Here is an 85284-nt window from a genome sequence, read left to right as displayed (position 1 = left end):
GCCGCGATCCATCCCGGCAGGCTGTGTCGCGCCTGCGCTCCGGTGCTCACAGCGCCACAAGGCTGCTCCGCTCCGGTGCTCGGCGCTCCTTGCCTGCCGGGCGCCTCGCGGCCAATGCGACCATGTTGCGTCGCGCCCTCGCAGGTGCGCCCGCTCTCGCTCCGCCCTTCTGGGGTCCTCTACACAGACCGCGCGAACTGCCCCACGCCCTCGCCGAGGCTGGCGCGGGTCTCGGGGTCGCTCCGGAGCTGGAGCTCGGTCGTGCTCCCGGGCGCCCACTGCCAGCGCGTGAAGTCCACCTCCTCGCCCGTCTCGTTCCAGCGGTAGCGCAGCGTGAAGGAGCGATAGATCTCCCGCTGCGCCTCGGAGAGCACCTCGAGCTCCTCGGCGCGGGCGAGCACGCCGTCGTAGATCTTGGCCGTGGCGGCGTCCACGAGCCCTCGCGTCGGGCCTTCTACCCCGTAGACGAACTCGTAGGGGATCGCGCCCAGGTGCTCGATCCGCTCGGCCTTGTAGTAGCGCTCCACGATCGCCGCCGCCTCGGCCACCAGCTCGGGGGGCGGGGTGTAGGCCTCCTCGAGCGCCGCCAGGTCCGTGGCCTGCAGCGTGAGCTGCCCGCGAAGCCCGAGGTGCGCCGCCCGCACCGCGCGCCGCCGCCGCGGCCCATCGGCCGGCTCCGGGTCGATCCCCTGCAGCGCATCCAGCTCGAGCGCGGTCGCGATCGCCACCACCGCTCCGGAGGTCTCCCATTGGTCCGCCGGCCCGAGGCTGTGGATGAGCCCCGTCACCTGCCGGCAACGCAAGGCCCAGCCGAAAACCCCCTCGAGCTCCTCGGGGCGCGTGAGCGAGAGCAGGATCGCGCCGTCGGCAAAGACCTCCGCCGCCGCTCGCAACCGCTCCTCCGTAATCGGGGCCCCGCCCGGACGTGCCTCGAGCACCAGGGTGCGCGAGAGCTGTCGCGCGAGGCCGAGCGCCCCGTGCGACGCGTCCGGGCTCAGCACGACCGAGGCCCCCTCCCCCACCGCCCGGAGTCGCGCGCGCATCTCGTCGTCCGGCGCCGTCTCACCCCGCAGGTCGAGCTGCAGCCCGCGAGCCGTGGGCCACGCCTTCGCCGGCCCGCCGACGCGCAGCGTGGCCCGCCGGTCCGCGAGTCGCTCCCTTGGTGCCGGCAACGTCCCCGGCACGAGCGGCAGCCCCTGCCCCGCGAGCCGCGAGAGCTCCTCCATCGAGAAGGGCCCCTCCGCGAACTGCGCCGCCCCCGCGTGCCGGCGCACCTTCAGCCGCGGCGCGGGGAAGGTCACCTGCCGGATCCCCGCAATGTGGTCGAGGTGGATCGACCACTTGCCGTCGAAGCCCATGACCACCGAGCGCTCCGCGTCGGCCTTGGCCCACTCGGCCGAGATGGCCGGCGTGATGGCGTCGATGGCGATCTGCCCGTTCGCGTGCGCCGCGCGCACCGTGGCCACCTTCGCGTAGCGCTGGTAGTCGAACTGCGCGTTCTGGTCCCAGCCCCTCGTCGCGGCCACGTAGTCCACGTGGCCGTAGACGAGCGCGATGGTGCGCGGGCTCGCCGCCGCGATAGCGTCGATCTGCGCCACGGCCAGCGGGTGCTCGATGAGGAGCTCCAGCTTCAGCCGCCCCACCTCGATCCCCCGCTCCAGCTCGATCGCCGTCAGCACGCGGTCGATGGCCACGATCTCGTCGGGGGTGCGCGACTTCGGGATCGTGAGCGCGTCCAGCTTCTCTCCGACGAGGCGCACCACCTCCAGGTAGTCCGCCGCCGCCGCGTCGGTGCGCACGTTGTTCGGTCGGAGCTTCAGCACCTTGCCCCCGAAGTCCAGGTGCCCGACCGACTCCACGAGCGCCCGCCGCGTCCCCGCGCTGCCGAGGTAGGCCTTGAGGAGCCTCTGCGTCGGCCGCTTCATCGCCTCGCGCAGCTCCTCCGCGCCGCGCTTGCGAAACTCGAGCCGCTCGACGAGGGTCTCGAGGTCCACCACCGCCGGGTCGAGCAGCGCCTGCGAGAGATTCGGTTGCTTGAGCCGCGACCGCGCCATCTGGAGCGCGGAGACGAGCGCCTTCTTCACGGCCGGCGAATCCCTCCGCACGCGCCGGATCAGCTCCACCGCGCGCGGACGCGCCTCCCGCCGCATGGTGGGAGAGACCGCATCCTCGAGGTCCATCAGCGCCGCGTTCACCGCCGGGTCGGCGGCGCTGTTCTCGGCGTCGCGCGGCCGCGTCACCGGAAAGACGTTGATGATCTTCTGCTGCAGGAGCTTGCGCGAGAGCGTCTCGTCGGCCGAGAGCTCCGCCTCCGCGTCGTCGGCGAGCGGCGCTTCCGCCTTCTCCACGCCGCCGAGGTAGAGCAGGCGCCCGGCCTGGTCCGTGACCTCCATGCCGATGCGCACCCGCCGTTCGGGGGCCTGCCCCTGAAGCTCCTCGACCACCGTTCGCACCAGGAGCGGCCCCGCCGAGAGCGGCTCCTCCGCGCGAAAGAGCGTGGCCAGGAGCAACGCGCGCCGCCGCTCGTCGAGCAGGAGCGCGTTCACCGCCGCCTCCACCGTGTCGGGGAGCGCCTTGCGGAGCTGCCTCCCCGCCCGCCCCGAGAGCGGCAATAGATCGAGCAGCGCCTGGCAGGTCGCCGCCCCCTCGAGCCCCCGCGCGAGATCGCCGTCGTCGATGCCGGCGCGACGTAAGCCCCGGCGAAATTCCGCCAGCGCCCGCCGCACGTCCCACAGGCGCGTTCCCGTGAGCACGAACCCCGGCACGAAGCTGGCCGAGGCGAAGCTCACCAGCTCGAGCCCCAGCGCCGCCGCGAAGGCCGCATCCCCGCCGCCAAAGATCGCCCGCGTGGCGCCGATGCGCGCGTCGTCGAGGGCAAAGGAGAACTCGCCGCTCTCACCCGGCGCGAACTCCGGCGCGGGACGCGGCGCGAAGGCCGTGACCTCCCGACCGTAGGCCGCGAGCTCCACGGCCTCGCCGGCGGGCTGGCTCTCCGCTCGTGGCGAGAGCCACGCCTCTCCGTCGAGGAGCAGGTCCCCCCAGCCGTTGAGCGCGGTGAAGCTCACGTGCAGCTCCCCGGGGCGCTGCGCGAGCACCTGGATCACCGGCCGCACCGCGTCCCCCACCTTCACCGGCTGCTTGAAGGAGAGGACCTCGGTGCGGGTCACCTCGAGGCTCGGCAGTCGCCTTCCGAGCTCCGCGAGGACGAGCCCCTGGCTGCCCACGCCGTGCAGGATCACGGTGCCGTACTGCGTGCGCCGCGCGTACTCCGCGTCCAGGTGGTAGCTGTTGCGGTCCCCGCTCGCCTGCGCCAGCGCACGGATGCGCACCTCGTCCACCGTCACCGGCTCGCCGACCCAGCAGCGCCCCGGCAGCGCATCGAGCGTCTCGACGCCCCCGAGCGTGCCGACCGACGCGATGCGGGTCGCCTCGGGGAGCTCTCCCTCGGCGCGCAGCTTCTCGAGCGCGTAGGCGCTCGCGTTCGCGCCGAGCTGCAGGAGGAGCTCCACCCCGCGATCGGGGAGCGTGGCCACCGTCTCGCCCCACCGCACCGCGCTCGTCACCGTGTCGAGGAGGTTCTGCCGCAGCGCGTGTTCGTCCTCGAGGAGGCGCCCCGGCTCGAGGGCCGACGCGATCGGCGTAGTGGGCGGATGGAGCGCGAGCCCCTCGACGAGGGCGCGGTACTCGGTCCAGGTCTTCACGTCGGCGGCGAGCCGCGGATCGTGCGCCACGCACGGGTTGTTCGAGACGAGGACCCGCGCCCCCGCCGCGCTCACCGCGGCCTCGAGCTGCGGCAGGTGGTCGAGCATCAGCCCCACCACGAACAGGGTGGGCGACTCGGAGATCACCACCCGTGCTCCGACGGCGTCGCAGATCGGCGCGAGCTTCTCCGCCGGGAGCTGCTCCACCACCGCCATGCGGAAGTGGCCCAGGTGATCCGAGGCGCGGGCCAGCGCCTGCGCCAGGCGGTACGAGACCCGCACCGCGTCCTCGAAGGCGAGCGTCCCCGAGACTGCGTAGGCCGCGAGCTCCCCCATGCTCTCCCCGAGCACCAGGCTCGGCGCGCCGTACGTGCGCGCGAAGGCGCGGGCCAGGGCCACGCTCACGGTCGTCTGCGCCGCCACGCTGAGCGGGAAATCCCCGCTCCAGCGAAAGCCCTCCGCCTGCTGCACGCGCTCGGCTTGTCCCGCCCCGATCATCAGCGCGCGGAGCGCCCCCTTCGGCACTCCTTCGAGCGCGAGCGCAGCCTCGGCACGCGCCAGGAGCTCCCTTCCCTCCTCCTCCAGCTCCAGGTCCGCCCCCATCCCCGGCCAGTGCGAGCCCCCCGTCGGAAAAACGAGCGCGGTCCGGCGCGGGTCCAGCTCCGGCGGCGGCTGCGGCGCGGCGGCCGGCGCCTGAGCCCGGGCCTCCTTGCGCTCGGTCTCCTTCTGCGTCTCCTTCTTGCGCAGGCTCGACCGCGCGAGCTTGCCGAAGTTGCTCTTGTCGAGGCTCTCCGTCAGCTCCACCAGCGTCGGGGCCTCGTGCGCCTCGAGCAGCCCCCGCGCCGCCTCCATCACGCTCTCCGCGGTGAGGTCCGCCCCCGCCTCGGGCACGACGAAGGCCTTCACGCGGTTCGTCTCGAGGTTCGGATCGAAGACGCCGATCACCGCCGCCTCGGCGACGCCCGGGATACCGAGCAGCGCCTGCTCCACCGTCTCGGGATAGACGTTCAGCTCGTTCACCGTGAACATGTCGTCGGCCCGGCCGCAGAAGACGAAGTAGCCGTCCGTGTCGATCTTGAAGATGTCGTCCTTCTGCCACCAGCCGCCCGGACGCTTGGCCTTCGCGTCGGCATCGGGCCGGTGCGCGTAGCCCTGCGCGAGGTGCGGCCCGCGGAGCTGGAGCAGACCGGGCACCCCCGGCGGCAGCACCGCTTCGGTCTCCGGGTGCACGATGCGCGCCTCGGCGTTCGGCACCGGGATCCCTTCCGTCCCGGCGCGGTTCGTGCGCCGCGGGTTCATCAGACTCGACGGCGTCTCGGTCGAGCCGTAGCCCGAGCAGGGGGTCACGCCGAAGCGGCTGCGCCAGGCCTCGGTCACCGCCGGGGTGAGCGTGTCCCCCGAGCTCGCAATGCGCTCGAGGGCGAGCCGCGCCGTCTCGGGGACGAGCCGCACGAGGGTCGCGAGGGCCGACCGCGAGGAGAAGAGGACCGTCGCCCCCTCCTGCACGAGCCCCTCGGCCACCGTGGAGAGGTAGCGCGGGCCAGTGTTCGGGACCACCACCGCGTCGGCGCCCGTCAGCACCGGCGTCAAAACGCCCGTGGCGAAGCCGTAGGTGTGCGTGAAGGGGAGCGTGGTGACCACGGCGTGCCGCTTCTGATCCCCGTCGGGGATCATCGAGAGGCCGCGCTGGAGCCCGAGCGCGAGGAGGCTCCGGTGCGTGTGCACGGCGGCCTTGCTCACCCCCGTGGTGGTGCCGCCCGTGTAGGGCCAGGCGAGCTGATCGCCCCCACCCACCCTCGGGCTGAGCGGGGCGTCCGAGACACCCGGCAGGAGCTTTCCGAGGAGCTCGACGCGCACCCGACCGCCGAGCGCGCGGGTCAGCTCCTCGACGCCGCTGCCGAGCGCCGTCTCGGCGGCGTCGGGCACGAAGTCCTCGACGCGGGCGAGCAGCACCGCGCGGAGCGACGGCACGAGCGGCAACGTCTCGGCGAACTTCCGACACGGGTCGAGCTTGCGCCGCCAGAGCGCGACGAACTCCCCCCGGTTCTCCTCGGGCAGGAGCTGCACGAGCGCCTGCAGCGCGACCTCCGCGTCCTCCGCGCCGAGCTTGCGCCGGGCCCGACGTAGCTCGCTCACCACTACCGGATCCTCGTCGAGCCCGCGCTCGCGCACCCAGCTCATCAGCCGCGCGTGATGGAGCTCGGCGTCGTCCACGTCCCCGCCCGGATCGAAGACCAGGAGCTTCACCTCGGCGTCGTTGAAGAAGCGGTCGGCGAGGTGGGCCTTGGTCGGGTCCAGGGGGACGAGCACCGCCCCGACGAGGGCTGCGGCCTGAAACGCGGCCACGTTGGCCAGCGTGTTGCTCGTCGAGACCGCCACCCGGTCTCCGACGACGACGCCCAGCTCGTCGAAGATGCGCGCCATGCGGTAGGCGTCCGGGCCGAGGAGCCGCGCGAAGGGGACGTCGGCCGACAGCGGCACGCGCCGCCCTGCCGCATCCACCCCCTCGGCGCGGTAGCGGAAGCACCGGTCGGGACGCCGCTCCGCCGCCTCGAGGAGCACCTCGGCCAGGTTCCGGTCGGGGATCGGGATCTCCGTCGGCACGCCCACGTCGTAGAGCAGGCGCCAGCGCGCGCGCCAGTAGCGCTCCAGCTCCGCCTCGGGGAGCGCGCCACGGGCCACCGCCGCCTCGAGCACGCGCAGATCCTCCTCGAGCCGGAAGGCCCCGGCGGGGTCCGCCACCTGCGTCCCCGCGACCGCCTGCTCGAGCGTCTCGAGGCGCGTCGCGAGCTCGGGGTCCGGCAGGTGCGCGTGCAGCCGCGCGGCCGCCGTCGGACCCGTCACGCGCAGCCCGTCGTAATCTCGCGCGAGCTGCCCGAAGGGGGTTCCCTCGTCGGGGAGCGCACCGAGCCCGAAGGGCCCGCGCAGGAGCGCGAGTCCTTCCGCGCGCGCCACCGGACGCACGCGCGCCCGAGCCGGCGCGAGAGCCTGCTCCAGCTCCACGAGCCGGCGGAGCACCGCCTGCGTCGAGCTCTCCGACGGTCGCGGCCGGAAGACCCACCCGAGGAGCGCGGGGAGCGTCGCCCCGAGCTCGAGAGCCGAGACCCGCGGCGTAGCCGTCGCCAGCCGCTCCGCCTCGAGGAGCGCCCGCGGCGTGCCGAGCTCCAGCTCGAGACCTACCACGCCGGACGGAAGGCCGAGCTCGCGCTCCAGCTCGAGGAGCTCGTCGTCGAGCCGGAATACCTGCTCGGGTCGCTCGACCTCCGCCACCACGTCGGTAACAGAGCTGCCGAGCGCCGCGACGAAGGCCCTGAGCTCATCGAGCGCCTGCGGGAGCTCGCGGGCCAGGCGCAACGTGACCGTTCCTCCCTCGGCGACGAAGGCACGCGCCCGCGCGAGACACGCCGCTCGGGCCTCGAGCAGCGCCTCGGTCGAGACGCGCGGCCGGCGGAGGTCCACCACCACCTCGCCCACGGCCTGCGCCTGTTGCCAATCGTCGCCCTCGCGCACGAGCGTGCCGAGCCTCCTCGGGCGATGGCGCGAGGGGGTCACGGACCGGCCCACGCAGCGCCGCTCTCGCTCGGCCACGAAGGGATCCTGCGCCACCACGGACGCCGCGCCCGCGACGGCCGTCTCGCTCGCCGCTGCCTGCGGCGCCGCCGCGGCGATCGCCGGCTCGGGGAAGCTCGGCTCGAGACTCCCGTCGAGCAGTCCCGTCACCCGCGCAAGCTGCAGTCGCACTCGCTCCGCCGCGTCGGGCGGAAGGAGGAGCTCCTGCAGCTGGACGCCGAGCTCACGCTGCACCGGCCGCCGGAGGTCCTTGTCGTATTGCGTGGCGAAGCGCAGCACCTCCTCGAGGCCTCGCGCGCTCACCGTGGCCGTCTCGGGGCGATAGAGCTCAGCCTCCCCGAGGAGCCGGTCCACCAGGCGAAAGAGGGCCGGGTTCATCCCGTCGGGCGTGAGCGTGCCGAAGCTCCGGTGGAGCTCCGCGAGCTCCATCTCGAGCACCATGAAGGTCTTCGAGGCGATGCGGCGCCCCGTGCCGTCGCCGAGCTCGAGGTCGAAGGACCCCCGCACGGGGTTTCCCTCGAGCGTGTCCGTGATGAGCGCCTCGGCCCGCCCGCGCAGCGCGGCGTCGGCCTGCGCCAGCCGGCTCGCCTGCCGCGCGAGACCCGCCGCCTCCTCGATCCACTGCCCGACGACGGCGTCCCCCTCGGCGCGAAAGGTGGGGTCCTCGAAGTGCACCGCCTCGTGGAGCAGCTCGCTGCGGAGGAGCACGTCGCGCGCGTCGGCGAGCTCCGGCGGTCCGTCGAGCAGCCCCGCGTTCACGAGCACCGCCCCGCGGGCCCCGGCCGCAAGCGGCGCCTGCGCCACGGTGGCTGCGTAGCTCTCGGCGTCGAGCGTGAGGACCAGCACGTGAAGCTGCGCGTAGGGGGCGAGCTTGCGGAAGTCGTTACTCTCCTCGGCGTTGTCCAGGTTCTCGAAGGCCTGGGGGTGCGGGGCGACGAGCCGGAACTCGAGCCCGCAGCGGCGCGCGAGAGTGAAGATCGGGCCGAGCTCCGGGTCATCCGCGCGCGCCATGAGCGCCGCATAGAGCGGGCCGTCGGCGTGTACCTCCGGCGGGGGGGGCGCCTCGGCCGCGGAGAGCCCCTTGAGCAGCGCCAGCACGTCCCCCCGCGACTTCTCGTAATTCTTCACGCCGCCGGTCTTGCCCATCGGCTGCGGCGCGAGACTCGGGCGCTTCCCCTCGGGGAGCGCGACCACCGCCACGGCCACCCCCGCGGCGTGCGACACCGAGACCGCCAGCTCCTCGGGCGAGACCCCGAGGCGCGCGGCCGCCGCGCTACCGAAGAGGAGACGCGGCGCCCCGTCCCGCTCGTGCGCGAGCCGGAGCTCGTGCGGCGCCACGAGCCCCGCCCCGAGACCGCTCCCGAGCGCCTTGAGCAGAGCCTCCTTCGCGGCCCACGCCGCCGCGAGGCTGGCCGACGGATCCCCGCGCCCCCGCGCGTAGGCGAGCTCCTCCGCCGCGAAGCTCTCCCGCAGCACTACCTCGGGGGCATCGCGAAAGGCGTCGATGGCGACGACGTCCACGCCGACCGCGCCGGCGTGCTCTGCGGTCAGCTGCGCGAGGGTCGAAAGGTCGCGGGGATCCATGGCTGCTCCTCGAGGGCTGCTCCTCGAGCCCTACAGAATGACGTTGTAGGGCCAGTTCTCGCGGAGCGCGAAGTCGGGCATCGCGTCCACCACGCTCTGCGCGAGCGCGGTAGCCTCCGCATCCAGGGCCCCGAGCGCCGCCGCGCGCAGGAGCGTCTGTAGGGCCTTGCCGAACATCGGCGGGTCGAGCATCTCGCCCTTGTGCAGGATCGCGCCGCCGATCAGCGCCTTGGCCTCCATCGCCTTGCGCAGGATGTCCATCTGGTCCTGCACCTGGTCCGGGGCGGGCACGAAGGCCGCCTTGCAGAGGGGGATGTGGTACGGGTGCACGACCTGCTTGCCCGTGAGCCCGAACTGCGCCTCGGCCTTGGCGTGCTCGTAGACCACGCGCGCCTGCTCGTCCCCTTCCGTCTCCAGCCAGCGCCGCACCTCGGCATCCTCCGTCAGGTCCGAGGGCATGAGCTTCTGGCCGACGAGCGGATCGACGCCGCCGATCACCCCCTTGCCGTGTAGTCGCGCCTCGAGCAGCAGCATGTCGCGCCAGACCCGGAGCTCCTCGAGCCAGTGCCGCGGGGTGATGTGCACGCCCATGGCCTTCGAGAAGTCGTGGATGCCGAAGACCACGTGGCAGACCGAGTCGTAGCCGAGAATCTGCTCCGCGATCTTCAGGCTCTTCGGGTGCTCGATGATCGGCTCCACGGCGAGCGGCGCGTTGATCTTCACGATCCACGACGAGAGCTCGCGGATCTCGGCGGCGCCGTACTCCTCGCCCGCCTTGGCCAGGATCACCACCTGGATATGGTCCTTGAGGTCCGAGACCAGCTCGAGGTCGCGCTCGTACTCGCTCGTGCGGAACTGGTTGATGCGCAGCGCGACCATCAGGTCCGGGCGGTCGAGCTTGGGGAGCACCTTGCGCAGCAGCGCGCGGCTCTCGGCCTTCCGCTGGCAGCCGTCCTCGAGGTCGAAGATGATCGTGTGCGCCTCGGTCGTCGCCCCCCAGCGCCAGAAGCGCGACTCGGCCTCCTCGATCTCCTCGTAGGCCCCCCGCTTGGGCACGAACTTGATCGGCGGGTAGTAGAGCTCGATGCCGGGCCAGCGCCCCCTCTCGTGCACCGACCCCGTGCCCGTGGTGTTCGTTCCGAAGCGCTGCCGGTGTGCGTGTGTGAAGACGATGCGTGACTGACCCACGTTGCCACCTTCCTTTGTTGTGGGCCGCGCACGCAATGGCACGGCCCAGCTAGTGGGGGCTGCTGGCGAAGGCCAACCGCCCACTCTGATGCAGGTTATTCCCGTCGCTGTCGACGGCCACGACCACCGGGAAGTCCTCGACCTCGAGCTCGCGGATCGCCTCGGTCCCGAGCTCCCCGTAGGCCAGCACCTTCACCGACCGGATGCAGCGCGACTGCACGTAGCCCGCGCCCCCGACGGCGATCATGTAGATCGTGCCCGTCTCCTTGATCGCCGCGACCACGGCCGCGCCGCGTTCGCTCTTGCCGATCGTCCCGGCGAGCCCCGTCTCGCGCAGGAGGCGCGGCGTGTAGGGGTCCATGCGGCTCGCGGTCGTCGGCCCCGCCGAGCCGACCACCTCGCCGGGGAGCGGATCCACGGGCCCCACGTAGTAGACGAGCTGCCCCGCGAGCTCCACCGGGAGGCGCTCGCCGCGGTCCAGCGTCTCGATCATCCGCTTGTGGGCCGCGTCGCGCGCGGTGAGGAGCTTGCCGGTGAGCAGGAGCCGCTGGCCCGCCTTGAGGGACTTGCGCGTCCTCTCGTCGAGCGGCAGCTTGATGCGGAGCACCGTATCGGCTCCCCCGTCGGCGTCGAGCCCCGCCAGGTACGGCGCCACGTCGGGCCTGGGAAAGCTCGTCACCGGCCCCGAGCCGTCGAGCACGGCGTCCAGGTGGTGCGCCTTGTTGCACTGCACGTTCACCGCCACCGGCAGACCCGCGATGTGCGTGGGCGCCGTCGTGAGCTTCACGTCCACCACGGCGGTGGTCCCGCCGAGCCCCTGCGGCCCGAGCCCGAGGGCGTTGACCGCCTCGAAGAGCTCGATGCGAAACTTCTCCTCGGCGGTCAGGGACTCCGGGTGCACCTTGGCCCGGTCGAGCAGGAGGTCCATGTCGAAGGGCTCGAGGAGCGCGCGCTTGGCCATGAGCGGCGCCTGCTCGAAGTTCCCCCCCACCGCCACCGAGATCGACCCCGGCGGGCACCAGTCGGCCCCGGCCTTGGCGATCCCGGCCACCACGAGCTCCCCGACGGCCTTGGTCCCTCCGCCCGGGTAGGGATACATGGTCATGAAGCTCTTGTTCTCGCTGCCGAAGCCCTTCTCCGCGACGTGCACGTGGATCGCGCGGCCGGGCACGAGGCGCGTGTGGAGCACCGCCGGCGTGTTGTCCTTGGTGTTCTTGCGGGCGAAGAGCGGGTCGCTGACCACGCTCGCGCGGAGCGTCTTGTAGCCCTTGGCGACGCCGCGGTTCACGGCCTCCTCGAGGCGCCCCCCCACGACCACGGCCTCCTGACCCAGGTCCACGAAGACCACCGCCTGCCCCGTGTCCTGGCAGGTGGGCCGCCGCGCCGCCGAGGCTGCCGCCGCGTTCTGCAGGATCAGACGATAGATCGCGCGGCCGCGCTCGCTCTCCTCGCGGTCGTGCCCGAAGCGCAGCGCCCGGAGCCAGTCCTCATTAATATGGTAGGCGGCGTGCTCGATCATCGCCGCGACGGTGGCCTCGATGTCGGCGGCGGCGATCGGCTGCAGGCCGAGTCGTGCGTAGGCGCTTCGTTCTTCTGTCGAGAACTCGAGTGCGGGGGAAACGCGGGGCTCGAATGCCATGGAGGACCTCGCCGTGGTTGATAACGCAGTGCGATATTAGCCCTCGGCAGGGGCCGCACAAGGGCCAAAGTGCGCCCCATCGCCCCCGCGGTCCTCTCGTGATCTCCCCGCAACCCCGGCGTCGCCAACCGTCGATTCACCCACGAAGTACGCGGCAGCCGGCGCGCCGTTTCGGCCTCGGCAGAGCACCCCTCGACGCGGCAAGGCCCAGGCGAGCGCGCCGTAATACCGATTTGACAGCGCTCCGGCGGATGCTCTACTACTGCCCAGGGTCCTGGGCCGGCGTGGCCCGGAGCACAACGAGAAACCTCGCTTCGAGGCTTCACCGCACCTAAGGAAGGATCGTCATGAAGAAAGCCGCCGTACTCTTGGCCGCTAGCCTGCTCCTCTTGCCCCTCGCCGCCAACGCCGCCAGCAAGATCAATGGCAAGTGGAAGGTCGTGAGCATGACCAAGCAGGGCAAGACCATCAAGTCTCCGCCCGACACCAGCATCGTGCTCGCCTTCGAGGACGACGGGAAGAAGTGGACCGTCACGATGAAGGCCAAGGCCCCGAACGGCCAGCAGGTCTCGCAGTCGATGACCGGCAAGTTCAGCATGAAGGGGAACAAGGTCACCACGACCAACGAGAAGACCAACAAGACCGAGACGATGGTCGTGGCCTTCAAGGGCAAGACGATGACCATGACCAAGGGCGAGGAGAAGATGGTCGCCGAGAAGGTCGACTAGGTCCGCCCGCTCGCGCCGCCCCTCGCCGCCGGCGCCTCTACCGCGTCGCGTTCAGCCGGATCCCCAGAGCGAGCAGCGTCGAACGCGCCTCGGCGAGCTTCGCGAGGAGCGTCGCCTTGAGCTTCGCCACCTCCGTGTGCACCTTGGCCGCGTCCTCGGCCTGCAGTCGCGCGCGGTGCCCCGGCTCGAGGTTGTCGTAGGCCCGACTCTGCCCCGCCTCGGGGAGGCGAGCCAGCTCCGTCGCGATGCGCCCGCACAGTCCCGGGACGTGGTCGAGGGCGTTCATCACGCCGTAGATGGACTGCAGCCGCTTGCGCGTCTCGGGGGCGAGCTTGCCCGCGTACTGCTCGATGAAGGCCTCGCCGCGGGCGGGAAGCCAGTCCGCCTCGCGCGAGAGGAGCGTCCGCTCGTCTCGCGTGCCGTAGCCGAGGAAGAAGAAGCGCATGCGCAGGAACTGGAAGTGCTCCCGGAGGGCCTGGACCCGGACCCACTCCGGGTTCACGCCGCGGGCCTTCTTCGGGTGCGCGCTCGAGACGCGGTAGCCGGAGCGCGCGGAGCTCTGCTGGTAGAGATCCATCAACCGGACCGCGTCGCGCGCGAGCCCCTCGTAGAACGCCGTGAACGACTGCCGGCCGCGATAGCCGTAGTCGAGCGGTCGGAGCGACAGATGATCGGCCGGGAGGAGCTGCTCCTGGCCGGAGGCGAGCCGCACGGTGAGCCGCGCCGAGTTCACCTCTCCGTCGGAGAAGCGCTCGAGGCGCTGGAGGGTCACGACGTCCCCGGGATAGAGGGTGACGCTCTCTCCCGGCCCCACCCCCCGCGCGGGCCGCGCCACGTAGAGCCTCGCGTGCCGGCGCTCGAGCGAGGCCAGCTGCTCGCCGGCCAATGGGACGAACTCGGCCCACGCGAGCCGCGACAGACCGAGCAGACCGCTCGCCACGAGGCCGAGGCGAAGCAGGCGCAGGCCGCGCGCGCCGGTCAGGCGTGAAGGACTACGGCGGGAGCGCACGCTCGACCCCCTTCGCGCGCAGCTCGTGCGCCGCCTGCACCTGGGAGCGCAGCCGCTCGAGGAGCTTCGGGTCCTGTCCGCGGGCTCCGCTCGCCACGCCCGCGGCTTTCTCGCAGAGCGAGGCCACCTCTCGCACCTCGCGTCGCGAGGCGCTGACGGCGTTCAGCGCGTAGGCCATGACGGCCAGACTACCGAGAAGCGGCAAGGCGAGCCCCAGCACGCGCCCCCAGCGCGGCGCCTCGAAGCGCGAGAGAACCCACGGCGTCAGGAGCAGCAGCAGCAGCCCGAGCCCGCACAGAAGGACCGCGCCCTGCTGCTCCGCCCAGAGCCCCTGCAGCCAGCTCCGGCTCGTCCGGGCCTGCGCCGCCTGGCAGTGGGACGAGTGCGCGAGCCGCTCCGCCTCTTGCCGCCGCATCTGGGCCAGGGCGTTGCCCAGGTCCCGGTTGAGCGAGATGTGCGAGAGGTCCACGCGCCGGGCCGTGTCGCGCAGCTCGGGCGGCACGCGCTCCAGGCTGTTCGTGTAGGCCGGCCGACCGCCCTTGGTCGTGTAACGGTAGATCTGCGCCCGGTCGTCCTCCGCCGCCGACGCGGCGAAGCCGAGCGCGAGAACCAGCGCGGACGCGATGAGCGGGACCTTCCGCATGGCGAGCTCCGAACCCATAGTGCGCGCCGCTTGTGCCAGTGGCTAGTGCCGCCACTGGCGGCGCCTGGTCCAGCCGGTTAGATCCCTTCCCCGTGTTCAACCATTCCAACCCCTTAGATCCGGGCCCGGCTGGTCTAACTCTTGCGAAACCGCCCACCCGACATGCACACGACACACTTCGGTCCATACCGGCTGTACGAGAAGCTGGGGAGCGGCGGGATGGGAGAAGTCTACGTGGCGACCCGGGCGGACGCCGCGGGTCGGGTGCAGCGGGTGGCGCTGAAGAAGCTCCACGCCGAGGTGACCCAGGACCCCCTGACGGTCGCTCGCTTCAAGCACGAAGCGCGGCTCATGATGGGCATGAGCCACCGCAACCTGGTCGAGGTCTACCGCGTCGGCGAGGTCGAGGGCGAGTACTACCTGGAGATGGAGCTGGTGCAGGGGCGCAGCATGGAGCAGCTCCTCGCCCGCTGCCGGAGGTGGCGCAAGGAGCAGCTACTTCCGCTCGGCGGCGCGCTCTACATGGTGCGCGAGGTCCTGGCGGCGCTCGAGTACTGCCACCAGTACCGAGACGAGCGCGGGTTACCGCTCGAGTTGGTCCACCGGGACGTGAACCCGAGCAACGTGCTCGTCTCGTACAGCGGCGAGGTGAAGCTCACGGACTTCGGCCTGGCCACCTCGACCTACCGGCCCGACGTCACCGAGTCAGGCATGATCGTCGGCCGCCTGGGCTACGTGGCGCCCGAGCGCTGGGACCAGAAGCCGGTGGACCCGCGCACGGACGTGTACGGCGTGGGCGTGATCCTGTTCGAGCTCATCACCTGTCAGCGCTTTGCGATCGGGACCGACCCGCGCACGGTGCGGAGCTGGCTCCCGGCGCGCTGCAACCTGGCTCCGTCGGAGCTTCGGCCGAGCGTCCCCGGCGAGGTGGACGACGTCGTCCTACGCGCGCTGCATCTGGACCCCGAGCGGCGCTTCCGTTCGGCCCGCGAGTTTCGCGCGGCGGTGCAGCACATCCTGCAGCGGCAGTACCCCACCTTCGACGTGGACCACCTGCGGCGCACCGCCGTCGGGCGTCCGCGCGAAGAGGTCCGCTTGTCGGCCGTCGCGTGATCGCGTAAGACCTCCCCTGCATGAGCCACGAGTCGTCGCTCCCCGGAACGCGCGCGGCTAGCGCGTCCGCCGTCCCCGCCGCTGCGGCCCCTGCCGTAGACCGCGGCGCGCTCGAGCGCAAGCTGCTCAAGGCCACCGGTTCCGCCGTCGGAGACTTCGGCCTGATCGCGGACGGCGACCGGCTGCTCGTCGGGCTCTCGGGCGGCAAAGACTCCTACGCGCTCCTCGACCTGCTCCTTCTGCTCCAGCGTCGCGCCCCGGTGCGCTTCACCATCGCCACGGCGAACCTGGACCCGGGCTACCCGGACTACCGGCCCGACGTGGTGGCCGAGCACGCTCGCTCGCGCGGCGTGGAGATCCATCTGCTGAAGGCCCCCGTAGCGCAGCTCGTGGCGGAGAAGCTCCGACCGGGACAGGTGGCCTGCCCCCTCTGCTCGCGCATGCGGCGCGGCGCGCTCTACTCGCTCGCCCGCGAGCTCGGCGCGAACAAGCTGGTCCTCGGCCACCACCTGGACGACGCGCTCGAGACCCTGCTCATGAACCTCTTCTACGCCGGGACGCTGCGGGCCATGCCGCCCCTCCTGCGACGCGCCGAGCTGCCGCACGTCATCCGGCCGCTCTGCTACGCGCTCGAGCGGGACCTGCGAGCCTACGCCGAGGTCCAGGCCTACCCCGTGATCCCCTGCGCCAGCCCGAGCTGCGCCGACGCGGACCGGCGGCGGCAGGTGATCAAGCGAACCCTGGCCACGCTCGAGGAGGCCCACCCGGACCTCAAGCACCAGATGCGACGCGCCCTCGGCAACGTCCAGCCCTCGGGCCTCTTCGACCGGCGCCTGCTCGAGGCGCTGGGCGGGGCCGCGGCCGCGGACGAGGCGGACGAGTAGCGCAGCCCGATCCGCCCTCCCCGGGTCACCCCCCCTCCCCCGACACATTTCCGTGGGCCGATTGTGCCAGATACCGGCACACCTGTCCGGCCCACTCAACCCGGGAGAGGGAATGGCGATCTTTCTAAGCTATTGTGAATAAATAAGACGCACACAGTGGCCAACTGGCACAGAGCGTGCTCCTTGCCGGGTCAGCAAGGAGTCGTCCATGAGGCACAGTCGGTCACAAGAGAATCGGTCGGGCGGCCTGCTGGCCGTCGTCGCCACCCTGCTCGCCCTGCTGGGTGCGGGGTGCCTGGAGCAGCTCCCGGACGGCCCCGGCCCGGACGGAACCTGGAACCAGGGACAGACGGAGTTCGTCAACGCCGAGCCGGGCACCGGCGAGAGCGGCGGGGGCCGCTCGATGCCGCACGCCGACGCGGGCATGGCCGCGGGAGGGGACGGCGGGTCGAGCTCCCCCGCGCAGCCCGCCCCGGGGGCCCCGGGCGGTCGCGTCGCCGAGGTGGAGGAGGCGGAGATCTTCCGCGTGCACGAGAACCGCCTCTACGCCCTGAACACCTACAAGGGCCTCGTGGTCTACGACCTGAACGACCCGAAGAAGCCCACACGCCTGGCGCGCCTGCCGATCTACGGCTACCCGATCGAGATGTTCTTCAAGGGCGAGGTGGCCTACGTGCTCGTGAAGGACGCGCTCTTCGTGACGCAGGATGCGGGCAAGCTCCGCTTCCAGCGGCACCACGTCTCGCGCCTCGTCACCGTGGACCTCAGCGACGTGACACGGCCGAGGGTCCTCCAGGAGCACGACATCGTCGGCCTCCTGCGCGAAGGGGTCTCGCGCAAGGTAGAGGACACGATCTACGTCGTCTCGCACCAGCCCGCGGGCTACTGGTACGAGGGCTGGGGGATGAACTCCCCCGCGCGGCAGCAGGAGACGGCCCACGTCTACTCCTACAACGTGGCCGATCCGAAGCGCGTCCTGCAGGTGGGCAAGCTCCAGCTCTTCGACGGGGGCTCGGGGAGCTCCGGGCCCGGCGGAAGCGACAGTCGCTGGTTCACCGGCGTGAGCATCTCGGCCACCGCGAACACCTTGATGGTCGTCGAGAACTGGCAGGCGTGGCAAAGCGCGGGCTCTGGCGGCTTCGGCGGCTGCGGCCGCAGCGAGTCCTATGCCGAGTCCAAGGTGAGCCTGGTGGACATCAGCGATCCGTCGGGGGCGATCCGCGTGCACACGCAGTTCACCCAGCGCGGGGCCCTCTCCGATCAGTTCAAGCAGACCTACCTCTACAACCCGCAGACCAAGGAAGGGACCTACTTCGGCATCTTCGCGCGCGACGAGTGGACGAGCTGTGACCGCGTGGTGAAGAACTACATGGTCGCGGTGGATATCACCGACGGCAAGAACCCCGTCGAGCTCTCCTCGGTGGCCTTCGGCAAGCCCAACGAGACGGTTCGCGGCACGGCCTTCGACGTGCACCGGCGCGTGGCCTACGCCATCACCGCCCAGAACCGGGACCCGCTCTACGCCATCAGCATCGAGGACCCGAGGAAGCTCAAGGTGCTCTCGGAGATCGACGGCCTGAGCGGCGACATGAGCGTCTTTCGCCTGATCCAGCAGGGGAAGTTCCTCCTCGCCGTGGGACGCGACACGAGCGATGCGTGCACCGGCTTCGATCAGGGCTGGTCCTCCTCCCGCATGGCGGTGAGCCTCATCGACGTGCAAGACCTCGCGCGCATCCGGCTCGTGCAGCGCCGCTGCGTGGCGGTCAACTCGGGCAAGTGGCAGAGCTCGTCGATCACCTGGAACCAGGACCAGGCGCACAAGCTGCTCGGCATGTACAGCGAAGGGGACCTGAACCTGGTGGGCGTGCCGGTGACCTTCTGGGAGCAGGATACGGGCCCCTGGGCCTGGCGCTTCTACGCCCAGCGCAGCGCCGTGGGCCTGATGCGCTACGACCTGTCGGCCTACGACGCGACGAAGGAGCCCGCCGCCCAGCGCGTGCTATCGGACCTGCCGACGCTCTACCACCCCGAGGGAGAGGTGCGGCGCACGATCTTCTTCAAGCACCGCCAGGGAGGCGTCGAGCGCCGCATGGTGGCCACGCTCTCGGAGACGCACCTCGCGCTCACCGACCTCTCGGACGTGCGGAGTCCGGTTTTCCAGTCGGTGACCGAGCTCGCTCCCTACGTGAGCGGCCTCTACCGGGTCGGCAACGCCCTCGTCGAGGCGGTCACGCCCTTCAGCCCCGAGATGAACTACTGGGGCCACGCGACGCGCATGGACCTGCGCATCCGGCGCGCGGACGACCCGGCCCCGCTCGAGCAGCGCAAGCTCCTCGCCAGCTTCTCCGTGGGCGGCGTGCAGTCGGTCCTGGTGCAGGGCACGAAGCTCGTCTTCCTGCGCAGCCGGAACGCCGCGCCCGACGGGACCCCGGCCGCGACGGAGGTTCTGATCTACGACCTCTCGAACCCCGAGGCGCCCCGGGTGGTCGGCCGCGGACAGCTCCCGACGACCTGGCTGCCGAGTTACCACCACTACTGCGACGGCCCGGGGTTCTATTACCGCTATAGCTTCGACGCGGCGGACCAGTGGGTCACGGCGGGCGCGGGGATCGTAGCGCTCACCACGCGCTGGGACTACAGCCCGGTCGGCAACAAGAGCACGCGCAGGACCAGCCTGCAGCTCGTGGACCTCTCGAACCCGGCCAGCCCCCGCTTCGTGGAGCAGCCGCTCTCCACCGACGACTGGGAGTACTACGGGCTCGTCCCCTCCCCCGACGATCCGACCGTCGTCTACCTGAGTGCGCGCCGGGCCGCCGGATCCATGACGGTGGAGGGACAGGCGTTCGACCTCTTCCGGTACTACGCGGTGCCCTATCGCGCGAGCGCCGGCCAGCTCACCGCCGGCGACGCGTTGAATCTGCCGGGCCAGCTGATGAAGATCACCACGCACGGCGGGCAGCGGCTCCTGCTGACGCACGACCGGCACTTCGAGCGCCGCGCGAACGTGACGTCCACCCCCTATCTCGGCCCGTGGGACTATTTCCGCGAGGTCCGACGCCTGAACCTGCTGCGGCAGGTCACCCTCTCGGGGCAGGTCAAGGCCGAGCTGCGGGACAGCCGCCTCATGGACCACTGGTACCTCTCCGACGTGGTGCTCGACGGAGCGCAGCTCTTCATGCTGGGGCAACGAAGCTACGACTACTACAGCGGCCGCCCCTCGCCGGACGCCGAGCAGGGCGACCACCTGCTGGCCTTCGATCTCTCCGCGCTCAAGCTGGACCTGAAGTCTACCTCGGCGCTCGGCACGTGGGGGGCGAGCCTGGTCGGCTTCCGTCAAAGCCGCCTCTTCGTGCTCCTGCCCGGTACGGGGCTCCTGGTGACGGACACCTCGCAGCTCGCCGCCCCGCGCGGGATCTCCTTCACGCCCACCCTCGGTTGGGCCACCCACCTGCTGCTGGCGAAGGACCGGGCCTACCTCGCGGCCGGACACTACGGCGTGGTGGAGCTCCCGCTCGGAGCCGTCAGCCTACCCGCCTCGTAACGGCTTCGCCGAAGCGCCGGCGGCAGCGATGCGCGCCCGCTGGAACGGCGCTCGCGGCGAATGCACGAGCCCCTTGCCGGTCACTCGAGCATCCAGAGACGCCGGAAAGCCCTTGCTCTTCAAGCAGCCCCGGCTGGCACCCTTGATGCAATAAGCCCGCGCAAAGAGGCCCAGCATGAAACGATCGACTGCCGTCGCCGTCGCAGCCTTGCCCCTGCTCGTAGGCGCGCACCTCGCTGCGGCCCCGCAGGCCAGCGCCTTGGGGGGCAACAAGACCCAGATCGTCACCGTGCGCAATCCCAAGCTCAAGACGCTGATTCGAGGCTACGGGGACGGCAGCGGCTCTGCGGTTCAGGTGCTCGCCGTGTCCGGCTCCGTGGACCACGGGAAGATCTCCCTCAAGGTCGGCCGACGAACGCTGACCTACGGCAACTCCTACTACACCGCGCATGACTGGGGGGTGAACCTGGGAAAGCAGCGCGACGTCAGGGGCGCGGAGCTCTGGAGGGTGCTCGGGCCCGTCACGGTCTACGAGCTGGCCGGGGCTCTGGCCGCCTACGGGCAACGGCTCGCCCCCGCGAACTCCGTGGACCCGCAGCAGCTCATCGGACAGTTCCTGCGCTCGCTGGGCTTCTCCAAGAAGGAACTGGAGGGGGCGGGGGTGTCGCCGTGGATCTCCGTCCAGGAGCGCGATCGCCGCTCTGAACTCGCCCGCACGAAGTACTTCTCGAGCGCTGGTAGGCAGCGGGACAAGAAGAACAAGAGGACGCCATGAAAAGGACAGCCGCCCGCTCGGCCGCGATTCTCGCCATCGTCTTGGCGCCCCTTGGCGGCGCCCACGCCCGAAAGGCGGAGACGACCAAGACCTACGGGCAGCGCGTGCAGGAGTATCGCGACGCCCACGCGCCGCTGGGCCAGCAGATGGTGCAGCGCCTCGCCCATGTTAACGCCATCGGTAAGTGCCTCGAGCTCGTGCGGGAGGGCGGTGGCGGAGGCTGGGGCCCCTTTGCCGCCAGCCACGAGAACCGCGAGGCCGCGTGCGTGGCGGAATTGCAGCACTGGGAGGCCAAGAACCAGCCCCCCGTGGCTCCCGTAGCGCCTCCCGCCGTGGCGAAGAAGAGCCCCCTGCCGGGCTTCCTGACGGGCGAGAGGCGCAAGGCCAAGGAGCGCGCCAAGGCGGAAGCGACGTATGCCAAGGCCCTCGAGGCGTGGAAGTCGCAGCGCGCCGAGACGGAGCAGGGCACACGCCGCTCTCTCGGACGATGGGAAAACGCCATGAGGGACCTCGCCGGAGTCCTGGCGACCGTCCCCGCGGCTGTGCTCACCCCCATCCTCGGCGACGTCGCGGCCTTCGTCCGCCCCTACGCGAACCCCGCCATGGCGGCCAAGCGGGGCTACGGCATGCTCGAGCAGATCGCCACGCGCCTGACCGACAATCACCCGACGCTGCGACCCGCCCTCGATCGGCTTCAGGCGACGGAGCAAGAGCTCCTGGCCGAGGCCACCGCCCAGGTCAAGGCCAACCGCCTTTCCACGAAGAAGCTCACGCGCCCCCAGGCGGAGAAGCTCTACAAGGAAGCTCTCGCGCGACTGAACGAGCTCCCCGAGCTCACGACGGACCTTAGCATCCACAGCGACACGGTGGCCGAAGCTCACGGGGAGTCTCACGTGCGCGGTCACTCCAGCGTGCACGGCTCGATCCGCGCGCGCGGGGTGTTCTCCTCCATGCGTGGCGAGCTCGACGGACACAGCACGCTGGTCGCCGACTCGTTCTTCGATGCGATGGCCCGCCAGCTCCAGCCCGAGGCGGTGGACTACGTGATCGATCTCCAGCCGTCGGCCCGCCAGATCCGGGGCCTGCCCGCTTCGGCGCGTACCTACCACCTCGAGAAGACGCTCGCGCTCCACGAGGAGAACAAGACGCTCGTGGAGGCACGGCTGGCGCTCGAGAGCGTGGTCCGCGTGAGGGAGATCTACGAGAAGCTGGCCCAGGACCATCCGGACCTCGCCGTCGCGTTCAAGAGCTGGGCGACCTTCTCGACCGTCCAGATCCGGCAGTGGGACGCGAGGGAGTACAGCACGGCCTACGAGGTCGTCGGAACGCTCAACCTGAACCGCGCGAAACCCGACCTGCTCGCGCTCAAGTCCCTCGGACTCATCGACCCGGCGCGCGAGGCCATGCTGCGCGGCGAAGCGCAGACGGCCCTCGACAAGGCCCTCGCGCGATAGGGGCGCGGCCGGGCGCGCCGAGCCTACTCGAGCCAGGAGCGCCCGTAGTCCGCGTCCTCGACGGCAAGAACGTCCCGCGCCACGGTGAGCGGCTGGAAGGTATCCACCATCACCGCCAGCTCGTCGGTCTCCTTCTGGCCGATCGACTCCTCGGTGCGGCCCGGGTGCGGGCCGTGCACGAGGCCGTCCGGATGGAGCGTGAGCGAGGCATACTCGATCCCCTTGCGGCTCATGAAGCGATCCTTGGCGTAGAAGATCACCTCGTCGGAGCGCACGTTCGCGTGGTGGTAGGGGGCAGGTACGGCCCGCGGGTCGAAGTCGTACGGGCGCGGCACGAACGAACAGACCACGAAGCCCGGCCCCTGGAAGGTCTGGTGCACGGGAGGCGGCTGGTGGATGCGCCCCACGATCGGCTCGAAGTCGCGCACGTTCAGCGCCCACGGGTAGTAGTAGCCGTCCCAGCCGACCACGTCGAAGGGATGGTGGTCGAGGACCACCTCGGTCAGCCGGTTCTGGGCCTTCACCACCAGGCGCGCCTCGCCCGCCGCCTCGTGCTGGACGAGCCGCTCCGGCGCGCGTAGGTCCCGCTCGCAATAGGGCGCCCCCTCCACGAGCTGGCCGTGCTCGTTGCGGTAGCGCCGCGGCGTCTCGACGGCCCCCGCGCTCTCCACGACGAAGAGCCGGTGCGGACCCGCGCCGAGTCGCAGGCGGTAGAGGATCCCGCGCGGCACGACCAGGTAGTCGCCGCGCCCGTAGTCGAGCTCGCCGAGCTGGCTCTCGAGCACGCCCTCGCCGTCCGCCACGAAGAGCAGCTCGTCTCCTTGCGCGTTCCGGTAGAAGAACTCGTCGCTGCGGCCGGGCTGGACGACCGAGAGCGCCACCTCCGCGTTGAAGGCGATGGGCACGCGCCCCAGTGTGGGGCTGCCGCCCGCTTCGAGCCGCCCGAGCCGGAAGTGCCGCATGCGCAGCGTTCGGTCCGGGTCCGCTTCCCACGAGAGCTCGGCCAGGAGCCGACTCGACCGCACCGCCGTCGGCCGGCGCTCGTGATAGAGGAGCGAGGAGAGCCCCGAGAAGCCCTGGTTGCCCATCAGCTCCTCGTAGTAGAGGCCTCCCCCTTCCCGCGCGAATACCACGTGCCGCTTGCGAGGCACGCGCCCCAGCTGACGATAGACCGGCATCAGAGATTCCCCCGTCGGGCTTGCTCGCGCTCGATCGACTCGAAGAGCGCCCTGAAGTTCCCCTTGCCGAAGGACTGGCACCCTCGGCGCTGGATGATCTCGTAGAAGAGCGTCGGCCGGTCCTGCACCGGCCGCGTGAAGAGCTGCAGGAGATACCCGCGCTCGTCTCGGTCCACGAGGATGCCGAGCTCGCGCACGCGTCGGCGCTCCTCGGCCACGGCTCCCACGCGCTCCCAGACCTCGTCGTAGTAGGTGTCGGGCACCGCGAGAAACTCCACGCCGTTCTCGCGCAGCCGCGAGACGGTGAAGATGATGTCGTCGGTGAGGAGCGCGAGGTGCTGCACCCCGGCCCCCGCGTTGAAGTCCAGGTACTCCTGGATCTGGCTCTTCTTGCGACCGACGGCGGGCTCGTTGATGGGCATCTTCACGCTGCGCGAGGCGTTGGCCATGACCTGGCTGCGCAGCGCCGAGAACTCGGTGGAGATGTCCTTGTCGTCGAAGGAGACGAAGGGCTCGAATCCGAACACACGTTCGTAAAACTCGCGCCACACCTGCATGCGCCCCTGCTCCACGTTTCCCACCACGTGGTCGATGGCGAGGAGCCCGACGGGCCGGTCGGCTGCCACCGCGAGGGGGGCATACCCGGGGAGGAAGCCGTCGCCCCCTGCCGCCCCCGAGACGAAGCTGTGCACCGTGTCGCCGTAGGTCCGCACCGTGGCGCGTCGCACGCTCCCTTGCCCGTCTCCGAGCGTTTCCGGAGCCGCAATCGCCTCGGCTCCCCGGGCCACCGCCTCGCGGTAGCAGCGCTCCACGTCCTCCACGGCGAAGGCCACGTCGCGCACGCCGTCGCCGTGCCGCGCGAGGTGCGCGGAGATCGGATGGTCCGCCGCCACGGGGCTCGTGAGCGCGAGGCGGATCTTCCCCTGCCCCAGCAGGTAGCTCGCCCGGTCCCGCACCCCCGTCTCCGGACCCGCATAGGCCAGCTGATCGAATCCGAGAGCGCGTCGGTAGTAGTAGGCCGCCTGCTTGGCGTTGCCGACCCAGAGCTCGACGTGGTGGAAGCCCTTGACGGGCAGTGGCTCGTGACTCATGTGACCTCTCGTCGTGGCGTCCCAGGTACGCCGTGGGCCGCCCCGCCGTTACGCGGCCGGGTCAGGGTGACCTCCACGCACGGGCCGTCTCGTCGGGAGCAGGCCAGCCTGGCCCCGCCTCGGGGACGTCCGCTCGACGGCCGCGAGCGCATACGATGCAAATTCGCCCCGCTGTGGCGCCTTCGGTCCGCGGCGAGGTTGGCGCGCGGCGTGCACTTCATGCTTTTGGGGAGCGCGCCATGCCCTTTCCACCCATCGCGAAGCCCGCCGCCTGGATCACTCCGCCGAACCTGCTCGACTACGACGCCGCACGGCGGGACTTCTCGTGGGAGCAGGCTGCGACGGAGCTGGCCTGGCTCCCGGGCGGGCGCCTCAACCTGGGTCACGAGGCGGTGGGCCGCCACGCGAACGGCCCCGAGGCGGATCGCTGCGCCCTAAGGTGGCTCGGCAAGCGCGGAGAGCGGCGCGAGCTGACCTACCGCGAGCTGGACCGCCTGAGCCAGCTGGCCGCGGGTGGTCTGGAGCGTCTCGGCGTGAGGCCGGGAACGCGCGTCTTCACGCTCGCCGGCCGCATCCCCGAGCTCTACGTCACGGCGCTCGGCGCGCTGAAGGCGGGCGCCGTGGTCTGCCCGCTCTTCTCGGCCTTCGGTCCGGAGCCGGTCTACACCCGGCTCACCCTCGGGGAGGGAGCCGTGCTGCTCACGACGCCGGCCCTCTACCAGAAGCGCGTCGCGGCGCTCCGGCCGCGGCTGCCGAAGCTCGAGCACGTCCTCCTGGCCGGGGCAACCGGCGAGGCCCCCTCCGGCACGCTGCCCTTCGACGCGCTCCTCTCCACGCCCGGCAGCTTCGCCACCCGCGGAATGGACCCCGAGGCCCCCGCGCTGCTCCACTTCACGAGCGGCACCACCGGCACGCCGAAGGGCGCGCTCCACGTGCACCGGGCAATCCTGGCCCACCGGGTCACCGCGCGCCTGGCCCTCGATCTGCGCCCCGACGACGTCTTCTGGTGCACCGCCGACCCCGGGTGGGTGACGGGCACCTCGTACGGGATCCTCGCGCCGCTCGCCCTCGGCGCCACGCTGGTCGTGGACGAGGCCGAGTTCGATCCCGAGCGCTGGTACCGCCTCCTCGAGGAGGAACGCGTCACCAACTGGTACACCGCTCCGACCGCCGTGCGGATGCTGATGAAGGCCGGCCCGGAGCTGGCGCGAGCGCGCGACCTCTCCCGCCTGCGCTTCATCGCCAGTGTGGGCGAGCCGCTCAACCCCGAGGCCGTGCTCTGGGGGAGCGAGGTCTTCGGCCGGCCGATCCACGACAACTGGTGGCAGACCGAGACGGGCGGGATCATGATCGCCAACTTCGCAGCCTGCGAGGTGCGGCCGGGCTCGATGGGCCGCCCGCTCCCCGGGATCGAGGCCGCGATCCTGCGCCGCGACGAGGCCGGTCAGGTGATCGTGCGGCAGGGCCAGCCCGAGGTCGTCACCGAAGCGGGGGTGGAGGGGGAGCTCGCCCTGCGGACCGGGTGGCCCTCCATGTTCCGCGGCTACCTGCACCAGGAGGAACGCTACCGGCGCTGCTTCGTCGGGGGATGGTACCTCTCGGGCGACCTCGCCAAGCGCGACGCCGACGGCTACTTCTGGTTCGTCGGACGCGGCGACGACGTGATCAAGTGCGCCGGGCACCTGATCGGGCCGTTCGAGGTGGAGAGCGCGCTGATGGAGCACCCGGCGGTGGCCGAGGTGGGGGTGATCGGCAAGCCGGACCCCGTGGCGGGCGCGCTGATCAAGGCCTTCGTGGCGCTGAAGCGCGGCTTCGAGCCGACGGACGAGCTGGCCCGGGAGCTCCTCGGCTTCGCCCGCACCCGCCTCGGGCCCGCGGTGGCGCCGAAGGAGATCTCCTTCGCCGCACAGCTCCCTCGGACCCGCAGCGGCAAGATCATGCGGCGCCTGCTCAAGGCCCGCGAGCTCGGTCTTCCCGACGGCGACCTCTCCACCCTAGAACAGACGGAGAAGGAGACGTGACCCAGAGCGAGGCCGCCCACACCCTGCGCGCCCACGCGCTTGGCCTGCTGCGCGAGATGCTGCGCATCCGGCGCTTCGAGGAGCGCTGCGCCGAGCTCTACCAGGCGACCAAGATCCGCGGCTTCCTCCACCTCTACATCGGAGAGGAGGCGGTGGCGGTGGGGGCGATGCAGCCCCTTCTCCCCGAGGACGCGGTGGTCTCCACCTACCGCGAGCACGGTCACGCGCTGGCCCGCGGCCTGAGCCCCGCCTCCGTGCTGGCCGAGATGTACGGCAAGATCGAGGGCTGCTGCCGGGGCCGAGGCGGCTCGATGCACCTCTTCGACGCGAGGACGCGCTTCTACGGCGGAAACGCGATCGTGGCGGGGGGGCTGCCGCTCGCCGTGGGGCTCGCCCTCGCCGACAAGCTCTCGGGCCGCACATGCGTCACGGCCTGCTTCTTCGGCGACGGGGCGGTGGCCGAGGGAGCCTTTCACGAGTCCCTCAACCTGGCCGCCCTCTGGGGCCTCCCGGTGCTCTTCCTCTGCGAGAACAACTTCTACGCCATGGGCACGGCCCTTGCGCGCTACGAGTCGGAGACCCACCTCAGCCTGAAGGCGGCGAGCTACGAGGTGCCCGCCTGGACGGTCGACGGGATGGACGTGCTGGCGGTGGAGCACGCCGCGACGAAGGCCGTGGACGCCATCCGCGGCGGCAGCGGACCGCACTTCCTCGAGCTCCAGACCTACCGCTTCCGCGCGCACTCCATGTTCGATCCGGAGCTCTACCGCGCGAAGGACGAGGTCGAGGCCTGGAAGAAGCGGGACCCCATCGCGACCTTCTCGGCGCGGCTGCGGCAGGAGGGCTTTCTCGACGACGAAGCGCTGGCCGCGCTGGAGGCGGAGCTCGGGGCGGAGCTCGACGCGGCGGTGGCCGCGGCCGAGGCGGGCGCGTTCGAGCCGGTCGCGGAGCTGACGCGCTTCGTCTGCAGCGAGGAGGGGCGACGATGACCGGAGCGAGCGCGACGCGGCGCAAGCTGACCTACCGCGAGGCGGTACGCGAGGCGCTCCGGGAGGCACTCACGCGCGACGAGCGGGTCTTCCTGATGGGCGAGGACGTGGGCGCCTACGGCGGCGGCTTCGGCGTGAGCCGCGGGCTCCTCGAGGAGTTTGGCCCCGAGCGGATCCGCGACACCCCGCTTTCGGAGGGCGCGTTCGTGGGCGCGGGGGTCGGCGCGGCGCTCGGCGGCATGCGCCCGATCGTCGAGATCATGACCGTGAACTTCAGCCTGCTGGCCCTGGACCAGATCGTGAACAACGCAGCCACGCTGCTCCACATGTCCGGGGGGCAGTTCAACGTGCCGCTCGTGATCCGCATGACTACCGGGGCCGGACGCCAGCTCGCCTGCCAGCACTCGCACAGCCTCGAGAACTGGTACGCGCACGTCCCGGGGCTCAAGGTGCTCGCGCCGGCCACGATCGAGGACGCTCGCGGGATGCTCTGGCCGGCCCTCGAGGACCCCGACCCGGTGGTGATCTTCGAGCACGGCGGGCTCTACAACCTGGAAGGGGAGCTCGGCGCGAACGTTATAGAAGGATCGATCTACAACGCGGCGGTCCGTCGCCCCGGCCGGGACCTGAGCCTGATCACCCACGGGGGGAGCCTCTACAAGACGCTCGAGGCGGCCGAGCGTCTCGAGGCGGAGGGGGTCTCGGCCGAGGTGCTGGACCTGCGGAGCCTGCGGCCCCTCGACCTCGAGAGTATCCATGACTCCGTCCGGCGCACGCACCGCGTGGTGGTGGTGGACGAGTGCTGGCGGACCGGCGGCCTGGCGGCGGAAATCCTTGCGTCGATTCTAGAAGGATCGTTCTACGAGCTCGACGCGCCTCCGGCCCGGGTCTGCACCGCGGAGGTGCCGATCCCCTACGCGCGCCACCTGGAGGAGGCCGCCCTGCCGCAGGTGGACGGGATCGTGGCCGCCGCACGCGGAGCGCTGGGACGATGAGCGACTTCTGCATGCCCTCGCTGGGCGCGGACATGGAACGCGGCCGCATCGTGGAGTGGCGCGTGCAGCCGGGCGAGGCCGTACGTCGCGGCCAGGTGGTCCTGCTCGTCGAGACCGACAAGGGGGTGATCGAGGTCGAGATCTGGCAGGACGCGGTGGTCGAGGAGCTGCTGGTCCCCGGGGGCGAAGACGTCCCCGTCGGAACTCCGATCGCGCGCTTGCGAGAGAGCGCGTCGGCCCCGCCCCCGGTGCCGCAGGCCCCGGCTCCGTTCCGCGAAGCCCCGGCTCCGATCCAGCCGGTGCCGGCTCCAGTCGGCTCGCCGCCGGCGGACAGCGCGCGGCTCAAGGCCAGCCCGCTCGCGCGTCGCCTGGCGGCCGAGCGTGGCCTCGCGCTGGGGACGGTCCGGGGGAGCGGACCCGGCGGAGCCATCGTGGCCCGGGACCTCGGACCGGGCGCGGCACCTGTGGCGACCACGGCGCCCGCGACGCCGGCGGAGACGGTCCGAGCGGAGCACGCCGAGGCAGCGGCCCCACGCGCGCCTGCCGCGCCCCCCGCCGACGAGACGCCCCCCATGCGGCGCGCCATCGCGCGCGCCATGAGCCTCTCGAAGCGGGAGATCCCGCACTACTACCTGGCCACGCAGATCTGCCTCGAGCGGGCGATGACCTGGCTGCGCGAGGAGAACGAGGGCCGTCCGCTCGAGGCGCGGCTGCTACCGGCGGTGCTCCTGCTGAAGGCCGCCGCCCGCGCCGTGGCCGCCGTGCCCGAGGTGAACGGCTACTACCGCGACGGGCGGTTCGAGCCCGCCTCCGCGGTCCACCTCGGCGTGGCCATCTCCCTGCGCGAAGGAGGTCTGGTCATCCCCGCCATCCACCACGCCAGCACGCTGAGCCTGGGAGAGCTCATGGACGCCCTGACCGACGTCTCCGAGCGCGCCCGCTCGGGGCGTCTGCGAAGCTCCGAGCTCACGGACGGAACGATCACCGTCACCAGCCTGGGCCAGCGCGGTGTGGAATGGGTCCAGGGCGTGATCTATCCGCCGCAGGTGGCGCTCGTGGGCTTCGGCAAGGTGGTGGAGCGCCCGTGGGCGGAGGGGGGTCTCATCGGAGTGCGCCCGCTCGTCGGGACCACGCTGGCCGCCGACCACCGCGTGAGCGACGGGCACCGCGGCGCGATGTACCTGGCCGCCATCGACCAGCTGCTGCAGCACCCGGAGGAGCTATGACCCCTCGCGTCCTCACCGAAGCCGAGGCCCGGACCGCCGCCCTGGCGGCGCTCGCGGAGGTAGCCCCCGAAGCGGACCTCGCCGCGCTCGATCCGGCCGCGAACCTGCAGGAGGCGCTGGATATCGACTCGATGGACTTCCTGCGCGCGCTCGTGGCCATCAAGCGGCTGACCGGGGTCGAGATCCCCGAGCGCGACTACGCCCGGGTCGCGACCCTGCAGGGCTGCGTGGCCTATCTCCGACGGGGCGGGCCCGGCTAGGGACCCGACTTCTTCGAGGGGCGGGCATTTTTTCCCTTGCATGCCCCACGCCGGTCGATCATATTGCCCAGGCCTCGCGTGGAAGCTCCATCCGAGCTTCGCCTCCTTGGTCACCCCCCCCAGTGAAGCCTGAGTCCGTGGCGGGTGGCAGGTCCCAGGGCGCCGATTTCTCGCGCACGCATCACCCTAGAACCCTAGGACTCAGGAGAGCCAAGATATCGCCTTGTCTACGTCCACCTTCGACGCGTTCAACCTGCGTCCCGAGATCGCCGCCGGCGTCCGGGCGGCGGGTTACCAGACCCCAACCCCCATCCAAACCCAGGCCATCCCCTCCGTCATGGAGGGGCGCGACCTGCTCGGGCTGGCCCAGACCGGCACCGGAAAGACCGCGGCCTTCGCGCTGCCCATCCTGCAGCGGCTCTCCGAGGGCCCGCGCCGCCGGATCCGGGCGCTCATCCTGGCTCCCACGCGGGAGCTGGCGGCACAGATCCACGACTCCTTCGTCACCCTCGGCGAGAAGACGGGCCTGCGCAGCGCGGCCATCTTCGGCGGCGTGGGCTTCAACCCCCAGGCCTCGAAGCTGCGCTCGGGCGTGGAGATCGTGGTGGCCTGCCCCGGCCGCCTCCTCGACCACCTCCGCCAGCGCAGCATCGACCTCTCGAAGGTCGAGGTCGCGGTGCTGGACGAAGCCGACCGCATGTTCGACATGGGCTTTCTCCCCGACGTGCGCCGCATCCTGGGGCAGCTTCCGGCCCAGCGACAGACGCTCCTCTTCTCGGCCACCATGCCGACGGAGCTGGACCGCCTGGTGCACGAGGTCCTGAAGAACCCGGTGCGCGTGCGCGTCAATCCTCCGGCCCCCGCGGCCACCGTGGCGCACGCCCTCTTCCCCGTGGCGCAGCACCTCAAGACCAAGCTGGTCCACGAAATCCTGCGCAGCGTCGGAGAGGGCTCCGTGCTCATCTTCACCCGGACGAAGCACCGGGCGAAGCGCCTGGCGCAGCACCTCGCCGGCGAGGGGCTGGCGGCCACCTGCCTGCAGGGGAACCTCTCGCAGAACCGCCGCGAGGAGGCCATGGGAGGCTTCCGCGACGGGACCTACCAGATCCTGGTGGCCACGGACATCGCCGCGCGCGGCATCGACGTGGCGAGCATCTCGCACGTCATCAACTACGACATGCCCGACACGGTGGACGCCTACACCCATCGCATCGGGCGCACGGGTCGCGCAGCCCGCACGGGGGACGCCTTCACGCTCGTCTCTCCCGAGGACGGCGCGCAGATCTCCGCCATCGAGCGAGTGCTCGGCACGCGGCTCGCGCGACGCACGATCGAGGGCTTCGACTACTCCGCGGCGGCGTCGCCGCGCGAGACGCAGCGCACGCAGCCGGGCCAGCCTCGCGGCACGGGTCAGGGAGCGCGCGGCAGGCAGTCCGCGCAGAGGGCGCCGGCGCGGGAGGGACGCGGTGCCGGTCAGGGACGCGGTGCCGGTCAAGGACGCGGCGGCAGTCAGGGACGTGGCCCCGGTCAGGGACGCGGTGCCGGTCAGGGACGCGGTGCCGGTCAGGGACGCGGTGCCGGTCAGGAGCCGCGGGATGAAGCGTCGCAGCGCCGGGCCGCGCCGGTCACCCCGGGCGCACGCACGGAGGAGGCCTCGGCCGCCGATCCGGCCCAGCGACGCCGTCGTCGCCGCCCCCCCGCCGCCACGCAGGGAACGAGCTCGCGTCGCGACACCTCTCCGCGCAGCGGCGCAGGCGCCGACTGACCGGGTCTAGAACACCGATCGGTGTTCTAGACAGGCCCCCTCCTTCCTCAAAGAAGACCTCCCCCGCGGCGCTATCGCGCCTCGGCACGCCGCCCAGCGCCGGACCGGATGCGGGCCGCAGCACGAGCCCTCAGGGTCGCTGCGGGTAACCCATCGCGGTCAGGATTGGGCATCGAAGCGGAAAACGCCTTGCCGCGCGGTCCATGCAAGCGGTAGCGTAGTTCTTGGCCTTGGGGGGCCCATCCCGCGTCCTTGCACGTCTGAGATCCGTTCTCCCCGAGGCGCCTCATTTGCCCGCGCGCTCGACAGGTCGCGCCGATCCGCGACCGGAGAGATGGGGACCGCGCGCCAATCGGAAAGGAGATGGAGAGATGGAGAGATGGAGAGATGGAACCCGGAGACGTACGTCGTGGAGTAAGTGGGCAGGATTCCTCTTGCTCGTGCCGCTCGGTCCGGGGTGCACGGGGGATGCAGAGCCCCGCATCCTGAACCGCCAGGCGGCCCTTTCTTCCGAGTCGGTCACCGTTCTTTCTCCGGACGAGGTCGCGGGGCGGCTCAGGGCGGCCCAGGCGCGCGTGCAGCCGACCGGGCCGAACAAGCAGCAGTGCGGCGGAGCCCGCATCGACGGTCCCGTCACCCGGCAGCAGGAGGCCTACACCCCCTATACGCGGCTCACGGCGGCCAGGAAGGAGCCATGACGATGTCCACAAGAGCGACGACGTCTTCCTTGGTCCGAACAGCCATCTCCGTCGCAACACTTGTGGCGACGTTCTTGGGCTCCCCCACCAGCGCCGAGGCCTTCTGCGCCTGCAAGAGCGGGATGTACTCTACCGCGAACTCGGCGGTTTGGATGCTCTACCAGCACGCGAACGGCATGGAGAACGTGCTCGGGGGGGACCTCACCGTCATCGAGGATGTCGAGAAGGCCATCAAGTCCGCGATCGAGGTCTGGAACACTGAGGGGCAGTCCAACAAGCGCTTCTTCTACGCCGGCCGCACGAGCATCGACTTCTACAACAACAGCAGTGTCCAGAACGCCGTGCTGGTCCGCGCCACGACGAGTCAGAACGAGTGCGGCGACAACGCCGACGGATGCATGAGCTTTCAGGGCAGCTCGTGCTCGGGTACGCCCGCCAACTGCACCGTGGGCCGTATCCTCGTGCAGCGGACGAGCTACCTTCTAAACGGCGACACCTGGTCCTTGAACCCGACCACGGGTAAGCGAGATCTGACGGGCCTGCTGGTCCACGAGCTCGGCCACGCGCTCGGGCTGGACGACATGGGCAGGTGCGGGCAGCACCCGGTCTCGGTGATGAACAGCTCGTTCGGTAGATATACCGCCGGGGCGCAGTACCTGCGACGCGATGACATCGAGGGGGCGGTCTTCTGTCAGTACTGGCGCAACTGGCAGCTCAAGCACCAGCAGTCGAGCAGCGGGGCGAGCTGGGCGCCCGGCTCGACCGGGATGCCGTCGATCGTGCCCGACACCCGCTTCGGGTCCATCTCGACCGATCACCAGAACAACCTGGGCCGCCTCTACGTGGCCTACCCCTTCTCCCACGCCGCCAATCTGCAGGTCTACGATACGCAGACCGGCTGGTCGGGCCGCTCGATCATCGACAACTCGGAGTACGGGCGAACCTACAACCCGGTCTCGGTGGCCGCAGCGACGGACGCGCCCGGACGCTACTTGCTGGTGGCGTTCCTGGCGAACGAGCAGACAACAAATATGTGGAAAGACATCCGATTCGCTGTCTCGTACAACGGGGGCCTGAGCTGGGGCTTCAACGAGTACCTCAAGCACGCAGATGGCCGCCGAGTGCAGACCGACGCAAACGGCGTCACCGTGGCGTACGACCCCGGAAGCCACCGCTGGGTCATCCTCTACGCCAGCTCCGACAAGATCCTCGGCAGCCACACGGTGACCTGGAACGGCAGCCAGACCCCCGGCTTCGGCGCGATCATCGGGGGACGAGACGTGCCGGCCATCGCCTGCCGTCACCCGGATGTGGCCGACAACTGCATGCTGCTCGAATACAGCACCACCGGTTGCCGCAGGACCCTGCGCGGGCATGTCTACGCGGGCGGCCAGTTCATGCTCAACACTCAGGCCGAGATCGACTGCTCCGATCCGAGCCAGCTCGCGCACGAGACGCCGGCCCTTACCGGTGCGCACTACGACTACTATCCATGGGTCCGGGCGCGTCCCAGCCGGCCGGGGCTCGAGTACGAGATCCGGGTGGACACGTCGAAGCACTACTGGGATCCGGCAACGCCAGGGTGGGGCAACTCGCCGACGAGCTTTCCGGCCCTGCAGTACCACGCCATCAGCGAGCCGGCTCTCGGGTACGTGAACAGCGTCTACTACGCCTTCTATCTCGAAAAATATGCGCTGGACTGAGGAGGAGGGAGGACCGATGCGACACATCCTAGCCGGCCGCCCAATTCTTCGAGCGGGGGTCTTCGCCGTTCTGGCCTCCCTAGCGGGCGGCTGCAGCTCGAAACCCGACGCAGCCAAAGACGCTGCGCCACTCGACGCTCCGTCCGTGGCGCTCGAAGGCGGGGGCAGCGGCGACACCACCCCCGGAGCCTGTGAGATCCAGTGCGCAGACTGCGTATGCGCCGCGATCTGCGACAACAAGTCGCACGCCCTGGACTGCTTGCTCCCGAACGAGTGCGACTGCTTCATCGACGGCAAGTCCATCAAGACCGTCGCCCTAGCTTGCGGCAGCGTGCAGGCGATGGTCACGGCCTACAAGACAGTCTGTGGCTTCCCGGGCCGCGAGCCGAAGCAGCTCGACGGCTCCGTCCTGCGGCGCGACGGCCCGATCGTTCCTCCGGGCTACGAGAAGGACCTTGGCGGGAGGAGAGATCGCTAGCGCCCTACCCGCGCCTTGTCCCGCTGGGCCACCCGATACTGCTTCACGAGGTTCTGCTGCGTCCGCTTGTCCGCCCAGCGGTAGAGCCAGGCCGCGACCTTCTGCAGGACGGGACCCTTGGGCGCGAGAGGCGTCGCACCCTCACCGCCGAAGACGAGCGCGTAGGTGGCCGGCCCTTCCTCGCGTTCACCCTGTCCCAGGGCAACCTCCCTCCGCAGAGCGAGCAGCGGTCGCTGTCCCCAACCGCGAACGAGCGATCGACTGCTCATGGCCGTCAGGGAACCGCTCCCCGGGCCGGTGGCGCGAAAGATCCTGAGGTCCAGCTTGTCCGCCGAGGGCGTGACCTCGGCGCCAAAGCCCGCCAGCGCTCCGTCGCTCCACGCTCGGGGAACCAACGCATCGCTCAGCGGAAGAAGCGACAGGCCGTAGGAGACCACCGTCGCTCCCAGGTCCAGCCGACGCTGCAGCTGGTCGGCGCCCTCCACGCGCAGGCGGTCCGTGCCGAGAAACTCTCTCTTGCGCCACCGGGGCGGCTGCCGCTCCTCGTCCCGGACGTGGCCCTGTCGGTGGTATGGAGCAACGAGCTGCGACACCTCGCCCCACAGCGTGCCGTACCCTGCGCGGACCAGCGCGTTCTCGAGCTGCCCCATGGCCGTCGCGTCCCACGCGTCCGCCCAGGCCGACACCGGCAGCGTCAGCACGAGCAAGCCCACCAGGCGCACCGAAATGCGTCGCATCACGAACCTCCACGGGTGTACGCCTGCGGGTCTTTGCAGCTTTCGTTCCATGGATGTTTGCCAGCCATATTCGGATAGTTGCGTGCGGCGCTTTGGCGTCACGCAGAGCGAGTGGGGCCCCGTGGCCCCGCGGACGCGGCGGATCGGGTAGCCGGCCAGTAGGCGGAGGGATCGTTAGCGAGTTCAGTGCGCGGGTGCCGTAGCCGCCTGCTTGCCGGCGAGCGCCCGCCCGAGCTTCGCCACGAGGCGCTTCGAGCCGACGAGCCCGAGGCGCAGGAATTCCGCGGGCAACGAGTGCTCGCCGTAGAGCGTCTTCGGCACGAGGTTCTTGAAGGAGTGGCTCCGCACGTTCTCGACCGCCCCGGGTAGCAGATAGAGGCGCAGGGGCGCCTCGGCCGCGGCGAGCATCCTGCGCATCGTGAAGAGCGAGGAGAAGAGCGAGAAGCGGGTCTCCCGCGGCGCGCGCAGCGAGGGGAACGCGTCGAGCAGCGCCGAGTTGCAGTTGTTCGTGAGCAGCGCGAAGGGCTTCCAGCGCTCGTTCTTGATGCGCTCCTCGGCCCGCAGGACCTCGCTCTTGCGCAACCGCACCGGCACCGCGATGGCGAAGGGAGGCATTCCCTCCCGCTGATACGCCTTGAGCTCCCGCTTGAAGAAGGGATTGGCGAAGAGGAAGCCCTCGGCCTTGTCCTGTCCCTCCTCGTGGATACGCCAGCCCTTCTCCGTGAACTCGTAGGCCTTGTTTCCCACGCGAACCACCGAATGACCGAACACCACGTAGTAGGGCGCGAAGATCCACTCCGCGTCGACGAAGTCCTCGGGTCCGGCGCGGTCGAAGGCTTCCTGCTGCTCGCCGAAGAGGCGCGCCGCCGGCGTGCGGCCCAGCACGCTCGCCTCGAGCGGGCGCTGCGCCTTGCGCGGGAGCTCGAAGGTACCGAAGGTCTTCACGGTGGGCGAGCGCGGCACGTAGTACCGATAGGCTTGGGCACTGCCGTATTCGCCCTCGATGCCCGTCGCTCCCTTGACCAGGCCGAGATGGCGCCGGGTCGGAATTCCGGCGGGCGCGCGAACCTCGGACCAGCTCTGGCCGTGGAAGGGATCGTAGAAGCTGTCCACGATCGTCTCGACCCCGTCGATGCTCGCGGTGTTGATGCCGTGATCCATCCTGCGTCGCCCGAGGGGCCCATCCATCCACACGCTCACGTAGCGGCGCTTGGCGTCGATCCCCGCCCGTTGCAAGAGCACGTTCATGAGCAGGGAGTGCTCGCGACAGACGCCCGCCTTCGTGGCCACGGCGGCGCCCAGCGAGACGATCTCCCCGTCTCTACGACGCTGGATACGCACGACCGTGTCGTGCCAGCGGATGCTGCCCCTCCCCACGGGCATGGCCTTGCGCACCGCCTGCCGCAGGAGATCGGCCTTCTGCCGCGCCGGCGTCGAGCTCCGACCGAGTTCGTCGGCGAGCTTCAAGAGCGGGGCGAGCGCGGAGTGCCCGAGGTCCACGAAGATGTGCGGCTGAATCCCGCCATGCTCGAGACTCCCCTCGACGATCGTCCGATCTCGGATGCGGACCGGCCCCCACGCGACGTCGTAGTCATGGAGGGCGCCTTGGAGGTGGGCCTCGACGGGCACGGCGCCCGCGACACCCATCGTCGCGCCGACGAGCACCACCGCGGCGAGGAGGCGCAAAGAGAACGATCGTGCGAGAGCCCGATGAGTGTTCATGGTCGTTGTGTTGTGGCTGCTGACTTCAAGTCTCATGCCATCCTGGACGAGGGCCCCCATCGCGCATACTCGCGTCATTCAAACCACTTGCGAAGCGCAGGCCGATCGTCAGCCTCGCGCCCCACCTAGCCACCTGACGCCGCTAGCATCCTGAGGCCCGAGTCCCCACGGGCTGCCGCATCTGCTACCGTGCGCGGGCCATGCGCGCCTTGGCCGCCTTGCCTGCCGGATTGCTCGGACTATTGACGGCCCTCGCCGCGGCCTGCTCGACGGGACGCGCCCCGGATCAGGACGGCCGCGTCTCCGATGCGGCGATGGCCGACCAGCGAGCAAGCGCCGACGGACGCGGCGACGGCACCGCGCTCGATGCGCGCCGGGACGCGCCGGGCGATGCGCGAACCCCGGACGGCCCACGCGGCGATGCCACCGCGGCCGATCGCGGCCCCTGCCAGCCGGTCGTCCCGCCGCGGGCGAACGCCATCGATCCCTGTCGGCTCGCGCACCGGCCGAGCGACCCACGGCACCTCTCCAGCCGCACGCCGACGGCGATCGAGTCCGTCACCGTACGCCTCGAAGCCACCGCCGGGGACGTCAAGAAGGTCGTCCTGCGCCTCTGGACCGGCGTGCTGCGCGAGCTCCCGATGACCCTCGAGAGCTCGAGCGCCGGGCTCGACATCTTCAAGGTCACGATCCCCGCCTCGGCGCGCCCGACCTATTACCGCTTTCGCCTCGAGGACGGCAGCGCCACGCTCTTCCTCACGGCCAAGGGGACGAGGACCGCCCCGACGGGGGCCGACGACTACTGGCTCGCGCCCACGGCCTCGGGAAAGACGCTGCACTACCCGACGGACCTCGCGCAGCCGGAGCTGCTGCTGCGCGGAGCCACCGGGAGCTACACCAAGGTGGCGATGAGCTTCGAGAGCCCGCTGCGCGCCGGCGCGACGAACCTCGGCGCCGCGAAGCAGGAGCTCTCCTTCTACCTGCGCGACGCGAAGACCGGGGTCGAGGACCGGCCGCCGGGGGGAGGCGACTACCGACTCCCCGCCGACCTCGACGAGGCGTGGCTCGAGAAGGGCACCCTCTTCGATGTGCCCCCCGAGCTGCTCGACCTCGGACTCGTGGACGTGCACACGCACCCCTTCGACGCGAGCTGGGCCTACGACCCGAGTCCCATGACCGCGCTCCTGCCCGCGAACGGCATCACCCACGCGCTGACCATGACGCCCGACACGATCGCGCTGCAGCTGAGCCGGCTCGCCGCGCTCCACAAGGCCCAGCGCTGGATCGTGCCCGTCGTGTGGGTCATCCCCGGGCAGCACGCGGTCGCCGACGTGGAAGACCTCCTCGCGCACCACGGCTTCAAGGCGATGAAGTTCCACCCGACGGTGCACAAGTTCCCCGCCGACGGCGCCATCGTCGATCCGTTCATGGCTCTGGCGGTGAAGTACAAGGTGCCCGTCGCCTTCCACACCGCCACCGACGACCCGAGCACCCCCACGCGCCTCGTCGCGCTTGCCAGGCGCTACCCGACGGTGCCGATCGTGATGATGCACACGAACCTCGGGGCCCTCGAGAAGGCCTCCACGCTCGCGCTCATCCAGCCCGTGCCGAACCTCTACGCGGAGACGAGCTGGATGAATCCGTCGTCGGTCCTCGAGGCGATGCGCACCCTCGACGCCAGCCGCACGCTCTTCGGCACGGACGCCACCGTGGACGGCCTGCAGCACTTCAGCAAGCAGAGCATCGCGAACCCTCAGGGGCAGTTCGTCTACACCGTGCCGCAGGTGATCGCGGAGGTGAAGGTGAAGGCGCATCCCGACGCCTACGCCAACTGGGCCCGCTTGACGGCGATCCGGCTCTACGGGCTGCGCTTCCGTCCCGATCCGGATCTCCTCGACACGGACGGAGACGGAACCCCTGACGCGACCGACGCCGACGCCGACAACGACGGGCGCGTCGGCGCCGCGGACCCCGCACCGCTGGACCCGTCTCGCTAAGTAACTGATATTACTTCTATTGCGCGTGCCGCGGCGCGCGCTAGACTTAAAGTAGTTTCTTAGGTGTGACCAGCTGGTCAAAGGCCGCCGAAGGATCTATGCTGCGCCCCGTCAACCATCCGAAGAGGCATGCGCATGTCGAAGGAACTGAGGTTCGATGACAAGGTTGCGGTGATCACCGGCGCGGGCAACGGACTCGGCCGATCGCACGCTCTGATGTTCGCGGCTCGCGGCGCGAAGGTCGTGGTGAACGACCTCGGCGGCGGCTTCACCGGCGGAGGCAAGGGCTCGGAAGCCGCCGACCGCGTGGTGGCCGAGATCAAGGCCGCCGGCGGGCAAGCGGTGCCGAACTACGACTCGGTCGAGGACGGCGCGAACATCATCAAGACGGCCATCGACGCCTTCGGCCGCGTGGACATCGTCGTGAACAACGCCGGCATCCTGCGCGACGTGAGCTTCCAGAAGATGACGCCGGAGGACTGGGACCTGATCTATCGGGTACACGTCCTCGGGGCCTATCGCGTCACGCACGCCGCCTGGAACCTGATGCGCGACCAGGGCTACGGCCGCATCATCATGACCGCCTCCGCCGCCGGCATCTACGGCAACTTCGGCCAGGCGAACTACAGCATGGCCAAGCTGGGCGTGGTCGGCTTCGGCAGCACCCTCGCCCTCGAGGGAGGCCGCCGCAACGTGCACGTCAACTCCATCGCGCCGCTCGCCGGCTCGCGCATGACCGAGACCGTGCTCCCCAAGGAGCTCCTCGACGCGCTCAAGCCCGAGTACGTCACGCCGCTCGTGATGTGGCTCTGCCACGAGAGCTGCGAGGAGAACGGCGGCCTCTTCGAGGTGGGCGGCGGCTTCTTCGGCAAGCTGCGCTGGGAGCGGGCCGAGGGCCTCATGCTGCGCACCGGCCGGAACATCACGGTCGAGGACGTGAAGCGCGCGTGGCCCAAGATCACGGGCTTCGACAAGGTCACGCACCCCGCGAACGTGGCCGAGTCGCTCCAGCCGATCCTGACGAACGCGCAGGCCGGGCCGAGCAAGGGGGGCAACGAGTTCATCGACGTGGACGCTGCCCTCGGCTACGAGTTCCCCGAGGTCAGCTCGAGCTACAAGGAACAGGAGGCGGCCTTCTACGCCCTCGCCGTCGGCGCGGCGGCCAATCCGCTCGACGAAAAAGAGCTGCCGCTGGTCTACGAGATGCACGGCAAGGGCTTCAAGGTGCTTCCCACCTTCGGCGTGATCCCGGCGCTCTCGACGATCATGGAGCAGGCCAAGAAGGGCGTCACCGCGCCGGGCCTGAACTACGGCTTCGACCGCATCCTGCACGGCGAGCAGTTCACGCAGGTCATGCGGCCGCTCCCGAGCAAGGCCACGCTCAAGCACCGCGTGAAGATCAAGGACATCTACGACAAGGGCAAGAACGCGGTGGTGGTCACGGAGATCAAGTCCTTCGACGAGGACGGCGAGGAGCTCGTGCGTAACGAGCTGACGGCCGTCGTGCGCGGGGCCGGCGGCTGGGGCGGCGACCGCGGTCCGTCGAACGACGTGGCCTACCCCGAGCGCGCCCCCGACGCGAAGTTCGAGGCCAAGATCCCCGAGAACCAGGCCCTCCTCTACCGCCTCACGGGGGACTGGAACCCGCTCCACGCGGACCCCTCCTTCGCCAAGGCCTTCGGCTTCGAGAAGCCGATCCTGCACGGCCTGTGCACCTACGGCTTCGCCGCGCGGCAGGCCATCACGGCCTTCTGCGACGGGGACCCGAGCCTCTTCAAGAGCATCCGGGTGCGCTTCGCGGACAGCGTCTTCCCCGGCGAGACGCTCGTCACCGAGCTCTGGAAGGAGTCCAAGAACCGGATCCTCGCTCGCTGCAAGGTCAAGGATCGGGACAAGGTGGTGCTGACCAACGCCGTGATCGAGCTCTACGATGAGGTGCCCAAGAAGAAGGAGAAGGCCAAGGCGGCGGCCGCACCGCAAGCGGGAGCTCCGGCAGCGAGCGCCGAGCCGGCCAGCGCGGACGTCTTCACCGCCATCGGCGGCTACTTGAAGGCGAACCCCGACATGGCGGGCAAGGTCCAGACGGTCTTCCAGTTCAAGCTGTCGAACCCCGACTCGCTCTACACGCTCGACCTCAAGAACGGCTCGGGCTCCTGCACCGTCGGTGAGACGGCCAAGTCCGAGTGCACGCTCGAGCTCTCGGACGCCGACTTCATGGACATGTGCACGGGCAAGGCCGACCCGAACAAGCTCTACTTCGGCGGCAAGCTGAAGATCTCGGGCAACGTGATGGCCTCGCAGAAGCTGACCTTCCTGCAGAAGATCGACCCGGCGATGGTGATGGCCGCAGCCAAGGCGCGCGTGGCGTCGGGCGGCGGCGGAGCGGCGACGGGCGCGACCGCGGCGGCCCCCGCCTCGGACAAGCTGACCAGCGCGGACGTCTTCGCGGCGATCCGCGACTACGTGCAGAAGAACGCCGAGACGGTGAAGGCCATCGGGGTGGTCTTCCAGTTCCGGCTCACCTCGCCGGAGAGCGTCTGGACCGTGGACCTGAAGCAGGGTGCCGTGGACGCGGGCGAGGCCGCGAAGTCCGAGTGCACGCTCGAGCTCTCCGACGAGAACTTCATGGCCATGACCTCCGGAAAGGCCGACCCGCAGAAGCTCTACTTCGGCGGCCAGCTCAAGATCTCCGGCAACGTGATGGCCTCGCAGAAGCTGTCCTTCCTGCAGAAGATCGACGTGAACCAGGCCAAGGCGGCCATCACGGCGGCGCGCGCGTCGGGCGCGGGGCAGGCGGCTGCGGCCACGACGGGGCCGAAGAAGGCCGAGAAGGTGGCCGGCCTGGTCTTCGAGAAGCTGGCCACGCGCCTCGCCGCGAAGCCGGACCTCGCGGCAGAGGTCGGCGCGGTGGTCTGCTTCAAGGTGGACGGTCAGGCCTGGACAGTGGACTTCAAGCAGAAGGGCACGATGAAGTCCGGGGCCGACGCCACGGCCGAGACGACCGTGACGATGGATGACGAATCGCTCGGGCAGGTGGCCAAGGGCGAGCAGACGCTGCAAGCTCTCTTCCAGAACGGCAAGGCGCGCGTGGACGGGGCGATGCGCCCGGTACACAAGGTGGCCCTGCTGATGGCGGGATTGCTCTAGCTCTCGAGCTGCGTTCGAACGGCCGCCCGCGCGGCGGCCCAAGGAGGTCTGAGGAATGCCACGCAAAGTGAACGTGATCGGCGTCGGGATGGTGAAGTTCCAGAAGCCCGGCGCGAGCGACCCCTATAACGTGATGGCGGCGAACGCCGCGCGCGCGGCTCTGGCCGACGCCGGCGTGGACTACAAGGAGGTCCAGCAGGCCGTCTGCGGCTACGTCTACGGCGACAGCACCTGCGGTCAGCGCGCGGTCTACGAGGTGGGCCTGAGCGGGATCCCGGTCTTCAACGTGAACAACAACTGCTCGACGGGTTCGAGCGCGCTGATGCTCGCGGCGCAGGCGGTGGCCGGGGGCCTCGCCGAGTGCGTGATCGCGATCGGCTTCGAGCAGATGGAGAAGGGCGCGCTCGGCTCGAAGTACACCGACCGCACGAACCCCCTCGACCGGCACGCCGGGCTGATGAACGACGTGCAGGGCTTCACCGAGGCTCCGCCGGCGGCGCAGATGTTCGGCGGCGCGGGACGCGAGTACCGCTGGAAGTACGACACCAAGCGCGAGACCTTCGGACAGGTGGCCGTGAAGGCCCGCGACCACGCGAGCCGCAATCCGCTCGCCATGTTCAACGAGAAGATGACTCTGCAGCAGATCATGGAGTCGCAGGAGGTCTTCGACCCGCTCACGCGCTTCCAGTGCTGCCCGCCGACCTGCGGCGCAGCCGCGGCGATCCTCTGCTCCGACGAGTTCGCCCGCAAGAAGGGGATCTCGAACCCGGTCTACATCGCCGCGCAGTCGATGAAGACCGACTTCGCGACGAGCTTCGACGAGAAGAGCATGATCAAGATGTGCGGCTACGACATGGCGGTGGCCTCGGCGAAGGAGGCCTACGAGAAGGCCGGCCTCGGTCCGAAGGACATCCAGGTCATCGAGCTGCACGACTGCTTCACGGCCAACGAGATCCTGACCTACGAGGCGCTCGGCCTCTGCCCCGAGGGGGGCGCCGAGAAGTTCATCTGGGACGGGGACAACACCTACGGCGGCAAGTGGGTCACGAACCCGTCGGGCGGCCTCCTCTCGAAGGGACATCCCCTCGGGGCCACGGGGCTCGCGCAGTGCACGGAGCTCGTATGGCAGCTCCGCGGCCAGGCCGACAAGCGCCAGGTGCCGAACGCCAAGGTCGCGCTCCAGCACAACCTGGGCCTCGGCGGCGCCTGCGTGGTCACGATCTACCGTAAGGACTGATCCCCCCCCTCTTTTTTTCCCGCGCCGCCCTCTCGGCCCCCCGCCCTCTTCGCGCCCCCCCTCGCCCGCCTCGGGCCCCGCCGTTCGGGACGCCCCCTCGGCACACGCCCCCCATCGTGCCATACTCACCTCCGCGGGGGGCGGTGGAGGGCGTCGTGGACAACCTCGGCACGGCCAGCGAACCCGCGTCGCGCACGATTCCCGAGGAGCTCATCGGTCGCGAGGTAAGCGCGCGGGCCCTCAGCCCCTTCTTCGAGGCCGCGCGACGCAAGGGCCTGGACCCCGAACGGCTCGCGAACGGCACGGGCTACGACCTTGCCCAGCTACGAAGTCTGAACCAGCGCATCTCGTGGGCCGCGTTCGCGCGCTTGATGGCGAACCTCGGTGAGGTATTCAACGACGAGGAGCTCGTAGAGCTCGGGTCGTCGTTGCTGGACTCACCCTACCTGCGCGTGCTGGTCGTGCCCGCACGGCTCCTCTTCTCCCTCGCCGACACCTATCGCTGGGCCTTTTCCCCCGGGGGACCGGCCGCGCGCCTCGTGGTGGGTCCGGAGACCAGGATCCTCGAGGTCACGCCGGGCCTGCTGAGGATCGAGGTGCGCATGCGACCCGGCTACGCACCGTCGCGCGAGAATCACCTCGTCCTGCAAGGGGTCCTGCACGGCCTGGCGCGCTTCTTCGGCGCCCACGAAACCGAGGTCACCCAGAGATCCCTGCCGGACGGAGCCGTCTTCGATATCCGGATCCGGCGGAAGACGGGCGCCCTCGCGTCGCTGCGCAGCTCGTGGACCTGGCTGCGCACCGCGTGGTCCGTTGGCGACGAGCTCCGCCGAGCCCACGAAGAGCTCGACGAGCGCTACCTCGAGCTGCAGCGCGAGATCGCGGAGCGCAACCGCAGCGAAGCAGAGCGACAGCGGCTGGAAGCGCAGCTTCTCCAGGCCCAGAAGCTCGAGGCCCTGGGACGGCTGGCGGGAGGTGTGGCCCACGACTTCAATAACCTGCTGCAGGTCATCCTCGGCCAATCGGGGCTGCTCCTCCTCGAACTGCCGAACGGGCACGCCGCGCGCGCGGGGCTCGAGGAGATCGAGAAGGCCGCGCAGCGAGCGGCCGGGCTGACGCGTCAGCTCCTCGCCTTCAGCCGGCAGCAGGTGGTCGAGCCCCAGGTGCTCGATCCGAACGAGGTCGTCACCGAGCTCGGCAAGATGCTGCGCCGCCTGGTCGGTGAAGACGTGGAGCTGGCGATCGTCGCCCGTCCCGGCGTGGGGCGTGTCAAGGCGGACCGCGGGCAGCTCGAACAGGTGGTCCTGAACCTCGTCCTGAACGCGCGCGATGCCATGCCCCGGGGCGGAAAACTGACCCTCGAGACCGACCACGTGGTCCTCGATGCAGCCTACGAGCGAGGTCATCTCGGCGCCGCGCTCGGCCCGCACGTGCTTCTCGCCGTCAGCGATACCGGCATCGGCATGGACGCGGCCACCCAGACACGCATCTTCGAGCCCTTCTTCACGACCAAGCCCAAGGGCAAGGGCACGGGCCTGGGACTCGCGACAGTCTTCGGCATCGTCAAGCAGGCAGGTGGTAGCGTGGGCGTCTACAGCGAGCCGGGGCGGGGCACGACCTTCAAGGTCTACCTGCCCTGCACCGAGGAAGAACCCACCACAGCGGCCTCCCTTCCCGACCTCTTCTCGACGGGAGGCTCGGAGACGATCCTGGTCGTGGAGGACGACGCTCAGGTGCGCGCCGTGACCCGTGAGGTGCTCCTGCGCGGCGGCTACCGCCTGCTCGAGGCGGCCACCCCCGAGGCCGCCCTCGCCGCGGCGCGCGCGCACGCCGGTGAGATCGATCTCCTGCTCTCCGACGTGGTGCTGCCGCAGATGAACGGTCGGGAGCTCGCGGAACTGCTCCTCCTCGAGCGGCCGCGGACGAAGGTCATCTACATGTCCGGCTTCACGGCCGACGCCATCTCCGGCCACGACCTCCTGCGCACCGACGCTGTCCTCTTGCAGAAGCCCGCCAGCCCCGAGCTCCTGCTACGGCGGGTGCGCGAGGCGCTCGACGCGCGACCGTGAACCTGCACGCCGAGACTCGGCCGACATCACTGCGCCGAGGGAATCCCCAGGCGCTTCATCTCGTCGCGCAGCTTCAAGGAAGCCATCTCGTCGCGCGTGACCTCCTTCTCGCGGCGGCCCTTCGCATCCAGCACGAAGTAGCGCCACCCGGCCTGGCCGTTCTTCTTCACGAAGAACTGCTCCTCGTGAAAGGTCCCGTCGGAGAAGCGATAGAACTTCGACTCGGTGGTCTTGCCCTTGCCGACGCGACGCAGGATCAAGGCCTTCACGGCCCCGTCGGCCGCGTTGAAGAAGGTGACCTCGGCCTGACGCGTCCGCTCCACGCCCAGACTCCCGTCCGCCGGGTGCTCGAAGACCGAGTGCTTCGCCTTGATGCCGGCACCAAGTATGTAGGAGCCGTCATGGGTGACCTTGGCGTCGAAGAGCTCCATCCCCCCGCTCCCGGGGAACTGCGGACGGTCCGTCCCGGCCGCGTGCGCGTCCATGATGCCGAGCGCCATCCGCGCCGTGTAGGCCGCGCGCTGTCGCAGCGCGATCGGCACGTTGCCCTGCCGCAGCTCGGTCACGGGGCTATAGGCCGGTTTTGCAGACGCGCTCTTGGGGGCCGCGTGGGCCGACGGTGCGGCAAGACCCAGGACAGCGCAGACAACCAGAACCATGCGTCTTTTTGCGCACATGGCAGCTCCTCTTGGTGGATGTGATGCCGGAACTCCATGCATGCGATGTGCCAGGTCGTGCGCGAGATAATGGTCGTAATTTTGAGCGGTTGGCGAGAGCGGCGAGCACTCCTGCCGGCGGGAGTAGCCGTCCACCTGCGCGCGCCGTCCGGCGCGGCGACCGACGAGCCGTTTGGATCCAGAGACTTGGGCGGCGGCCGGGATGGCTCCCGAGGGCTCCGCTCCGCGGGGGGCCGGGCGACGAGAGGGGATCTCGGCGTTCTACCGCGGCACGTCGAGCTGCGTTTGCTTCTTCCCGTCGCGCACCACCAGCGCCCCGCGCGGGGTGGCCAGCGGATTCTTGCTCGCCTTCTCCAGACTGGCCCAGGGGAACATCACGTACCCCGTGACCGGCCGGCCAGCGTCGAGGAAGCGGAAGAAGACCTGGAAGCCGCCGTCCTTGTTGTACTGGTCGTCGCGGCTGTAGCGGGCCGGGATGGGCCGGAGCCCCGTGTCGAGATACGGCCCCTGGTAGTTGAGGTTCGTCTCGAGCGCGCGCGTGACCTTGATACGCGCGACCTGGATCGGGGCTGCGGCTGGATTCGTGCGACGCCAAGCGTCCGCCAGCCAGCCTCGCGCCGCGGTCGTGACCTTGTTCCGGGTATCGCGATCGCGGATCGCGCGGGCGGCGATATCCGCGCGTGCCGCGGAGCACACGCCAAGGACCAGGAGCAGGCCCGCCGCGGCGGACAATACACTCCGAACCGTACGCTGAACGCGCATTTCCTTCACTCCGTGATGGTTGCGGAGGCCGCTATGGCAAGGTCCATGCCCTCGGGGCAGCACGGCCAACAGTCGGAAAAGACGCCGCTGCCGGCCCGCCCGCGGCGCGACGCGCCACCGATTCCCAGAGATCCGGGATGATCCTCGTCGAGAATCGTGGATCAGCGCGTCTCGACCACCACGACACGATCTGCTTATTCCGCGGCGCTCAGGGGATGAGGCAGGGCGCCTCGGGATCGTGCGCGGCAAAGCGCACTCGGGCCCTCGCCTCGCACGCGCTCCCGTAGCTGTAGCGGCAGCCGAGCACGCAGGTGTCGTAGACCCCGAGGTCCACCTCCTTGCTGCAGCCGCAGTCGGGGCGGCACGGTTTGTCCGGAAGGCGACGCGCGGCGAGCGCCGGATAGACGCGGGCGGCCCAGGCGAAGCTGTTGCACTCGGCCCGGGGAGCGCCGAGCGCAGCTCGCAGCTCGGGGCTGCAGCAGACAGTCAGCGAGAGCCCCGCCTCGCGCGCGAGGTCCGCGAGACGCCCGGCCAGGTCTACTTGTGCTGCCAGTGGAACCTCGGGGACCTGGTCGCGCGTCTCGTGCGCGTAGGCCCGGAGGTCCGGCGCGACCTGCCGCGCGTAGGAGGTGAGAAACGAGATCGCCACGCGATCCACCTGACCCGCGAGGCGCTCGGCCAGGCGCGCGAAGGTCTCCAGGTGGTGCGCGGCAGGATAGCGGCTCGAGACGAAGACCGGGTCGTAGCGCCAGAGGATCGCGCTCGCCGGCACGCGGCGGGCGAGCTCGGTCACAGCCTCGAGGGCCCGCTCAGGCGCCGGCACGTGCGGCTCCACCGCGGTCCCTCCGAGGCCGGTGACCGTCACGTTCCAGAGCACGGGGTACCCGCGCGCGATCACCCGCTCGAGCACCGGGAAGAACGGGCGCGGCCACTTGCTCCAGAAGGCGAAGTGCGTGACCTCCTCGGGGCGCAGGCTGCAGCGCACGCGGCGCGGTGGGCCGAGCGGCACGTACTCGGCGAACCCCTCCTCGAGGCGCCGCGCGAACCAGGGTCCGAAGAGGGCCGGGATATCCGTCCGCCGGCTCACGCTGACGGCGCGCGCCTCCGGAACCAGCGACGACGCGCTCCACACGGCGCTACCGACGGAGGGCGAGCTGGGTGAGCGCCGCTTGCATGCGCCGCTCAACCTCCGAGGCGCACCGGGTGACGTAGTCCGGGTCGGCGGCCGCCTCCTCCCCGGTCCGCTCCGGCACGAAGGGCGGCAAGATGGACATCCGCACCTGCACCGGCAAGGGCAGATACGGTGGCGGAGGACCGAGGGTGAGTCCCCACGGAACGCTCAGCGTGAGGGGCCAGACCTTGAAGCGCAGCACCCGGTCGGCGCCCAGCGCGCGCGAGAGCCAGCGCAGGTCGTCCAGGATGAGGAAGCTCGAGTGCGAGCCCGCCGCCACGACCGGGACCACCGGGACTCCCGTCGCGATGGCCAGCCGCATGTAGCCGCGCCGCCCGTCGAAGACCAGGCGGTGGCGGTGCCGGAACGGCCGCATGGCCTCCACGTCTCCGCCCGGGTAGACCAGGGTCTTGTGCCCCGCGGCGAGGAGGCGTCGCGCGTTGTCGTGGTTCGCGCGCACGGCGCCCAGGGTGCGGGCGATCTCCCGCAAGAGCGGCAGCTCCATCACCAGCTCGTGCGCGAGCCCGTACGGCACGGCTGTCAGGCCATGCGCCCGATAGACCGCTGCGGCGAAGATGAGCGTGTCGACGGTGTAGATCCCGCCGCTGTGGTTGCCCACGTAGAGCGCGGCGCCCTCGGGGACGTGCTCGGTCCCCCGCACCTCGGCGCGGTGGTAACGCCCGGCGAGCCGCTCCGTGAGCTCGGCGAGCCCTTCGATGATCCTGGGGTCTCGGACGGGGATCTCGTCCGCTGAATACCGCTGCACGCTGCCTGACCTCGTCTCCCGAGGTTAGCACGGCGTACGCGCCACGCACGCGCCACCCCCATACGCCCGTCAGACGAGCTCGTCCACGTCCCGCCGGATGAGACCGCTCACCCCCGCCACCTTGCGATACCGATCCTCCGTCGCCGCGGCGGGCCCCCCCGGCGCCCCGGTCGTCGAACCGGAGTGGAAGACCAGCGCCGAGAGGTTGCCCTTGCCATCCACGGCCATGCTGGGGTTCTGGAGCAAGAAGGCGCGCACCGCGGGCGTGAGACGCTGCACCTTGATCCAGATCTGGCGGGGCCAATCGGTGGGCATCCGGAGCGTGGCCCCCCATTTGAGCTTCGCCCGGAGCTGCCGCGATTCCCAGTATGGGCGCGCCCCGACAACGTTAAGCCCGGTCAGACCCCGCGCGTTGGCCCAGCGAAGCGCAGCAAGGTAGATCGCGGAGGCCACGCCCTCGCGGTAGAGCCGCGGATCCCCGTCGGTGCAGCCGATCCAATGGAGAAATCCCAGCTCCCCTTTGGCCTCCACCACGCCGCCGCCTACCCAAGCGTCGCCCTGGTAGATCTGGAGCAGCTCGCTGCGGGCGAAGGCCTGTCGCATCTCCTCGCGGGTCGCGGGCAGCGCGATCGCACCGTGGCGCACGCGCATGCTGGGCTCGTACATGGTGGCGAAGAAGCGCTCGAGGTCCTCGTCCCGGCGGGAGGGCTTTCGCTCCGTATCGAAGCCGTTCTTGCGCACCAGGCGCAGCTCCTCGCCACGCAGCCCCTTCGGCAACCGGTCGTAGAGCTCGGTCCACGTGCCGTGCGCCGGAATCACGCACTCGACGTGGTACGGCACGACGAACGCCCGCTCCGGGGCGAACGCCTGCGCGCGCTCCCCGTCCGCCTCCACCAACACCAGATCCCCCGGAAGCTCCTGCGGCCTCCGGAGCTGACGGAGGAGCAGCGTCCGTCGCCCCACCTCCCGGGGCGGCTGCGGGAAGAGCAGCTCGCGGTAGAAGAGCCAGCTCCCCGCGCTCAGGCCCCCGGCGGCCACGGTGAGCGGACCGGCAGGCGTCTCGCCGCGAAACACCCCGAGCCGGACATACGGCCGGTGGCGCAGCGCCTCTTCGTACGCGAGGCGCAGCCGCTCGCGGAGGGCCGGAGGCGTGGCGGCGACGAGGCGCCGTGCAAGGGTGCGGAGGCTCGAACGTGGATCGAGGTTCATCGTGGCAAACCGTTCGAGAAGACCTGCGAGGCCAAGCGATGCGGTCTCAGAAGTGCGTCGGCTCGCGCTTGAGCAGCCGGCCGCGACCGACGGTGCCGACGAACTTCCCGTCCCTGGCGGCGACCTCGCCGCGCACCGTCACCACGTGCGGGCGCCCCTTGACGGGCCAGCCGTCGAAGGGGTTGTAGTCCACCGCCATGACCTGCTGCGAGGCGCTGATCTTCCCCTCGTAGGCCGGGTCGTAGACCACCAGGTCCGCGTCGCTGCCCACCTGGATGGCTCCTTTGCGCGGGTAGAGGCCGAAGAGCTTGGCCGCCTGCGTGCTCCCCACGTCCACGAAGCGCTGCAGGTCCAGCTTCCCGGCCTTCACGCCGTAGGTGTAGAGCAGGTTCACGCGATCTTCGAGAGCCGGGATGCCGTTCGGGATCTTGGTGAAGTCGTCCTTGCCCATCGGCTTCTGCGTCGAGAAATCGAAGGGCGCGTGGTCGGTGGCCACGGTGCAGACGATGCCGTGGCGGAGCGCATTCCAGAGCACGGACTGGTTGCGCTTGTCCCGGAGCGGCGGCGACATGACGAACTTCGCCCCCTCGAAGTTCGGGCGCTCGGCGTAGGTCATGTCGAGCAGGAGGTACTGGATCAGCGTTTCCACCCAGACGTTGACCCCGCGCAGCTTGGCGTCGAGCGCGGCGCGCAGCGCCTCCTCGCACGAGAGGTGCACGATATAGACGTGCGCGTCGTGGAGCTCGGCGAAGGTCATCAGGTGGTGCGTCCCCTCGGCCTCGATCAGGGGCGGGCGGCTGTGGTAGTGCCACTCGGGCCCGGTCTTACCCTCGCCGAGGAGCCGGCGCTGCAGCTCGACCACGGCGGTCTCGTTCTCGCAGTGGGCGGTGGTCATCACGCCCAGCTTCTTCGCCAGGCGCAGCGTGTGGAAGAGCTCCGTGTCGTCGATCCCGAAGGCCCCCTTGTAGGCCAGGAAGATCTTGAAGGAGGGGAGCCCCTGCCCGACGATCTCGGTCAGCTCGCGCTCGATCCCCTCATCGAAGCGCGTGACGGCCATGTGGTAGGTGAAGTCGCAGGCCGACTTCCCCTCGGACTGGCTGTTCCAGGTGGAGAGCGCGGCCAGGGGCTGGTCCTTGCGCGTGGGGATGACGAAGTCGATGAAGCTGGTGGTGCCTCCCACGAGCGCCGCCTGGCTACCCGTGGTGTAGTTGTCCTTGGAGAATGTCCCCATGAAGGGCAGGTAGATGTGCGTGTGGGGGTCGATGAACCCCGGAAAGACGTACTTGCCCGTCGCGTCGATGACCGTCGCGCCGGGGGGTGGCGCGAGGTTCTTGCCGATGCGGGTGATCGTCTCGCCCTCGCAGAAGATGTCCGCCACGTACCGCTCGCTAGCGGTCACGATCTCGCCGTTCTTGATCAGCAGGCTCATGGGTACCCTCCCTCCGAGAGGGCGACTCTACACCAAGTATGTAGGGGGAATAGAGGGGTGTCAGCGCCCGGCGGGCCGCGGGACGTCGGGGCACCGCGTCAGAGGTGGGCCACGGAGAGCTTCGCGAACTGCACGCTGACCCGCCCCTGCGTGGCCTGCGGGTACGCGCCGGCCTTGAAGTAGTTGTCCCAGGTCCAGTACGAGATGTCGCGGTTCAGCTTCTCGCTGCCGTTCACGGTCACGATCAGGCGACTCCCCTGGACCTTCACCTCGTAGTCCACGTACCCCGAGTAGCTGCCGCAGCTCACCTTGTTCTCCGTGTTGCCGGACTTGTCCGCCTTGTAGCGGATGAGCAGGACCCCGTCCTCGAAGACCAGCCGCGTGAGCGGCGGGGCGCTCTGACCGTCCGAGCCGATCCCGTGGATCTGAAGCACCGTGATCTTGTTGGGCGAGAGGGTGTTCTGCACGACCTTGCAGCGAGCCGTCAGGACGTGCGTCCCGCTCGCGGCGTTCCAGTTGGGGCGGTCGCTGTTCGGCGTGAGCTGCTCGCGCAGCTCCGAGCGCACGTAGCTCGAGTTGGAGGTCGAGCCCTTCTCCGCGGCGTCGAGCGAAAAGACGAGCTCCTTCGACGCTCCGTCGAGATAGAAGTGCCCGTCGGAAAAGCCCGCGAGCAGCTCTCGGGGTTGGACGTCCCGGGGCCCGGGGAGCTGGAGCTTCCAGTGCCCGAGGTCGAAGAGGTCGGCTGGCTGCGACCCACGGGCATCGCCCGGACGCGCCGGACCATCGGCGAGGCCGGCGGCGGCGTCGGCCAGCACCGCGGCGGCGTCCGCCAGCACCGCGGCGGCGTCCGCAGATCGCCAGGACGGCGGGAGAGGCCCGGCATCTTCTCCGCGCGGCGCCTCCCCGGTGCAGCCCGCGAGCGCCGCGAGAGCCGCGGCGAGGGGCAGACACAGGAGCTGGGAACGAGCTCGGCGTATGGCTCTGGCCTCCACGGGCCACAGCCAGCAAGGAATGGACCACCAGCACCCGCCCCTCGGACCGGGCGGGCGGCGCGTAAGTCGGAGAGAATACGTCGGTGCCCGGACACGCTGTGCGGCCCTTACGGTGCGGCAGGGCCACGTGCGTAGCGCGCGCGCAACGAGCCCGCCTATCGACGACCGCCGGCCAGGAGCCTCGCGAAGAAGCCCTGCCCCGGACGCTTGGGCGCACCGAAGGAGAAGTTGCGCGAGCCACCGAGGAGATCGCCCAGCGCGAACACGGCCGACTGGGCGCTGGCCTTGCGCAGCCGGGCCATCTTGGAGCGCACGTCGAGGAGCCGTCCGGCCTCCTTGCTGCCGAGGTGCCCCTCACGCGGGGCGAGCTGGCGGTGCTCGGCCGTGAGCTTGGGCAGGTCCGTGTTGAGCAGGTCCAGCGACGAGAGCACCGACATGGCCGCGACCGTGAAGGCGTTGTCGACAACTTGGGGGTTCACGAGGGCGAACGACGCCGTGCTCAGGCCCTGCAGGAGCAGCGTGTGCCGCTCGAAGGCGTGGTCGTCCGTGGCGCCGCTCGGGAGGCGAGAGATGGCCGCGCCGAAGGCCTCGTCTCCGACGCGCTCGCCGATGTGCTTCTGGTGCAGGGCGAGCACGGCCTGCTCGAACGCGGCCATCACCCGCAGCCCGTCGCCGTCGAGACGGTTACCCGCCCCGTTGAGTCCGAGAGCTGCCTGGTGCAGCTCCGTGGCGAGGGAAAACCAGTCCCCGCCGGCCGCCGGGGTCTCGGCGCGGCTCGCCGTGGCGAGAGATAGGGTGCAGAGCAGTGCGGCAAGTCCGGGAACGAGGCGCCGTGCGCGCGACATGGGATCCTCCTTCAGGCTGTGACCGGCCACGGCATCACGAAGCGTGACGAGACGTGGGCTGGCGATTCGGAGCGTCGGGCACGAAGACCGCGTGCTCCGAGGCCGGCCCAGAGCAACGGCCGTGCCCGGTAAGGCGCCGTCGACATCACAGAGGTTTGTCTGCGCGCCGCCGGGGGCTCGAACCCGCATGGCTGGCTAGAGGCGCCCCGCTACGGGCGTTGGAAAGATCGTGAGCGCCCACGGACGTTTGCACTGAAACAGCGCGCTGCCGACGAACCGCCCGGTGGGCGGGACGCGCGCGCTACGGCTTCTCGCAGCCGCACCCGCAGGTGTCCTCGAAGCCCTTCTCGCCGTCGGGGCAACCGAAGAGGAGCGCCATACACTTGTTGGCGTCCTTGGCGACCCAGGTCCGCTTCGGGTTGGTGTAGTCGCAGGCCGCGGGCGTCTTGCAGCCGGCCCCGCACTCGTCCTTGAAGAATTCCTCGCCGGACTTGCACGCGACCATCGGCTGCACGCACACGTTGACCCCCTGGACCAGGTACCGCCGCGCCGGGTCGGCGTAGTTGCAGACGGGCTTCGTCTCGCAGCCGCAGCCGCACGCATCCCCGAAATACGCTTCCCCGGGGTTGCAGGTGAACTTGATGACCGTGCAGGCCTTCGGGTCCTTCGCCACGTACCGCTTGTTGCCGTCGCAGTAGCTGCAGGCCGGGGGTGGAGGCGCGGGGCAAAGGCTATCCCGGTCGGGGCAGCAATCTCCGTAGAGGCTGCACTTCGCGTCGCACCAGCAGCCGTCGGACGAGCGGCCGCCGCAGCTCTTCTTGCACGAGGGCTGCTTCTTGTCGCAGGCCCGTACCTTGTCGGGGCAGCAGTCACCGAACGTGGCGCACTCCGCGTCGCAGAAGCACCCGGCCGGGGCCTTGCCTCCGCACTGCCCCACGCACGAGTTGGACTGATCGGCCTTCAGCCCCCCGCGGGCCAGATACTCCTCTCCTCGCGGCGCCACCGTGGCGCCATCGTCGCCACAGCCGGCGAGCAAGAGGCCCATCGTCGTACAAGCTAGAGCCAGTTTCTTCGTCGCACCCATCGCGCCTCGCTCCTTTCGGGTCCTCGGAGCAAGAACGCGGGCCGCCGGGAGGTTGCAGGAAAAGTGGATGCGCCGCGCTACGGGGCGCAGGTGGCGGCCGCCCCCTTCGCGCCGGGGACGCACCCGCGGGCGCAGCGCCCGAGCTCGACGGGGAGGCAGAGCTCGCGGCAGGGGACCTCGGCCACCTGGGCCCGCAGGCAGGTCCGGAGCACCTCCCCGGCGCACGCGGCCCCCTCCTTCGGGCACTCCGCGCAGGGGTAGCCGCGGCAGAGCGCGTAGATACCCGTCGGCGGCGGCTCGCACGCGGCGCCTCCCGGCGTCTCGCTGCAGCGATAGCAGCTCGCGAGCTTCGTCCTCTGGCAGGTGACGCCGCAGAGCGGGTGCGCCGAGACCAGGCAGCCGTGGAGCTCGCTCCCCTGACAGAAGGTGCTCCCGGGCTGCGCACCGCCGCAGCTCGTGCACTCGGTGGCCGGACACCCCGCGGCCTCTTTCTGGGGCGTACAGAGCAGCGCGAGCTGCAGCGCGCCGGTGGCTCGGCCGTCGTGCAAGCCGAGACGACAGACCTCTCCCGGAGCGCACGGATGCGCCGACGAGCAGCGGGTCCGGCACTCCTTGGGGCCGAGCAAGGCGCTCGCGTCGTCCTCGAGCACCCGCCAGGCGTGACACGCCTCCCCGGCGGGACACCCGTCGTCCCGCTCGCACGGCCGCTTCGAAGAGCTCGGGTAGTGCGAGCTGCACGAGTCCCCCTCCGCCACGCAGCGCCCCGTCGTGGCGCAGCACTGGTAACCGGACCCGCAGGGGCACGGCGCCCCCTCGAGGGCCAGCTCGGGGACGCAGCTCCCGAGGAGCGCGGCCGAGAGCGCCGCCGGCAGCGCGAGCGCCCGAAGACGTCGCATCAGTAGCGCCCCTCGAGCTGCAGCCCCGCGCCCCCTGCGCCGAAGGCCGGGGTCACCGTGATCGCCGGAGGACGCGCCGGCCAGAGCTGCCAGAGCAGATATCCGACGGCTGCCGCACCCCCCAGCGCGTAGCAGCTCACCGCGGCCGCGTTGAAGCGCGCGATGCGTCGGTTGGCGTCCATCCGGTCGAGCTGCGAGGTTGTCTCGTCCGTTCGCCCGCGCTCCCGCAGCCCGAGCCCGGTCAGGATCCCCGCCGACGTGAGCGTGGCCAGCGCAGCGCCGAGGAGCGCCGGTCTCGCCCACGTCTGCCAGGGGCGACGCGGCAGATGGTCGTCCGCGCTGTCATCCGGGCGGTCGCGATAGCTCCTCAGCGCGCCCCCGTCGAAGGGGTCCCGGAAGAGCCGCCGGAAGGCCTCGTGCTCCGCCCCTCGGGCCCGGGCCGTGGCGAGCTGGCTCCTGAGCCCCGAGAGCCGCACCGTGGCAGGCGAGCGCTCGGGGAGCAGGTATTCCTCGCCGCTCCCGCGGCGGCGGACGTAGAGCTGGCCAACGGCGGGCACGAGCAGCGCCACGGCGCTCGTACCGGGATGCAGGTCCGCGAGACGCACTCCGGCGGCATCCTCGACGGTGAAGTGGCTGCGTCGCGGTCCGTCGAAGATGAGGCGCCGTCCCGCTCCGCGACGGAGGTCGCTCAGCACGGCGGCCGTCGCGGAGGCGCCACGCGGCGGTCGCACGAAGAAGCGCGGTCGGTAGCGCTCGTTCGGCACCGCGCGGTTGGCAGTGAAGATGAACGCGGCCGCCTCCTCATAGGTCACGCGCCCATCCCCGTCGAGATCCGCCGCCCCACGAAGCGCCGAGCGTACCTCGTGGCTGAAGACTCCCCCCTGGAAGGCCTCCCATTCGTGGCTGTCGCTCGCGGTCGAGGTGGAGAGCACGAAGCCCGCGTGCGCCGGCACCTCGGGATCGGGCGGCAGAAAGGACCCCGCGGCCGGCCGCCGCACCCCGCCCGGCCCGCGCTCGAAGACCGCGAAGTACGACTTGCAGGCGTCCACCACCACGTGGATCACCTGGGCGCGGCAGGCCGCGAGCAGCCGTCGCAGCGCCGAACGGGTGAAGCCGCCGTCGGCGAGCTGCAGGAACCCCTCACCGTCCCGCACGTCCCCATGCCCCGTGTAGAAGAAGTAGAAGACCGTCGGGCGTCCGCTCGCCCGAGCCGCCGCGATGCGCTCGTTCAGCGCCCCGAGCGCGGCCTCGAGCTCCGGCCGCCGTGGCGCGGTAGGCCTCGCCTCCGGATGGAGCTCGCGGGTCGCGCGGTCCAGCTCGGTGAGCAGCACCGTCTCGGCCCCGAGGGAGCGCAGGAGCTCGACGTTGCGAACCGCGTCGTCGTCGGCGTACTGCAAGGAAGGCAGGCTGCGGTCGGGGGCACGGTTGTAGCCCACGACCAGCGCGAAGAGGGCCGGCGCACGCGTCGGGGTCACCGCGGCGACGGAACCGGGCCGCGCGGCGACCAGCGCCGCAGCCACGAGGGAGAGGACGATGAGCGCACCCGCTCTCACGGTCCCTCGCGCGCCCCCTGCACCTCGAAGACGCGCGTGAGCTGCGCGACCCCGGGAAGCTCGAGGCGCGTGAGCGCGGTCGGGTCCTTCCGGCTCGCTCGCGCGCGCCGGAGCTCGGCCTCCACCGCGGAGACCTTGAGCGGCTCCACCGAGAAGAGGGCGAAGAACCGCAAGCGCCCGGGGCTCAGCCGGTGCTCGATCTCGGCGGGCAACTCCACCCTGCCCCGCCCGAGGGGGATGCTCGTCGGATCGCTCCCCTTGTGCTCGTAGGCCGGGTAGTACCAATAGACCTGCCCCGTCGCGTCCACAGCCACGAGCATCAGGTGGCGATAACGTCCTTCCCCGTTTCGCACGCCGAAGACGAGTCGCTCGTGGCTCCGGATCGGTCCTTCCACGGGCGCGTAGCGCCGGGTTCCTTCTACCCGCCGGTAGACCCACAGCGCAAGCCAGCGCTCGGTTTCGAGCGAGCCGCCGCCGCGCACCGAGAAGCTCCCCGACCCGGCCCCCGGTAGCCCCGGGCTCGGCTCCCGGAGGCGCAGGGCGAGGAGCGCCGCCGCGGCCAGCGCCAGGGCACCCCCGACCGCGACCGGGATCCACCGCCTCGCACGCGCGCCGGCGGTACGAGCGCGCAGCTCGGGTCCTTCCACCCGCTCCCCGGCGCGGACGCGCGCGAGCACCGCGCCCGACAGATCCTCCGCCTGCGCCTCGCGGGACTCCGGCCCGAGCCCGCGCACCAGCGCGGCCAGCTCCTCCCTCCGCCGCCGACACGCGGCGCACCCGACGAGGTGCTCCTCCAGACCCCGGGCGTCGTTCACCGACAGCTCGCCATCCAGGTGCTGGATCAGCCGGTCCACCGTCACGCAGCTCATGGGCCCTCCTCGGCGAACAGCCGCTCGTGGAGCTTTCTCAACCCGCGACAGACCTGCGCCTTGAGCGTCCCTTCCGGAAGACCGGTCACCGCCGACATCTCCTCGTAGGAGAGCTCGCCCGAGAAGCGCAGCGACAGCGCCGCGCGGGTCTTGTCGTCGAGCCCGAGCAGGGCGCGCGCGAGCTCCGCCTGCCGCTCCGCCGCGAGGAGCTGACCGAGAGCCGTGGCCTCCTCCCCGCCCGACAGGGCCGTCCCCTCCACCTGAAGAGCTGCCACCTTCGCGGCACCGCTCCGCCGCTGTCGGGCCACGACGTGGCAGCGGTGGTGGGCCAGCGTCATCAGGTAGGAGCGGAAGCGGCCCTGCGGCTCGTAGCTCTGGCGCTCGCCCCACACCACGAGGAACACCTCCTGCGCGACCTCGCGTCCGAGCTGGCCGTCCCCGAAAAAGCGCGTGGCGTACCCCAGAACGAGCGCCTGGTGCCTTCGGATGAGCGCCGCGAAGGCCGACTCCACCCCGCGCCGCACGAGGCGCATGAGGTCGTCGTCGAGTAGCTTCTCCTCGACGATCGCGGCCTCGCCGCCCGGGAGCACCTTCAGCTCGTGGCCCATCGGGGGTCATCCACCTGCACGGAGCGCATCGTGACACGGGCCGGCCGCTCGCCGACCCACCAAGTGAGAACGCGAGGCGGCCGATCGTTGCAGAGAACGGTCGTCGCCTGTAGAGGCGCTGAATTGCTTAACTTTTCTTGGAGAACGACCCGCGCGAGCCGGCGGGTCCAGGGAGGGAGGGGCGAAGCCTTCTAGTACCGCTCTTGCACGGCGTCGTTCAGCTGCTGCTCGTTTTCCACCTGGACGGCGAAGTACCGGACGCCCTCCATGATGAAGGAGTGGCGCTGGTTCGCCCCGTCGGGAACGCGCCAGGTGACGGTGCGGGCCGAGCCGTTCTGCTGACCGGCCACCGCGCCGAAGCGCACCGTGGTGTCCACGAGGTCGCGGGCCAGCCCGCCCACCGAGAGCATGCTGAAGCCGTGGTACCCCTCGGTGACGCCGTTCGCGACGTTGAGCGGGGCGTTCTCGTTGCGCAGGCGCCGGTTGGCATGGGTCACCGCCGCGTGGGCCGGAGTCGCGGCGAGCGAGAGCACGTTCACGCGAATGCGCTCGCCCTCCTGCACCGCCGCCTGGCCGCGGGCGCGCTCGTTGTTGGCCTCGTTGCGCAGCGTCTGGATCTGGTTCGGGTAAGCGTTGACGATGTTCTGGTCGTAGGGCTGCCGGGCACGTGCCTTGGCGTACTCGGCGTCATACGCCACCTGCTGCTCCTGGGCGCGGTTCGCCTTCTCCTCGGAGGACTGGAGCAGAGCCCGACCTTCGTTGATCTGGGCCTGGTTCTGCGTGGGCTCGCTCGCGTAGAGGTTGCCCGGCCGCAGCCACGCGCGAGCCGACGGGAGGAGGTCACCCGAGACGCGGTAGTTCTCCTGGCGCTGCGTGTAGTGGTCGAAGCGGGTCTCCTGCTGCTGCGGAAGGCCCGCCACGAGGCCGGTGACCGTCGGGATGCGCTGACCGTCGCGCGTGGTCCCCTCGATCTTGTAGATGCTGTTCGGCCAGAAGACGTGCTGCGGGTTGTGCGTGATGAGCACGGCCGGCTCGTTGATCCCCGCGTTGCCCGTGACGAACTCGAGCACGTTCACGTAGCGCGCCGCCGCCTCGGCGATCCCGCGCGCCTGGTCGCAGCTCTCGATGCGACCGCTTCCGGGGATCTGCGCCGCAGCCGAGGTGCGCTGACGCCCGACGCTGATGCGCGTCTCGGGCTGGCAGCCGCGCAGGTAGACCGCCATCGGGTCCAGAGCGCGCGCCGGGAAACGCGGGTTCGCCACCTGCACCGGCTGCACCACGAGCTGCGGGGGCAGGCGCCGCCCGTTCCACGAGCGTACGAGCACCTGCTGGAGCGGCTGCGCCTGCAGACGACCGTCGGCGGCCACGAGTCCGCCGTTCGGGCAGTTGGGCTCGGCCGCCCGCGCGTTCGCGAGCGCCGGCAAGAGCAACGTCGCGGCGCTGGCCAGGATCACCACGGCGTGGCCCAGGGTCCATCGCGGCTTGCCGCCGCGGGTAGCTGTCGTTCGAAGCATGGCTCTCTCTCCTCCTCAGTCGACGAACCGGCTCTCGGTTCGCCGTCGTTCGTGTCACCGCGAAGCCGACGAAAAGGCTCCGACGGGCCGAAATAGCAAGGAGAGGGCCAGCAGCTGCTGGAAGGCAAAGACCCCGGAATGATTTGCTGTGATGTTTTTCCCTGGCAGGTGGCGGTCCACTCGACGAGCGTCGCGACACTCGATTTCGGGAGCGCTCCGAAAGGGGAACGTCGCGACATACTCGCGCGACGCGGCTGCTGCCTGTCGTGTGCAGTGGAGCGGGCGTGACCAGCAGCGGTGGCGTCAGCGCTGGCCGAGTCGGCGGATCGTCTCGGCCAGGTGATCGGTGCCGGAGACGAGCCCCCGGGCGCGCGCGGCGAGGCTGAAGGGAGTCGGTGCCGCACAGAGATCGCAGTCCACCTTCTCGCCGTAGCAGCACGGGGTGCGTCGCTCGAGGCGGTAGTCGAGCGCGAGCGAGTTCTCGCGCATGTCGCAGCGGTCGGTGACCTCGCGACAGGTCGCCGGCCGCGCCAGGTCGAGGGCGGCCTCCTCGTTGACCACGAAGGCCCCGTGCCGGCGCTTGAGCTCGAGGAGGCGATCGAGGAGCTCATCGCGCGCCGAGAGCTCGAAGGCCAGCCCGCTCGCGTCCCCCTGCTGCGGCACGTAGATGCTGAAGATCACCCCCGCCACCTTGGGCCAGCCGGCGAGCTCGTCGGTGAAGGCGGGCAGGACGTCCAGGTTTCGCCGCGAGACCACCGTCTGCACCAGCACCCGGCGCGGAGCCTGGGCGATGGTGCGACGGGCGCGCTCGAAGACCCCCGTCCCCCGGATGGCGTCGTTGACCTCTTCGAGCCCGTCGAGCGAGACGGCGAAGGTCACCGGCCAGTCGGGGAGGGCTACGGTCCCGTTGGTGAAGATGACGTTGCCAGGGACGATCTCGGCGGCGTGCTCGACCACGCGCTTGCGGAGGAGCGGCTCGCCTCCGACCCAGGACATGAACTTGATGCGGTGCCGCTTCGCGAGGGCCTTGAGCTTGGCCACGAGCTCGGCGTCGGCGACGTCCCCCTCCTCGTGCGCGAAGGCCTGAAAGAAGAAGCAGGTCTTGCAGCGCAGGTTGCAGTGCCGCGTGACCTCGAGGATGCCGTAGGGGTAGAGCCGCTCCCCGTAGTCGGGGATCTCGACGCCGTCGTAGGAGATCGTGGGGACCGGAGTCGCGGGCATGAACGCGCACCTCCGCGCGACGGAAGGACTAGATCGCGGCGAGCGACTCCCCGAGCCGCTTCAGCCCGTCGTCGAGCGCGGCCTCGTCGATGAGCATCGGCGGCGCGATGCGCAGCACGTTGCCGTGGAGCCCCCCCTTGCCGATGAGCAGGCCACGCGCCTTCGACGCCTCCATCAGCGCGTTCGTGCGCTCCGCCGCCGGCTCGCGGGTCTGGTGGCTGTTCACGAGCTCGATGGCCTGCATCAGCCCCTTGCCGCGCACCTCGCCGATGAAGTCGAAGCGCTTCTGCAGCGCCTCGAGCCCCGCACGCAGCTTGTCGCCGAGCCGCCGCGACCGCTTCGGGATCTCTTCCTGCTCCATCACCTCGATCGTCCCGAGCGCCGCGGCGTCCGAGACCGGGTTGCCGCCGAAGGTGGAGATCGAGAGCCCCTTGAAGGAGTCGGCCACCTCGGGGGTGGCGATCGTCGCCCCCATCGGCGAGCCGTTCGCGATCCCCTTGGCGAAGGTCATGATCTCGGGCTCGACCCCGTAGTGCTCGATCCCGCACCAGTGATCTCCCGTGCGGCCGAAGCCGGTCTGCACCTCGTCGCAGATGAAGACCCCGCCGTGCTTCCGCGTGATCTCGACGGCGATCTGGAAGTACTCGGGGGGCGGCGTGATGAAGCCCCCGACCCCGAGGATCGGCTCGGCCATGAAGGCCGAGATGCGCCCGCAGGTCGTGGTCTTGATCAGCTCCTCGAGGTCCTTCGCGCAGCGCACCCCGCAGCCGGGATAGGTCTGGCCGAACGGGCAGCGGTAGCAGTACGGCGCGGCGAGGTGCTTGACCGTCGCCACCTTCGAGGCGACGAGCCGCCAGGGGGCGTGCCCCGTGATGTTCATGGCCAGCATCGAGCGCCCGGCGTAGGCGTGCCGCAGCACCACGAGCTCCTGGTTCCCGGTGTGCAGCTCGGCGAGGAGCACCGCGGTCTCGTCGGCCTCGGTGCCGGAGCTGGTGAAGAAGCACTTCTTCAGCCGTCCCGGCGTAAGGTGCGCGAGCCGCTCGGCCAGCGTGACCTGCTGCGCCGTCGGGTAGAGCGTCGAGACGTGCTGCAGCTCGAGCACCTGCTGGGCGATGCGCTGGTTAACGCGCGGCTCGCAGTGTCCGAGCGAGACGGTCAAAATCCCGCCGAAGAAGTCGAGGTACTCCTTGCCGTCGTGATCCCAGAGGCGCGTCCCCTGCCCCTTGGCCATCACCAGGGGCTCCTTGTAATAGGTGATCACGCAGGGGAAGAGGAACTCCTTCTGCTTGTCGCGGATCTGCTGCGAGGTCAGCTTGCTATCAGGCACGGCGGTCGTCCTTCCTGTTCGGCGCGGGTTACGGGAGCTGCTTGGTCAGGTCTTCGTAGGCGTCGGGGCGGCGGTCCCGGAAGAACTGCCACACGCGGCGCACCTCCTCGATCGTGTCCAGGTTCAGCTCGGCGGTGATGAGCTCGCTCTGGTCCTCGCTCCCCTCGGCGACGATCTGGCCGCGCGGGTCGACGAAGTAGCTCGTGCCGTAGAACTTGCCGATCCCCCACGGGGCCTCGGTCCCGACCCGATTGATGCACCCCATGAAGTAGCCGTTGGCCACCGCGTGCGCGGGCTGCTCGAGCTTCCAGAGGTACTGCGAGAGGCCGGCCACCGTGGCCGACGGGTTGAAGACGATCTCCGCCCCGTGCAGGCCGAGGATGCGCGCCCCTTCGGGGAAGTGGCGGTCGTAGCAGATGTAGACCCCGACCTTGGCGTAGGCGGTGTCGAAGACGGGGTAGCCGAGGTTTCCGGGCTTGAAGAAGTACTTCTCCCAGAAGCCCGAGGTGTGCGGGATGTGGTGCTTGCGGTACTTGCCGAGGTAGGTCCCGTCCGCGTCGAGCACGGCCGCCGTGTTGTAATAGACGCCGGCCATCTCGCGCTCGTAGACCGGCACCACGATCACCATCTTGTGCTTGCGCGCGTAGGGAACGAGGCGCTCGACGGTGGGGCCGGGCACCGGCTCCGCGGCGTCGTACCAGCGCTTGTCCTGGCTCGGGCAGAAGTACGGGCCGTTGAAGATCTCCTGCAGGCAGAGGATCTGCACCCCCTTCTTGCCGGCCTCCTCGATGAAGGGCAGGTGAGCCTGGAACATGGCCTCCTGGATCTCGGAGACCGGACGCGACTCGTCGTTCACCGGGTTCGCGCACTGGATGAGCCCACAACGAACGGTTCGCGGCATGGTCAGCACCTCGTGGAGCGGGGGTAAATTCGAGGGGCGCAGTATACGGCGCGGTCTCGCTGGCGAACAAGGCCGACCCGCAGCAGCCCGACCCGGAGCCGGGCTGGCCGGGTCACCTGACCCCATGCTCCGGGCGTCCCCCGCAGTTCCACGCAGATAACGAAGCTCTCCCGCGGCACGCCGCGTGCAGTGAGCTGCTGCAACGCCAGCTCCGAGGTAGGTCATGTTACAGGCCCGAAGCGCGCTCGCCGCGCTGCTGCTGCTCGCGTCTGCCCTCTCCTTCACGAACGTCCAGGCCAAGACCGGGCTCGTGAAGACCTTCCGGCGCGTCACCGGCCTCGAGGCCCTCGCGCAGCGCCGCAACGCCTCGGCAGCCCTCGAGCGGCTCGAGGCCTCCCTGGTCTTTCAGCGCCTCCCGTTTACGCAGCAGCAGCTCTTCCGCACTCTCCTCCGCCGCGAGGGACACAACCCGGCGGTCACGGGCTCGGTCGCGGGTCTGCGCAAGCCGAAGGTCACCCCGGGCCTGGTCGACCACCTGATCGGGGCGCTCTCCGCCGTGGCGTGGAACGATCGCTCGCAGTACCTGTCCGACCTCACCGCCGGGATGCTCTACAGCGGCGAGCTCGACCTCTTCGCGAAGTTCCTCGCCACCCCTGCCTTCGCAAGCGCGAGCCCCTTCGAACGCCTGTTCTTCAACACGGGCGTCAGGAACCGCCACGGGGTCGACTCCGTCAAGGCCAAGCTCGAAGCGGGGGAGGCCGACGCGCTGAAGACGGCCAATCCCGTCGCCGCGCTCCGCTCGCTCGGAACGGTGCGGTCGCTCGTCGAGTGGCCCAGGTGGGCCGAGCTCGGCCGACCGCTGCAGCAGGAGGTGCTCACCAGGGTCGTCGAGGCCTCCGGCAACGGCTCTCAGCTCGTCCAGAACGTGAAGGGCGCGTGCGAGTCGCGGCTCTGGTCCACGCTCGGCCCAGCGGCTCGAGAGGCCGTGATCCGCGTCCTCGTGCGTCGACCTGCCTACCTCGAGATGAGGCCGGGAGCGCTGGTCGGGTACCTGGCGAACCCCCGCTACGGCGAGCTGCGCGACGGTCTCGTGGCCGTGCTGAACGCGGCGACGGAGAGGCCCGAGGTGCCGCGGAACGACGTGCGCCTGCGGTACGTGCTGCGCGCCCTCAAGGTCGGGGTGTCGCCCGAAGAGCTCCGCGAGATTCTATCCGCCAAGCACGCCTTCGATGCGACGCGCGCCGACCCGCTCTTGGACCTGCTCTGGGGCACGCACCCGCGGCTTCGCGCGCTCGGCAACCTGCCCCCGGGGCAGGAGTCTCTCTACTCGACCCGTCTGCCGATGGCCGACGCGAGCGTTCGCCCGGTGCCCGACGCGGCCCTGCGGATGAAGGTCCTCGAGCGCGCCACGCGCAACCGCCCGAGCGACTACCTGCTCGCCGTGGTGAAGGACGCCACCGACGCCTTCGTGCGCCTGCCGAAGGAACAGAAGCGCGAGCTCATCGCCTTGCTCGAGCGCGCGGAACAGCAGCGCGGCGAGCAGCACCTGCTCTGGGAGGTCGCGCAGAGCGTTCCGCTCGCTCTGCGCCTCGGCGCGACGGTCCCCGAGGTCGGGGTCATCCTCGACGCGGCGAGCACCCGCCCGGGCACCTCGTTCACGAGCGCCATCAATCGCTACTACCGGCCGGAAACCCGCGTCCTCGATCCGCGCGCTCCCCGCAAGCCGGACGCGCGGGACGAGGGGCTCCGTCACCTCGTGCTCCGGCACGCTCTCGAGCACCCGCTCAGCACCATGCTGGCCGACCTCCAGCGGAGCCCGAGCTTCTCGGGGCTCGGCCAGGCGGACAAGCAGCGCGTGGTCAGGCTCATGGCCTTCGCCGAGACCCACGAGCCGCGGCTCGACGGAGCGCGCCAGCTCCTGCGTCAGCTCGCCGACCCGCAGTGCAGCGTCAGCTTCAAGACGGGGGGTCGCATCGAGGTCCAGCCCGGAAGGCTGGTCGTGCCGCGCCACCTGATTCCGGCCGGCGGGGCCCTCGGCCTCGAGGCCGGCAAAGCCCTGCTCGTGGCCTACAACCAGGCGCGCGGCGGCGACGCCTAGGGGGGCTTCCTAGTAGATGTTCGTGGAGCGCTTCTGCCCGGTGTAGTCCACGTACACGGTCTTCAGCTCGCTGTAGAACTCGACCGCGGTCCAGCCCATCTCGCGCTGCCCGACCCCCGTGGCCTTCACGCCGCCGAAGGGAAGCTGCGCCTCGCCGCCGAGCGTCGGGCTGTTCACGTGGGTGATCCCGGTCTCGATCTCGTCGATGAAGCGCTGCGCGAGCCGGAGGTCCTGCGTGTAGACGCTGGACGAGAGGCCGTACTTCACGCCGTTCGCCGCACGGATCGCCTCGTCGTAGCCCTGCACCTTGATCACCGAGAGCACCGGTCCGAAGATCTCCTCCTGGGCGATGCGCATCTCGGGTTTCACGTCCACGAAGACCGTGGGCGAGGTGAAAAGCCCGTGCGCCAGCTCGCCGCTCGCGAGCTTCTCGCCGCCGCAGACGAGGCGAGCCCCCTCCTGCTTGCCGAGCGCGATGTAGCGGTGCACCTGCTCGTACTGCTCGGCGTCCACCGACGGGCCCATGTGGATCCCCTCGGCCAGCGGGTTGCCCATGCGGTAGCCCTTGGCGGCGTTCACCACGAGCTCGACGAAGCGGTCGTGCACGGCCGCGTCCACGATGGCGCGGCTCGTGGCCGTGCAGCGCTGCCCGGTGCTGCCGAAGGCCCCGTCCACCGTCGCCGCGGCAGCCAGCGCCACGTCGGCGTCGGCGAGCACCACGAGCGGGTTCTTGCCGCCCATCTCGCACTGGCACTTCTTGTTGAGCTCGGCCGTCTGCCGGTAGATGAGCATCCCGATCTCGTTCGAACCGGTGAAGCTCACCGCCGCCACGTCGGGGTGCGTGACCAGGGTCTGCCCCACGGTCTCGCCGGGGCCGGGCACGAAGTTGAGCACGCCGGGGGGGAGCCCCGCGTCGAGGAAGAGCTCTACCACCAGGCGACCCGTGAGCGGCGTCTGCTCGGCCGGCTTGAGCACCACGGTGTTGCCCGCCACCAGCGCCGGGGCGATCTTCCAGGCCGGAATCGCCACCGGGAAGTTCCAGGGCGTGATGAGCCCCACCACCCCGAGAGGCTGCCTTTGCGTGTAACAGAGCGTGTTCGGCAGCTCCGACGGCACCACGAGCCCGGCCGCCCGCCGCCCCTCGCCCGCGATGAACTCCAGGATGCGGATCGCCTTCTTCACCTCGCCGCGCGACTCGGCGAGGATCTTCCCCTCCTCCCACGACAGCGCCCGCGCGAGCTCCTCGAGGCGCTGCTCCATCAGGCGCTGCGCGCGAAAGATCACGTCGGCGCGCACGGGAACGGGCGTGGCCCGCCAGCCGGGGAGCGCCGCCTTCGCCGCGGCGATCGCGGCCCGCGCCTCCTCGACGCCGCAGTCCACGGCCTTGCCGATCACCTCGCGCCGGTCGGCCGGGTTCACGTTGTCCCGCCACGCCTGCGCCTCGACCCACTTCCCGTTGATGTGAGCCAGCACCTTCGTTTCCATGGGCATGCCTCGATTGCTAGAAGGAGGCGCAGTATACGGAGGGGGGGGCCAGGTCACAAGGCGGCCCGGAGCGGGTCCCGGTCCCGGGCGGCCTCGCGGGTCACTGACTCGAGTCACTGACCGTCCGGAGGCGCGCTGGTACACGTCCGCCCACCTCGTACCAGGAGTAGCCCATGAGGACCCAGAAGAGCGAAGTTCGGTGCGTCATCTCCCGCTGCGTCACGGGTGCCATCTTGGCCGGAGCCATCGGGGTCTTCGGCGGCTGCGAGGCCACCTCGGCCGACGAGGGGGGGGAGGCCGTCTCGAGCGAACGGCAGGCCGCCACCGCTTCCTACACCTTCGGGTTCGCCTGTTTCAGCAACTACGCGTTGACCAACGGCCAGCCGTACGGCAACGAGGATACCGTCTGGGTCCGGGGCCCGCAGCTCAGCCGCGCCTTCTCGAGCTGGCCCGCTCCCTTCTCCACCTCGGACGCGTACTACCGCATGACGATCGTTCCCATGGAGACCGTGGGCGACAACGGCAACGTCACGGGGCGGACGATCGCGCTGCGGGCCTACGCCAAGGAACGGGTCCCCGGGCGGTCCACTCCCGTGTTGAAGTTCCGCGCCGAGGCGACGGGGCGCTACCGCAGCCAGGCGCTGCCCGCCGACGACGGCGACGTCACGCTCGTGACGACGATTCCGAAGACCACCGTTCACGGCAAGGCGTATGTCGACGGCAAGCTCGTAGAGGGCGACTTCCCGGTCGACCTGTTCCAGGCGGTCTGCTTCGTCACCCGGACGCCGAAGTAGCCGCACCCCGCACGAGCCGCGCAGGCTCCCAGGCTACGGCTCGCAGGCTCCGATGAGCGTCCCCTTCGCGGGCACGTTGTCCGTGGCGTCCTTCAGAAAGATCAGCGAGTAGGGGCCCGCGACGCACGGCAGCTTCACGGCGGGGAAGGTCCAGTGACAGCCGCCGGTACAGCTCGCGTCGGCCGGCTTGGTCAGCCAGACGACCTCACCGGCCGAGGGCTTGATGCCGAGGAGGACCCAGCTGTGGCTCTTGAGGGAGCGCACGGTCACGTCCAGCGTCTCGCAGGCCGCGGGGGGCTTCGAGAGCTCGAAGGAGACGGTGGCCGAGGTGCAAAACCGTCCCTGGACGCGCGCCGCGACCGGCGTGGACGAGGACGACGCGCCCGAACCCGAACCCGCCCCGGTGCCCGGCGAGGGCGACGGCGACGGACTCGGAGCGGGGCCCCGGGACATGCGGTCGTCGGCCGACGGCTCCACGAGGCTCGCTCCGACGTAGAAATCCCTCTCGAGGCGCGGGTCGAGAAACGTGCCGTACCGACGCACGGCCACGAGGAGCTCACGCACCGCCCAGCCCACCTGCTCGCCCGCGGCGAGGACGGGGAGCCTGGCCCGCCCGTCCTGCACGCAGCGTTCGTAGAGCGCGACCAGCTCCGGGTCCACCTTGAGGCCGAGGAGATAGAGGGTGTACCCACGCTTCGGGTCGTCCTCTCCGCCGTAGTGGATCGTCAGACTATCGGCGTCGGCGTAAAGCACGAGACCGGCCAGGCCGCCCCCCATCCCGGGTCCGCCCCAGGGCAGGCGCAGCCCCTCGCCGGAGCGGGTCGAGAACTGCAGCGCCTGGACGGGGGCGCCGTCCTCGACGCCGGCGGCGAGTCCGCCCGGCCGCGAGACCTTGAAGACCTTGAGCATCTGCGGGACGCGACGATCCCCGAAGGCGGTGTGGATCTGAGGCGCGCGACCGTCGGTGAAGGGCTCCACGCGCAAGAGGCGCAGCGGCTCGCCGACCGCCTGAAGTCCGCGGCTGCGAAGCGTCAGGTCCGCCTCGGCCGGGGCGCTCCCGCCAGCGCCCGCGACGGGAGCCGTGCGATAGAGGCCGGGGGATTCGGCGGGGGGATTCGTGCTTTCGGGCTCGGGCTCGAGACCGCAGGCCAGGGCGAGCGGAGCCAGAAGGGCTAGAGATGCGCGGCGGATCGAGGCGGCGAACAACATGGTTGCACAGCGCAGTTTGCAGGGCTCGTGCCGACCTCGACAGCCCGGCATCATTACGTTTCCCGCGAGGATGGCTTCACGATGCGGGTTCGCTGGCGACTCCCGACCCCCTGCGGGCGGCGGCCGCGCTAGCCACCTCGGCGGCCGAAAGGGTCACTCGGGATCGGGTTGCCGGGGCCGGGTTGCCGGTCGCGCGCTCGTCCCCCCGGGCGGCGGCCGGAACCAGGCCCACGGCGACGCCGTGCACGGTGCCACCGTGTGATACCTTCCCGCCGAGCCCTACGGGCTAGCGCCCGAGGAGGAGACCGATGACCCGTCCGAACGCAACAATCGACGGCAACGAAGCCGCCGCGAACGTCGCCTACCTCGCGAGCGAGGTGGTGGCGATCTACCCCATCACCCCCGCCTCGCCCATGGGCGAGCTGGCGGACGCCTGGGCCGCGGCCGGCCAGGCGAACCTCTGGGGCGCGATCCCGCAGGTCGTCGAGATGCAGAGCGAGGCCGGCGCCGCCGGGGCCATCCACGGGGCGCTGCAGGCCGGCGCGCTCGCCACGACCTTCACCGCGTCGCAGGGGCTGCTCCTCATGCTCCCCAACATGTTCAAGATCGCGGGGGAGCTGACCTCGACGGTCTTCCACATCGCCGCGCGCACCGTGGCCACGCACGCGCTCTCGATCTTCGGGGACCACAGCGACGTGATGGCGGCGCGCAGCACGGGGTGGGCCATGCTCGCTTCGGCCTCGGTACAGGAGGCGCAGGACCTGGCCATGGTGGCGCAGATGGCGACGCTCGCCTCGCGCGTCCCCTTCCTGCACTTCTTCGACGGGTTTCGCACCTCGCACGAGCTGAACCGCATCGAGCTCCTCGAGGCCGAGGACCTGCGCGCGCTCCTCGACGAGTCGCTCATCGAGGCGCACCGGCAGCGGGCGCTGAACCCGGACCGCCCGGTCCTCCGCGGGTCGGCGCAGAACCCCGACGTCTTCTTCCAGGCGCGTGAGGCCTGCAATCCGTTCTACCAGGCGGTCCCGTCGCTGGTGGAGCAGGCCATGGGCCGCTTCGCCGACCGCACCGGCCGACGCTACCGGATCTTCGAGTACCACGGAGCGCCGGACGCCGACCGCGTGGTGGTGCTGATGGGCTCGGGCGTCGGGGCCGCGCGCGAGGCCGTCGAGGCGCTGGTGCAAAAGGGGGAGCGCGTCGGGCTCCTGCAGGTCCGCCTCTACCGCCCCTTCGACGCCGCGGCCTTCGTGGCCGCGCTCCCCTCCAGCACGCGCAGCCTCGCCGTCCTCGACCGCACGAAGGAGCCGGGGGCCACGGGCGAGCCGCTCTACCTCGACACCCTCGCCGCGCTCGTCGAGGAGTGGCCCGGGCAACGCCCCGGCGCGCCGCTCCCCCACGTCATCGGCGGCCGCTACGGGCTCTCGTCGAAGGAGTTCACGCCGCCCATGGTGGCCGCGGTCCTCGCCGAGCTGAAGGGCACGTCACCGAAGCGTCACTTCACCGTCGGCATCGTCGACGACGTGACGCACACCAGCCTGCGCTACGACGCGAGCTGGCTCCCCGAGTCCCCGGCCGTCACGCGCGCCGTCTTCTACGGCCTCGGCGCCGACGGCACGGTGAGCGCCACGAAGAACTCGGTCAAGATCATCGGCGACTACACGCCGCTCCACGCGCAGGGCTACTTCGTCTACGACTCGAAGAAGTCCGGGTCGATCACCGTCTCGCACCTGCGCATCGGCGCCAAGCCGATCCACTCGAGCTACCTCATCCGCCAGGCCAGCTTCGTGGCCTGCCACCAGTTCAACTTCCTCGAGAAGCTGGACGTGCTGGAGCTGGCCGAGCCGGGGGCCACCTTCCTGCTCAACAGCCCCTACCCCGCGAGCGAGGTCTGGGAGCAGCTCCCCCTCGAGGTCCAGGAGCAGCTCCTCGAGCGACGCCTCAAGTTCTACGTCATCGACGCGGTGAAGGTCGCCACCGAGGCCGGGCTCGGCGGGCGCATCAACACCGTCATGCAGGCCTGCTTCTTCGCGCTCTCCAAGGTGCTCCCCGTGGACGAGGCGATCGGCCACATCAAGGAGGCCGTGCGCAAGAGCTACCAGAAGCTGGGCGAGGCGATGATCCGCCGCAACGACGCCGCCATCGACGGCGCGCTGGCGGGGCTCGCCGAGGTGCCGCTGCCCTCCCAGGTGCGGGGCACCCTGCGCCGGCATCCCCCCGTGCCTTCTCAGGCCCCCGAGTTCGTGCAGCGCGTGACGGGAATCATTCTCGCGGGCAAGGGAGACCTCCTGCCGGTCAGCGCGATGCCTCCCGACGGGACCTTCCCCGTCGGCACCGCGCGCTGGGAGAAGCGCAGCATCGCGGCCGAGATCCCGATCTGGGACGCGCAGATCTGCACCGACTGCGGCCTCTGTGCGCTCGTCTGTCCGCACGCTGCGATCCGCATGAAGGCCTACACGCCCCCCGCGCTCGAGGGAGCGCCGAAGACCTTCCCCACCAAGGCCTGGCGCGGCAAGGAGTTCCCGGCGGGGACGCAGCTCACGGTGCAGGTCGCCCCCGACGACTGTACGGGCTGCGGGGTCTGCGTGGACGTCTGCCCCTCGCGGAGCAAGGAGGTGGCGCGGCACAAGGCGATCAACATGGCGCCGAAGCCCGAGCACCTCGAGACCGAGCGACGGAACTTCGCCTTCTTCATGCAGCTCCCCGAGATGGACCGCACCGTCCCGGCGCTCGACACGGTAAAAGGATCGCAGGTTCTAGAACCGTTGTTCGAATATTCGGGGGCCTGCGCCGGCTGCGGCGAGACCCCCTACCTGAAGCTCCTCACGCAGCTCTTCGGCCAGCGGCTGCTCGTGGCCAACGCGACCGGCTGCTCGTCGATCTACGGCGGGAATCTGCCCACCACCCCCTGGTCCGCGGGGCGCGACGGCCGCGGTCCCGCCTGGGCCAACTCGCTCTTCGAGGACAACGCCGAGTTCGGCCTGGGGATGCGCCTCGGCGTAGACCACCAGAAGGAGCTGGCCCAGAAGCTGGTCGGTGACCTCAAGGGCCAGCTCGGCGAGCACGTCGCGGCGGAGCTGCTCCTCGCCGAGCAGCGCACCGAGGAGCAGCTCGCTCGCCAGCACGAGCGGGTGCAGCAGCTCAAGGAGCGCCTGCGCACCATCAGCCACCCGGCGGCGCGCCGACTGCTGGCCGTGGCCGACGCGCTCGTCGAGCGCAGCGTCTGGATCATCGGCGGCGACGGCTGGGCCTACGACATCGGCTTCGGCGGCCTCGACCACGTGCTCGCCTCGGGGCGCAACGTGAACATCCTGGTGCTGGACACGGAGGTCTACTCGAACACCGGGGGCCAGGCCTCGAAGGCCACCCCCCGCGGGGCGATCGCCAAGTTCGCCGCGAGCGGCAAGACGAGCGGCAAGAAGGACCTCGGGATGATCGCCATGGCCTACGGCGACGTCTACGTGGGGCAGATCGCGATCGGGGCCAACCCGCGGCAGACGATTCGCGCGATGCTCGAGGCGGAGGCGTACCCGGGCACCTCGCTGCTCATCGCCTACAGCACCTGCATCGCGCACGGCATCGACATGTCCAAGTCGATGGCGCACATGCAGTCCGCCGTGAAGAGCGGCTACTGGCCGCTCTACCGCTTCGTGCCGCGCTTCGAGGGCGAGGGGGCGCCGTTCCAGCTCGACAGCCGGGACCCGGACCTCTCGTTCAGCGAGTTCGCCCGCGAGGAGGCGCGCTTCGCGATGCTGGAACGGTCGCGCCCCGGGCACGCCCGGCGGCTCATGGACCTGGCGCAACAGGACATCGATCAACGCTGGCGGCTCTACCGACAGCTCGCCGGCGTGGAACGTACGGTGCCGCGCGCGGAGGAAGAGGAGGTGCGCGAATGAGCGTCGACCTGCAGACGACCTATCTGGGTCTCACCCTGAAAAACCCGATCGTAGCAGGGGCCTCGCCCCTCACCGGGCACCTCGACGAGCTCAAGGAGCTCGAGGGTGCGGGGGTCGGCGCGGTCGTATTCCCGTCGCTGTTCGAGGAGCAGATCGAGCACGAAGAGATGGCGCTCGCGCGAGTCCGGGACTTCGGCGCCGAGAGCTTCCCCGAGTCGCTCCACTTCTTCCCCGAGCTCGACGACTACAACACCGGCCCGGGGGCCTACCTCCGCCGCATCGAGGAGGCGCGCACCAAGCTCTCGATCCCCGTCATCGCCAGCTTGAACGGTCAGTCGACCGGAGGCTGGATCCGGCACGCGCGGCTGATGCAAGAGGCGGGGGCGAGCGCCGTCGAGCTGAACATCTATCACCTGCCGTCGGACCTTGCGGTAAGCGGCCAGGCGGTGGAGCAGCGCTACGTCGAGCTGGTCGAAGCCGTGCGGGCCGAGGTGACGATCCCCCTCGCGGTCAAGATCGGGCCCTACTTCAGCTCCGTGGCCCACCTCGTGGGGCGGCTCGTGGCGGCGGGCGCGGACGGCGTCGTGCTCTTCAACCGCTACCTCTTTCCGGACATCGACGTCGAGGCGCTGGAGGTCCGCCCCCACCTGCAGCTCAGCACGGCGGCGGAGCTGCTCTTGCCGCTGCGCTGGATCGCCATCCTGCACGGACGGGTGAAGACCTCGCTCGCCGCGAGCAGCGGCGCGGTCACGTCGAACGACGTGGTGAAGCTGCTCCTGGCCGGCGCGGACGTGGTGATGCTGGTCTCGTCGCTGCTGCGCTATGGCACCGCGTATCCGGCCCAGATCCTGGCAGAGCTCGAGAGCTGGCTCGCCGACAACGACTACGAGTCGGTGCGCCAGCTCCAGGGGAGCCTGAGCCAGCTCCATAGCCCGAACCCCGAGGCCTTCGAGCGGGCGAACTACATGCGGGCTCTCGCGTCGTTCACCTCGGAGCGCCCGTAGCGGGCCGATGCGCTTCCCCGTCTCCGGGGTCGAGACCTCGCCCCTCGTGCCCCTGCTGGCCGCCTTCGGCGTCTCCACCTTCACCTCTCTCGGGGGCGTGGCGGGGGGACTCATCCTCGTACCGTTCCAGGTGAGCGTGCTCGGCTTCGCGGGCCCGTCGGTGAACCCGACGAATCACCTCTTCAACGTGCTCGCCATCCCGCTCGGGGTCTACCGCCACCTGCGCGAGGGACGCATGCTCTGGCCGCTCACCGCGACGATCCTGGCGGGGAGCATTCCGGGGGTGATCCTGGGCTCGCTCGGCCGCATCTACCTGATGCCCGAGGCGACGCGCTTCAAGGGCTTCGTCGCGCTGGTGCTCGTGCTCCTCGGGGCCCGCATGCTCCTTCGCCGGCGGCGCGGACCCGGCCCCGGCGCGCCCCCGCCGGCCTTCGGCGGTCCGGTGCGGGTGGTGCGCTTCACCCCGCGCGTGCTCGAATACGAGCACGCGAACGAGAGCTGCCGCGTCTCGGTCCCGCGCCTCGCGGCCCTCACGCTCGCCGTGGGGGTGCTGGGCGGAGCCTACGGCCTCGGCGGCGGCGCGCTCATCGCCCCCTTTCTGGTCTCGGTCTTCGGGCTGCCCGTGCACAGCATCGCGGGCGCGGCGCTGATGGGCACCTGCGCCACCTCGAGCGTGGCGGTCCTCTTCTTCGCCGCGAGCCCGGCCCTCCTCGGCAAGGCCGCGGCCCTGCCCGACTACCCCCTCGGCGCCCTCTTCGGCCTCGGGGGAATGGCCGGCATCTACCTCGGGGCGCGCCTGCAGCGGCGCGTCGCCCCTCGACCGATCGAAGGGTTGCTCGGCCTGGTGTGCCTCGCGCTGGCCACCTTCTACGGCGTCGAGCTGGCGCGGCGCTGAGGGCGGCGCCTCCACCGACGGCCGCAGGCGAGCGCGAGCAGACCCCCGAGCAGAAGCCACGAGCCGCTCCCCCGACGGGGAATCACGCCGCAGCCGCCGGTGATCGCGTCGGCCGCCGGGTCCTGCACGGCTTGCGGGTCCGGGTGATCGAGCTCTTCCACGTCAGGCCCTGGAGCGGTGGAATCCCCGGGGGAATCCGCGAGCTCCAGCTCCGCCTCGGTGGCCTGCAGCGCGGGCTCCTTCCCCGGCGTCGCGGGAGGCGAGGCCCCCTTGTCCGAGGTCGCCGTCGCGTCGGGCGTCGGCGACGGGTCCGGCTTGGGCTCGGGCTTCGGGGTCGTGTTCGTCGCGCGCGGCTCGGGGGGCTTCGGCTGGGCCGGTGGATGCCAGAAGCTGGTCTCCTTGCGTGCTCCCGCCCAGCTGAAGCTGATATGCACGTGATCGGTGTGGGGGTTCGACCCGCTGTACGAGCGCCAGCCGTCGTTCGGGCTGTACGCGCGCCACATGCGCCGGTTCGAGATCATGTACATGATGCCGAAGCGGCGGGCCATGGCGTGCCGGTGCCCCTGCGCGTCGGTGGCGAGCAACCAGGTGAGCAGCGCCTTGGTCGCCGGATGCGACGCGGGGAGGCCCCAATCCCACGCGCGCCCTTCCTTGTGCTCGCTCTGCCCGCCCGAGTTGCACGCGCGCACGATGCCGTAGCTCCTCGTGCACGGGTACGCCGCCAGCACGAGCTTGGTGAAGCTGACCACGCCGGGCTTGGCGACGGGATCGCAGCGCGACTGCCCCACGTAGGAGGCGTAGCGGTCGATGCTCTTGCCGAAGACGGGCGACTTCGGATGGGTGTGCGCCGGATCCGTGCACGCCGCCGCCATCTGCCGCTCGCCCTCCGCCGGGTCGGGGGCGTGCTCGTGCACGTGGTCCTCCCCGTCCACGTCCCCCTCCAGCTCGGGAGGTGCGCAGGCGGACCACGACAGCGCGGCGCCGAGCGCGAGGGCCCAGCGCGCGTGACGACGTTGACGGGACGGGGGGGCGGAGAACGGCGTTGTGTGGGTCATGCAGAGGTTCGACCAAAGCAACCCGGGTGCCACGGGCTCGCGCACGCTCGGCGCTTCCCAAGTCCCGGGGATGGCGAGGTGCCGCGGCGCGGCGACGAGATCCCCGGGGGGGACCACCCCACCTCGCCTGCACACGCGAGGTTGCACGGCGCGACCCGCGACCGGGCCACGACCCAGGGCTGCCCCGCGTTGACCGCCACGCCTCGGTGCTTCTACTCTTCCGTTCCTCGACCGCCCGACACCCGACCGGAGGAGCCCGCATGTCCGACCCCCGTATGACCCGCTTGGCCGAGACCCTCGTGGACCATAGCTGCCAGCTTCAACCCGGCGAGAAGGTCCTCATCGAGGCCTTCGACCTGCCCGACACGCGGCTGGTGTGCGAGCTCGTGCGCCTGGCCCGCGCCCGTGGGGCGCACCCGCTCGTGGAGTGGAAGAACAACGAGGTGCTCCGCGCCCTCTACCGCGAGGGCACCGAGGAGAGCCTCGGCGCGGCCGGCGCCTTCGAACGCGCCCGCATGGAGCAGATGCAGGCCTACATCGGCATCCGTGGCGCGACCAACACGAGCCAGTTCTCCGACGTGCCCCCGCCCCAGATGGAGCTCTATCAGAAGCTCTGGTGGCAGGCGGTGCACACGCAGGTGCGGGTCCCGAAGACCAAGTGGGTCGTGCTCCGCTACCCCACGCCCTCGATGGCGCAGGCGGCCAAGATGAGCACCGAGGCCTTCGAGCGCTTTTACTACGACGTCTGCACGGCGGACTACGTGCAGATGGCCAAGGACCAGGAGCCGCTCGTCGCGCGCATGAGCCGCACCGACCGGGTGCGGATCGTGGGCCCCGGGACCGAGCTCACGTTCTCCATCAAGGGGATCCCGGTGCGCCCCTGCCACGGTCAGCGCAACATCCCCGACGGCGAGGTCTTCACCGCCCCGGTCCGGGACAGCCTGAACGGGGTGATCCGCTTCAACACGCCGGCCCTCTATCAGGGGACGGTCTTCGAGCAGGTGGAGCTCGAGTTCCGCGCCGGCAAGATCGTGCGCGCGAGCTGCGCGCGGGACGAGGCGCGCCTGAACCAGATCTTCGACGCCGACGAGGGGGCGCGCTACGTGGGCGAGTGGTCGCTCGGCTGCAACAACCGCGTGCGCCAGCCCATGCTCGACGCGCTCTTCGACGAGAAGATCGGCGGCTCGTTCCACCTCACGCCCGGCAACGCGTACGACGAAGCGGACAACGGCAACCGGAGCTGCATCCACTGGGACATGGTGCTGATCCAGACCCCCGAGCACGGCGGCGGCGAGATCTGGTTCGACGGCGAGCTGGTCCGCAAGGACGGCCGGTTCGTGCCCGCCGAGCTGCAGGGGCTCAACGCGGGGCTCTGAGCCGGGCCGGACCGGGCAGCGGACCGGGCAGCGGACCGGGCGCCAGCGGGAGCTGCTTCAGGAAGTGCTCGATCAGGCGCTCGAGCTTCCCCTCCCCGGTCAGGGTGACCTCGAAGGTCTGCCCCGCGTGCCAGAGCACGCGCCCCGTCTCGTTGTGCACGAGCGAGATGGCCACTCCCGCGACCGAGCTCGTCGGGGCCGGTCCTCTCCCGCGCAGGTCGAGCGTGAGCGGGACCGGGTGCGGGAGCTGACGCGCGCCGCTCTCCCGGGGCGGTGACCGGTCCCAGGGATCCCGCCAATCGGGAGGAGGCACGCAACTCCGGCAGGGTCGGCTCCCGGCGTGGGTCGCGATCGCGCCGAGGCGCACGAGCTCGGGGAGCGCCCGCACCGTGATGCGGCCGAGGGCCACCGCGACGTGCGCCGCCCCGCGCCCGATCCCCGAGAAGAGCTTGCCGAGGCCGCTCAGCCCCTTCCCCTTGCCCGCGATGGCGGCGGCGATCAGCACCACCGCCACCGCGACGAGGAGCGTGATGCCCACGATCTGCAGCGCGGTGATCCAGCCGCTCTGCCTCGGCGCCACGTAGGCCCAGCCTCGGGCGTAGAGCGTGGCGTCGGCCCCCAGCACGGCCTTGAGCGGGATGGTGAGCTCGGGCGAGGTCTCGGCCTCGAGCGGGCCGGGACCGGGGGGAGCGTGCGCCGTCTGCTCGTGGAGCTGCACGCGCAGGGCGAGAAGGTCCTGCGGATGCAGCACGGCCTCGAGCTTCCCCCCGGGGAGCGCGAGCGCCACTCCGTCGGGCCGTAGCACCGCGTTCACCTCGTAGCCCCGCCGACGGAGCGCCAGCACCAGCTCGCTCACGGCCCGATGGCTGAGCGCCTGGATGGCGCGCTCGAGCTCCGGCGAGCGCACCGAGCGGCCGGCCACCTGCAAGCTGAGGTCGACGGGGAGCAGGGCCACCTTCCGCACCGGCGCCTCGCCCCGCGCGAACTCGGGGGCCATGCGTGGGTGGACCGGACGCAGCCCCGCGCAGCCGGAGAGGGTCGCGACGCACGCGACGGCGCAGGCGGCGGCCGAACGACGCAGACGCGAGAGTCGCAGAGGTCGCATGACGCGCGGTGGGAGCAAAGCGCGTGCCGGCGCGGCGGGCGCGAAAACGCAGCCTCGACCCCGCGTGCGCCATCGTACGCCGTCGCCCGCGCGCTGCACTGTGGCGCGCACGACTCAGCGCGCGTGCCGCACGTCACCTAAACTGCGACCATGTTTGCCCACGGCTTGATCACGCAACGACGTGCTTCTGTGTCAGGCGCCGAGGCCCTGGCCGCGGGCCAGCAACGGACCGAGGAAGCGCGCCGTCTCGTCGAAGAGGTTGCGGTCCGGATGGAGGCTCTTGCCGACCCCCTCGATCGTGACGAGCGCCACGAGGACGAGCACCATCTCGGCCATCGGGCGGAGTCGGTGCCGCCGCGCCAGCGCCAAGAGGTCGTTGACCAGTCCGCCGAACTCGAGCTGCGCCACGTCGAGCTGACGGAAGTGGCCGAGAAAGACCTCCAGGTCGCGCTCCACCTCGTCCCAGTCGAGCTGTCCCACGTAACCGTGGAACTCCTTCAGGTGGGCCACCATGTCCTTGGCGTCCCCCATCGTCATGCAGCGGGTGAAGTCCGTGAACTGGCGCAGGAGGCCCGGACCGAGGCGTTTCACCAGCCCCACGTCGAAGAGCACGACCTTTCCGTCGGGAAGGACGAGGAAGTTCCCCGGGTGAAGATCGGCGTGGACGAAGCCGTGCTCGAAGCACATGCGCATGACGAGGTCCTGCAGGAGCAGCGCGAGCGGGCGGTGGTCGCCGGGGGGGAGGGCATCCACCTTGTTCCCTTCCACGAACTCCATCGTCATCACGTTGCCGCTCGAGAGCGTCGGGTGGACCTCCGGAAAGCGCACCCGCGGCTCGTCCTCGAAGTTGCGGCGGAAGGTCTCGTAGTGCGCCGCCTCGAGCCGGAGGTCGGTCTGATCGATGATCCCCTGCACGAAGTGCTCGAGGTGCCCGACCGGGTCCGAGAGCCGCGCACGCGGGTGCAGCGCCACGAGCCGGGCTCCCGCGCGCAGGATGGCCGCGTCGCGCTCCACCTTCTGCCGCACGTCGGGGCGCAGCACCTTCACCGCCACGACGCGCCCGTCCGCGAGGCGTCCACGGTGCACCTGGGCCACACTCGCCGCCGCCACCGGGGCCGGCTCGATCTCGGCGAAGTGCTGCTCGACCGGTCCGCCCAGGTCCCCCTCGATCTGCCGCCGCGCCCGTTCGAAGGAGAAGGGGGGCAGCTTGTCCTGGAGCTGCTTGAGCTCGTCGATCACCTCGGGCTCGAGGAGGTCGGGGCGCGTGCTGAGCACCTGCCCGAGCTTGATGAAGGTGGCGCCGAGGGCCGTGAGCACGCGCCGCAGGATGCGGCCCTGCAGCCGCGCGCGGGCCCGGGCCCGCTCTCCCCGCGGAAGCAGTCGCACGCGCAGGCGGCCGAAGCCGTAGAGCGTGAGGTACCAGAAGACCACGACGCCCATCACGAAAACCCGGCCGGCGATCACGAAGGGACGCATGTGCCGATCAGCCTACGCGGGGCGCCGCCACCGGGCAATGGGGCACTTTCCTGGGCTACGGCCCGCGGGAAACCTCGACCCGTAGGCCTAGTGGTGCCGGTCCTGCGGCCGCGGAGCCAGCTTCCCCCTACCCCCCTGGTGGTCCTCCCAGGTCACCTTGCCGTGCCCGGTCTCGATGGCGCGCATGGTGATGCACCCCATCACCGGGCAGACCAGGCTGCAGAGGTTGCACCCGACGCAGTCGTCCTCCTTGACCCACACCTCGGTCCGCCCCCGCCGCTCGTCCCGCCGCGCGCCGATCGCCTGGTGCGCACCGTCGTTGCAGGCCGTGTAGCAGAGCCCGCAGCCGATGCACTTCTCCTGCGCGATCTCGGCTCGCACCACGTAGTTGAGGTCCAGCTCCTTCCAGTCGCGCACGCGCTGCACGCTCCGCCCCCGCAGCTCGTCCAGCGTGGCGAGGCCCTTCTCGTCGAGGTAGTTGCTCAGGCCGTCGAGCATGTCCTCCACGATGCGGAACCCGTAGTGCATCACCGCGGTGCAGACCTGGACCGAGGTCGCGCCGAGCAGGATGAACTCGGCGGCGTCGCGCCAGGTGGAGATCCCGCCGATGCCGCTGATCGGGATCGTGTCGCACTCGGCGTCGCGCGCGATCTCCGCCACCATGTTCAGCGCGATGGGCTTGACCGCCGGACCGCAGTAGCCCCCGTGCGACGAGAGCCCGGCCACGGTGGGGCGTGGGGCGAAGGTGTCCAGGTCGATGCTCGTCACGCTGTTGATCGTGTTGATCAGGCTCACCGCGTCCGCGCCGCCGCGCACCGCCGCGCGCGCCACGTAGCGCACGTCGGTCACGTTCGGCGTGAGCTTCACGATCACGGGGGTCCGGGCCACTTCCTTGACCCACTCGGTGATCTGGCAGGTGTAGTCCGGCACCTGCCCCACGGCCGACCCCATCCCGCGCTCCGACATGCCGTGCGGACAGCCGAAGTTGAGCTCGAGGCCATCCGCCCCGGCGTCCTCGGCCTGCTTGACGATCGTGTGCCAGGCCTCGCGCTTCGACTCCACCATCAGGCTCACCACCAGGGCCTGCTTCGGGTAGCGCTTCTTGACCTCGGCGATCTCGCGCAGGTTGACGGCGAGCGGACGGTCCGTGATGAGCTCGATGTTGTTGAGCCCCATCATGCGCTGCCCGCCGTAGTCCACCGAGCTGTAGCGGGACCAGACGTTGACCACCGGTTCGCCGAGGGTCTTCCAGACCGCGCCGCCCCAGCCGGCGTCGAAGGCGCGCATCACCTGATCCCCGGTGTTGGTCGGCGGGGCCGAGGCCAACCAGAAGGGGTTCGGCGCCTTGATGCCGCCCAGATTCACCCGCAGATCGGCCATCAGCCTTCCTCCAGCACGCGGTGGATGCTCCGTGCGGCGCGCTTCCCCTCGGCCACCGCGTTCACCACTTCCTTGCCGCCGTTCGCACAGTCCCCGCCGGCCCACACCTGCGGGTGGCTCGTGCGCCCCTCGGCGTCCACCGCCACGCAACCCCGCGCGTCGAGGGAGAGCGACGGGATGGCCGACCAGAAGGCCCGCCGCTTCTCCTGCCCCGTCGCGCGGAGCACGAGCTCGACGGGCAGCTCGAAGGTCTCGCCGGGGATGGGCTCGGCGCTCCCGCTTGCGTTAACCCGGGTCCGCTGGCAGCGCAGCCCCTCGACGCGCGTCTCGCCGAGCACCGCGACGGGCTGGGCGCAGAAGACCAGCTCGACCCCGTCGAGCCGGGCCAGCTCGACCTCGTGCGCGTAGGCCGGCATCTGCGCCGGGCCGCGGCGGTAGACGAGGTAGACCTTGGCCGCCCCGAGGCGAGAGGCCTGCGTGACGCCGTCGATGGCGGTGTTCCCTCCGCCGAGCACCGCCACGCGCCGGCCGGCCAGCGAGACCTCCGCCTTGGGTCGCGTCTTGAGCTCGGCGATGAACTCGAGCACGTCCCGCACGCCGGACAGCCCCTCGCCCGGGATGCCGAGCGGCGGCACCGCGCCGAGCCCCACGCCGACGAAGACCGCGGCGTGGTCCGCGAGCAGCCGCTCGAAGGGGAGGTCCACCCCGACCCGCGTGCCGCACTGCACGGTCACGCCGAGGCTCTCGACCCACGCCACCTCGGCGAGCGCCGCGTCGCGGTCCAGCTTGTAGTCCGCGACCCCGACGGTGTTCAGGCCGCCCGCCTGCGCCGCGGCCTCGTAGACCTGCACCGCGTAGCCCGCGCGCACGAGCTCGGCGGCGCACGAGAGGCCCGCCGGACCCGCGCCCACCACCGCCACGCGACGACCGTTGGAGGGCGCCGCCCGAAAGAGCGCTTGCCGCCCCCGGACCACGGGCTCGGTCGCGTACCGCTGCAGCTGACCGATCGCGATCGGCCGCTTGTGCAGGTCGTGCAGGACGCAGGCCCCCTCGCAGAGCACCTCCGTCGGGCAGACGCGCGCGCACGAGTAGCCGAGGACGTTCGCCTCCAGGATCGTGCGCGCGGAGCCCTTCAGGTTCCCCGAGGCGATCTTCTTGATGAAGGCCGGCACGTCGATCTGCGTCGGACAGGCTCGCGTGCAGGGCGCGTCGTAACAGAAGAGGCAGCGGCTCGCCTCGGCGAGCGCCTCGTCGCGGCTCAGAGCGGGCTTGAGCGGCGCGAACTCGGGGGTCGCACCCTCGCGCGCGGTGGGGATTGCCGTCATGGTTTCCTCGTCGTCGTGACCGCGCAAAAACAGGCCAGCGGCGTATCTTAGGAGGGCCTCGGTCGGCTTGGCAAGGGGCTGGTGAGTGTGTCAGCATCCCTCGCATGAAGGATGCACCGACGGCCATGCGGGGGGTACGGGGCGCCACGACCGCCGAGGAGAACACGGCAGCGGCGATCGTGGAGGCCGCGCGCGAGCTCCTCTCGACCCTCCTCAAGGCGAATCAGATCCAGGCCCAGGACGTGGCGAGCATCTTCTTCACCTCGACGGCTGACCTCACCTCGGCCTTCCCGGCGCAGGCGGCCCGCGAGCTCGGCTACTCCGACACCCCGATCCTCTGCAGCCAGGAGCTGCCCGTCCCGGGCGCGCTCCCGCGCTGCATCCGCGTCCTTCTGCACTGGAACACGGCCCGACGCGCCGACGAGATCAAGCACGTCTATCTGCGCGACGCGGTACGGCTCCGCCCGGACCGCCGCTGGCCGCGCTGACCCGTCAGCCCCTTTTCCCGGAACGGAGCCCCGCATGGTCATCATCATGGAGCCCCACGCCTCGCCCGCGCAGATCGAGGCCGTGGTGCGGCACGCCGAGCGCCTGGGCCTGCGCGCCCACCTGAGCCCGGGCGCCGAGCGGACGATCATCGGCCTGGTCGGGGACGGGCGACTGCTCGACCCCCCGGAGTTCACGATGCTCGAGGGGGTCTCGAACGCGGTGCGCGTGCTGGAGCCCTACAAGCTGGCGAGCCGCCACAGCCGGCCCGAGGGAACGCGCTTCCCCGTCGGTGCGGTGACCGCCGGAGGGGCCGAGCTCCTGCTCATCGCCGGGCCCTGCTCGGTCGAGAGCCGCGAGCAGATCCTCGAGACCGCGCACGCCGTCAAGGAAGCGGGGGCCACGGCGCTCCGGGGCGGGGCGTTCAAGCCGCGCAGCTCGCCCTACGCGTTTCAGGGGATGGGGCTCGAGGGGCTCAAGCTCCTCGCCGAGGCGCGCGAGGCCACCGGGCTGCCGGTCGTGACCGAGGTGATGGGGATCGAGGAGATCGCGCCGGTCGTCGAGTACGCGGACGTGCTGCAGATCGGCGCGCGGAACATGCAGAACTTCAACTTGCTCAAGGCCGTCGGCCAGTGCAGAAAGCCCGTGCTCCTCAAGCGCGGCCTGATGAGCACGCTCGAGGAGCTCCTGATGAGCGCCGAGTACATCCTGGCGCAAGGCAACGCGCAGGTGATGCTCTGCGAGCGCGGCATTCGAACCTTCGAGACCTATACCCGCAACACCTTCGACATCAACGCCATCCCCGTGCTGAAGCATCGCACGCACCTGCCGGTGATCGCGGACCCGAGCCACGCCACGGGGCAGTGGCAGCTCGTGGCCGCCGCCTCGCGCGCCGCCGTCGCCGCGGGCGCGGACGGACTCATCGTCGAGGTGCACCCGGCCCCGGAGAGGGCTCTCTCCGATGGGCCGCAATCGCTCAAACCCGAACGCTTCGCCGAGCTGGTGCGCGAGGTGCGCGCCGTGGCCCGTGCCGTGGGGAGGAACGCCTGAGATGTGGACGCGCGCGCTGAAGCAAGAGCGGGTGTGCGTGGTGGGGCTCGGACTGATGGGGGGCTCCCTCGCGCTGGCCATTCGAGACGACGTGGCGAAGCTGAGCGCCATCGAGCCCGACGAAGGAACCCGGTCGCAGGCCGCGGCGCTCGGCCTGCTCGATGACGCGAGCGCGGAGCTCGGCGACCTGCTCGGCGAGGCGACCATCGTGGTGCTCGCCGCGCCGGTGCGCACGAACCTCCGGCTGCTCCCCGAGCTCCCCGAGTTCCTCGCCCCCGGTACGCTGGTCCTCGACGTCGGCAGCACCAAGCGCGCGACGATCGCGGCGATGGACGAACTCCCCCAGGAGCTCCTCGCGGTGGGCGGGCACCCGATGTGCGGCAAGGAGCGAGCGGGCTTCGGCGCCGCCGACTCGGAGCTCTTCGCCGAGAAGACCTTCGTCCTCTGCGACAGCGAACGCACCACCCCCGAGGCGGAGGCGAAGGCCGAGGCGCTCGTGGGGGCCCTCGGCGCTCGCCCCCTGTGGATGGACGCGGCGACGCACGACGCGGCAGTGGCCACCGTGAGCCACCTCCCCTACGCCCTGTCGGCGGCGCTCGTGGCGGCCACCGACGGGCTCCGCGAGGAGGGGCAGGCGCTGATCGCGTCGGGCTTTCGGGACACCTCGCGGGTGGCCGGCAGCGATCCGCGGATGATCGCCGACATCCTGGTCACGAACGCCGACCTCCTGCTCCCCGTGCTCGCTCGCGCGCGCGGCGCCCTCGACGAGCTGGTGCGCCGGATCGAGGCGGAGGACCCGGAGGCACTCGCGGCCCACCTCGGGTCGGTGCAGAGGCGGTGGCACCAGCTCAACCGCCGTTCATGAGGGTCGCCTTCCAGGGGGAGCGCGGCGCGTACTCGGAGCTGGCCTGCCGCGCCTTCTTTGGCGATACGGCCGAGCCGACCTCCGAGCCGAGCTTCGACGCCGTGTTCGAGGCCGTCGAGGCGGGGCGCGCCAAGCGGGGCGTCGTGCCGATCGAGAACTCCCTGGCCGGGACGATTCATCGGAACTACGACCTGCTCCTCCGGCACCGGCTGCACCTCGTGGGCGAGCAGACGCTCCGCATCTCGCACTGTCTGATCGCCGCCCCCGGGGTACCGCTCGAGGCGGTGCGCGTCGTCAGGTCGCACCCGCAGGCCCTCGCGCAGTGCGAGGCGCGGCTCGCGGCGCTGGGCGTCGCTACCGAGCCGGCCTACGACACGGCGAGCGCGGTCCGCGACCTGGCCCTGAGCGGGCGACGCGACGCAGCGGCGATCGCGAGCCGGCTGGCCGCCGAAGTCCATGGGATGTCCGTGCTGAAGTCCGACTTCGAGGACCGCGCGGGCAACGTGACGCGCTTCCTCGTGCTGGCCCGCGAGCCCCTCTCCGCTCCCGGCGTGGGGCCCGAGAAGACCTCGCTCGCCTTCTCGCTGCCGAACCGCCCCGGCGGGCTCTTCAAGGCCCTCGCCGTCTTCGCCCTGCGCGACCTGGACCTGACGAAGATCGAGTCGCGCCCCCTGCCGGGCGAAGCGTGGTCCTACGTCTTCTACCTGGACTGCGTGCACGAGGGGCCGCGGCAGCCGGTCGAGCGCGCTCTCTCGCACCTGGAGGAGCTTTGCACGCTGCTGCGGGTCTTCGGCACCTACCCGCGGCACGACGAGCCGGATC

Annotated in this window: 61 protein-coding genes; 28 read left to right on the top strand and 33 right to left on the bottom strand. The window is 70.7% G+C overall.

The features are described from left to right. Nucleotides 1-179: 179 nt before the first annotated feature. From IT371_15725 to IT371_15715, 3 genes are all read right to left on the bottom strand, one after another. Nucleotides 180-8855 (bottom strand): AMP-binding protein, encoded by an 8676-nt coding sequence (locus tag IT371_15725; GenBank protein MCC6749110.1) that lies wholly within the window; start codon nucleotides 8853-8855, stop codon nucleotides 180-182. A gap of 30 nt (nucleotides 8856-8885) precedes the next feature. Further along, a complete protein-coding gene (locus IT371_15720) occupies nucleotides 8886-9968 on the bottom strand; it encodes an aldolase (GenBank protein ID MCC6749109.1) in 1083 nt (360 codons plus the stop codon). A 124-nt stretch (nucleotides 9969-10092) separates the two neighbouring features. After that, nucleotides 10093-11682 carry a fumarate hydratase gene (locus tag IT371_15715; GenBank protein MCC6749108.1) on the bottom strand — a complete coding sequence of 530 codons (1590 nt, stop codon included), beginning with the start codon at nucleotides 11680-11682 and terminating at the stop codon, nucleotides 10093-10095. A 347-nt stretch (nucleotides 11683-12029) separates the two neighbouring features. Between IT371_15715 and IT371_15710 the strand changes: the two genes are divergently transcribed. Further along, a complete protein-coding gene (locus IT371_15710; GenBank protein ID MCC6749107.1) occupies nucleotides 12030-12410 on the top strand; it encodes a lipocalin family protein in 381 nt (126 codons plus the stop codon). 37 nt (nucleotides 12411-12447) lie between these two features. Here IT371_15710 and IT371_15705 read toward each other — a convergent pair whose 3' ends face one another. Beyond that, nucleotides 12448-13419 (bottom strand): hypothetical protein, encoded by a 972-nt coding sequence (locus tag IT371_15705; GenBank protein MCC6749106.1) that lies wholly within the window; start codon nucleotides 13417-13419, stop codon nucleotides 12448-12450. Next, nucleotides 13403-14062: a hypothetical protein gene (locus IT371_15700; GenBank protein ID MCC6749105.1), complete on the bottom strand. Its 660-nt coding sequence runs from the start codon at nucleotides 14060-14062 to the stop codon at nucleotides 13403-13405. The genes IT371_15705 and IT371_15700 overlap by 17 nt, the downstream gene beginning before the upstream one ends. Nucleotides 14063-14281: 219 nt before the next feature. Between IT371_15700 and IT371_15695 the strand changes: the two genes are divergently transcribed. The 5 genes from IT371_15695 (at nucleotide 14282) to IT371_15675 (ending at nucleotide 21829) form a co-directional block, all read left to right on the top strand. Further along, nucleotides 14282-15175, top strand: coding sequence for a serine/threonine protein kinase (locus IT371_15695; protein MCC6749104.1), 894 nt, complete (start codon nucleotides 14282-14284; stop codon nucleotides 15173-15175). Nucleotides 15176-15195: 20 nt separating this feature from the next. After that, nucleotides 15196-16059, top strand: a complete 864-nt coding sequence (gene ttcA, locus IT371_15690; protein ID MCC6749103.1) for a tRNA 2-thiocytidine(32) synthetase TtcA — start codon at nucleotides 15196-15198, stop codon at nucleotides 16057-16059. Between the two features lie 208 nt (nucleotides 16060-16267). After that, nucleotides 16268-19600, top strand: a complete 3333-nt coding sequence (locus IT371_15685) for a beta-propeller domain-containing protein (GenBank protein ID MCC6749102.1) — start codon at nucleotides 16268-16270, stop codon at nucleotides 19598-19600. Between the two features lie 175 nt (nucleotides 19601-19775). Then, nucleotides 19776-20375 (top strand): hypothetical protein, encoded by a 600-nt coding sequence (locus IT371_15680; GenBank protein ID MCC6749101.1) that lies wholly within the window; start codon nucleotides 19776-19778, stop codon nucleotides 20373-20375. Then, nucleotides 20372-21829 (top strand): hypothetical protein, encoded by a 1458-nt coding sequence (locus IT371_15675; protein ID MCC6749100.1) that lies wholly within the window; start codon nucleotides 20372-20374, stop codon nucleotides 21827-21829. Before IT371_15680 ends, IT371_15675 begins: the two co-directional genes overlap by 4 nt. A gap of 23 nt (nucleotides 21830-21852) precedes the next feature. On the opposite strand, the gene IT371_15670 is transcribed toward IT371_15675, so the two are convergent. Next, complete coding sequence (locus tag IT371_15670) at nucleotides 21853-23007, bottom strand: homogentisate 1,2-dioxygenase (protein MCC6749099.1); 1155 nt, start codon at nucleotides 23005-23007, stop codon at nucleotides 21853-21855. Continuing rightward, nucleotides 23007-24098, bottom strand: coding sequence for a 4-hydroxyphenylpyruvate dioxygenase (hppD, locus tag IT371_15665; protein MCC6749098.1), 1092 nt, complete (start codon nucleotides 24096-24098; stop codon nucleotides 23007-23009). The genes IT371_15670 and hppD overlap by 1 nt, the downstream gene beginning before the upstream one ends. A 239-nt stretch (nucleotides 24099-24337) precedes the next feature. Here hppD and acsA point away from each other — a divergent pair, with 239 nt between their 5' ends. The 8 genes from acsA (at nucleotide 24338) to IT371_15625 (ending at nucleotide 34233) form a co-directional block, all read left to right on the top strand. Beyond that, on the top strand, nucleotides 24338-26119 hold the full coding sequence (acsA, locus tag IT371_15660) for an acetate--CoA ligase (GenBank protein MCC6749097.1): 1782 nt from the start codon (nucleotides 24338-24340) through the stop codon (nucleotides 26117-26119). Nucleotides 26120-26540: 421 nt separating this feature from the next. After that, nucleotides 26541-28103: an alpha-ketoacid dehydrogenase subunit beta gene (locus IT371_15655; protein MCC6749096.1), complete on the top strand. Its 1563-nt coding sequence runs from the start codon at nucleotides 26541-26543 to the stop codon at nucleotides 28101-28103. Then, nucleotides 28100-29329: a 2-oxo acid dehydrogenase subunit E2 gene (locus IT371_15650; protein MCC6749095.1), complete on the top strand. Its 1230-nt coding sequence runs from the start codon at nucleotides 28100-28102 to the stop codon at nucleotides 29327-29329. The genes IT371_15655 and IT371_15650 overlap by 4 nt, the downstream gene beginning before the upstream one ends. Further along, nucleotides 29326-29589, top strand: coding sequence for an acyl carrier protein (locus tag IT371_15645; protein MCC6749094.1), 264 nt, complete (start codon nucleotides 29326-29328; stop codon nucleotides 29587-29589). The genes IT371_15650 and IT371_15645 overlap by 4 nt, the downstream gene beginning before the upstream one ends. 223 nt (nucleotides 29590-29812) lie before the next feature. Continuing rightward, a complete protein-coding gene (locus IT371_15640; GenBank protein MCC6749093.1) occupies nucleotides 29813-31354 on the top strand; it encodes a DEAD/DEAH box helicase in 1542 nt (513 codons plus the stop codon). Nucleotides 31355-31725: 371 nt separating this feature from the next. Continuing rightward, nucleotides 31726-32052: a hypothetical protein gene (locus tag IT371_15635; GenBank protein ID MCC6749092.1), complete on the top strand. Its 327-nt coding sequence runs from the start codon at nucleotides 31726-31728 to the stop codon at nucleotides 32050-32052. A gap of 74 nt (nucleotides 32053-32126) precedes the next feature. Then, nucleotides 32127-33755 carry a hypothetical protein gene (locus IT371_15630; protein ID MCC6749091.1) on the top strand — a complete coding sequence of 543 codons (1629 nt, stop codon included), beginning with the start codon at nucleotides 32127-32129 and terminating at the stop codon, nucleotides 33753-33755. A gap of 16 nt (nucleotides 33756-33771) precedes the next feature. After that, nucleotides 33772-34233: a hypothetical protein gene (locus IT371_15625; GenBank protein MCC6749090.1), complete on the top strand. Its 462-nt coding sequence runs from the start codon at nucleotides 33772-33774 to the stop codon at nucleotides 34231-34233. On the opposite strand, the gene IT371_15620 is transcribed toward IT371_15625, so the two are convergent. Further along, complete coding sequence (locus IT371_15620; protein ID MCC6749089.1) at nucleotides 34230-34970, bottom strand: hypothetical protein; 741 nt, start codon at nucleotides 34968-34970, stop codon at nucleotides 34230-34232. The genes IT371_15625 and IT371_15620 overlap by 4 nt on opposite strands. Before the next feature lie 183 nt (nucleotides 34971-35153). Beyond that, entirely contained in the window at nucleotides 35154-36728 is a 1575-nt protein-coding gene (locus IT371_15615) for a transglutaminase domain-containing protein (protein ID MCC6749088.1), read from the bottom strand. Nucleotides 36729-36892: 164 nt separating this feature from the next. Here IT371_15615 and IT371_15610 point away from each other — a divergent pair, with 164 nt between their 5' ends. The 4 genes from IT371_15610 (at nucleotide 36893) to IT371_15595 (ending at nucleotide 45142) form a co-directional block, all read left to right on the top strand. Next, entirely contained in the window at nucleotides 36893-38689 is a 1797-nt protein-coding gene (locus tag IT371_15610) for an amidohydrolase family protein (GenBank protein ID MCC6749087.1), read from the top strand. 135 nt (nucleotides 38690-38824) lie between these two features. Next, the gene (locus IT371_15605) at nucleotides 38825-41836 is read left to right on the top strand and encodes an SDR family NAD(P)-dependent oxidoreductase (GenBank protein ID MCC6749086.1); all 3012 of its coding nucleotides are present in this window, start codon (nucleotides 38825-38827) and stop codon (nucleotides 41834-41836) included. Between the two features lie 55 nt (nucleotides 41837-41891). Next, nucleotides 41892-43073 carry a lipid-transfer protein gene (locus IT371_15600; protein ID MCC6749085.1) on the top strand — a complete coding sequence of 394 codons (1182 nt, stop codon included), beginning with the start codon at nucleotides 41892-41894 and terminating at the stop codon, nucleotides 43071-43073. Between the two features lie 155 nt (nucleotides 43074-43228). Next, the gene (locus IT371_15595) at nucleotides 43229-45142 is read left to right on the top strand and encodes a response regulator (GenBank protein MCC6749084.1); all 1914 of its coding nucleotides are present in this window, start codon (nucleotides 43229-43231) and stop codon (nucleotides 45140-45142) included. A gap of 26 nt (nucleotides 45143-45168) precedes the next feature. On the opposite strand, the gene IT371_15590 is transcribed toward IT371_15595, so the two are convergent. The 17 genes from IT371_15590 to IT371_15510 form a co-directional block, all read right to left on the bottom strand. Further along, a complete protein-coding gene (locus tag IT371_15590) occupies nucleotides 45169-45801 on the bottom strand; it encodes a hypothetical protein (protein ID MCC6749083.1) in 633 nt (210 codons plus the stop codon). 279 nt (nucleotides 45802-46080) lie between these two features. After that, complete coding sequence (locus tag IT371_15585; GenBank protein MCC6749082.1) at nucleotides 46081-46581, bottom strand: hypothetical protein; 501 nt, start codon at nucleotides 46579-46581, stop codon at nucleotides 46081-46083. 208 nt (nucleotides 46582-46789) lie between these two features. Further along, a complete protein-coding gene (locus tag IT371_15580; GenBank protein MCC6749081.1) occupies nucleotides 46790-47668 on the bottom strand; it encodes a DUF1848 family protein in 879 nt (292 codons plus the stop codon). 49 nt (nucleotides 47669-47717) lie between these two features. Then, nucleotides 47718-48518: a 1-acyl-sn-glycerol-3-phosphate acyltransferase gene (locus IT371_15575; GenBank protein MCC6749080.1), complete on the bottom strand. Its 801-nt coding sequence runs from the start codon at nucleotides 48516-48518 to the stop codon at nucleotides 47718-47720. Nucleotides 48519-48587: 69 nt separating this feature from the next. Then, nucleotides 48588-49727, bottom strand: coding sequence for a hypothetical protein (locus IT371_15570; protein MCC6749079.1), 1140 nt, complete (start codon nucleotides 49725-49727; stop codon nucleotides 48588-48590). 46 nt (nucleotides 49728-49773) lie between these two features. Next, nucleotides 49774-51156, bottom strand: coding sequence for a dihydropyrimidinase (hydA, locus tag IT371_15565; protein ID MCC6749078.1), 1383 nt, complete (start codon nucleotides 51154-51156; stop codon nucleotides 49774-49776). 98 nt (nucleotides 51157-51254) lie between these two features. Then, complete coding sequence (locus IT371_15560) at nucleotides 51255-51992, bottom strand: polysaccharide lyase family 7 protein (protein ID MCC6749077.1); 738 nt, start codon at nucleotides 51990-51992, stop codon at nucleotides 51255-51257. Nucleotides 51993-52303: 311 nt separating this feature from the next. Then, complete coding sequence (locus tag IT371_15555; GenBank protein MCC6749076.1) at nucleotides 52304-52993, bottom strand: hypothetical protein; 690 nt, start codon at nucleotides 52991-52993, stop codon at nucleotides 52304-52306. 301 nt (nucleotides 52994-53294) lie between these two features. Continuing rightward, the gene (locus IT371_15550) at nucleotides 53295-54077 is read right to left on the bottom strand and encodes a hypothetical protein (GenBank protein ID MCC6749075.1); all 783 of its coding nucleotides are present in this window, start codon (nucleotides 54075-54077) and stop codon (nucleotides 53295-53297) included. Between the two features lie 77 nt (nucleotides 54078-54154). Continuing rightward, on the bottom strand, nucleotides 54155-54973 hold the full coding sequence (locus IT371_15545) for a hypothetical protein (GenBank protein MCC6749074.1): 819 nt from the start codon (nucleotides 54971-54973) through the stop codon (nucleotides 54155-54157). Next, nucleotides 54973-56526, bottom strand: coding sequence for a caspase family protein (locus IT371_15540; GenBank protein ID MCC6749073.1), 1554 nt, complete (start codon nucleotides 56524-56526; stop codon nucleotides 54973-54975). The genes IT371_15545 and IT371_15540 overlap by 1 nt, the downstream gene beginning before the upstream one ends. Beyond that, nucleotides 56523-57395 carry a zf-HC2 domain-containing protein gene (locus tag IT371_15535; protein MCC6749072.1) on the bottom strand — a complete coding sequence of 291 codons (873 nt, stop codon included), beginning with the start codon at nucleotides 57393-57395 and terminating at the stop codon, nucleotides 56523-56525. The genes IT371_15540 and IT371_15535 overlap by 4 nt, the downstream gene beginning before the upstream one ends. After that, nucleotides 57392-58003 (bottom strand): sigma-70 family RNA polymerase sigma factor, encoded by a 612-nt coding sequence (locus IT371_15530; GenBank protein ID MCC6749071.1) that lies wholly within the window; start codon nucleotides 58001-58003, stop codon nucleotides 57392-57394. The genes IT371_15535 and IT371_15530 overlap by 4 nt, the downstream gene beginning before the upstream one ends. A 191-nt stretch (nucleotides 58004-58194) precedes the next feature. Further along, nucleotides 58195-59517 (bottom strand): hypothetical protein, encoded by a 1323-nt coding sequence (locus IT371_15525; GenBank protein ID MCC6749070.1) that lies wholly within the window; start codon nucleotides 59515-59517, stop codon nucleotides 58195-58197. Nucleotides 59518-59820: 303 nt separating this feature from the next. Continuing rightward, on the bottom strand, nucleotides 59821-60738 hold the full coding sequence (locus tag IT371_15520) for a radical SAM protein (protein MCC6749069.1): 918 nt from the start codon (nucleotides 60736-60738) through the stop codon (nucleotides 59821-59823). 28 nt (nucleotides 60739-60766) lie between these two features. Then, complete coding sequence (locus IT371_15515) at nucleotides 60767-62050, bottom strand: aspartate aminotransferase family protein (GenBank protein ID MCC6749068.1); 1284 nt, start codon at nucleotides 62048-62050, stop codon at nucleotides 60767-60769. 43 nt (nucleotides 62051-62093) lie between these two features. Next, on the bottom strand, nucleotides 62094-62966 hold the full coding sequence (locus tag IT371_15510; GenBank protein MCC6749067.1) for an acyltransferase: 873 nt from the start codon (nucleotides 62964-62966) through the stop codon (nucleotides 62094-62096). A gap of 223 nt (nucleotides 62967-63189) precedes the next feature. Between IT371_15510 and IT371_15505 the strand changes: the two genes are divergently transcribed. Beyond that, nucleotides 63190-65064, top strand: a complete 1875-nt coding sequence (locus IT371_15505) for a hypothetical protein (protein ID MCC6749066.1) — start codon at nucleotides 63190-63192, stop codon at nucleotides 65062-65064. 9 nt (nucleotides 65065-65073) lie between these two features. On the opposite strand, the gene IT371_15500 is transcribed toward IT371_15505, so the two are convergent. Next, the gene (locus tag IT371_15500; GenBank protein ID MCC6749065.1) at nucleotides 65074-66549 is read right to left on the bottom strand and encodes an aldehyde dehydrogenase family protein; all 1476 of its coding nucleotides are present in this window, start codon (nucleotides 66547-66549) and stop codon (nucleotides 65074-65076) included. 173 nt (nucleotides 66550-66722) lie between these two features. Between IT371_15500 and IT371_15495 the strand changes: the two genes are divergently transcribed. After that, a complete protein-coding gene (locus IT371_15495; protein ID MCC6749064.1) occupies nucleotides 66723-67343 on the top strand; it encodes a hypothetical protein in 621 nt (206 codons plus the stop codon). Between the two features lie 33 nt (nucleotides 67344-67376). Here the strand turns inward: IT371_15495 and IT371_15490 are convergent, their stop codons facing one another. After that, entirely contained in the window at nucleotides 67377-68552 is a 1176-nt protein-coding gene (locus IT371_15490; GenBank protein MCC6749063.1) for a hypothetical protein, read from the bottom strand. 308 nt (nucleotides 68553-68860) lie between these two features. Between IT371_15490 and nifJ the strand changes: the two genes are divergently transcribed. From nifJ to IT371_15475, 3 genes are read left to right on the top strand one after another with little or no spacing between them, the layout of a single operon-like run. Then, nucleotides 68861-72445: a pyruvate:ferredoxin (flavodoxin) oxidoreductase gene (gene nifJ, locus IT371_15485; GenBank protein MCC6749062.1), complete on the top strand. Its 3585-nt coding sequence runs from the start codon at nucleotides 68861-68863 to the stop codon at nucleotides 72443-72445. Further along, entirely contained in the window at nucleotides 72442-73449 is a 1008-nt protein-coding gene (locus tag IT371_15480; protein MCC6749061.1) for a dihydroorotate dehydrogenase-like protein, read from the top strand. The genes nifJ and IT371_15480 overlap by 4 nt, the downstream gene beginning before the upstream one ends. Before the next feature lie 7 nt (nucleotides 73450-73456). Beyond that, the gene (locus IT371_15475) at nucleotides 73457-74344 is read left to right on the top strand and encodes a sulfite exporter TauE/SafE family protein (protein MCC6749060.1); all 888 of its coding nucleotides are present in this window, start codon (nucleotides 73457-73459) and stop codon (nucleotides 74342-74344) included. Here the strand turns inward: IT371_15475 and IT371_15470 are convergent. Then, nucleotides 74317-75399 (bottom strand): hypothetical protein, encoded by a 1083-nt coding sequence (locus IT371_15470; GenBank protein ID MCC6749059.1) that lies wholly within the window; start codon nucleotides 75397-75399, stop codon nucleotides 74317-74319. The genes IT371_15475 and IT371_15470 overlap by 28 nt on opposite strands. A gap of 260 nt (nucleotides 75400-75659) precedes the next feature. Between IT371_15470 and IT371_15465 the strand changes: the two genes are divergently transcribed. Then, a complete protein-coding gene (locus IT371_15465) occupies nucleotides 75660-76775 on the top strand; it encodes an aminopeptidase (protein ID MCC6749058.1) in 1116 nt (371 codons plus the stop codon). Here the strand turns inward: IT371_15465 and IT371_15460 are convergent. From IT371_15460 to IT371_15445, 4 genes are all read right to left on the bottom strand, one after another. After that, entirely contained in the window at nucleotides 76759-77880 is a 1122-nt protein-coding gene (locus IT371_15460; protein ID MCC6749057.1) for a hypothetical protein, read from the bottom strand. The genes IT371_15465 and IT371_15460 overlap by 17 nt on opposite strands. 192 nt (nucleotides 77881-78072) lie before the next feature. Continuing rightward, nucleotides 78073-79356: an AarF/ABC1/UbiB kinase family protein gene (locus tag IT371_15455; GenBank protein ID MCC6749056.1), complete on the bottom strand. Its 1284-nt coding sequence runs from the start codon at nucleotides 79354-79356 to the stop codon at nucleotides 78073-78075. An 87-nt stretch (nucleotides 79357-79443) separates the two neighbouring features. Continuing rightward, nucleotides 79444-80736 (bottom strand): NAD-dependent dihydropyrimidine dehydrogenase subunit PreA, encoded by a 1293-nt coding sequence (gene preA / locus IT371_15450; protein ID MCC6749055.1) that lies wholly within the window; start codon nucleotides 80734-80736, stop codon nucleotides 79444-79446. Continuing rightward, the gene (locus tag IT371_15445) at nucleotides 80736-82061 is read right to left on the bottom strand and encodes an NAD(P)-dependent oxidoreductase (GenBank protein ID MCC6749054.1); all 1326 of its coding nucleotides are present in this window, start codon (nucleotides 82059-82061) and stop codon (nucleotides 80736-80738) included. The genes preA and IT371_15445 overlap by 1 nt, the downstream gene beginning before the upstream one ends. Before the next feature lie 125 nt (nucleotides 82062-82186). On the opposite strand from IT371_15445, the gene aroH reads away from it, so the two are divergent. The 4 genes from aroH to pheA all read left to right on the top strand — a co-directional run. Beyond that, nucleotides 82187-82549 carry a chorismate mutase gene (gene aroH, locus IT371_15440; protein ID MCC6749053.1) on the top strand — a complete coding sequence of 121 codons (363 nt, stop codon included), beginning with the start codon at nucleotides 82187-82189 and terminating at the stop codon, nucleotides 82547-82549. Between the two features lie 34 nt (nucleotides 82550-82583). After that, entirely contained in the window at nucleotides 82584-83597 is a 1014-nt protein-coding gene (aroF, locus tag IT371_15435) for a 3-deoxy-7-phosphoheptulonate synthase (GenBank protein ID MCC6749052.1), read from the top strand. 1 nt (nucleotide 83598) lies between these two features. Next, the gene (locus IT371_15430) at nucleotides 83599-84462 is read left to right on the top strand and encodes a prephenate dehydrogenase (protein MCC6749051.1); all 864 of its coding nucleotides are present in this window, start codon (nucleotides 83599-83601) and stop codon (nucleotides 84460-84462) included. Next, nucleotides 84459-85284 (top strand): prephenate dehydratase (gene pheA, locus IT371_15425; GenBank protein MCC6749050.1); only part of this gene is annotated, 826 nt, incomplete at its 3' end. The genes IT371_15430 and pheA, both read left to right, overlap by 4 nt.

The sequence above is a fragment of the Deltaproteobacteria bacterium genome, from assembly GCA_020848905.1.
Classification (GTDB): domain Bacteria; phylum Myxococcota_A; class Polyangia.
Note: the sequence above shows the minus strand (reverse complement) of the source record. Positions and strands in the feature narration are given on the sequence as shown.

Coding starts and splice junctions, on each gene's coding strand:
- IT371_15510 (MCC6749067.1), bottom strand. CDS start 62,966: ATGCCGCGAACCGTTCGTTGTGGGCTCATCCAGTGCGCGAACCCGGTG.
- IT371_15625 (MCC6749090.1), top strand. CDS start 33,772: ATGCGACACATCCTAGCCGGCCGCCCAATTCTTCGAGCGGGGGTCTTC.
- IT371_15680 (MCC6749101.1), top strand. CDS start 19,776: ATGAAACGATCGACTGCCGTCGCCGTCGCAGCCTTGCCCCTGCTCGTA.
- IT371_15675 (MCC6749100.1), top strand. CDS start 20,372: ATGAAAAGGACAGCCGCCCGCTCGGCCGCGATTCTCGCCATCGTCTTG.
- IT371_15460 (MCC6749057.1), bottom strand. CDS start 77,880: ATGCGACCTCTGCGACTCTCGCGTCTGCGTCGTTCGGCCGCCGCCTGC.
- IT371_15590 (MCC6749083.1), bottom strand. CDS start 45,801: ATGGTTCTGGTTGTCTGCGCTGTCCTGGGTCTTGCCGCACCGTCGGCC.
- IT371_15670 (MCC6749099.1), bottom strand. CDS start 23,007: ATGCCGGTCTATCGTCAGCTGGGGCGCGTGCCTCGCAAGCGGCACGTG.
- IT371_15605 (MCC6749086.1), top strand. CDS start 38,825: ATGTCGAAGGAACTGAGGTTCGATGACAAGGTTGCGGTGATCACCGGC.
- IT371_15490 (MCC6749063.1), bottom strand. CDS start 68,552: ATGTTGTTCGCCGCCTCGATCCGCCGCGCATCTCTAGCCCTTCTGGCT.
- hppD (MCC6749098.1), bottom strand. CDS start 24,098: ATGAGTCACGAGCCACTGCCCGTCAAGGGCTTCCACCACGTCGAGCTC.
- acsA (MCC6749097.1), top strand. CDS start 24,338: ATGCCCTTTCCACCCATCGCGAAGCCCGCCGCCTGGATCACTCCGCCG.
- IT371_15455 (MCC6749056.1), bottom strand. CDS start 79,356: ATGCGTCCCTTCGTGATCGCCGGCCGGGTTTTCGTGATGGGCGTCGTG.
- aroF (MCC6749052.1), top strand. CDS start 82,584: ATGGTCATCATCATGGAGCCCCACGCCTCGCCCGCGCAGATCGAGGCC.
- IT371_15570 (MCC6749079.1), bottom strand. CDS start 49,727: ATGAACCTCGATCCACGTTCGAGCCTCCGCACCCTTGCACGGCGCCTC.
- IT371_15470 (MCC6749059.1), bottom strand. CDS start 75,399: ATGACCCACACAACGCCGTTCTCCGCCCCCCCGTCCCGTCAACGTCGT.
- IT371_15445 (MCC6749054.1), bottom strand. CDS start 82,061: ATGACGGCAATCCCCACCGCGCGCGAGGGTGCGACCCCCGAGTTCGCG.
- IT371_15530 (MCC6749071.1), bottom strand. CDS start 58,003: ATGGGCCACGAGCTGAAGGTGCTCCCGGGCGGCGAGGCCGCGATCGTC.
- IT371_15615 (MCC6749088.1), bottom strand. CDS start 36,728: ATGAGACTTGAAGTCAGCAGCCACAACACAACGACCATGAACACTCAT.
- IT371_15655 (MCC6749096.1), top strand. CDS start 26,541: ATGCGTCACGGCCTGCTTCTTCGGCGACGGGGCGGTGGCCGAGGGAGC.
- IT371_15700 (MCC6749105.1), bottom strand. CDS start 14,062: ATGCGGAAGGTCCCGCTCATCGCGTCCGCGCTGGTTCTCGCGCTCGGC.
- IT371_15600 (MCC6749085.1), top strand. CDS start 41,892: ATGCCACGCAAAGTGAACGTGATCGGCGTCGGGATGGTGAAGTTCCAG.
- aroH (MCC6749053.1), top strand. CDS start 82,187: ATGCGGGGGGTACGGGGCGCCACGACCGCCGAGGAGAACACGGCAGCG.
- IT371_15710 (MCC6749107.1), top strand. CDS start 12,030: ATGAAGAAAGCCGCCGTACTCTTGGCCGCTAGCCTGCTCCTCTTGCCC.
- IT371_15685 (MCC6749102.1), top strand. CDS start 16,268: ATGAGGCACAGTCGGTCACAAGAGAATCGGTCGGGCGGCCTGCTGGCC.
- IT371_15535 (MCC6749072.1), bottom strand. CDS start 57,395: ATGAGCTGCGTGACGGTGGACCGGCTGATCCAGCACCTGGATGGCGAG.
- IT371_15475 (MCC6749060.1), top strand. CDS start 73,457: ATGCGCTTCCCCGTCTCCGGGGTCGAGACCTCGCCCCTCGTGCCCCTG.
- IT371_15525 (MCC6749070.1), bottom strand. CDS start 59,517: ATGCTTCGAACGACAGCTACCCGCGGCGGCAAGCCGCGATGGACCCTG.
- IT371_15645 (MCC6749094.1), top strand. CDS start 29,326: ATGACCCCTCGCGTCCTCACCGAAGCCGAGGCCCGGACCGCCGCCCTG.
- nifJ (MCC6749062.1), top strand. CDS start 68,861: ATGACCCGTCCGAACGCAACAATCGACGGCAACGAAGCCGCCGCGAAC.
- IT371_15550 (MCC6749075.1), bottom strand. CDS start 54,077: ATGGGTGCGACGAAGAAACTGGCTCTAGCTTGTACGACGATGGGCCTC.
- IT371_15555 (MCC6749076.1), bottom strand. CDS start 52,993: ATGTCGCGCGCACGGCGCCTCGTTCCCGGACTTGCCGCACTGCTCTGC.
- hydA (MCC6749078.1), bottom strand. CDS start 51,156: ATGAGCCTGCTGATCAAGAACGGCGAGATCGTGACCGCTAGCGAGCGG.
- IT371_15650 (MCC6749095.1), top strand. CDS start 28,100: ATGAGCGACTTCTGCATGCCCTCGCTGGGCGCGGACATGGAACGCGGC.
- IT371_15620 (MCC6749089.1), bottom strand. CDS start 34,970: ATGCGACGCATTTCGGTGCGCCTGGTGGGCTTGCTCGTGCTGACGCTG.
- IT371_15725 (MCC6749110.1), bottom strand. CDS start 8,855: ATGGATCCCCGCGACCTTTCGACCCTCGCGCAGCTGACCGCAGAGCAC.
- IT371_15520 (MCC6749069.1), bottom strand. CDS start 60,738: ATGCCCGCGACTCCGGTCCCCACGATCTCCTACGACGGCGTCGAGATC.
- IT371_15610 (MCC6749087.1), top strand. CDS start 36,893: ATGCGCGCCTTGGCCGCCTTGCCTGCCGGATTGCTCGGACTATTGACG.
- IT371_15505 (MCC6749066.1), top strand. CDS start 63,190: ATGTTACAGGCCCGAAGCGCGCTCGCCGCGCTGCTGCTGCTCGCGTCT.
- IT371_15500 (MCC6749065.1), bottom strand. CDS start 66,549: ATGGAAACGAAGGTGCTGGCTCACATCAACGGGAAGTGGGTCGAGGCG.
- IT371_15715 (MCC6749108.1), bottom strand. CDS start 11,682: ATGGCATTCGAGCCCCGCGTTTCCCCCGCACTCGAGTTCTCGACAGAA.
- IT371_15495 (MCC6749064.1), top strand. CDS start 66,723: ATGAGGACCCAGAAGAGCGAAGTTCGGTGCGTCATCTCCCGCTGCGTC.
- IT371_15465 (MCC6749058.1), top strand. CDS start 75,660: ATGTCCGACCCCCGTATGACCCGCTTGGCCGAGACCCTCGTGGACCAT.
- ttcA (MCC6749103.1), top strand. CDS start 15,196: ATGAGCCACGAGTCGTCGCTCCCCGGAACGCGCGCGGCTAGCGCGTCC.
- IT371_15585 (MCC6749082.1), bottom strand. CDS start 46,581: ATGCGCGTTCAGCGTACGGTTCGGAGTGTATTGTCCGCCGCGGCGGGC.
- IT371_15430 (MCC6749051.1), top strand. CDS start 83,599: ATGTGGACGCGCGCGCTGAAGCAAGAGCGGGTGTGCGTGGTGGGGCTC.
- IT371_15480 (MCC6749061.1), top strand. CDS start 72,442: ATGAGCGTCGACCTGCAGACGACCTATCTGGGTCTCACCCTGAAAAAC.
- IT371_15695 (MCC6749104.1), top strand. CDS start 14,282: ATGGGAGAAGTCTACGTGGCGACCCGGGCGGACGCCGCGGGTCGGGTG.
- IT371_15635 (MCC6749092.1), top strand. CDS start 31,726: ATGGAGAGATGGAGAGATGGAACCCGGAGACGTACGTCGTGGAGTAAG.
- IT371_15545 (MCC6749074.1), bottom strand. CDS start 54,973: ATGCGACGTCTTCGGGCGCTCGCGCTGCCGGCGGCGCTCTCGGCCGCG.
- preA (MCC6749055.1), bottom strand. CDS start 80,736: ATGGCCGATCTGCGGGTGAATCTGGGCGGCATCAAGGCGCCGAACCCC.